The organism is Prescottella defluvii, from assembly GCF_000738775.1.
GTDB classification, from domain to species: Bacteria; Actinomycetota; Actinomycetes; order Mycobacteriales; family Mycobacteriaceae; genus Prescottella; species Prescottella defluvii.
Map to the genome: position 1 here is coordinate 1 of NZ_JPOC01000021.1, position 115343 is coordinate 115343.

General features: G+C 68.8%; 87 protein-coding genes (1 of these 87 running past the window's edge). 27 read left to right on the forward strand and 60 right to left on the reverse strand.

Annotated elements, in window-relative coordinates; all coding sequences use genetic code 11:
* From IJ15_RS0107915 to IJ15_RS0107935, 5 genes are all read right to left on the reverse strand, one after another.
* A partial coding sequence (locus IJ15_RS0107915; protein ID WP_156112052.1) for an acyl-CoA dehydrogenase occupies positions 1-2324 on the reverse strand: 2324 nt, incomplete at its 3' end.
* Positions 2325-2337: 13 nt separating this feature from the next.
* Positions 2338-3207, reverse strand: coding sequence for an SDR family oxidoreductase (locus IJ15_RS0107920; RefSeq protein ID WP_031937800.1), 870 nt, complete (start codon positions 3205-3207; stop codon positions 2338-2340).
* 38 nt (positions 3208-3245) lie between these two features.
* Positions 3246-4109 carry a MaoC/PaaZ C-terminal domain-containing protein gene (locus IJ15_RS0107925; protein WP_031937801.1) on the reverse strand — a complete coding sequence of 288 codons (864 nt, stop codon included), beginning with the start codon at positions 4107-4109 and terminating at the stop codon, positions 3246-3248.
* Positions 4110-4116: 7 nt separating this feature from the next.
* Positions 4117-4548, reverse strand: coding sequence for a type II toxin-antitoxin system Rv0910 family toxin (locus IJ15_RS0107930; protein ID WP_031937802.1), 432 nt, complete (start codon positions 4546-4548; stop codon positions 4117-4119).
* A 33-nt stretch (positions 4549-4581) separates the two neighbouring features.
* Positions 4582-5772, reverse strand: coding sequence for a lipid-transfer protein (locus IJ15_RS0107935; protein WP_031937803.1), 1191 nt, complete (start codon positions 5770-5772; stop codon positions 4582-4584).
* Between the two features lie 101 nt (positions 5773-5873).
* Between IJ15_RS0107935 and IJ15_RS0107940 the strand changes: the two genes are divergently transcribed.
* Entirely contained in the window at positions 5874-6533 is a 660-nt protein-coding gene (locus tag IJ15_RS0107940; protein ID WP_031937804.1) for a TetR/AcrR family transcriptional regulator, read from the forward strand.
* Between the two features lie 14 nt (positions 6534-6547).
* On the opposite strand, the gene IJ15_RS24850 is transcribed toward IJ15_RS0107940, so the two are convergent.
* Positions 6548-31093 (reverse strand): non-ribosomal peptide synthase/polyketide synthase, encoded by a 24546-nt coding sequence (locus IJ15_RS24850; protein WP_081880640.1) that lies wholly within the window; start codon positions 31091-31093, stop codon positions 6548-6550.
* Between the two features lie 223 nt (positions 31094-31316).
* Here IJ15_RS24850 and IJ15_RS0107950 point away from each other — a divergent pair, with 223 nt between their 5' ends.
* The 4 genes from IJ15_RS0107950 to IJ15_RS0107965 all read left to right on the forward strand — a co-directional run bounded on the left by IJ15_RS0107950 (position 31317) and on the right by IJ15_RS0107965 (position 34745).
* A complete protein-coding gene (locus IJ15_RS0107950) occupies positions 31317-32084 on the forward strand; it encodes a TetR family transcriptional regulator (protein ID WP_031937805.1) in 768 nt (255 codons plus the stop codon).
* 178 nt (positions 32085-32262) lie between these two features.
* Positions 32263-33420: an acyl-CoA dehydrogenase gene (locus IJ15_RS0107955; RefSeq protein ID WP_031937806.1), complete on the forward strand. Its 1158-nt coding sequence runs from the start codon at positions 32263-32265 to the stop codon at positions 33418-33420.
* 168 nt (positions 33421-33588) lie between these two features.
* A complete protein-coding gene (locus IJ15_RS26415) occupies positions 33589-33747 on the forward strand; it encodes a hypothetical protein (protein WP_197059779.1) in 159 nt (52 codons plus the stop codon).
* Positions 33748-33896: 149 nt separating this feature from the next.
* The gene (locus IJ15_RS0107965; protein ID WP_031937807.1) at positions 33897-34745 is read left to right on the forward strand and encodes a 3-hydroxybutyryl-CoA dehydrogenase; all 849 of its coding nucleotides are present in this window, start codon (positions 33897-33899) and stop codon (positions 34743-34745) included.
* Between the two features lie 171 nt (positions 34746-34916).
* Here the strand turns inward: IJ15_RS0107965 and IJ15_RS26940 are convergent, their stop codons facing one another.
* The 6 genes from IJ15_RS26940 to IJ15_RS0107995 form a co-directional block, all read right to left on the reverse strand.
* Positions 34917-35045, reverse strand: a complete 129-nt coding sequence (locus tag IJ15_RS26940) for a hypothetical protein (RefSeq protein ID WP_031937808.1) — start codon at positions 35043-35045, stop codon at positions 34917-34919.
* A gap of 220 nt (positions 35046-35265) precedes the next feature.
* Entirely contained in the window at positions 35266-35922 is a 657-nt protein-coding gene (locus IJ15_RS0107975) for a hypothetical protein (RefSeq protein ID WP_231569458.1), read from the reverse strand.
* A 109-nt stretch (positions 35923-36031) separates the two neighbouring features.
* Positions 36032-36250, reverse strand: coding sequence for a hypothetical protein (locus IJ15_RS0107980; RefSeq protein ID WP_031937810.1), 219 nt, complete (start codon positions 36248-36250; stop codon positions 36032-36034).
* A 2-nt stretch (positions 36251-36252) separates the two neighbouring features.
* Entirely contained in the window at positions 36253-37407 is a 1155-nt protein-coding gene (locus IJ15_RS0107985) for a Rieske 2Fe-2S domain-containing protein (protein WP_031937811.1), read from the reverse strand.
* 137 nt (positions 37408-37544) lie between these two features.
* On the reverse strand, positions 37545-38342 hold the full coding sequence (locus IJ15_RS0107990) for an RsiV family protein (RefSeq protein ID WP_031937812.1): 798 nt from the start codon (positions 38340-38342) through the stop codon (positions 37545-37547).
* A 42-nt stretch (positions 38343-38384) separates the two neighbouring features.
* Positions 38385-38897, reverse strand: a complete 513-nt coding sequence (locus tag IJ15_RS0107995) for a hypothetical protein (protein ID WP_031937813.1) — start codon at positions 38895-38897, stop codon at positions 38385-38387.
* 169 nt (positions 38898-39066) lie between these two features.
* On the opposite strand from IJ15_RS0107995, the gene IJ15_RS0108000 reads away from it, so the two are divergent.
* Complete coding sequence (locus IJ15_RS0108000; RefSeq protein WP_031937814.1) at positions 39067-40530, forward strand: MFS transporter; 1464 nt, start codon at positions 39067-39069, stop codon at positions 40528-40530.
* 84 nt (positions 40531-40614) lie between these two features.
* Here the strand turns inward: IJ15_RS0108000 and IJ15_RS0108005 are convergent, their stop codons facing one another.
* The 6 genes from IJ15_RS0108005 to IJ15_RS0108030 all read right to left on the reverse strand — a co-directional run bounded on the left by IJ15_RS0108005 (position 40615) and on the right by IJ15_RS0108030 (position 47463).
* The gene (locus IJ15_RS0108005; RefSeq protein WP_031937815.1) at positions 40615-41604 is read right to left on the reverse strand and encodes an ABC transporter ATP-binding protein; all 990 of its coding nucleotides are present in this window, start codon (positions 41602-41604) and stop codon (positions 40615-40617) included.
* Complete coding sequence (locus IJ15_RS0108010) at positions 41604-42671, reverse strand: ABC transporter ATP-binding protein (protein ID WP_031937816.1); 1068 nt, start codon at positions 42669-42671, stop codon at positions 41604-41606. The genes IJ15_RS0108005 and IJ15_RS0108010 overlap by 1 nt, the downstream gene beginning before the upstream one ends.
* Positions 42668-43774 (reverse strand): ABC transporter permease, encoded by a 1107-nt coding sequence (locus IJ15_RS0108015; RefSeq protein ID WP_031937817.1) that lies wholly within the window; start codon positions 43772-43774, stop codon positions 42668-42670. Before IJ15_RS0108015 ends, IJ15_RS0108010 begins: the two co-directional genes overlap by 4 nt.
* Positions 43767-44720, reverse strand: coding sequence for an ABC transporter permease (locus tag IJ15_RS0108020; RefSeq protein WP_031937818.1), 954 nt, complete (start codon positions 44718-44720; stop codon positions 43767-43769). Before IJ15_RS0108020 ends, IJ15_RS0108015 begins: the two co-directional genes overlap by 8 nt.
* A 197-nt stretch (positions 44721-44917) precedes the next feature.
* Positions 44918-46582 (reverse strand): amidohydrolase, encoded by a 1665-nt coding sequence (locus IJ15_RS0108025; protein WP_031937819.1) that lies wholly within the window; start codon positions 46580-46582, stop codon positions 44918-44920.
* Between the two features lie 170 nt (positions 46583-46752).
* On the reverse strand, positions 46753-47463 hold the full coding sequence (locus tag IJ15_RS0108030; protein ID WP_031937820.1) for a GntR family transcriptional regulator: 711 nt from the start codon (positions 47461-47463) through the stop codon (positions 46753-46755).
* 529 nt (positions 47464-47992) lie between these two features.
* On the opposite strand from IJ15_RS0108030, the gene IJ15_RS0108035 reads away from it, so the two are divergent.
* Positions 47993-49594: an ABC transporter substrate-binding protein gene (locus IJ15_RS0108035; RefSeq protein WP_031937821.1), complete on the forward strand. Its 1602-nt coding sequence runs from the start codon at positions 47993-47995 to the stop codon at positions 49592-49594.
* 84 nt (positions 49595-49678) lie between these two features.
* Here the strand turns inward: IJ15_RS0108035 and IJ15_RS0108040 are convergent, their stop codons facing one another.
* The 3 genes from IJ15_RS0108040 to IJ15_RS0108050 form a co-directional block, all read right to left on the reverse strand.
* A complete protein-coding gene (locus IJ15_RS0108040; RefSeq protein ID WP_031937822.1) occupies positions 49679-51406 on the reverse strand; it encodes an N-acyl-D-amino-acid deacylase family protein in 1728 nt (575 codons plus the stop codon).
* Complete coding sequence (locus tag IJ15_RS0108045; RefSeq protein WP_231569459.1) at positions 51399-52379, reverse strand: alpha/beta hydrolase; 981 nt, start codon at positions 52377-52379, stop codon at positions 51399-51401. The genes IJ15_RS0108040 and IJ15_RS0108045 overlap by 8 nt, the downstream gene beginning before the upstream one ends.
* Positions 52380-52500: 121 nt before the next feature.
* Entirely contained in the window at positions 52501-53121 is a 621-nt protein-coding gene (locus IJ15_RS0108050) for a TetR/AcrR family transcriptional regulator (RefSeq protein ID WP_031937824.1), read from the reverse strand.
* A gap of 103 nt (positions 53122-53224) precedes the next feature.
* Between IJ15_RS0108050 and IJ15_RS0108055 the strand changes: the two genes are divergently transcribed.
* Both IJ15_RS0108055 and ilvD read left to right on the forward strand, forming a co-directional pair.
* Entirely contained in the window at positions 53225-54847 is a 1623-nt protein-coding gene (locus IJ15_RS0108055) for a flavin-containing monooxygenase (RefSeq protein ID WP_031937825.1), read from the forward strand.
* A 64-nt stretch (positions 54848-54911) separates the two neighbouring features.
* A complete protein-coding gene (gene ilvD / locus IJ15_RS0108060) occupies positions 54912-56624 on the forward strand; it encodes a dihydroxy-acid dehydratase (RefSeq protein ID WP_031937826.1) in 1713 nt (570 codons plus the stop codon).
* A 27-nt stretch (positions 56625-56651) separates the two neighbouring features.
* Here the strand turns inward: ilvD and IJ15_RS0108065 are convergent, their stop codons facing one another.
* The 3 genes from IJ15_RS0108065 to IJ15_RS0108075 all read right to left on the reverse strand — a co-directional run bounded on the left by IJ15_RS0108065 (position 56652) and on the right by IJ15_RS0108075 (position 59062).
* On the reverse strand, positions 56652-57308 hold the full coding sequence (locus tag IJ15_RS0108065) for a S1 family peptidase (RefSeq protein ID WP_031937827.1): 657 nt from the start codon (positions 57306-57308) through the stop codon (positions 56652-56654).
* A gap of 189 nt (positions 57309-57497) precedes the next feature.
* Positions 57498-58265: a DUF6319 family protein gene (locus IJ15_RS0108070; RefSeq protein ID WP_031937828.1), complete on the reverse strand. Its 768-nt coding sequence runs from the start codon at positions 58263-58265 to the stop codon at positions 57498-57500.
* A 131-nt stretch (positions 58266-58396) separates the two neighbouring features.
* Entirely contained in the window at positions 58397-59062 is a 666-nt protein-coding gene (locus tag IJ15_RS0108075; protein WP_031937829.1) for a TetR/AcrR family transcriptional regulator, read from the reverse strand.
* A 73-nt stretch (positions 59063-59135) separates the two neighbouring features.
* Between IJ15_RS0108075 and IJ15_RS0108080 the strand changes: the two genes are divergently transcribed.
* Entirely contained in the window at positions 59136-60701 is a 1566-nt protein-coding gene (locus IJ15_RS0108080) for an MFS transporter (protein ID WP_031937830.1), read from the forward strand.
* 28 nt (positions 60702-60729) lie between these two features.
* Here the strand turns inward: IJ15_RS0108080 and IJ15_RS0108085 are convergent, their stop codons facing one another.
* The 10 genes from IJ15_RS0108085 to IJ15_RS0108130 form a co-directional block, all read right to left on the reverse strand.
* Positions 60730-61536 carry an ATP-binding cassette domain-containing protein gene (locus IJ15_RS0108085; protein WP_051918631.1) on the reverse strand — a complete coding sequence of 269 codons (807 nt, stop codon included), beginning with the start codon at positions 61534-61536 and terminating at the stop codon, positions 60730-60732.
* On the reverse strand, positions 61533-62588 hold the full coding sequence (locus IJ15_RS0108090) for an ABC transporter ATP-binding protein (RefSeq protein ID WP_031937832.1): 1056 nt from the start codon (positions 62586-62588) through the stop codon (positions 61533-61535). Before IJ15_RS0108090 ends, IJ15_RS0108085 begins: the two co-directional genes overlap by 4 nt.
* Positions 62575-63459, reverse strand: coding sequence for an ABC transporter permease (locus tag IJ15_RS0108095; RefSeq protein WP_031937833.1), 885 nt, complete (start codon positions 63457-63459; stop codon positions 62575-62577). The genes IJ15_RS0108090 and IJ15_RS0108095 overlap by 14 nt, the downstream gene beginning before the upstream one ends.
* On the reverse strand, positions 63456-64397 hold the full coding sequence (locus tag IJ15_RS0108100; protein ID WP_031937834.1) for an ABC transporter permease: 942 nt from the start codon (positions 64395-64397) through the stop codon (positions 63456-63458). The genes IJ15_RS0108095 and IJ15_RS0108100 overlap by 4 nt, the downstream gene beginning before the upstream one ends.
* Positions 64398-64451: 54 nt before the next feature.
* On the reverse strand, positions 64452-66029 hold the full coding sequence (locus tag IJ15_RS0108105) for an ABC transporter substrate-binding protein (RefSeq protein ID WP_031937835.1): 1578 nt from the start codon (positions 66027-66029) through the stop codon (positions 64452-64454).
* 508 nt (positions 66030-66537) lie between these two features.
* On the reverse strand, positions 66538-67755 hold the full coding sequence (locus IJ15_RS0108110) for an alpha-hydroxy acid oxidase (protein ID WP_031937836.1): 1218 nt from the start codon (positions 67753-67755) through the stop codon (positions 66538-66540).
* The gene (locus IJ15_RS0108115) at positions 67752-68654 is read right to left on the reverse strand and encodes an NAD(P)-dependent oxidoreductase (RefSeq protein WP_031937837.1); all 903 of its coding nucleotides are present in this window, start codon (positions 68652-68654) and stop codon (positions 67752-67754) included. The genes IJ15_RS0108110 and IJ15_RS0108115 overlap by 4 nt, the downstream gene beginning before the upstream one ends.
* Positions 68651-68962, reverse strand: coding sequence for a hypothetical protein (locus tag IJ15_RS0108120; RefSeq protein ID WP_031937838.1), 312 nt, complete (start codon positions 68960-68962; stop codon positions 68651-68653). The genes IJ15_RS0108115 and IJ15_RS0108120 overlap by 4 nt, the downstream gene beginning before the upstream one ends.
* On the reverse strand, positions 68959-69714 hold the full coding sequence (locus tag IJ15_RS0108125) for a class II aldolase/adducin family protein (protein WP_031937839.1): 756 nt from the start codon (positions 69712-69714) through the stop codon (positions 68959-68961). Before IJ15_RS0108125 ends, IJ15_RS0108120 begins: the two co-directional genes overlap by 4 nt.
* A 14-nt stretch (positions 69715-69728) precedes the next feature.
* Positions 69729-70934, reverse strand: a complete 1206-nt coding sequence (locus IJ15_RS0108130) for an amidohydrolase family protein (RefSeq protein ID WP_031937840.1) — start codon at positions 70932-70934, stop codon at positions 69729-69731.
* A 98-nt stretch (positions 70935-71032) separates the two neighbouring features.
* Between IJ15_RS0108130 and IJ15_RS0108135 the strand changes: the two genes are divergently transcribed.
* On the forward strand, positions 71033-71764 hold the full coding sequence (locus IJ15_RS0108135; protein WP_031937841.1) for an IclR family transcriptional regulator: 732 nt from the start codon (positions 71033-71035) through the stop codon (positions 71762-71764).
* 139 nt (positions 71765-71903) lie between these two features.
* On the forward strand, positions 71904-72821 hold the full coding sequence (locus IJ15_RS0108140) for an AurF N-oxygenase family protein (protein ID WP_031937842.1): 918 nt from the start codon (positions 71904-71906) through the stop codon (positions 72819-72821).
* A gap of 75 nt (positions 72822-72896) precedes the next feature.
* Here the strand turns inward: IJ15_RS0108140 and IJ15_RS0108145 are convergent, their stop codons facing one another.
* Positions 72897-73658, reverse strand: coding sequence for an SDR family NAD(P)-dependent oxidoreductase (locus IJ15_RS0108145; RefSeq protein WP_031937843.1), 762 nt, complete (start codon positions 73656-73658; stop codon positions 72897-72899).
* A gap of 182 nt (positions 73659-73840) precedes the next feature.
* On the opposite strand from IJ15_RS0108145, the gene IJ15_RS0108150 reads away from it, so the two are divergent.
* Positions 73841-74620, forward strand: a complete 780-nt coding sequence (locus IJ15_RS0108150) for an SDR family oxidoreductase (protein WP_031937844.1) — start codon at positions 73841-73843, stop codon at positions 74618-74620.
* An 82-nt stretch (positions 74621-74702) separates the two neighbouring features.
* On the opposite strand, the gene IJ15_RS0108155 is transcribed toward IJ15_RS0108150, so the two are convergent.
* Positions 74703-76310, reverse strand: a complete 1608-nt coding sequence (locus IJ15_RS0108155) for an ABC transporter substrate-binding protein (protein WP_231569460.1) — start codon at positions 76308-76310, stop codon at positions 74703-74705.
* 291 nt (positions 76311-76601) lie between these two features.
* On the opposite strand from IJ15_RS0108155, the gene IJ15_RS0108160 reads away from it, so the two are divergent.
* A complete protein-coding gene (locus IJ15_RS0108160; protein ID WP_231569463.1) occupies positions 76602-77738 on the forward strand; it encodes a dipeptidase in 1137 nt (378 codons plus the stop codon).
* An 85-nt stretch (positions 77739-77823) separates the two neighbouring features.
* Here the strand turns inward: IJ15_RS0108160 and IJ15_RS0108165 are convergent, their stop codons facing one another.
* From IJ15_RS0108165 to IJ15_RS0108200, 8 genes are all read right to left on the reverse strand, one after another.
* Positions 77824-78639, reverse strand: coding sequence for a MaoC/PaaZ C-terminal domain-containing protein (locus tag IJ15_RS0108165; RefSeq protein ID WP_031937847.1), 816 nt, complete (start codon positions 78637-78639; stop codon positions 77824-77826).
* 25 nt (positions 78640-78664) lie between these two features.
* Positions 78665-79843, reverse strand: coding sequence for a lipid-transfer protein (locus IJ15_RS0108170; RefSeq protein WP_031937848.1), 1179 nt, complete (start codon positions 79841-79843; stop codon positions 78665-78667).
* On the reverse strand, positions 79843-80286 hold the full coding sequence (locus IJ15_RS0108175) for a MaoC family dehydratase (RefSeq protein WP_031937849.1): 444 nt from the start codon (positions 80284-80286) through the stop codon (positions 79843-79845). Before IJ15_RS0108175 ends, IJ15_RS0108170 begins: the two co-directional genes overlap by 1 nt.
* Complete coding sequence (locus IJ15_RS0108180; protein ID WP_031937850.1) at positions 80283-81395, reverse strand: acyl-CoA dehydrogenase family protein; 1113 nt, start codon at positions 81393-81395, stop codon at positions 80283-80285. The genes IJ15_RS0108175 and IJ15_RS0108180 overlap by 4 nt, the downstream gene beginning before the upstream one ends.
* A complete protein-coding gene (locus tag IJ15_RS0108185; RefSeq protein ID WP_031937851.1) occupies positions 81395-82357 on the reverse strand; it encodes a bifunctional MaoC family dehydratase N-terminal/OB-fold nucleic acid binding domain-containing protein in 963 nt (320 codons plus the stop codon). Before IJ15_RS0108185 ends, IJ15_RS0108180 begins: the two co-directional genes overlap by 1 nt.
* Positions 82354-83520, reverse strand: a complete 1167-nt coding sequence (locus tag IJ15_RS0108190; RefSeq protein WP_031937852.1) for an acyl-CoA dehydrogenase family protein — start codon at positions 83518-83520, stop codon at positions 82354-82356. The genes IJ15_RS0108185 and IJ15_RS0108190 overlap by 4 nt, the downstream gene beginning before the upstream one ends.
* 234 nt (positions 83521-83754) lie before the next feature.
* Positions 83755-84600, reverse strand: a complete 846-nt coding sequence (locus IJ15_RS0108195; RefSeq protein ID WP_031937853.1) for an SDR family oxidoreductase — start codon at positions 84598-84600, stop codon at positions 83755-83757.
* Complete coding sequence (locus IJ15_RS0108200) at positions 84601-86241, reverse strand: AMP-binding protein (protein ID WP_031937854.1); 1641 nt, start codon at positions 86239-86241, stop codon at positions 84601-84603. It abuts the gene before it with no gap.
* 343 nt (positions 86242-86584) lie between these two features.
* Between IJ15_RS0108200 and IJ15_RS0108205 the strand changes: the two genes are divergently transcribed.
* The 5 genes from IJ15_RS0108205 (at position 86585) to IJ15_RS0108225 (ending at position 91026) form a co-directional block, all read left to right on the forward strand.
* Positions 86585-88249 (forward strand): class I adenylate-forming enzyme family protein, encoded by a 1665-nt coding sequence (locus IJ15_RS0108205; protein ID WP_031937855.1) that lies wholly within the window; start codon positions 86585-86587, stop codon positions 88247-88249.
* Complete coding sequence (locus tag IJ15_RS0108210) at positions 88249-88731, forward strand: nuclear transport factor 2 family protein (RefSeq protein WP_031937856.1); 483 nt, start codon at positions 88249-88251, stop codon at positions 88729-88731. The genes IJ15_RS0108205 and IJ15_RS0108210 overlap by 1 nt, the downstream gene beginning before the upstream one ends.
* A 90-nt stretch (positions 88732-88821) precedes the next feature.
* Positions 88822-89745, forward strand: coding sequence for a TIGR03619 family F420-dependent LLM class oxidoreductase (locus tag IJ15_RS0108215; RefSeq protein WP_031937857.1), 924 nt, complete (start codon positions 88822-88824; stop codon positions 89743-89745).
* Positions 89742-90266 carry a nuclear transport factor 2 family protein gene (locus tag IJ15_RS0108220; protein ID WP_031937858.1) on the forward strand — a complete coding sequence of 175 codons (525 nt, stop codon included), beginning with the start codon at positions 89742-89744 and terminating at the stop codon, positions 90264-90266. The genes IJ15_RS0108215 and IJ15_RS0108220 overlap by 4 nt, the downstream gene beginning before the upstream one ends.
* A gap of 31 nt (positions 90267-90297) precedes the next feature.
* Positions 90298-91026 carry a helix-turn-helix domain-containing protein gene (locus tag IJ15_RS0108225; RefSeq protein ID WP_031937859.1) on the forward strand — a complete coding sequence of 243 codons (729 nt, stop codon included), beginning with the start codon at positions 90298-90300 and terminating at the stop codon, positions 91024-91026.
* Here the strand turns inward: IJ15_RS0108225 and IJ15_RS0108230 are convergent.
* Positions 90963-91352 carry a VOC family protein gene (locus IJ15_RS0108230; protein WP_031937860.1) on the reverse strand — a complete coding sequence of 130 codons (390 nt, stop codon included), beginning with the start codon at positions 91350-91352 and terminating at the stop codon, positions 90963-90965. The two genes, IJ15_RS0108225 and IJ15_RS0108230, sit on opposite strands and share 64 nt — an antisense overlap.
* A gap of 53 nt (positions 91353-91405) precedes the next feature.
* Positions 91406-92323: a mechanosensitive ion channel family protein gene (locus tag IJ15_RS0108235; RefSeq protein WP_031937861.1), complete on the reverse strand. Its 918-nt coding sequence runs from the start codon at positions 92321-92323 to the stop codon at positions 91406-91408.
* A gap of 171 nt (positions 92324-92494) precedes the next feature.
* Between IJ15_RS0108235 and IJ15_RS0108240 the strand changes: the two genes are divergently transcribed.
* On the forward strand, positions 92495-92863 hold the full coding sequence (locus IJ15_RS0108240; protein ID WP_031937862.1) for a hypothetical protein: 369 nt from the start codon (positions 92495-92497) through the stop codon (positions 92861-92863).
* A gap of 25 nt (positions 92864-92888) precedes the next feature.
* On the opposite strand, the gene IJ15_RS0108245 is transcribed toward IJ15_RS0108240, so the two are convergent.
* The 8 genes from IJ15_RS0108245 to hsaA form a co-directional block, all read right to left on the reverse strand.
* Positions 92889-93677, reverse strand: a complete 789-nt coding sequence (locus IJ15_RS0108245; RefSeq protein ID WP_031937863.1) for an SDR family NAD(P)-dependent oxidoreductase — start codon at positions 93675-93677, stop codon at positions 92889-92891.
* Positions 93678-93760: 83 nt separating this feature from the next.
* Complete coding sequence (locus IJ15_RS0108250) at positions 93761-94411, reverse strand: PaaI family thioesterase (RefSeq protein ID WP_031937864.1); 651 nt, start codon at positions 94409-94411, stop codon at positions 93761-93763.
* On the reverse strand, positions 94408-95280 hold the full coding sequence (locus IJ15_RS0108255; protein WP_031937865.1) for a MaoC/PaaZ C-terminal domain-containing protein: 873 nt from the start codon (positions 95278-95280) through the stop codon (positions 94408-94410). The genes IJ15_RS0108250 and IJ15_RS0108255 overlap by 4 nt, the downstream gene beginning before the upstream one ends.
* Positions 95280-96494 (reverse strand): lipid-transfer protein, encoded by a 1215-nt coding sequence (locus IJ15_RS0108260; protein ID WP_031937866.1) that lies wholly within the window; start codon positions 96492-96494, stop codon positions 95280-95282. The genes IJ15_RS0108255 and IJ15_RS0108260 overlap by 1 nt, the downstream gene beginning before the upstream one ends.
* Positions 96495-96505: 11 nt before the next feature.
* Positions 96506-98692, reverse strand: coding sequence for an acyl-CoA dehydrogenase (locus IJ15_RS0108265; protein ID WP_031937867.1), 2187 nt, complete (start codon positions 98690-98692; stop codon positions 96506-96508).
* 42 nt (positions 98693-98734) lie between these two features.
* Entirely contained in the window at positions 98735-99898 is a 1164-nt protein-coding gene (locus tag IJ15_RS0108270; protein ID WP_031937868.1) for a steroid 3-ketoacyl-CoA thiolase, read from the reverse strand.
* A gap of 312 nt (positions 99899-100210) precedes the next feature.
* A complete protein-coding gene (locus tag IJ15_RS0108275; RefSeq protein ID WP_031937869.1) occupies positions 100211-100840 on the reverse strand; it encodes a TetR family transcriptional regulator in 630 nt (209 codons plus the stop codon).
* Between the two features lie 219 nt (positions 100841-101059).
* Complete coding sequence (gene hsaA / locus IJ15_RS0108285; RefSeq protein WP_031937870.1) at positions 101060-102226, reverse strand: 3-hydroxy-9,10-secoandrosta-1,3,5(10)-triene-9,17-dione monooxygenase oxygenase subunit; 1167 nt, start codon at positions 102224-102226, stop codon at positions 101060-101062.
* A gap of 305 nt (positions 102227-102531) precedes the next feature.
* On the opposite strand from hsaA, the gene IJ15_RS0108290 reads away from it, so the two are divergent.
* The 5 genes from IJ15_RS0108290 (at position 102532) to IJ15_RS0108310 (ending at position 106535) form a co-directional block, all read left to right on the forward strand.
* Positions 102532-103692, forward strand: coding sequence for a Rieske 2Fe-2S domain-containing protein (locus IJ15_RS0108290; protein WP_031937871.1), 1161 nt, complete (start codon positions 102532-102534; stop codon positions 103690-103692).
* A 16-nt stretch (positions 103693-103708) separates the two neighbouring features.
* Positions 103709-103936, forward strand: coding sequence for a hypothetical protein (locus IJ15_RS0108295; protein WP_407984059.1), 228 nt, complete (start codon positions 103709-103711; stop codon positions 103934-103936).
* Positions 103937-103982: 46 nt separating this feature from the next.
* Entirely contained in the window at positions 103983-104771 is a 789-nt protein-coding gene (locus IJ15_RS0108300; RefSeq protein ID WP_031937873.1) for an SDR family NAD(P)-dependent oxidoreductase, read from the forward strand.
* Between the two features lie 88 nt (positions 104772-104859).
* A complete protein-coding gene (locus IJ15_RS26970) occupies positions 104860-105753 on the forward strand; it encodes a nuclear transport factor 2 family protein (RefSeq protein WP_031937874.1) in 894 nt (297 codons plus the stop codon).
* Positions 105754-105833: 80 nt separating this feature from the next.
* Complete coding sequence (locus IJ15_RS0108310) at positions 105834-106535, forward strand: hypothetical protein (protein ID WP_031937875.1); 702 nt, start codon at positions 105834-105836, stop codon at positions 106533-106535.
* Between the two features lie 5 nt (positions 106536-106540).
* Here IJ15_RS0108310 and IJ15_RS0108315 read toward each other — a convergent pair whose 3' ends face one another.
* Entirely contained in the window at positions 106541-107359 is an 819-nt protein-coding gene (locus IJ15_RS0108315) for a DUF72 domain-containing protein (protein WP_031937876.1), read from the reverse strand.
* Positions 107360-107479: 120 nt separating this feature from the next.
* Here IJ15_RS0108315 and IJ15_RS0108320 point away from each other — a divergent pair, with 120 nt between their 5' ends.
* Positions 107480-108676 carry an alpha/beta hydrolase gene (locus tag IJ15_RS0108320; RefSeq protein ID WP_031937877.1) on the forward strand — a complete coding sequence of 399 codons (1197 nt, stop codon included), beginning with the start codon at positions 107480-107482 and terminating at the stop codon, positions 108674-108676.
* Positions 108677-108751: 75 nt separating this feature from the next.
* Here IJ15_RS0108320 and bphC read toward each other — a convergent pair whose 3' ends face one another.
* The 4 genes from bphC to IJ15_RS0108340 form a co-directional block, all read right to left on the reverse strand.
* Complete coding sequence (gene bphC, locus IJ15_RS0108325; protein WP_031937878.1) at positions 108752-109657, reverse strand: biphenyl-2,3-diol 1,2-dioxygenase; 906 nt, start codon at positions 109655-109657, stop codon at positions 108752-108754.
* Between the two features lie 39 nt (positions 109658-109696).
* Positions 109697-110869: an acyl-CoA dehydrogenase family protein gene (locus IJ15_RS0108330; protein ID WP_031937879.1), complete on the reverse strand. Its 1173-nt coding sequence runs from the start codon at positions 110867-110869 to the stop codon at positions 109697-109699.
* A 409-nt stretch (positions 110870-111278) separates the two neighbouring features.
* Entirely contained in the window at positions 111279-112979 is a 1701-nt protein-coding gene (locus IJ15_RS0108335; protein ID WP_031937880.1) for an FAD-binding protein, read from the reverse strand.
* Positions 112980-112989: 10 nt separating this feature from the next.
* Positions 112990-113856: an alpha/beta fold hydrolase gene (locus tag IJ15_RS0108340; RefSeq protein WP_031937881.1), complete on the reverse strand. Its 867-nt coding sequence runs from the start codon at positions 113854-113856 to the stop codon at positions 112990-112992.
* Between the two features lie 248 nt (positions 113857-114104).
* Here IJ15_RS0108340 and IJ15_RS0108345 point away from each other — a divergent pair, with 248 nt between their 5' ends.
* Positions 114105-114626, forward strand: coding sequence for a flavin reductase family protein (locus tag IJ15_RS0108345; RefSeq protein ID WP_031937882.1), 522 nt, complete (start codon positions 114105-114107; stop codon positions 114624-114626).
* 94 nt (positions 114627-114720) lie between these two features.
* Here the strand turns inward: IJ15_RS0108345 and IJ15_RS0108350 are convergent, their stop codons facing one another.
* Positions 114721-115343, reverse strand: partial view of an IclR family transcriptional regulator gene (locus IJ15_RS0108350; RefSeq protein ID WP_031937883.1) — the 3' portion only. Its footprint extends 271 nt past the window's final position; the window shows 623 of its 894 coding nt (coding positions 272-894); its start codon lies off the right edge, out of view — the gene reads right to left on this strand; it ends in the stop codon at positions 114721-114723.

The following is a 115343-nucleotide window of genomic DNA, read 5'->3' on the forward strand; positions in this document are numbered from 1 at the left end:
GCGTCGCCCTGCCCGGTCCGGAACTGTTCTTCGCGGAGGTGCACCTGTTCGGCGGGCCGGCGCCCGTCCGCCGCTTCCTCCCCGAGCTGATCGACCTGATCTGGAACCGAACGATCGACCCGGGCACCGCGTGCGAGCCCGAGCATGCGTTCGCCGATCACGTTGAGCTGCACCTCGGTGGTGCCGCCGTAGATCGTCGTCGCGCGGCCCGCGATGAGCTGTTCCATCGCCTTGTCGCTCGGCTGCCCGGGTACCGCCACCACTCCCGCCGGACCCAGCTCGGCCACCACGAACTCCGAGATCGCCTGCCCCAGGCCCATACCCAGCAACTTGCCGACCGACGACGTCGTACTCACGTCCGCACCGGAGAGCTGTTTCAGTACCACCCGCGCGCCGATCAGGTCGATCGCCTGACTCTCGGCGATCAGCTCACCGAAGCGGTAGCGGCCCACCGGTCCCAGTTGACGGCCGTACACGAAAGCGAGCAGATCCTTGTCGCTCGCGTACGCCTCCATCTTCTGGCTCAGCGCCACCCGCTCGCCGGCGAGCGTGGTCCGGGCGACACGCCAACCATCGTTCAGGTCGCCGACGACGTTCTCGTCCGGGACGAACACGTCGTCGAGGAACACCTCGTTGAACAGCGCCGAGCCGGTCATCTCCCGCAGCGGCCGCACCGTCACACCGGGTGTGGACATGTCGAGCACGAAGTACGTGATGCCCTCGTGCTTCGGTCTGGACGGGTCAGTGCGCGCGATGAGCATCGCCCAGTCCGCGAACTGCGCGACGGTGGTCCAGATCTTCTGGCCGGTGATCTTCCAGCCGCCGTCCACCTTCTCGGCCTTGGTTGTCAGCGACGCCAGGTCGGATCCGGCGCCCGGTTCGGAGAACAGTTGGCACCACACCAGGTCGCCGCGCAGGGTGGGCACGGCCAGGTCCTGCTTCTGCTTCTCCGTGCCGTGCGCCACCACGGCCTGCACCGCCCAGCCACCCATCAGCAACTGCGGCAGAGCGATTCCCGCAGCCTTCGCCTCCTGTGCGATCACGATCTGTTCCAGCGGTCCCGCACCGCGCCCGTACGGCTTCGGCAGGTGCGGCTGCACCCAACCGCCGTCCCCGAGCGCGACGAGCCGGTCGTCCTCGTCGTCGATGGCCGCGATCGGCGCGAGATCGGCACGCACTACCGCGCGCACGGCCTCGGCCTCCGGGGGCAGTTCCAACTCCGACTGCCGGATCACACCGGCGAGCGCCTGTTCGGCGACCCGCTCCACCCGCTCCTCACGGGTGCCGAGCACGCCGCGGATCGCGAGGGCCCGGCGGTAGTACAGGTGCGCGTCGTGCTCCCACGTGAAGCCGATACCGCCGTGCACCTGGATGCAGTCCTGCGCCACCTGCACGGCCGCGTCGGGCACGATCACCGCCGCCACCTCGGCCGCGAAATCGGCTGTCGAGTCGTCGGCGTCGAGCGCGGACGCGGCATCCCAGATCGCGGCCCGCGCCTTCTCCAGCGCGATGCCCATGTGTGCGCACCTGTGCTTGACACCCTGGAACTGCCCGATCGGCCGACCGAACTGTACGCGGGTCTTGGCGTACTCGGCCGCCGTCGACACGCACCACGACAGCACGCCCACCGCCTCGGCGCCCAGCACCACCGACACGATGGACCGCACCCGCCGCTCGCCCAGCCCGTCGAGAACGCGGTCGGACCCGACCGTCACCCCGGATGCCTCGACCCGCGCTGACCCACGCAGCACGTCGACGCTGTCCTGCGGTGTGATCGTGAGATCGGCGCCGTCCACGACGATCCAGCGCACCGCATCGCCGACGACGGCCGGTAACAGCAGCACGTCCGCGTGTTCGCCACCGAGCACCGCATCGAGGGTCCCGGAGAGTCGGTACCCCTCCCCCTCCGCGGCCGCCTGCAGCGGGACACCGAGAGCGACTGTCGCGGTGCGTGTCCCGTCGAGCAGACCCGGCAGCACCTCGATTCCGATCTTGGAATCGACCGCTCCGAGCACCGCCGCGGCCGCCGCGGTGGGCACGAACGGACCCGGAGCAACGGTGCGCCCCAGCGCCTCGAGCACTACCGCGAGCGTGAGCAGGCCGGCGCCGTGACCGCCCCGGTCCTCCGACACCGCGAGCCCCAGCAGATCCTGGCCGGCCAGCGCCGACCAGAACGACGGAAACCGGTCCTCGGTCCGCGATTCCACCGCGGCCCGCACCTGATCGGCGGTGATCGTGCGTTCCGCGAAGCCGCGGACCGAATCGGACAGTGCCACATGCTCGTCGCTCAGCCCGAGCCCGAGTTCGTACGCGTTGCGTGCCATGCGCTCGTGCCTCTCAGCCCAGTCGTTCGGCGAGATCGTCGACGGTCCACGGCCCGTCGCTCTCGATGGTCTCCCCGCCGTGCCAGTTGATCAGTTCGGAGATCGCCCCACCCTGCACGGCGTACACCTTGCCGGTGAGCTTGCAGTCCGCCGCGGCGAGGCGGGCCACGAGCGGTGAGATGTTGGCCGGCGCGAAGGCGTCGAACTCGCCCTCCGGGATCTCCGCCGCGAACAGCGCGCCCATACCCGGGGTCGCGAGCGTGAGACGGGTGCGGGCGATCGGCGCGATGGCGTTGACCCGCACCCCGTACCGCTCGAGTTCGTCCGCCGCGACGAGGGTCAGCGCGGCGATACCGGCCTTGGCTGCGCCGTAGTTGCCCTGGCCGGCGTTGGGCATGAAGGTGCCCGACGCCGACGCGGTGTTGATCACCGAGGCCTGCACCGTCTCACCGGCCTTGGACTGTGCCTTCCAGTGGGCGGCCGCGTGGTGCAGCGTCGCGGCGTGCCCCTTGAGGTGCACCGCGATCACGGCGTCCCACTGGCCCTCCTCCATGCCCGCGATGAAGCTGTCGCGCAGGATGCCGGCGTTGTTGACCAGGATGTCGAGGCGGCCGAACTCACGCACGGCCTGCGCGACCAGCGCCTCCGCGCCCGCCCAGTCGGCGACGTTGTCGGTGTTCGCGACGGCTCGACCGTCCGCGGCGACGATCTCGTCCACCACCTGTTGCGCCGGACCGGTGTCCGCACCGGTGCCGTCGTTGGCACCGCCGAGATCGTTGACCACGACCGCGGCGCCCTCCGCCGCGAAGAGCAGTGCGTGCTCGCGGCCGATGCCGCGTCCCGCGCCGGTGACGATCGCGACACGTCCGTCCAGTGTTCCCATCAGTGTTCTCCTCTGTCGCAGAGCCAGTTGTCACACAGTCAATCGGTGATGACGGCGAGGCCGTCCTTGATGACCAGCTCGTCACCGACGGTGGTCTCGTACACATAGGCGGTGGCCCCGGATTCGGACCCCGATGTCCGCAACTGTGTCTCGATGTCCTGTTCCGGCAGAACCGGTTTCGCGAACCGGACCGCGAGCCGCTTCAGCCGCTCGACCTCCCCGTCGGCGAACTCGGTGAGAACCGCCCACGACGTGAAGGCCATCGTGCACAGGCCGTGGTTGATGATGCCCGGCAGACCGGACATGCGGGCGATCTCGTCGTCCAGATGGATCGGCATGGGATCCCCCGACGCCGGCGAGTACCGGAACGTCTGGTCCTTGTCGATGTGCTGCACCACCGACGCCGCGGGAGGCGTGACGCGCAGCGTGTCGTCGAACCGGTGCGCGGGCGCCCGATCCCCGAGGCCCGGACCGGCATCGACCTTGCGGAAGAACGCCGTCATCCACTGCTCGTTCACCAATTCTCCGGTGTCCGAGCGGGTCTCGACGTAGACGACCACGGTGGATCCGTTCTCACGCCCTTCGAACCCGATCGGCTTGGCACGGACCACCAGGATGTCGCCCGGGTAGATCGGCCGGTGGAAGTGGAAGTCCTGCTCGCCGTGCACGAGTTTCATCAGCAGTTCGACGGGCGCCACCGACAGCGCCGCGGGTGCCATCGACGTGAAGGCCGGGACCACCGCGAACACCGGCGGGGCGACCTCGCCACGCCGATGCCGCTCGATGGGGTCGTTCGTGGCCGCCGCGTACTCGGCGATGCGTTCGGCGGTGACCTCGAACCTCTGCTCGTCGGTCCAGGCTCCGAGTCCGGAGGTGTCGAATTCGACGGTGGGCGTGGTCATCGCGCGCCTAGCCGACCAACTCGGCGAACTTCGCAAGCGACGCCTCGAGATCGACGGCCGCGTTCTTGGCGACGGCCTTCCCGATCGGCCCGACGATCATGGTGCCCTTGAAACTCGCGTCGATGACGGCCCTGCTCCCCGATCCGTCGGGCTCGACCCGGAGAGTGAACTCCACCGTGACACCGGCCATTCCGGTGCCCGCGATCCTCACCAGCTTCGGTACCTCGACCTCGGTGACGGTCCACTCGATCTTGTTCGCCATGCCCATCACGGAGACGACCTCGGTGAAGGTGGCGCCCTGGCGAACTTCGGTGGGCAGTTCACTCTTCCAACCCTGATGGATGGTGAGCCACTCCTCCCAGCGGGAGAGGTCGGACAGGGCGTCCCAGGCCCTGTCGGGGGCCGCGGGGAGGGCTGCGGAGACGGAAACGGAAGCCATGACTACTCCTGGAGTGTTGTGGGACGGAAGGATTCAGCGTTCGGCGGGCCGGTATGCGGTGACCACGACCGCACCGCCCAGCCCGATGTTGTGCTGGAGCGCCACCGTGGCGTCGGTGACCTGCCGCCTGTCGGCGGTGCCGCGCAGTTGCCACGTCAGCTCGCTGCACTGCGCCAGCCCGGTCGCGCCGAGCGGATGCCCCTTGGAGATGAGGCCGCCGGACGGGTTGACCACCCAGCGGCCGCCGTACGTGGTGTCATCGGCGTCGACGAGCTTGCCGCCCTCCCCCTCGGCGCACAGTCCGAGCGCCTCGTAGGTGAGCAGTTCGTTCGTGGAGAAGCAGTCGTGCAGTTCGATGACGTCGATGTCGGCGGGGCCGATCCCGGCCTGTTCGTAGACGAGCCCGGCGGCCGTCCGGGTCATGTCGGCGCCGACCAGGCTGATCGCGCTCCGGTCCTCGAACGTGCTCGGCAGGTCGGTGACCATCGCCTGGCCCACGATCTCGACGGCCTGCCCGGCGAGGCCGTGCTTGTCGACGAACGCCTCGCTCGCGACGACGACCGCGCCGGAGCCGTCCGACGTCGGCGAGCACTGCAGCTTGGTGAGCGGGCCGTAGATCGGCTTGGAGGCGAGGACGTCCTCGAGCGTGTACTCGTCCTGGAACTGCGCGTACGGATTGTTGATCGAGTGCCGGTGGTTCTTGACGCCGATCTTCGCGAACTGCTCGGCCGTGGTGCCGTAGCGCTCCATGTGTTCCTTGCCGGCGGCCCCGAACATGTACGGCGCCGGCGGCATCGCGAACTCCTGCAGTTCGGCGAGCGCGAGCAGGTGCCGCATCATCGGCTGCTCGCGGTCGTCGTACGTGGTGCCGAGCGAACCGGTCTGCATCTTCTCGAACCCCAGTGCCAGCGCACAGTCCACCTGACCGCTACGGACCGCCTGAGTCGCGAGGTAGAGCGCCGTCGAACCCGTCGAGCAGTTGTTGTTGACGTTGACGATCGGGATGCCGGTGAGACCCAACTCGTACACCGCGCGCTGACCGGACGTCGACTCGCCGTAGACGTAGCCGACGTACGCCTGCCGGATTTCTCGGTAGTCGATGCCGGCGTCCGCGAGCGCCTTGGTCCCGGCTTCCCGTGCCATGTCGGGGTAGTCCCACTCGCGTGCCCCCGGCTTCTCGAACTTCGTCATTCCCACGCCGACGACGAAAACCCTGTTGCTCATGCGGACTCCCGATTCGGATCAAGTGTGTGTGACACGCTGTCCAACCAAAAGTAAGTGAGACACGTTGTCCAGTCAATGCCCGCTCCACTACTGTTCACCGAATGACGGACGGACGCGCGACCCGGTGGGACGACCACAAGGTGCAGCGTCGCGACCGGATCCTCGAGGCGGCCCTGGCCGCGATCGAGTCCGCCGGGCCGGACGTCGGGGTTCAGCAGATCTGCGAGCGCGCGCAGGTTCCCCGATCGGTGGTCTACCGAATCTTCGCCGACCGCGGTGACCTCGACGAGCAGATCCGGATCCGGATCGTCGACGTCATGATGGCCGACCTGACCCCGGCGCTCACCCCGCACGGCACCGTCCGGGAGACGATCGAACTCGCGGTCGACACGTACGTGAAGTGGATCGTCGAGCATCCCCGCCTGCACGCCTTCCTCAGCAAGGGGTCGCCCAGCCGACGAACCGTCGGCTCACGCGTGGTCACCGGTACCAAGACCGCGATCGGCGTGCAGTTGGGCGCGCTGCTCGCGGGCATCCTCGACCGCCGCGGCCAGGCGTCGGACCTCGCGGAGTCGCTGGCCTTCGCACTCGTGGGCCTCGTCGACGCGACGGTCAACCGCTGGCTGAGCCAGTCCGAGCAGACGGTGTCGAGTGACGAACTCGCGCAGTTCCTCGCGACGTCGATCTGGAGCGTGCTCGAGGGCAATCTGCACCGGATGGGCATCGCCGTGGAACTGTCCACACCGATCTCCGAGCTGTAGCAGCCCGGGACGGACTAGCGTCCCGCGAGCCACGCGGCCAGCACCGGCCCGATGACCGCGAGTGCATCGGGGTCGATCATGTCGTTGTGCCCACAGTCGACGGCGTGTTCCTCGATACGGCCGGTGACGAGGGGGCGCCATTCCCGCGCCGACCGATCGGTTCCGCCGCCCTGCCCGCGTGCGGCGGGGAACACCAGCAGGTCGCCGTCGTAGATGCCGGGCGCAAAGCGATGCACCAGGAGCCGTGAGTGGGCGTAACCGTCGTTGATCCGTTCGAGATGCCCGGCGGTGACCGCATCACCGGTCCCGAAGTGGGCGTTGAGCATTCGGGCAGCATCGACGTAGTCGGCTGCGTGCTCGGTGGCGGGCGGTTCGAAACCCAGCCCGCGCAGCAGGTCCGTCAGGTCGAGCCGGCCGAGCAGGGGTTCCGAACCGTCGTCGGGGTAGGCGTCCATGACCGCCAGCGTCGCGACGGACCTGCCCCGGCGCTGCAGTTCGACGGCCATCGCGTGTGCGATCACGCCGCCCAGCGACCAGCCGAGCAGGTCGTACGGACCGTCGGGCGCCATGGCCGTCACCTCGTCGACGTACCGTGCGGCCAAGTCGTCGAGCGAGTCGTACTGCGGCCCGTCGGTGATCACCGGTAGCTGCAGCCCGAACACCGGCCGCTCCACCGGCAGGTACCGCACCAGCCCCGCATAGCCCCAGGACAATCCGATACCGGGATGGACACAGAACAGTGGGCGTGCGGACCCATTGCTGCGCAGCGGGATCACGGGCCTCAGGGCGTCGTCCACCCCACCCGTCGCGGCGTCGGTGATCCGCCCGGCCAGGCCGGCGGGCGTCGGTTCGAGGAAGAGCTCCTGCAGCGTGACGGTGGGCCCTAGTCGTGCCCGCAGCGCGGTGACCACCTTCGTCGCGAGCAGTGAGGTACCGCCCAGATCGAAGAAGCTGTCGTCCAACCCGATCCGCTCGACACCGAGGACATCGGTGTACACCTCCACCACCGCCGCCTCGATCGGGCCGCTCGGCTCCCGGAACTCCGCCGCCGCCGACATGAACCGCGGCGGCGGCAGCGCGTCGCGGTCCAACTTGCCGGTGGGCGTCAGCGGGATCCGGTCCAGCACGGTCACCGAGGCGGGCACCATGTGCGCGGGCAGGTGACGCCCCACGTCGCGGCGCAGGTCGTCGGCGTCGAGGTGGGCGCCGTCCACCGGTCGCACGTACGAGCAGAGCAGCATGTTGCCCGCGGGGCCCGGGCGGGCGAGTGTGACGGCGAACCCGACGCCCGGCTGTGCGGTGAGCACCGCGTCGACCTCCCCGGGCTCGATCCGGAAACCGCGGACCTTCACCTGGAAGTCGCTGCGCCCGATGTACTCGAGGGTGTCGTCCCCGCGCCATCGGACCAGATCGCCGGTGCGGTAGATCCGCTCGCCGGGCCGACCGAACGGGTCCGCGACGAACCGGCCGGCGGTGAGCCCGGGACGCCGGTGGTAGCCACGCGCCAGGGCGGGGCCGGCGATGTACAGCTCTCCGACGACCCCGCGCGGGACGGGGTGCAGACGCGGGTCGAGAACCAGTTCGGTGACGCCGCGGATCGGTCCGCCGAACGTGACCGGCTCGCCCGGGCGCATGGGCGCGCTGATGTTCGCCATGATCGTGGTCTCGGTGGGGCCGTACGCATTGAGCATCGTGCGCCCCGGAGCCCAACGCGTCACCAGCTCGGGCGGGCACGGCTCCCCCGCCACCACGAGCGTCCGCAGATTCTCGAGCCCGAGCGGGTCCACCGAGGCGAGAGTGGTTGGGGTCACGAATCCGTGTGTCACCCTGCCGGTTTCCAGCAGATCGGCGAACTCGGCGCCCCCGTAGACATCGGAGGGCACCACGACCATGGTGGCGCCCGCGCTCAGCGCCATCACGGATTCGAACACCGAGGCGTCGAAACTCGGCGACGCGAAGTGCAGGGTCCGTGCGTGCGGCGTCACGCCCAGGCGTTCGCGTTCCTCGGCCGCGAGGTTCGCCAACCCCCGGTGGGTCAGTACGACGCCCTTCGGCGTGCCGGTCGAGCCCGACGTGTAGATCAGGTACGCGGGGTGCTCGGCCCGCAGCGGGCGGATCCGCTCGGTGTCCTCGATCGGCGCGGCCGACTCGGCCGCGACGGCGGCCTCGGCATCCGGATCGTCGAGCACCACCCAGTTCACCGAATCCGGCAGCCGATCCCGGCTCGACCGCACGGTGACGCCCAGTCCCGCAGCGGAGTCGGTGAGCATCCGGGTGATCCGCTCGTCCGGGTAGCCCGGATCCACCGGCACGAAGGCCGCGCCGGTCCGTGCCACGGCCCAGACCGCGAGCACCGACGACACCGAGCGCGCCAGCCCCAGCGCGACGTACGTCTCCGGGCCCGCACCCATCCCGATCAGGCGCCTTGCCAGGCGGTTCGACCGCTCGTCGAGTTCCCGGTAGGACAGCTCTCGGCCGTCGCACACGACCGCGACGGCGTCGGGGGTGCGTGCCGCGGCCACCAGCAGGTCGGCCAGCAACAGTGTCGGTGCGTCCGGCCCGCCCCGTGCGGGTACCAGCCCGGCCAGCTCGCGCGGGTGCAGGATCTCGAGGTCGCCGACGGGCCGCCCCGGTTCGACCGTCGCGGTCTCGACGATCCGCACGAATCGTTCGGCGAGGCCGCGCACGGTGTCACGGTCGAACAGATCGGTCGCGAACTCGATGCTCCCGACGATCCCCGCGGGTGCCCCGGCGTCGTCGAACCGTTCGCCGAGAACGAACTCGAGATCCTCCTTCACCACCCCGGACGCGACCGGCAGGACCTCGAGGGTCAGCCCGGACAGCCCGAGTCGGACGCGCTCGTCGTTCTGAAACTCGAGCGCCACCTGGAACAGCGGTGAGTACGCGGTGGTTCGGGCCGGGTCGAGCGCCTCGACCACCCTCTCGAACGGCACGTCGGCATGCGCGAAGGCCCCCAGATCGACCTCGCGGACCGACTCCAGCAGATCCGAGAACGACTGCCGCGCAGCGATCCTGGTGCGCAGAGCCAGTGTTCCGACGAACATCCCGACCAGATCGTCGAGCGCGCGCTCACCGCGCCCGGCGATCGGGGTGCCCACCACGATGTCGTCCGTGTCGCCCATCCGGGCGAGCAGCACCGCGAGGGCCGCGTGGATCACCATGAACAGGCTCGTTCCGTGGTCGCGCGCGAACGTCACGAGTCGTCGGTGCAGTCCGGGGTCGAGCACGAACGCGACACGGTCGCCGCGGAAGGACTGCTGGGCCGGCCGCGGCCGGTCCGTCGGCAGGCGCAGCAGGTCGGGCGCGCCCGACAGCGCCTCGGTCCAGTACTCGAGTTGCCGGGACAGGACCGATCCGGGATCGGCGTCGTCGCCGAGGAGGGTCCGCTGCCACAGCGTGTAGTCGGCGTACTGCACCGCCAGCCGATCCCAGTCCGGTTCGCGGCCCACGGTGCGCGCGGCGTAGGCGCGCATCAGATCACGCGACAGCGGGCCCAGCGAGTAGCCGTCGATCACGATGTGGTGCGCGACGAGGACCAGGACGTGCTCATCGGGCGGCGCCACGAGCAGCGTTCCACGCACCGGAATCCTCTCGGTCACATCGAATCCCGTCGACACCGTCGCCCGCGTCCGGTCACGCAGTTCGTCCTCGCCGTCGACGGCGACCGGATCGAGTTCGATCGCGACCTCGGCCACCGGGCGGACGTCCTGGATCGGCCCGTCGGCGCCGATCGGGAACCGGGTGCGCAGCGACTCGTGCCGCGACACCACGTCGACGACCGCCGCCCGCAACGCAGGCACGTCGAGATCTCCGGTCAGGCGTACCACCAGCGGCACGTTGTACGCGGGCGACGACGGATCGAACTGGTTGATGAACCACATGCGCTGCTGCGCCGCCGACAGCTGGATCTCCGCCGGGCGCGGCACCGCCTCGAGCACGGGGCGACCGGACGGGCCGGTGTCGGCGTGCTCGATTCGTTCGGCGAGCGCTGCGGCCGTGGGAGCCTCGAACAGCGCCCGCACGCCGAGGTCGATGCCGAGCGTTTCGTCGAGGCGTGCCACGGCTCGCGTCGCGGACAGCGAGTTGCCGCCGAGGTCGAAGAAGCCGTCTCCGGTGCCGACCCGGTCGACCCCGAGGACCTCCGCGAACACCGTCGTGATCGCCTCCTCGACAGGGTCGGTCGGGGCCCGGAACACCGCTGCGGTGAAACCGAACTCGGGCTCGGGAAGCGCCCGCCGGTCGAGCTTTCCGACGGGGGTGAGCGGGATGTCGTCGAGAACGACGAACGCCGTCGGCACCATGTGTTCGGGCACCCGCTCAGCCAACCGTCCACGCAGATCGTCGACGTCGATGCGGCCGCCGTCCCGCGCCACGACGTAGCTCACCAGCACCGTGTCGCCGCCCGGGCCACGGCGGCCCAGAGTGGTCGCGAAGCGCACGTCGGGGTGTCCGGTCAGCACGGCATCGATCTCCCCCAGTTCGATCCGGAAACCACGGATCTTGACCTGGAAGTCGCTGCGCCCGAGATACTCGAGCTTGCCGTCGGCCGTCCACGCGCCGACGTCGCCGGTGCGGTACATCCGATCGCCCGGTGCCCCGAACGGGTCGGGCAGGAACCGGGCCGCGGTCAGCCCCGGGCGCCGGTGGTACCCACGGGCCACTCCCGGTCCGGCGACGTAGACGTCGCCCCGGACACCGGCCGGCACCGGCTGCAGCCGCGAATCGAGCACGGTCTCGGTGACACCCGGGATGGGCCGGCCCAGGGAGTGCTCGGTCTCCTGGTCCGCGACGAACTCCTCGATGTTGACGACGATCGTGGTCTCGGTGGGTCCGTAGACGTTGAGGATCCGTCGCTGCGGCAACCAGTCGTCCACCAGTTCCGGCGGCCAGGCCTCGCCGCCGACCAGCGCGCATTCGAGGTCGTCGAGTCCGGACGGATCCACCGACGCGAGTGCGGCCGGGGTGATGAAGGCGTGCGTCACCCGCTGCTTCCGCAGGACCGCCGTCAGTTCGGAGCCGCCGTAGACCGTGCGCGGGACGAGCACCATCGTCGCGCCGACCGCGAAGCACAGCAGGTACTCGAGCACCGAGACGTCGAAGCTGGGCGAGGAGAAGTGCAGGGTTCGCGCCTCCGCGGTGACACCGCAGGCGTCGCGCTGCGCGTCCGCGTAGTTGCCCAGGCCCCGGTGGGTGACGGTGACGGCCTTCGGTCGTCCCGTGGACCCGGACGTGTAGATCAGATAGGCGGCGGCATCGAGGCGGAGCGGAGCGGCCCGATCGGTGTCGGTGATGGGTCCGGCGGACGTGTCGGTGAGAGCGGCGACGAACCCATCGTCGTCAAGTACCAGCCATCGCGGCCCGTCGGGCAGTCTCGGCCGGTGGGCCGTCGTCGTCAGACCGATGTCGGCACCCGAATCGTCGACCATCGCCACGACGCGTTCGGCCGGGTAGTCCGGGTCGACGGGCACGAACGCGCCACCCGCACGGGCCACCGCCCACATCGCGACGACCGACTCGATCGACCTCGGGATGCCCAGCACCACACGCGATTCCGGACCGACGCCACAGTCGATCAACGTGCGTGCGAGCCGGTTGGACCAGGAATCGAGTTCGCCGTAGGTGACCTCGCGCGCGCCGTTGACGAGCGCCGTCGCCTCGGGGTCGCGGGCCACGGCGGCGTCGAGGATCTCCGGGAGGGTGCGGAGCGCGGACCGCCGACCGCCGCGGACCGGGACCAGGGCGCGGCGCTCGGCGCCGGTCAGCAGATCCAGCGCCGCGAGTCGCCGCTGCGGGTCGTCGACGAGTCCCGCGAATGCGTGCAGCACCCGCAGCAGTCGCGCGGCGATCCCGGCCACCGTCGCGCCGCCCACCAAATCGGGACGGAACTTCATCGTCACCTGCAGCTGCTCGTCGGGCGCCGACGCGACGACACTGAGCGGGAAGTGCGCGGAGTCCCGGGCCTCCACCCCGGTCAACCGCATCCCGTCCAGGTCGGTGTCCCCCGACGCGGTGGTGCGGGTCGGGTACGACTCGAACACCGTGAGGGTGTCGAAGATCGAGCCCGGCCCGACGGCCTGCTGGATCTCGGCGAGCCCGACGTGGTGGTGGTCGAGCATCGCCGACTGCGCGGCCTGGACCCGGTCGAGCAGTTCGCCGAGACTCGCGTACGGATCGAGCCGGACCCGGACCGGAACCGTGTTGATGAACAGCCCGATCATCGTCTCGATGCCCGCGATGTGCGGCGGGCGTCCCGACACCGTGGCCCCGAAGACCACGTCGTCACGGCCGGTGAGCAGTCCCAGCACGATCCCCCACGACGCCTGGACGACGGTGTTCAGGGTGACGCCGCGGGCCCGGGCGAGGTTCCGTAGCCGCTCCGACGTCGGTGCATCCAGTCGATAGGTGCGATCCCGCGACTCGGTGTACGCCTCCGTGGCCGCGGCGTGGCCCGGCAGCAGGAGCGTGGGGTCGTCGATGTCGCCGACGGCGCGCACCCACGCGTCGAGGGCGGCCTCCCGGTCCTGCCGGGCCAGCCATTCGAGGTAGCGGCGGTGCGAGCGGGGACGCGGCAGCGCGACGTCGTCCCCGCCTGTCAGGTACAGCGTGACGAACTCTTCGAGCAGGAGCGGGGTGGACCAGCCGTCGAACAGGATGTGGTGTTCGGTGAGGACCACCCGGTGTGCGCCGCCGGGCATGTGTACCAGCATCATTCGCAGCAGCGGAGCCGTCGTGACGTCGAACGGGGTGGCGCGGTCGCCGTCGAGCAGTGCCGCCAGCCGCGTGCCGGCTTCCCGTTCCCCGAGCCCGGACAGGTCGATTTCGTGCCATGCCGCCTCGACGCCGGTGCACACCACCTGCACCGGGTCGCCGCTCGGGAGCCGCGTGTAGGCCGTGCGCAGGTTCGGATGCCGGTCGAGCAGTGTCCTGCCCGCCCGTCGCAGACGCGGCCCGTCCACCGCCCCCTCGAGGGTCAGGATCAGCTGGACCAGGTACGCGTCCGTGGAGTCCGCGGCCAGTTCGGCGTGGAACAGCATGCCGCGCTGCATCGGGGACAGCGGCCAGAGATCGGCCAGGCCCGGGTACCGCTGCTCGAGTCGGTCGATCGTCGCCTGATCCACCTCCACCAGGTCCAGGTCCGAGGGGGTCGACCCGCCCGCCCCGGGGGTCCGGACATGGGCGGCGAGTGCCTCGGCGGCACCGATCCACAACTGCGCCAACCGCTGCACCTCGCCGGAACTCAGGACGCCGCGGGGGAAGTCCCAGGTCGCCGACAACCTCGGTCCGTCCGGTCCCGACACCGTGACGGCGTTGACGTCGATCGCGAACACGACCGGCAGGTTCGGTGCGACGACGCCTCGCAGTCCGGAATCCTCGACGGGAAGCCAGGTTCCGGCGGCCCGATCGGTGGTGCCGGTGTCGAACCGGCCGAGGTAGTTGAAGCTGATGTCGGGCAGCCGACGCGGAGCCAGGACGGCCGCGGTCGCGTCGTCCAGGTACCGGAGCATGCCGAACCCGATGCCATGATCGGGAATTGCCCGCAGTTGCTCCTTGACCGTCTTCACCGCGGCACCGACGACCGCCCCGTCGTCTGCCCGGTCGACGGCGGCGATGTCCACACCGGCGAAGTCGAGTCGCACGGGGTAGAGCGAGGTGAACCAGCCGACGGTCCGGGACAGGTCGGCGCCGGGTACCACCTGCTGTTCCCTGCCGTGTCCCTCGAGCACGACCGCCACCGCGTCGCCGTCGCCGCCGCGCTCGCGGCGCCACTGGACCAGCGCGAGCGCCAGCACGGTGACCAGTCCGTCGTCGACCGACCCGTGGAAGCGGTCGGGCACCGTGGTCGTGAGGGCGGCCGTGACCTCGGCCGGTAGTTCCACCTCGACGCGGTCGAGCGTGGACGCGACGTCCACGTGCGGATCCAGTGCGCGCCCGACCGGGCATCGCCCGTCGTCCGCGGTCGCCGACCGCCACAGGTCCAGTTCCGCCGCCCGCGCCGGCGCGACCGTGGCGAGTCCGTCCGCCCACGTCCGCATCGACGTCCCGGCCGGCGGCAGCGCCGGATCGGTGCCCGCCGCCACCGCGGAGCAGGCCGCCGCGAGGTCGGGGACCAGGATGCGCCACGACACGCCGTCGATCACCAGGTGGTGTGCCACGATCAGCAGCCGGGCGCCGTCGGCCGCGGCGAACCTCACGAGCTGGATCATGCTGCCGGACATCGGGTCGAGCCGATCCGCCGCCGCTTCCAGAGCGGCGCGCGCGGATGCGGTGAAGCCGGTGCCGGACACCGTCTCGACGGGGACGCCCTCGACGATCGCGCGGGCGTCGACCGCGCCGGGGGGTCGTACCTCGATCCGCAGGCCGGTGCCGGACCGTGCGTCGGGACGCAGCCGGGACCGCAGCATGTCGTGGCGGTCCAGGACCGCTTCCAGGCCGCGGGCCAGGACGTCGCCGTCGATGTCGGGCGGGAGGTCGAGCAGCACCGACTGCGAGTACCGGTCGGCGTCCCCGCCCCGGTCCGCGAGCCAGTGCACGATCGGGGTGGTCACGACGTCGCCGACGCCGCCGCCGGGAAGTTCCCGCAGCGGCGCCGGCCCGCGGCGTTCCGAGTACTCGGCGACCTCGGCGAGCCCGGCGACGGTGCGCCGCTCGAAGACGTCCCGGGGTGTCAGTGTCACGCCGGCGGACTGGGCGCGGGCCACCAACTGGATCGACATGATCGAGTCGCCGCCGAGCCCGAAGAACGAATCGTCCGCGCCCACCGACCGGGCACCGAGGATCTCGGCGAACAACCCGGCGAGGATCCGCTCGACGTCGGTGGCCGGCGCCCTGCCCGCACCGGCGCTCGGTGCCGGGTCCGGCAGCGCCGCGCGGTCGACCTTGCCGTTCACCGTCATCGGGAACGCGTCGAGCACCACGACGGCGGCGGGCACCATGTAGGTCGGCAGCCGCTGCCCGGCTTCGGCGAGTATCGCGTCGGGATCCGGTTCGTGGCCCGGTTCGGGCACCACGTACCCGAACAGCCGCCGGCCACCGGTGTCCCCGGCGCGGGTGAGCACGACGGCCGACGCCACCCCCGGCACCGCGAGCAGCGCCGCCTCCACCTCGCCCGGCTCCACCCGGAATCCGCGCACCTGCACCTGGAAGTCCCTGCGTCCCAAGTATTCGAGCCCGCCGGACGTCGTCCACCGAACTCGATCGCCGGAGCGGTACATCCGCTGTCCACCCAGGAACGGATCCGCGACGAAGCGGGCCGCGGTCAGTCCCGGACGGCCCCGGTAGCCCCGCGCCACCTGCGGCCCGCAGACGTACAGTTCCCCGGCCACGCCGGGCGGCACGGGGTGCAGGCGGTCGTCGAGCACGCGGACCCGGACTCCGGGAAGCCCGACACCGACCGCCGATCCGACGGGCCGCTGCGCCCGTTCGGCGCGGACCGCTGCCGCGTCGATCCGCCGCCAGGTCACGTGCACGCACGTCTCGGTGATACCGAGCATGTTGACCAGCACGGGCGCCGTGTCACCGTGCCGTTCGATCCAGCCGGATAGCCGCGTCGCGTCCAGCGTCTCCCCGCCGAACACCACGTAGCGCAGTGCGAGGTCACCCGGCGAGTCCGCATCGGCGTCCGCGAGTGGGTGGAAGGCGGACGGAGTCTGACTGAGGACCGTCACGGACTCGTCCCGCAGCAGCCGCAGCAGGGCACGCGGGTCGCGTGCGGTGTGGTAGTCCACGACCACCACCCGGCCACCGAATCCGAGTGCACCCCACAGTTCCCAGACCGCGAAGTCGAACGCGAACGAGTGGAACATCGTCCACACGTCGCCCGACCCGAACCCGAGAACGTCCCGGACGCCGGTCAGCAGCGTCGCGACGTTGCGATGGGTCACCGTCACGCCCTTGGGGCGCCCGGTCGAACCCGACGTGTAGATCAGGTACGCGAGCGAATCCGGGTGCAACGGCCGGGTCCGGTCGGTGTCGGTGACGGGCGCCGCGGGGTACCGGTCGACCTCGTCGCGGGTGTCGGGTGAATCCACACACATGACGGGAAGCCCTTCGGGCAGAACGACATCCGCCCGGTCGCGGCGGAACGCCCCGTCCACCAACGCGCACGCCGCACCGGCATCGCCGACCACGAACCGGATCCGGTCGGCGGGATATCCCGGATCCACCGGGAGATAGGCGGCGCCGGCACGCACGACCCCCACCAGCGTCGCGACGAGGTCCGCGCTCCGGCCCATCACGACCGCCACCACCGATTCGGGACCGATGCCCCGATCGATCATCCACCGGGCCAGCCGGTTCGAACGCTCGTCGAGTTGCCGGTAGCTGATCCGCTCAGTGCCCGCGACCACCGCGTCGGCGTGCGGTGCTGCGGCGACGGAGGCCGCGAACAGGTCCGCGAGCGTGGTGTCGGCCGCGATCGGCGCCCCCTCCTCGGCGGCGGCCCCCGTGGGCGCACCGGTCAGGTCGAGGTCGCCGACCGGCCGACGTGGGTCGGCGGCGAACTCCGCGAGCACCCGGGCGGTCATCTCGGCGAGTTCGGTCGCCGTCGCGCGGTCGAAGATGTCCGAGGCGTACAGGAGATCACCGGACAGCCCGGTCGCCTCGCCGTCGCCGTCGTGGGTCTCCCCGATGCCGAACTGCAGATCGAACTTGACCTCGCCGGGATCGACGTCGAGGGCCTCGACCGTCAGGCCCGGCAGTTGTACCCGTGGCCGCTCGACGTTGCGGAACTCGAGCATCACCTGAACCAGTGGCGCGTACGACGTGCTGCGTCCCGCACCGAGGCGTTCGACGATCCGCTCGAACGGCACGTCGGCGTGCGCGAACGCGTCGATGTCGCCGTCGCGGACCACGTCGAGCAGGTCCGCGAACGACGCCCCCGGATCGACCGCGGTGCGCAGGGGCAGGGTGTTGACGAACATGCCGACCACATCGTCCAGCTCGGCCTCGCCACGGCCCGCGACGGGAGTGCCGATCACCACGTCCCGATCGGCCCCGATCCGCGACAGCAGGGCCACCAGTGCGGCGTGGACCACCATGAACAGCGTCGAGTCGTGTTGCCGGGCAAGGTCGGCGAGACGGCGATGGATGTCGGCCCCCACCGCGAACGACGCCCGGCCCCCGGCGGTCGACCGGTGTCCGGCGCGGGGACGGTCGAGCGGCAACGCCGCGACGGGTGGCGCGCCGCCGAGCCGGGCGAGCCACCACGACTCCTCGCGGGCGAGCGCCGACTGCGGGTCGCCGGGAGCCCCGAGGACGTCGCGCTGCCACAGTGCGTAGTCGGCGTACTGGACCGGCAACCGGTCCCACCCCGGTGCCGCACCCGTCACCCGGGCCGCGTACGCGGTCGCGACGTCGCGGGCCAGCGGGCCGATGGAGAACCCGTCCGCGACGATGTGGTGCACCACCAGCACCAGCACGTGCACCTCGGCCGCCACCTTCAGCAGCGCCACCCGGACCGGAACCCGCTCCGCGACATCGAAACCCCCGCCGACCACCTCCGCGACCCGGTCGGCGACGGCGTCCGCGGCGATCGGCTCGGGAGTCAGGGTCCCGACCACGTCGCCGGCCGGCACCGTCACCTGCGCGGGCCCCGACGCCGACGCCGGGAACACCGTGCGCAGCAACTCCTGCCGCTCGACGACGTCGACGAGCGCAGACCGCAGCGCAGCCACGTCGAGCACGCCGGACAGTCTCAGCGCCATCGGCACGTTGTAGGCCGCGGACGCGGGCTCGAACTGGTTGACGAACCACATCCGCTCCTGCGCCCACGACAGCGGCACCCGCTCGGGCCGGACACCGGCGCGCAGCGCGCGGCGGTCCGCGGTGCCATCGCTCCCGGCGCGCCCGGCCCGGGCGGCGAGCCGGCCCGGGGTCCCGCACGCGAAGAGGTCCCGCACGTCGATCGCCGAGCCGAGGGCGCGGTTGATCCGCGCAACCGCCCGGGTCGCGCTGAGCGAGTTGCCGCCGAGCGCGAAGAAGTTGTCGTCCACACCGACTCGCTCGACGCCGGTGACCTCCGCGAAGACCGTCACCACCTGTTGCTCGGCCGGGGTGCTCGGGGCCCGGAACCGCGGGGCCGCCGAGGTGAAGTCCGGCGCGGGGAGCGCCTCCCGATCGAGCTTGCCGACGGGCGTCAGCGGGATCTCGTCGAGAACCACGACCGCGTTCGGCAGCAGATGTGCCGGGAGTCGCTGGGCGGCGAACTCGGTCAGCGCCGACACGTCGATGTCGTGGTCCGCACCGGGCACCACGTACGAGACCAGCAGCGGATCCCCGCCGCCGCGGCGGTGCGCCGCCGTCACCGCGTGCGCCACCGCGGGATGCGCGACGAGCACCGCGTCGATCTCCCCCGGTTCGATGCGGAATCCGCGCACCTTCGTCTGGAAGTCGCTGCGGCCCAAGTAGTCCAGCGCGCCATCCGGTCGCCGGCGGACGACGTCACCGGTGCGGTACATGCGGCTGCCGGGCGGCCCGAGAGGACACGCGACGAACCGTGCCGCCGTCAGCCCCGCACGGCGGTGGTATCCGCGGGCCGTGCCCGCCCCGGACAGGTACAGCTCGCCCGGAACACCGACGGGGACGCGGCGCAGGAAGGCGTCGAGCACGACGACGGCGGTGCCGCGCACGGGCGTGCCGATGGGGATGTCGGCGCCCGGCACCAACGGCGCACTGATCGTGGACAGCACCGTCGATTCCGTCGGCCCGTAGCCGTCGAGCATGATCCGTCCCGGCGCCCAGTCGGCGACCAGTTCCGGGCCCACCGCGTCACCCGCGACGACCAGGACCTCGAGCTGGTCGAGCCGCTCGGGTTCGACGGTCGCCAGGGCCGCCGGTGTGATGCAGGCGTGGGTGATCCGTTCGCGGCGCAACAGGTCACCGAGCGGATCGCCACCGTAGACGTCGGGCGGCGCCACCACCAGCGTCGCCCCCGCGACGGATGCCTGCAGCAACTCGAGCACGGAGACGTCGAAGCTCGGTGAGCAGATGTGCAGGCAGCGGGCGTCGGGGGTGATCGGGTAGCGCGCCCGCTGCTCGGCCAGCAGGCTCGCCAGTCCGCGATGGGTCACGCTCACCCCCTTGGGGCGGCCCGTGGACCCCGACGTGTAGATCAGGTAGGCGACGTCGTCCACGAGCACGGGGCGCACTCGTTCCTCGGCGGAGACCGGTTCCGCGGCGACGCCCTCCGGCGGGTCGCCGAGCACCAGCCAGCGCAGAGTGCCCGGCAGTCCGTCGCGGTGGGTGGCGGTCGTGAGGCCGACGCTCGCCCCGGAATCGGTGATCATGTGCTCGATACGCGCACGCGGGTAGGTCGGATCGACGGGCACGAACGCCGCGCCGGTCTTCGCCACCGCCCACACCGCCAGCACCGATTCCAGCGATCGTGGAATCGCGCACGCCACCACCACGCCCGGCGCCGCACCGACACCGATCAGGCTGCGCGCCCACCGGTTCGACAGCTCGTCCAATCCGCGGTACGTGAGGCGACCACCGCGCGCGTCGACCGCGACGGCATCCGCGTGGCCGGAGACGGCCGCGGTGAGGAGATCCGGTAGCAGTCGCGGCGGGGCGGGCGCGGTATCCCGTGTCGGAGCACCGGTCTCCCGCTCCCGATCGGACAGCAGATCGACGGCCGCGAGCGGGAGTCCGTCCGCGTGGGAGATCGTCGTGAGCGCCGATCGCAGTCGCGCGGCGACGGATTCCGCCGCCGCCGGGGCCACACTGCCCACCCGGTACTTCAGGGACACCTCGAGTCGGTCGGTGAGTCCCACCGTCACGGTGATCGGGTAGTGCGTGGCGTCGAGTCCCTCGACGCCGTCGACGTGCAGCCCCGCGATGTCCGTGCCGTCCTCGAGGGCCGCCCGGTCCACCGGATACGACTCGAACACCGTCAGGGTGTCGAAGACGGCACCCGGGCCGGCCGACTGCTGGATGTCGGCGAGCCCGATGTGGTGGTGGTCCATCAGGGCCGACTGCTCGCCCTGCACGCGGGTCAGCAGATCCCCGACGGTTTCACGTGGATCGAGTGTCACGCGCACCGGCACGGTGTTGATGAACAGCCCGATCATGGTCTCGATACCGGGAACCTCGGGGGCACGACCGGATACGGTGGCGCCGAACACGACGTCCGACCGGCCCGTGAGCACGCCGAGCACGAGCGCCCAGGCCACCTGCACGACGGTGTTGACGGTGACGTCGCGGTCCCGCGCCACCCGGGTGAGGGCCGCGGTCTCCGCCTCGTCCAGCGTCACGGTCACCGCGGCCACCGCGAGTTCGTCGGACTGCAACGCCGGCAGGGTCGGCGCCAGCAGGGTCGGTTCGGGGGCACCGGCGAGCGCGTCGCGCCAGGCCGCGGCCGATCCGTCCTGACCCGCGAGCCACACCAGGTAGTCGCGGTACTCACCGCCGTGCGGCAGCACCGACGGGTCCGCCTCGGCCGCATACAGAGTCAGCAACTGTTGCAGCAGAAGCGGAGTGGACCAGCCGTCGAGCAGGATGTGGTGGTGCGTCACCAATAGCCGGTACCGCCCGGGAGCCAGGCGGACGAGCACGAACCGCATCAGCGGCGCGCGGCCCATCGGGAAGGCGGTCGCACGGTCGTCGCTCAGCAGCGCCTGCCAGTGCTGTTCGCGCGCAGGATCGTCCAGACCGGACAGGTCGATCTCGTTCCACGGCACCGCGACGTCGGCCGCGATCACCTGGAGCGTCTCACCCGCGCCGTCGTCCACGAAACACGCACGCAGGTTCGGGTTCCCCCGCAGCACGGCGCGGGCCGACGCGACGAGCCGTTCCCGGTCGGGCTCGCCCCGCAGGTCCACCACGATCTGAACCGTGTAGGAATCGGGGGCGTTCCCGGCCATCCGGGCGTGGAACAGCAACCCGGACTGCAGCGGGGTGAGCGGCCAGACGTCCACCAGTCCGGGCCGCTGAGCTTCGAGGGTGTCGATGGTCGCCTGATCGAGGCGGACCAGTGCGAGGTCCGACGGCGTGAGCCCGCCGGCGTCCGGGGACCGCGAGTACGTGGCGAGCGCCGCCAGCGCGTCCCGCCACAGCTGCGCGAGACGGCGGATGTCGGTGCCGGAGAACACGCCCGGCGCGAACGACCACGTCGACTGCAGTGCCGCACCGCCTCGGCCCGCACCGATCCCGGCGGCGATGTCGAGCGGCGCCAGAACGGGCATGTCCGGATCCTGCGTGCCACCGAGGCCGCCGTCGCCCTCGACCGGCATCCACGCCCGGGGCGCGGTGTCGTCACCGGGCGCGAGGCGGCCGAGATAGTTGAGGAGGATCTGCGGCGAGCACCGCAGTCGCGCACCCGCCTCGCTGTCCCGCTCGGTGAGCAGTCCGTATCCGAGACCGTGGTCGGGGATCGAGCGCAGATGCTCCTTGACCTGTTTGACGGCGTGGCCCGCGGCCGGCCCGCCATCGAACGCGTCGTCCAGGTCGATCGACGACAGATCCGGCCGCGTCGGATGGATCGTGGTGAACCAGCCCACCGTCCGGCTCAGGTCGGCGCCCGGCACCAGTGTCTCCTCACGACCGTGTCCTTCGATCCCGAGAATGGGATCGATTGCGGTGCCGTCGCGTTCGGTGGTCCAGCGGCGCACTGCCATCGCGAGTGCCGTCAGCAGCACATCGACCGGGGTGCCGTGGATCGCCGTCGGCAGCGTCGTGAGCACGGGGACGGTGAGCTCGGGCGGCAGGTCGACCGGCAGCACCTCGACCGCCGCATGGACGTCGCGGGTGGGATCGGCGGCGCGTCGTCCCAGGGGCGGGTCGCCCGCACCGATGATCTTCTCCCACAGCGGTATCTCCCGGCGCCGGCGGCCCGCGACATCTCGCAGCGCGTGCGCCCACCGGCGCATCGACGTGCCCACCGGTTCCAGTTCGGGAGTGCGGCCGCTCGCGGCCTGCGCCCACGCCGACGCCAGGTCCGGCACGATCACCCGCCACGACACCCCGTCGACCACGGTGTGGTGGACCACGATCAGCAGTCGCCCGGCGTCGTGCGGACCGTCGAACCACACGACCCGGACCATCCGGCCCGACGCGGGAGTCAACCGGTCGGCGGCCGCCCCGAGTTCCGCGGCCGCGCGGCGCGCGAAGTCCCCGCCGAGGTCCGGAACCGGCAGACGGTCGACGACCTCACGTGCATCGACGGCACCGATGGGGAGAACCTCCATGCGCCAGCCGGATTCGTCGTCGACGAGCCGTGCGCGGAGCATGTCGTGCCGGTCGAGGACCGCCTGCACCGCGGCCACGAGGTCCGCCTCGCGGACACCGGCCGGGAGGTGCAGCAGCACGGATTGCGCGAAGCGGTCGATCCGGCCCGCTGCACGCCGATGCAGCCACGAGAGGATCGGCGTCGGAGGGACGTTCCCCACCCCGCCGCCGTCGAGTTCCGCGAGCTCGTCGGCCGCTTCGGCCTGCGACGTGGCGATCCTGGCCAGACCGGCGACGGTGCGGTGGTCGAACACGTCCCGGGGTGTCACCGACACCCCGACCGCCTTCGCGCGGGCGACGAGCTGGATCGACATGATGCTGTCGCCGCCGAGCGCGAAGAACGAGTCCTCCACCCCGACCTGCTCGAGCCCCAGCACCTCGGCGAACACACCCGCGAGCGTCCGCTCGGCCTCGGTGGTGGGCATCCGCACGGTCGATGCCTCGGCGGCGAGGTCCGGTTCCGGCAGCGCGGCACGATCGAGCTTGCCGTGCACGGTCATCGGGATCCGGGAGAGCACTGTGATGTGGGACGGCACCGTGTACGACGGCAGTCGGGCGGCGAGCGCTTCGTGGAGGTTCGCGGTGTCGATGTCGGCGCCCGCGGCCGGGACCACATAGGCGAGCAGGCGTTCACCGAGCCGGCCCAACCGGCGGACGTCGACCACCGCGTGCCCGACGTCGGGGTGCTGCGCCAGCACGGCCTCGACCTCGCCGAGTTCGATGCGGTGCCCGTGCAGCTTGACCTGCCGGTCCCCGCGACCGAGGTACTCGAGATCGCCGACGGCGTTCCACCGCACCCGGTCCCCGGTGCGGTAGGCACGCGCCCCCGGGGCGCCGCCCGGGTCGGCGACGAATCGTGCCGCGGTGAGCGACGGCCGACGGTGGTAACCCCGTGCCAGACCGGGACCGGCGAGATACAACTCTCCCGGTGTACCGACCGGGACGGGTCGCAGTCGGCCGTCGAGAACGAGCGCACGGAATCCCCGGATCGGACCGCCGATCGTCACCGTGGCCCCGGGGGTGAGCGCGTCACTCATCGTGCCGATGACCGTGGTCTCGGTGGGCCCGTACGCATTGATCATCACCCGGCCCGCGGCCCAGCGGTCGGCGACCTCCGGCGGCAATGCCTCACCGGCGGCGAGCACGCACAAGAGGTCGGCGAGGCCGTCCGGGGCATCGTCGGCCGACGCCGTCGGCGTCGTGGCCAGCACCGTCGGCGTCATGATGCAGTGCGAAACCCGTTCGGACACCAGCAGGTCGCGCAACTCGTCGCCGCCGTACACCGTGGACGGGACGATCACCGAGGTCGCGCCGACGCCCGCCGCGAGCAGCAGTTCGAGGACGGACACGTCGAAGCTGGGCGACGCGACGTGCAGCACCCGCGACTGCGGCGTGGTCCGGCACCGCTCGTGCAGGTCCGCGGCGAAGTCCGCCAGGCCCCGGTGTGTGACGGCAACACCCTTGGGGATGCCGGTGGACCCGGACGTGTAGATGAGGTAGGCGACATCGTCCGGGCGGAGCGGTGCGAGCCGCTCGTCGTCACCGATCGGCGGCCCGGAAGACACCGAGGTGGAAAGGCTCTCGTCGATCGCCCACCAGGGGACGGTGTCGGCGAACGAGTCCCGCAGCGCCGCGGTGGTCAGTCCGATGCTCGCCCCGGAGTCCCGCAACATCAGCTCGACCCGGTCGGCCGGGTGCGCCGGATCCACCGGGAGGAAGGCGGCACCGGACTTCGCGACCGCCCACACCCCGATGACGTACGCCGGGCCTCGGGGCATGCCCAACGCCACCACGGACCCCGGACCGATCCCGTCGGCGATCAGCCTCCGCGCCAGTTCGTCGGACCCCCGGTCGAGTTCGCCGTAGCTCATGTCGGCGCCGTCGAAGCGGAGCGCGGATCGCATCGGATCCGACGCCGCCGCCCGCGACAGCAGCTCCGCGAGGGTCCGTGGCGCGAGTCCCGGATCACCCCGAACCGGCACCAGCGCAGCATGTTCGGACGGATACAGGAGGTCGATGTCCCCGACGGACGCGTCGGCGGAGGTCGCCGCGGCCCGCAGGATCCGCGTCAACCGGTCGGCGAACCCGCGGACCGTCCTCGCATCGAACACGTCGGTCGCGAAGACGATCCCCGCCGACATGCCCGCGGCTTCGCCGGCGGGGCCGAAGTCCTCCGCCACGCTCAGTTGCAGATCGAAATTGGCGACCTCGTCGCCGTGGTCGAGAGCGTGGACCCGCACTCCGGGCAGTTCGACGTCCGGGCGGGCGATCGTCCGGAACTCGAGCAGCACCTGGAACAGCGGGGAGTGCGCGGTGGACCGCGGCGGGTCCACCGCCTCCACCACCCTCTCGAAGGGGGTGTCGGCGTGCATGAACGCACCCAGATCGGCCTCCCGGACCCGGTGCAACAGGTCCGCGAAGGACAGGTTCCCGTCGACGACGCAGCGCAGGACGAGGGTGTTGACGAACATGCCGACCATGTCGTCCAGCGCCGCCGCGCCGCGGCCGGCGACGGGGGTGCCGACCGCGACGTCGCCGGTCCCGCCGAGCCGGGCCAGCAGCGTCGCCAGCGCCGCATGCATCACCATGAACACACTCGCATCGTGCTCGCGGGCCAACTCGACGATGCGCCCGTGCAGATCGGCCGGGATCTCGAGGTCGACGCGGTCGCCCCGCTGGGACCGCACGTCGGGTCGGGGACGGTCGCACGGCAGGTCCAGCACCGCCGGCAGACCCTCGAGCGTCGTGGTCCAGTAGTCCAACTGGCGGGCCAGCGGCGAGTCCGGATCGTCCGCGGCGCCCAGCCAGTCCGACTGCCACAGTGCGTAGTCCGCGTACTGCACGTCGAGCGGCGACCACGACGGTGCACCCGCGGTGGTCCGGGCCGCGTAGGCGGTCGCGAGATCACGCGCGAGCACCCCGAGCGAGAACCCGTCGGCCAGGATGTGGTGCAGCACCACCGTGAGCACATGCTCGGTGTCACCGATCCGGAACAGGCCGGCGCGCAACGGCACCCGCAGCGTGACGTCGAACCCCTGCGACATCAGCGCCCGCATCCGGCGCCGGAGGTCGTCCTCGCCGTCGACGACCCCGCGATCCAGGCCCTCACCGTCGACCCGGAGATCCGACCGCGGCGACAGCACCTCCTGGCGGGGACCGGTGCCGTCGAGCGGGTAGATCGTGCGCAGCGACTCGTGCCGGGCGACGACGTCTCCGATCGCCGCCGTGAGCGCGGCCCGGTCGAGCGTCCCGGACAGCCGCAGCGAGAGCGAGATGTTGTAGGCCGGTGATTCCGTGTCGAACTGGTTGATGAACCAGATCCGCTGTTGGGCGGGCGAGAGCGGAATCCGCGGGGGCCGGGGCCGCGCGACGAGCGGCGGGCGGGCCTGCGGGCCACCTGCGGCGCCCGTTCCACGCACGCGGCGGGCCAGGCCGGCGACGGTCGGTGCGTCGAACACGTCCCGGATGCCGAGAGCGGCGCCCGTCGCGTCGCCGACGCGGGCCGCCAACTGTGCGGCCACCAGCGAGTTGCCGCCGAGGGCGAAGAAGTCGTCGTCGATGCCGACCCGGTCGAGCCCGAGCAGGGTGCCGACCGCCAACGCGACCGCCTCCTCCACGAGGTCCCGGGGGGCCACGAGCGGACGGTCGGCGTCCTCGGGAACGGGCAGCGCCGCCCGGTCGAGTTTGCCGTGCGCGGTCATCGGGAACCGCTCCACGACCGTGACCGCCGACGGCACCATGTACTGCGGGAGCGATTTCGCTGCCGCCTCCTTCACCGACTCCGGATCGGGTGTCGCCCCGTCCGACGGCACCACGTACCCGAGGATCCGGATGCCGGCCGGGCCGTCGTCGGCGATCGCGACCGCGGCGCCGACCCCCTCCGCCGCGGCCAGGGCCGACTCCACCTCACCCAGTTCCACCCGGTACCCGCGGACCTGCACCTGAGCGTCGGCGCGTCCGGCGAAACGGAGCGTGCCGTCGGCTGTCCAGGTGCCGCGGTCTCCCGTCCGATACATCCGGGTACCGGCACCGAACGGGTCCGGCACGAACCGGCCCGCGGTCAGTGCGGGCCGGTCCAGGTAGCCACGCGACAGCCCGGGGCCGGCCACGTACAGTTCGCCGATCACGCCGGGCGGCACGGCGTGCAGGCGTTCGTCGAGCACCCGAACCACCGTCCCGGGCAGCGGGTGCCCGATCGTGTCGGGGCCCCCGCGGGTGGCCGGGTCGGCGGTGACCGGCCCGTGGGTGACGTGGACGCACGTCTCGGTGATCCCGTACATGTTCGTCAGGCGCGGCGTGCGGTCACCGTGGCGCTCGAACCACGCCGACAACTGCAGCGGATCGAGCACGTCACCGCCGAAGACCACGTGCCGCAACCGCGGTGCCCACTCCCCGTCGGGCGACGCCCGGTCCGCGTCGATCAACTGCCGGAACGCGCCCGGGGTCTGGCTCAGGATCGTCACGCCCTCGTCCCGCACCAGCGCGTGGAAGTCGCGGGGAGACCGGGCCGTGTCGCGGTCGACCACGACGACCGTCGCGCCGTGCAGCAACGCACCCCACAGCTCCCACACCGCGAAATCGAAAGCGTACGAATGGAACATCGTCCAGATGTCGGTCGTGTCGAACCCGAACAGCGGCGCTGTGCGGTCCAGCAGCGTGACCACGGCGCGGTGCGGGACCACGACGCCCTTCGGCCGGCCCGTCGAGCCGGAGGTGTAGATGACGTACGCGGCCGCGTCGGGCCGCAGCGGCGACCTGCGGTCGGCGTCGGTGACCGGGTCCGCCGACACCGCGGCGACCGCGGCCCGCACCGGCGCGCCGTCGAGATCGACGAGCGGGACCGCGACCGGCACCGACGACAACCGTCGGGCTCCGGCGGAATCGACGAGGACGCATGCCGGGCGCGCGTCGGCGAGCAGGAACGCGATGCGCTCGTCGGGGTAGTCGACATCGACCGGGACGTAGGCGGCTCCCGCACCGACGACCGCGGCGAGGGCGACGGGCAGGTCCGCCGACCGGGCCATCGCGACGGCCACTCGCGTCTCGGGCCCGACCCCGCGCCCGATCAACCAGCGGGACAGCCGGTTCACGTGTTCGGACAACGCCCGGTACGTCAGCCGCACCGGACCCGCGACGACGGCGACGGCAGCGGGATCCAGCGAGGCCGCCCGGGCCAGTCGATCCGGCAGCGTCGCGGCCACACCGAGCACGTCCGGCGGCCGCGCCGACAGTGCGCGTTCGGTGTCGTCGGCCATCTCGAGGTCGCCGACGACGACGTCGCCGTCGGAGGCGATCGCGGCGAGGACGCGCTGCAGTCGGGCGGCGAAGCCCTCGACCGTCGTGTGATCGAACAGGTCACGCGCGAAATACAGTGCGGCCGAGAGTCCGTCGGGTCGACCGGCGTCGTCGACGTGTTCCCGCACGCTCAGTTGCAGCTCGAACTTCGCGACCCCCGTGTCGACCTCCCGCACCTCGGCGCGGACGCCGGGCAATTCGACCGACGTGATCGCCGAGGTCTGCAGTTCGAGCAGTACCTGGACGAGCGGGGCGTGCGCCGGCGAACGATCGGTGGCGAGTGCCTCGACGAGCCGCTCGAACGGAAGGTCCACGTTGGCGAGCGCACCCAGATCGGTGTCGCGGACCCCCGCGAGCACCTCGACGAACGTGGCCGCGGGATCGATGTCGGTGCGCAGCACGAGGGTGTTGACGAACATGCCGACGAGATCGTCGAGTTCCGTGGCGGCCCGCCCGGCCACCGGGGTGCCGATCGCGACGTCGCGACCGGCCCCGAGTCGCGACAGCAGCACCGCGAACGCGCCGTGAAGCACCATGAACAGCGTGCAGTCGTTCTTCCGGCCCAGTTCGAGCAGCCGCCGGTGCGTGTCCGGGGCGATCTCGAACGGGACCGTCCCGCCGCGGGTCGTCACCGCCGACGGGCGCGGACGATCGTGCGGCAGTGCGATCGCAGGCGGCAGGTCCGCCAACCGGGCCGTCCAGAACCGCAGTTGCCGGGCGGCGACGGAGTCGCGGTCGCCCTCGTCGCCGAGCATCTCGCGTTGCCACAGCGCATAGTCCGCGTACTGGACCGGCAGCGGCGCCCAGTCCGGCGGACCGTCGGCTCGCCGCGCACCGTACGCGGTCATCACGTCGCGTGCCAGCGGTGGAACCGACTGTCCGTCCGCGGCGATGTGGTGCACGACCACACCCAGGACGTACTCGTCCGACGCGATCCGGAACAGCCGGGTCCGCAACGGAAGCTGTTCGCGCACATCGAACCCCACGACGGCGGCGGCCCGGATCGCGTCCCACACCTCGTCCCGCCCCACGACGACCGGCGTCGTGTCCGGCACGGCCGATCCGGCTGCCACGATCACCTGGCGGGGGCCGTCGGCGTCCGCCGGGAAGACCGTACGCAGGGCCTCGTGGCGCTCGACGACGTCCGCGATCGCGGCGTGCAGGGCCGGGACGTCGAGTCGGCCGGTGAACGCGACGGCGAACGCAATGTTGTAGACCGGCGAATCGGTGTCGAGTTGGTTGACGAACCACATCCGCTGCTGCGCCGGCGAGAGCGGCAGCCGATCCGGCCGGTCCCGGCGCGCTGGAGGCGGGAGCGGCGCCGGACCGGTCGGTGATCCGTCCGGGCCGGCCAGCGCGGCGACGTGCCGCGCCAGCCCGCGCGCGGTGGGCATCTCGAACAGGTCCCGCACCGTCAGCCCCGCGTGCAGCGCCGAGTTCAGGCGGGCCACCACCCTCGTCGCCACCAGCGAGTCGCCGCCGAGATCGAAGAAGCTGTCCTCGGGGCGGACCGGTCGCGCCGTTCCCAGGACCGCGGTGAACACGTCCGAGATCTCCTGCTCGGTCCGGCCGTCGTCGACCCGGACCGACGGGCCGGCAGGCTCGGGTTCGGCGGCACGGACCGGCGCCGGCGCCGGAGCGGACGCTTCCGGCACCGACGGCGCCGCGGCGACGTACACGTCGGTGACCGGCACCTGCGGATCGGCGGCGACGAACCGCTCGAGGACGTCCAGGAAGTGCCGATGGTGGGACGCCTGGATCGCCGCCGGGTACCGGTGCGGATTCGCCCGGAAGTCGACGAAAGTTCGCACCGGCGTTCCGGATTGGTAGACGTTGACCAGCAGGTCGTCCACCGGGCCGGACGTGATGATGTGAAACTCCGTCGCGAGCGGGCCCATCACGATCTCCGGATGGAAGAACATGACGTTGACGATCGGCGCCGCCGGATCGCCGCCCCGGTCGCGTCTCATGTCGGCGCGACTACACCGCTGATGCCGCAGCGCCGCAACCAATTCGATCTGCACCCGATCGACGAGGTCGCCGATCGTGTCGTCGCCGCGGATCTCGACCGGGAGCGGCACCAGGTTGACCGTCATGCCACCCGACCTTCGCAGCACGGCCGTGGTGCGGGCGGAGACCGGGATGTTCACGACCACGTCACGGCGGCCCGTCGTCCCGCTCAGGAACCACGCGAAGGCCGCGACGATCCGGGCCGCCGCGGACGCGCCGGCCCCCGGCCCTTCCGCCGGCCGTTCGAGTCGCCGCATCGTCGCATCCGTCAGTGCCGCGGTCACGAGCCGACTTTCGGCAACCGCGGGCGCCGACGAGCCGGCGAGGACCGAGTCACGCACCCCGTCGAGCCGGCGCACCCAGTACGCGCGGTCGGCGGCGTGCCGGTCCGACGACCGGTAGCGCTCGTCGATCTCGAGCAGCGTGCGCAGATCGGCTGCGGCCGGCGGATCCGGCTCACGCCCCTCCACCGCAGCGGTGTAGAGGTGCGCGACGCGGTAGAGCATCGTCGCGGCACCGTAACCGTCGAGCGCGATGTGATGACTTCGGCTGTACCACAGGAAATGTCGATCACCGACCTGCAGGATCACGGTCTGGACGAGGCGGTCGGCGGACAGATCGAGCGGCGTCGCGGCCTCGCGCTGCATCCACGCGTGGGCCGCGCCGACCGGGTCGGCCTCGGAACGCAGGTCCATCAGCGCGATCGACGTGTCCCGCACCGGGTCGACATACTGCGCGGGCTCACCGTCGACGGTGACCACCCGCAGGAAGGGCGACTGGAACTCACGGGCCGCGCGAACATTCGCCGCACGCAGCACGTCGACGTCGAGCGAACCGTCGACCTCCACGTACTGCGCGATGAAGAGCGGGACGTCGGGCACCAGTTGCTGCGCGAACCACAGGGCGCGCTGCGCCTCCGACAGCGGAAATCGGTCGGTGCCGCGGGCGGCGTCCGTCCGTGCGGTAGCGGCCGACTCCGCGCGGGCTTCGGGGTGAGGTTCAGCTGAATCCACGTATCGCCCCCAAGAGAGGTTGGTTCGCCGCGGCGGCTCGCGCCACCGTCGTCGAACAAACACTTCCTCGGGCGGAAGCCGTCCCACGACGGGCAGCGCCTACCTGCAGTATCCGCCCGCGTCGTGGCCGCGGTCCAGATCGGCAGGTCAGACACGTCGACGGACCGACGTCGGGAGCAGCGGACGCTCCGCCGGGGCGAATCGGGCATGGATACTGGCACGCATGAGTGAGCGCGTCGAGGGCAGCGGACCCGACAGCAACGACGATCCCGCGGACTTCCGCGTCCACGTCGCGACCCAGGCCATCCGACTGTTCGCCGAACACGGCTACGAGGCCACCACGGTCGATCAGATCGCCGCCGCGGCCGGCGTCTCGCGGCGCACGTTCTTCCGGCAGTTCCGGTCCAAGGAGGACGTGATCTTCGCCGATCACGAATCGCTGCTCGAACAGGCCGCGGACTACCTCGCGGGTACCGGGGAGGATCCGTGGGTGGCGGTGTGCGAGGCCGCCCGCCTGGTCTTCGACCGGTTCCGGGAGAACCGCGAGCTGTCCGTGCGCCGCTACCAGGTGGTCCAGCGGGTGCCCGCGCTGCGCGACCGCGAACTCGTCACGGGCCACCGCTACGAGCGCTTGTTCACCGACCACCTGCGCAGCTCGGTCCCGTCCGCGAGGCCGCTGGACGTCGTCGGGTTCGCGGCCGGCGTGACCGCGTGCCACAACTACCTGTTGCGCGCGATGATCCGCGGTGACGAGACGGCCACCGCCGAGGAGTTGCAGCGCACCCTGGTCGAGATTCGCCGCAAGTTCGGAGCCGTCACCCGCGAGACCGCCGCGCCTGCCGTGACCTCCCCGGACGCGACGGACGCCCGCCCGCCCGAGGCCGTGACCGTGGTGACCTACCCGCCCGGAACGCCCCCCGCCGAGGTGGCGCGGCGGGTGCGCCTGCAGCTCGAGGCGGCCGGGATCGGAACCCCGCCTACCACCCCTTGACTGGCACTTAGTGCCATGCTTGACTGGGGGCATTCGTGGGCTCACGTGCGCGATCGGCTGAAATCTGCCGACGGGCACGCCACAGTACGACGATGCGAACCTGGCACTGAGTGCCCCATTCACTCGGTGTCGGTCGACCGACACGACAGACCGTCCCGCACAACCGAGGAGCGTCCCCATGGCCGGCAATCCCGATTTCCCCCTCTTCCAGCTGAACGAGGAGCACGACGAGCTGCGGGCTGCGATCCGCGCACTCTCCGAGAAGGAGATCGCTCCGTACGCGAAGGACGTCGACGAGAAGGCCCGCTTCCCCCAGGAGGCACTCGACGCCCTCATCGCATCGGGATTCAATGCCATCCACGTCCCCGAGGCCTACGACGGCCAGGGCGCCGATTCCGTTGCCACGTGCATCGTGATCGAGGAGGTCGCCCGCGTCTGCGGTTCGTCGTCGCTGATCCCCGCAGTCAACAAGCTCGGCACGATGGGCCTGATCCTCAAGGGCTCCGACGAGCTCAAGGCCCAGGTCCTGCCGGACATCGCCGGCGGCAAGATGGCCTCGTACGCATTGTCCGAGCGTGAGGCCGGCTCCGACGCCGCTGCGATGCGCACCCGCGCGAAGGCGGACGGCGACAGCTGGATCCTCAACGGCTCCAAGTGCTGGATCACCAACGGTGGCCAGTCCACCTGGTACACCGTCATGGCCGTGACCGATCCCGACAAGGGCGCCAACGGCATCTCCGCGTTCATGGTCCACAAGGACGACGAGGGCTTCGTCGTGGGACCGCTCGAGCACAAGCTGGGCATCAAGGGCTCCCCCACCGCCGAGCTGTACTTCGAGAACTGCCGCATTCCGGGCGACCGGATCATCGGCGAGCCGGGCACCGGCTTCAAGACCGCGCTCGAGACCCTCGACCACACCCGCCCGACGATCGGTGCGCAGGCACTCGGTCTCGCGCAGGGCGCGTTCGACGCGGCACTGGCCTACACCAAGGACCGCAAGCAGTTCGGCACGTCCATCGCGTCGTTCCAGAACACCCAGTTCATGCTCGCCGACATGGCGATGAAGATCGAGTCCGCCCGCCTCATGGTCTACACCGCGGCGGCCCGCGCCGAGCGCGGCGAGAAGAACCTCGGCTTCATCTCCGCTGCCGCGAAGTGCCTGGCCTCGGACGTCGCGATGGAGGTCACCACCAACGCCGTCCAGCTGTTCGGTGGAGCCGGCTACACCACCGACTTCCCGGTCGAGCGCATGATGCGCGATGCCAAGATCACCCAGATCTACGAGGGCACCAACCAGATCCAGCGCGTCGTGATGTCACGCGCACTGCTCAAGTAGCGAACGGTTCCGCTGCGACGGTTCCCCTGTCCGCCGTTCCCGGCGTTCAATGAGGGGGCAGCACCTTCGGGTGCCGCAGTAGGTGACAGCACGGTTCGAACCGGGTACTGCGCCAAGCAGGCCGTTCGGGGGCCGGCACCGTGACCGACGCAGGGGAGTTGATTACACATGGGTTCGATCAGCATTCTCGGGGAACTGGTGGACGTCCTGGCCCGGCTCATGGACATCATGGGCGGTCAGGGACAAGGCGCTCCGGGGGCCGGGATGGGCGGCCTGGGCGGCAGTCTCGGAGGTGGTGGCGGTCTCGGCGGCAGCCTCGGCGGCTGACCGGTTCGACGCCATCTGCACCACCCGTCACCCCGGCGCCGGAACTTCCGACGCCGGGGTGACGGCTGCATCGCGCCGGATAGCAGAATGACCTTGAAAGCACACCGTCCCGACGGTCGGTGTGAAGAGACGACAGTGGAGATTCGACTGTGGAGCTAGTGGGTGTGATCGGCGGCGGCACGATGGGTGCCGGCATTGCCGAGGTGTGTGCCAAGGCCGGAAGCTCGGTCCTGATCCTCGAGACCAAGCAGGAGTACGCGGACGCGGCGCAGGCACGGATCGCGAACTCGATCAGCCGCGGCGTCGCCCGCGGCAAGATCACTCAGGAGGAGGCGGACGCTGCCATCGCCCGCGTCCGGGTGACCCTCGACATCGAGGAGTTCGCGGACCGCGACCTGGTGATCGAGGCCGCCCCGGAGATCGAGTCGCTCAAGGCCGAGATCTTCGGCAAGCTCGACAAGATCGTGAAGCCGTCCGGCATCCTCGCGACCAACACCTCCTCGATCCCGGTCATCAAGATCGCGAACGCCACGCAGCGTCCGTCGCAGGTCGTCGGCGTCCACTTCTTCAACCCGGTGCCGGTCATGCCGCTGGTGGAGATCGTCGTCAGCCTGGTCACGTCCGAAGAGACCGTTGCGGCGGTGACCGATTTCGCCCGCAACACCCTGGGCAAGAAGGCCGTTCGCGCCGGTGACCGTGCGGGCTTCATCGTCAACGCCCTGCTCATCCCGTACCTGTGCGACGCCGTCCGGATGCTCGAGTCCGGCTACGCGACCGCCGAGGACATCGACGACGCGATGAAGGGCGGCTGCGGATACCCGATGGGCCCGCTGACGCTGCTCGACACCGTCGGCCTCGACGTCGCGCTGGCCGCGGCCGAGTCGCTGTACGCCGAGTTCGGCCAGCCGAACTACGCGCCGCCCGCACTGCTGCGCCGCAAGGTCGACGCCGGACACCTCGGCAAGAAGGTCGGACAGGGCTTCTACAGCTACAAGTAGCCCCTGTTCGAATACGGCAAGCGCCCCATCACCTATCGAAAGGTGCTGGGGCGCTTGCCATTCACGCAGAAGATTCCGACGCCGAACCGTCGGGCACCGACGCGAACAACCTCCGGTCCACCCCCGGCGGCCCGGCCGGGATGCAGAACGGAGGTGTGGTTCGACAGTCGATCAGCTGAAGGCGTTCAGCGCGCCGACCAGGCCGAGGATCGCGGCCGCACCGGAGAGAACGCCGCCGATGCCGCTGATGACCGGCTGGATCTGCTTGATCAGTGCCAGATCTGCGTCAGAAGAACCCATGTCAAACTCCTCGCGAACGATTGGTGTGTACACGCTCTTGCGTGTCCGATGTGCTGCACAGCGCTCACGACAGTACGTAAGACATCCGTGCAGAGATTCTGCAAGACAGTCGATTTCGTTTCCGACCAGCTCGAATCTCCGTGAGTAATATTCCTGTGACCTGGCAACGGCCCTGGAACAGTCGGGTGACCGCCAGGCGAACATCAGCCGTCGAATCGGGTCAGCCGACCGCCAGAGAGCGGATGATCCGGACAATTCCGGAGAGAGGCGTCTGTCGGTCCGAGCCGTCGTAGTTGGGTACGCGTCCGTTCCCCAGGTTGAAGTAGGTCCCCACCTGGCCGAATGCCGGAAGAACCGGCGGGGTCGTGCACACATCCGCGACGAGGCACGGGTAGTCGGCGAGCAGTGCCGCGAGACGCTCACGATGGGGCGCGGATATCCGGTACCCGGGATCTATCAGCGAATCGGTCTCCACCTGGAAGTATTCGACGCCGGCGGCGACGAGGCGGTCCAGGTGCTTGCGGTTGTCGAGCAGGCCGACGTCTTCCTTCAGGACGAAGAGTCCGTTCGCGATCTTCGGAACCGGCAGCCGCGCCAGCAAGTCCAACTGTTCGGCCGCCGCCGACTCCTTGGGTCCGTCGACGACCGTGAATTCGAAATAGGTGGGCCGGAGCGCCTCGACGGCATCGACGACGTCCTGCGGCGAGAGGGCCGCCGAGGCATCGATGTACAGCGACGTTCGCGGGCCGACCACGTCCTGCAACATCGTGAACGTGCCCGCGTCGACGACTCGCCGGTCGGTTGTCGCGGCGTCGCCCAGGCAGATACCCACGATGTCGACGCCGCGCAGCTTGTCCGCCTCGCGACGCGAGGTCACCTGGTTCACCTTGATCACAGATACCTCCCGCGCGAAACCCGACCCCTGATAGTAGGCGAGGTTCCCCGCGCACGCGGGGGACCTCGTTCACGCACGGCACGAACGGAACTCAGTCGTCGAGGACGCCGATCCGGCCCTCGACGGCCGCCCGTGCGATCGATTCCTGCATCGCCGAGCAACTACGCGCGCGCGACACCGGGCCCGCCGCGTCGTCCAGTTCGACGCACGCGGCCCGGGCCTCGGCTGTCCACTGCACCGACGTGTGCTGCCAGCTGTTCTTGGCCGCCAGCACCCGGCAGCCGCAGCGATCGCACTCGACCGGTTCCACGACTACGCCTGTTCCACGGCGCGACGGGCCAGGTTGTCGGCCACTTCCTGCTTCCACGCCTCCACGGGCTTGGTGGTGTCGAGTTCGAACTCGAAGCGGTCCACCATGTCCGGGGTGACGTCGGCGACGTCGACGTAGAACTGCTCGTACCAGCGGCGCAGCTGGTAGACCGGGCCGTCCTCGTTGGTCAGCAGCGGGTTCTCGATGCGGGTCTTGTTCTTCCAGATCTCGATGTCCTGCTCGAACCCGACACCGATGTAGCCGATCATCGCGTCCACCAGCTGGTCCGCGATCTCGGCGGGAACCTGCTCGGTCTTCTTCACCGAGATGCCGTACATCAGCACGAACTTGTCCGGGGCGATCGGGTAGTGGCAGTTGATGAGAACTGACTCGACGTCGTGCTTGTCGTAGTGGTAGATCAGGTCGTCGATCATGAACGACGGACCGTGGTACGCGGCGACGGACGTGTTGCCGACCAGTTGCGGCACGTCGGGGTCGGTCCACTCGGTGACGTCGTCACGGCCGACGCCCTTCTGCTCCTGGATCGCGACGTGCCCCTCGAAGACGTTCTTGAAGTACGTGGGGAACGAGTAGTGCACGTAGAAGAAGTGCGCCATGTCCACGACGTTGTCGACGATCTCACGGCAGTTGGTGTCGATGACGAGCGACTTCCACTGCCAGTCCGTCCACTCCGCGTCGGTCGAGCGCATCGCCGGGATCGTGATGTCGGCCGGCGGCGGGTTGCCCTCCGGGTCGTTCCACACGAACAGCAGCTCGTCCTGCTCCATCGTCAGCCACGCCCGTGTCTTCGCGACCGGGGGAACACGACGGGCGTAGGGGATGTCGGTGCAGCGCCCCTTGCCGTTCCACCGCCAGTCGTGGAACGGACACGCGACCGAGTCGCCCTTGATCTCACCCTGGCTCAGATCGCCACCCATGTGCCGGCAGTACGCGTCGAGGACCTTCAGATCGCCCTGGCTGTCGGCGAACACCACCAGCTTGGTGCCGAACGCCTCGACCGAGTGCGGCTTGCCGTCGCGGAAACCGTCGACGAGACCGAGGCAGTGCCAGCCGCGGGCGAACCGCGCCGGCGGCGTGCCCTGGTCGATGATGCGGATCTCGTCGGTGTCGACGCCCTCGGCATGCACGGAGGTCATGGTCAGTCCTTTCGTCCCACGGTGCACGCAGGCGGGCTGTGCCGGTGCTCCGTTCGAACCTCCAATCTCCCGACGCCTCGACCCCGATTCCAGAGCTCCTCCCGTTGACTGGTCATTCGTTCGGTGGCGCCGTCGGCTCAGCTCGAGACCACGTCGACGAGGTCCGGAGCGACGACGTCGGACAGCCGTTCCCACGGGACCGTCACGTCGATCAGCCCGATCGCGTGCGGCCCCACCTGGTAGTCGGAGAAGTGGATCTCCATCCCGTCCGGGGTGGCCACCCAGTTCGCGAAGTTCTCCCGCTTCGGCTCGATGCCCTCGCGCAGGAAGTCGGGTCCGGCGGCGGTCGCGGGCAGGAGACGCGCGGATTCCTCGGACAGCCGGTCCAGCCCGGCCTGGAGATCGGGGAACAATCGGTCGAGCGTGATCGGCTGCGCGTCGTCGGCATCGATCACGACCGTCGCGACGATCGGTGTCGGGTGCGCGCCGGGCGGATCCGCGTTCCACGACGTCACCAGGAGCCCGCTGACGACTCGGGAACCGATGTGCACGACGGCCGACCGGTCCGTGGATTCGAGGGTGAACCGGTCCCCCAGCCAGCCGTCGATCTGGTCCTGCAGCGCCGCCCGCATCGACTCGTTGAACTCGGCCGCGACGGCGGGATCCCCGCCGTCGATCTGCGGAACGACGACGTCGTACCGGACCCGACCGTTGTCGCCCGCGACCCGCACTGTCGTTGCGGTGTAGCCGCTTTCGGCTGCCGTCGTCGAGGAAGAGGAGGAGGGCGGTGCCGCTGTCGTGGACGGAGCGGCGGACACCGCTACGCCCTGGGGTTCGGCCGCACCGTCGGTGCTGCCCGAGCACGCCACCGTGGTGAGGAGCATTCCGGCCGTGGATGCCACGGCCGCCGCGCGAAGGATCCGGTTGTTCGCCATCGCCCCATCATCACCCGGGTGATGGATCTCGGCACGGCACGCTCACGCACACGCCGGAGACGACAACCCCGCAATACCGACGATGTCGCACGCATTGTCCTTCGACAGCTTCCACCCACCGTCCTCGGCGACGAAGGTCATGATGCTCTCGGGTGCCGGCTGACCGTCGAGTGTCATGACGACGGTCGCCACGACCGTGCCGTCGCCGAGGTCGGTCACGTCGCTGACCTCGACGGACGCCTTGTTGACCTTCGCTGCTTCGACCACTCGATCGATCAGCTGCGGATCCGCCTGCGCGCCCTGGACCAGCGCCACCTTCTCCGCCGCGGGGACCGTCTCGTCGAACGCGCGCGCCAGGTTCGCGTTCAGTTCCGCGACGGTCCCCGCGGCGACGAGCGGCGTTGCGATGAGCGGCGCGACGGGCGTCGTCGTCGTGGGTGTCGGATCGCCGGGATCGGCGGGCCCGGAGCAGGCCGCAGTCGCGAGTGCCACACCGCACAGGGCCACCGCTGCGATCGCCTTCGGATTCCGCTTCGACCCACGCATCGAGAACATGTCGCTCCATTCGTCCGGTTCCGCCCGAATGCGCAACGGTAGAGACGCGTCCGTGCGGCGGGGACCGATTCGACGGTGCGGCGTCGAACTCTTACCGTCTCCTCACGATCGGTGGGCTGGCGCCCCGAACCCCTTCCGGTCGGGCGGAGTCGCGAGCACCATCGAAGGCATGACGGCTCCGGCGCTCCACCTGACATCGTCGCGGGGACGGTGGGTCGTGGCGGCGACCGTGCTCGGATCGTCGCTCGCGATGCTCGACGGCACCGTCGTCAACGTCGCCCTGCCCCGCATCGCCGAGGATCTCGGCGCGGAGGTCACCGGACTGCAGTGGGTACTGAGCGGATACACCCTCACGCTCGCGTCGCTGATCCTGGTCGGGGGTGCCCTCGGTGACCGGCTCGGGCGCCGCCGGGTCTTCGTCTGGGGGACCGTCTGGTTCGCGATCGCGTCCGGATTGTGCGCACTCGCACCGAACGTCACGATCCTGGTGGTGGCCCGGTTGCTCCAGGGCGTCGGCGCGGCCCTGCTGACCCCGGGCAGTCTCGCCATCATCTCGGCGTCGTTCGACGACGAGGATCAGGGCGCGGCGATCGGGCTGTGGTCCGGGCTCGGCGGGGTCGCTGCGGCAATCGGGCCGCTGCTCGGCGGCTGGCTCGTCGAGATCGCCGGATGGCGCTCGGTGTTCCTGATCAATCTTCCCCTCGCCGTCGCGGTGGTGTGGGTGTCGGTGCGGCACGTGCCCGAGACGCGGGACCCGCATCCACCCGCACGGCTGGACCTGCCCGGAACGATGCTCGCGGCGCTCGGTCTCGGCGCCGGCACCTACGGCCTCATCGAGCAGTCGGCGTGGGCCGCGGCGGCCGGAGTCGGCCTGCTGGTGGGGTTCGTCGTCGTCGAGCGACGCTCACGGTACGCACTGGTACCGGGATCCCTGTTCGCGTCCCGGGTGTTCGTCGCCGCCAACCTGGTGACGCTCGCGGTGTACGCGGCGCTCGGTGGCGTGTTCTTCCTGCTACTGCTGCAACTGCAGATCGTGTCCGGCTACTCGCCGTTGGCCGCGGGAATCGCATCCCTGCCCATCACGATCCTGATGCTGCTGCTGTCGTCGCGGGCCGGCCGGTGGGCGCAAGTGCACGGACCGCGGATCCCGATGACCGTCGGGCCGCTGCTCGGCGCCTCCGGGTTGCTGCTGATGTTGCGGATCGGGCCGGGAGCGTCGTACCTGACGCAGGTCCTGCCCGCCGTCGTGGTGTTCGGACTCGGGCTCTCGGCGCTCGTCGCGCCACTCACCGCTGCGGTCCTCGGATCGGTCTCGTCGAACCAGGCGGGCATCGCATCCGGCGTCAACAACGCCGTGGCCCGCACCAGCCAGCTGCTCGCCGTCGCCGCCCTTCCCGCACTCGCGGGCATCGGCGCCGACGCGCTCGCCGACCCCACGACCTTCGCCGCCGGGTTCCGGATCGCGATGCTGATCTGTGCCGGACTGCTCCTGCTCGGGGCCGTCATCTCCGCGGTGATGATTCCCCGGCACGGCCCGGTCGAGGCGCCGACGACGGAAACGGCGAGCGAGAACGTCGCGTGCCAACCGCACTGCGACGTCACCTCACCCGCCGTTGCACCTCCCCCGCACTGACCCGAAACCCCCGCGTTTTGCGCACTTATCGCGCTCCGGGATCCGGATTCTCAGCGACAAGTGCGCAAAACGCGGGGGTGGGGGTCAGACGTTGTGGCAGGCGACGTAGTGGCCGTCGGCGACTTCCCGGAGTTGGGGTTCCTCGGCGGCGCAGTTGTCGGTGGCCAGGGGGCAACGGGTCCGGAACCGGCAGCCGGACGGCGGATTGAGAGGCGAGGGTAGGTCGCCTTCGATCTGCGGTGTCGTGTCGGCTTCGCCGCGGTGGATGTCCGGGTCCGGGATGGAAGCGAGCAGAAGTCGCGAGTAGGGATGTCGCGCTTCGGATTCCAGATTGCTACTCGGGGCGATCTCGCACACCTTGCCGAGGTACATGACCATGACGCGATCGCTGATGTTCTTGACCACAGCCATGTTGTGGGCAATGAAGATCATCGACAGGTCGAACTCGGCCTTCGTTTCCTCGAGGAGGTTGAGGATCTGTGCCTGGACCGACACGTCGAGGCTCGAGACCGGCTCGTCGCAGATGAGGACCTTCGGGTTGACCATCATCGCTCGGGCGATGCACACCCGCTGGCACTGGCCGCCGGACAGCTCACCGGGCAGCCGGTCCCACACCATGTCCGGGTCCAGTCCCACCGAACGCAGTAGGTCCCGGGCCAGTTCGTCGAGGCGTTCCTTGTTGTGCTGACCCCACATGCGGGCGCCCTCGGTGACCAGGTGCTTGACCTTGCGGCGCGGGTTCAGCGACGAGATGGGGTCCTGCATGATCATCTGCATCTTCGCGCGGATCGAGCGCAGTGCGGACGCACTCAGGGTGGTCAGCTCGATGCCGTCGATCTCCACGCTGCCCGACTTCGGTGCCGGCAACTGCAGGACCGCGCGACCGGCGGTGGACTTACCGCAGCCGGATTCACCGACGATGCCGAGGGTTTCGCCGGCCATCAGGTCGAAACTGATCCCGGACACCGCGTACACCGTCTGGTTCCGGCCGGCGGGGAACTCCACGACCAGGTCCTCGACGGTGAGCACGGGCTTGTCGTCCCTGCGCAGGTGCGCAACTCCACTACCGGCCATCAGATGGTCTCCACTTCCAGCTCACGATCGTGCGCGCCCAAGACGCTGGGCACGCCGAGGTCCGCGACGCCGTCCAGCGGGAAGTGGCAGGCCACTTCGTGCGGATGGCGTACGCCGACGGTGTCCGAGGACGCCGTGAGAGTCGGCACGACCTCGCGGCACTTGCTCTGCGCGTACTTGCAGCGGGACGCGAACGAGCACCCGGTGGGCGGCTTGGTCATGTCCGGCAGACCGCCCTCGATGGACTCGAGTCGGGTGTGCGGTTCCTGCTCCAGCCGGGGAACCGCAGCCAGCAGCGCCTCCGTGTACGGGTGGCGGGGGCTGGCGAACAGCTGCCGGGTCGGCGCAGTCTCCACGATCCGGCCCGCGTACATGACCGCAACCCGATCGGTCTGTCCGGCAACGACTCCGAGGTCGTGGCTGACGAGAATGCCGGCCATTCCCATCTCGGTGCGCAGCGAGTCGAGAAGCTCGAGGATCTGCTTCTGGACCGTCACGTCGAGGGCGGTGGTCGGCTCGTCCGCGATCGTCAGCTTCGGATCACACGCCAGTGCCATCGCGATGACCACACGCTGACGCATGCCGCCGGACAGCTCGTGCGGGTACTGATCGATCCGCCGCGACGGCTCCGGGATCCGGACCTTGCGCAGCAGTTCGATCGCACGCTCCCGCGCCTGGGCCTTGTCCAGACCGAGATGCGCCCGCAGCGACTCGGTGATGTGGGCGCCGATCTTCTTGAACGGGTTCAGCGCCGACATCGGGTCCTGGAACACCATGGCGATGTCCTTGCCCCACATCTGCTGCTGCTCCTTGCGGGTCAGCGCCTGCATGTCCCGGCCCATGAAGTTCACCGTGCCGGTGACGGTCGCGGCACCACCGCTGGAGACCAGACCCATGATGGTCTGTCCCAGAACGGATTTACCGGATCCGGATTCACCGACCAGGCCGATGGTCTCGCCGGCGTCGAGTTCGAGCGAGACCTGCTCGACCGCGCGGAGCTGACCGCGCTTGGTGCGGAACCTGGTGGACACATTGTCCACGGTCAGAATCGGTTCGTTGCTGCTCACAGTTTCACCTCCCGGGCGCCGCCGGTCTTCTTCTGCGCCTTCTCGCCGACCATGTTGAACGCGAACACCGTCAGGAACAGGAACAGACCGGGCACCAGCACGATGTACGGATGCTGTTCGAAAACGTTGCCCTGACCCTCGGAGATCATGTTGCCCCACGTCGGTGAGGGGGGCTGGATCCCGAGTCCGAGGAAGCTCAGCGACGCCTCCGCCACGATCATCACCGAGATCATGACCATGCCGAGCGACAGCAGCGGCAGCGCGACGTTCGGCGCGATCTCCCGGAGCATGACACGCCACCTCGTGGCACCCATCGCCCGCGCCGCCAACACGAATTCACGTTGCGAGAACACCAGGGTGTTGGCTCGCGCTATTCGGATCATGCTGGGTATCGCGAGCACCGCGAGCGCGAACGAGACGTTCCGCAGATTCGGCTGCAGCACCGACGCGAGCGCGATCAGCAGGATCAGTGCCGGGACAGCGAGCAGCGAGTTCGTCAGGATGCCGACGATCCGGTCGACCCAGCCGCCGAAGTAGCCGGCCAGGATGCCGATCGCACCGCCGACCAGGACGCCGATCACGACCGCCGCGATCGCGACGATCAGCGACGAGCGAGCACCGTAGATCGACCGGGCCAGCATGTCGAGACCGAAGTTGTTGGTACCCAACGGGTGGGCCGAGAACAGGCTCGGCGACGCGTAGCTCTTCGCGGCCAGTGTCTTGGTGGTGTCCTCGTGCTCGGAGAGCGGCAGCAGCGGCGCCGCGATGGCAGCGACGATCAGCACCGTCAACCACGCACACGACAGGATGAACGTCAGGTCGAAGTCGGAACCGAACCGGGCCAACCCCAACCGCCGCACGCCCATGTACAGCACGACGAGTCCGATCACGAAGATCGCCACCCGCGCACCCATCATCAGAATCGGCGCCACACCCAGACCCGCGCAGATCACGCCCACGACGGTCAGGATCGTCCCGATCCGGTACAGGTTGCGGCGCTCGGCCAGATCCGACGCGTTCGCCAGCTCCTCCGTACCCGCATCGTCGAGCACCCGGCCGGTGATGGCCGGCATGTCGACCTCGTCAGTCTTGATCTCAGACATGGGCTCGTCGGCTCCTTGGGTCGAGGTATCCGTAGGAGATGTCGATGACGGCGTTGGCCACCACGTAGATCACCGCGATCACCAGGACCGCGCCCTGCACCATCGGCATGTCACCCTGCTGGGCGGCCCGCACGATCAGCGAACCCATACCCGGCAACGAGAACAGCGTCTCCACGATCACCGTGCTACCGATCATCGAACCGAGCACGATACCGAGCATCGTGATGAGCGAGAAGGACGACGGCCGCAGCGCGTCACTGAACAGCAGGCGCGCATTCGACATGCCCTTCGCCTTCGCGACCAGGATGAAGTTCTCCTTGAGCGTCGTCACCAGGTCGCTTCGCAGGATCCGGATGAAGATCGCCATCTCGAGCAGGCTGATCGTGATTGCCGGCAGGAGCGCGTGATAAAGGTTCTGCCCCAAGCCTTCCGATACTCGCACCCACTGCGAACGCGGGAACCAGCCCAGGTAGTTGACCATCACCATGATCAGCAACAGACCCGACAGGAACGACGGCACCGACAGCACACCGAACGTGCACGCACTGATCGCCCGATCGATCCATCCACCCTGATGGCGCGCCGAGTACATCGCCAGCGGAATCGCCACCACGAGCGCGATGACCAGGCCCATGACCGCCAGCTGCACGCTCACCGGCAACGCGGACGCGATGCTCTCGGTGACCGAACTCTGCGGCGGCACCATCGAATTGCCGAGATCGCCCTGCAACGCACCGGACAGCCAGTCCCAGTACCGCGTGAAGAAGGGATCGTTGAGCCCCATGTCCTGCCGCGCCTGCGCGTACTCCTCGGGTGTGCGTCCCTCGCCCAGCGCCGCAACGGAGGGGTCACCCGGAATGAGTGAGACAAGCGCGAAAGTTCCGAGACTGACGATGAAGAGCACGACGATCAACTCGACGATCTTATTGATCACTGTTCTCGCCATCTTCGCACCGCCTCCTTCCTGAAATCCATGAGGGTCCTTGCTGTCGGTGTTGCAGATCTCCGACTAGGAGGCCGAATCTGCACTGAGCCAAGCGTTTCCGAAAGGTATGATGCCGTCGACACTGGGCATGATCCGCTGGGCATTCCTACTCAGCGGGACGAATGTCCGGTCGCCGGCGAGGGAAGTGGTCGCCACGCCTACCTGCTTCCGGAAACTTCGTCGCGCGACACGGAGAAGTCCGGATCGGAGGAGTACACGATCCGGTCCGCGACGACCGTCGCCAGGACCGAGATGTCCTTGATCCGCGCCGGATCGCAGGTGACCGGATCCTCGTCGAGGACGACGAAGTCGGCGAACAGTCCGGGCGCGATCGCACCCTTCACGCCGGACTCTCCGCCGAGACGGGCAGCCGACGAGGTGTATCCCGCGAGAGCCGTTGCCGCGTCGATGCATTCCTCGGGGCCGAGGACGTCACCCCCGCGGGTGATCCGGTTGACGGCGGTGTGGATCGTGAACAACGGATTGACCGGGGTGACGGGGCTGTCGCAGTGCAGCGCGAACGGCACATCGGCCGCGCTGATCGAGGCGAGCGGACTGATCCTGCTGCCTCGATCCGGGCCGAGGAAACGGTCACGATGCCGATCGCCCCAGTAGTAGACGTGATTGACGAACACCGATGCCGAGACGCCGATCTCGCGCATCCGCAGAATCTGGTCCCCGCGGAGAGTCTGGACGTGCTCGAGCCGATGCTGCAGACCGTCCGGCAGCGACGCCCCACCCGAGGCCGCCACCGCCTTCTCGATCGCGTCGAGGGCGAGATCGATGGCGCGGTCACCGTTGGTGTGGATCGCGACCTGACGCCCCGCCGCATGGCAGCGGGCCACCATGTCGTCCAGATCGGACGGCGGAATCGCCATCTCACCGCAATGGCATTCGCCGAGATCGTGATAGGGCTCCGACAGGGCGCCCGTGTGCAACTGGATCGAGCCGTCCGAGATCAGCTTGATGCCGCCGACGACAAGGCGATCGTCGGCACCGGTCGCGTCCGCATCGGACTCGACGGTGAAGCCGTCGAGCGTGCCGAATCCTGCGTAGAGCCGACTGCGGAGGGTGAGCTCACCCGACGCGAGCAGCCGACGATACGAATCGACGATCACCGGCGTGACGAACATGTCGTGGAAGCTGGTGACGCCGACGGCCGCCATCCGATCCAGTGCGAAGCGCAGGCCGGCGTCGAGTTCCCCACCCGTCGGCATGGTCTCGTCGGGGTCGACGACCAGTCGCATCGCGGGGATCTCGCAGAACTCCCCGGTCGGATTCCCGGCCGCATCGCGCACGATCACGCCGCCCTCGGGATCGGACGTCGCACGTCCGATCCCCTTGGTCCGCAGCACGAAGGAATTGACGTAGACGCCATGACCGGAAAGGTGGCGCACCACGATGGGGTGACTGTCACTCGCGCGGTCGAGGTCCGCGACGGTCAGTCCGCGGTCCTCGGCGACCAGACTGTCGTCGAAGCCGGACGCCACGACCGGCCGGCCTGGGGCCGTCTCCGCGGCGCGTGCCGACAGTGCGACCAGGAGCGCCTCGATGTCCGGGCAGGCATCCGGTCCGGCATCGACGGTGGCACTGTTCATTCCCGACATGTGCGGGTGCACATGAGTTTCGATGAACCCTGGCACCACGGTGCGGCCACGCAGGTCCACCCGCTCGGTATCCGTGCCGGCCAGCGCGAGGATCTCGGTGTCCGAGCCGACCGCCACGAACCGCCCACCGGCGACCGCGAAGGCCGTGGCGGAGCCCGAGCCGGTCATCGACCGCACGACACCAGCGGTGTAGATGCGGTCGACGTCCGCACACACCCCGGTAGTCGATCTACGGTCTGACAACGGAACCTCCTGGTGAGATGTACATCACATGACTTTCGAAGAGGCTAGCTCACAATAGAATTCATGTCAGCATCCGGGGTCCACATACTCACCGGTAGCTTTCCGTCGAGCCTGGACACAGCGCCGACCGGGCGCCGAACCTGTCAATCGGTTGACAGATGCGAGCCGATACTGGTCGCGATGCGGTACCGATCCGCTGGATGCGTGTGCCGCCCGACGGCCTCGAGCGCGCCGCTCGAGTCGATATGCCGATGGGTCACCACCAACGCCGCACTACCGCTCTCGGCGCCGAGCGCCCGGGCGAGCGACGGAGCCAGCACCGATCCGCTCACCTGTTGCTCGATGCGTTGCCGCACGAGATTGCCGATGTCGAACCGGCCGGTGAGAACCATCCGGCGGTGCGGAAGATCCGCCCGGAGATAAACTTCGCTCCAACAGATCGGTGGCAGTTCAGTCCCACGGACAACGCGTGGACCGGCCACGCGGTACCACTCCGATCCGAGCGGAACGCCCAACTGGTCTTCCAAGTCTTCGTCTGCCACAACATCATTGGCGATCGGATTCTGAATCCGGGTGCGTTGGACGAAGGCCAGCAGACCCACCGCACTGGTGACGAACGCTTGATGTCCCGCAACGGAGGCCGGCGCTTCGACGGTCGTGCCGGCACCTCGACGACGGCTGATCATTCCCGCATCCTCGAGATGCTTGAGCGCCTGCCGCACTGTCCCGCGCGCAAGCGAACTGCTCTCGCACAACTCGAGTTCCGTCGGCAGCTTGTCACCGATCCCGAACTCTCCGGACTGGATCCGGGAGATCAACTCCTGCGCGAGCAGCACGTGCTGCGGGTCCCTCACGGAACGGAGGCTCTCCGACCGCCGCGGACAGCAGGTAACGCACTGACTACCTGGTACATCGGAAGAAACCTCCCGTCCGGCTCTGCTCGTCATCGGCCACGCCGGATCCGCGCCGAGATCGGCCGGATACGCCCGTGAGGAGTACGAGAACTTTGTCTATACAAATCTGCGTCCGGCCAATCTAGGACACGCATCTGAATTCCACAAGGTTTCCGGTGGAATTCGTTTCGGTCGGTCGTCGCGCGCCCGGGGCCCCTGGGCTCGAGCCTGGACACAGGTGCCGCTCACGCCCGTCGAATACCGCTGTAACGCTGCGGAATCACGAGTTCTGGAGATTCCTTGTGGGCATCCGCCGCGGAGGCTAGAGTCCGATTCTGCAACGACCCAGACTGCATCGAATTCTGGTGTAGTCGACACTCGGCGGCCGGGCACAGCCCTGTCGGAGCTCCGAGATTCAACACGATCATGCGGACGCGTCCTTTGACTCACGACGGGCAGGCGTCGACCCCGAAAGCGTGGAGGTTGGTTCATGAGCAAGTATTCGAGAAGGTTGGGACGCACGCTGGCGGTGGCCGTAGTCAGCGCAGTTGCCCTGGCCGGGTGCGCGAGCACCGGTGAGTCCGGCGACAGTGGATCGTCGGGTACGACGACCACCGCGTTCGGCATCCTGGGCGATCAGGGAGACGGCGGCACTCCGGTGTCGGGCGGCACCCTGAGCTACGCCGTCTACGCGCCGGTGTCGAGCCTCGACCCGACGAAGACGCAGCCCGCCGGCGCGACGGGCGGTTCCGAGATGGCCGCGGTGTACGACGTGCTGATGCGCTACGACACCGGGACCCAGACCTTCGAACCGCAGCTCGCGAAGTCGTTCGAGGAGAGCTCCGACCACCTGACGTGGACGCTGAAGCTGCGCGACAACGTGACGTTCAGCGACGGAACCCCGCTGGATGCGAACGCGGTCGTCGCGAGCATCAACCGCTACAACCAGAGCCGCGGCGCCAACTCGCAGGTGTACACCCAGATGGTCGCCAACACCGAGGCCAAGGACTCGTCGACCGTCGTCTTCACGCTGAAGCAGCAGTGGCGGACGTTCCCGGCGATGCTCGCCTACGGACACGGCATGATCGTCGCGCCGTCCTCGCAGCAGGGTGACAAGTTCACCCCGATCGGCGCCGGTCCGTTCACCGTCGAGAACCTCCAGCCGCAGGAACTCCAGCTGAAGGCCCGTCCGGACTACTGGGGTGGCGCACCGAACCTCGACGGCCTGAAGTTCGTCGCGATCAATGCCGAACAGCCCAAGATCGAGGCGCTGAAGACCGACGGCGTCGACATGATCTACCTCCGCAACGCGGAGACCGTCAACGCGGCCAAGGACCAGTTCCCGGGCTACATCGAAACGGTGAGCATGTCGATGGTCGGCCAGCTCAACAACGCGGAAGGCCGCCCCGCGGCCGATCCCCGGGTTCGCCAGGCGATCGCGTTCGCCGTCGATCCCGAGGTCCTGAACCAGCGGGCACGCAACGGCCAGGGCATGCCCGGCACGGACATGTTCCAGCCGTGGTCGATGTGGCACGGCGAGACGGACGGCATCACGCCGGACGCCGCCAAGGCCAAGGAACTGCTGGAGCAGGCGAAGGCCGACGGCTTCGACGGCAAGATCACCTACGTCGGTGTCAACGAGCCCAACGCCCAGCAGATCGCGCTGGCCATTCAGGCACAGATGAATGCCGTCGGCTTCGACGTCGCACTCGAGACCACCAGCAACATCACCGACATGGTCAAGCGGCTCTACGTCGACCGCAACTACGACATGAGCTTCGGCGCGTACAGCATCTCCGATGTCGCACCCGAGATCCGACTGTTCAGCTCGCTGTCGAGCACGTCGACGAACAACATCCTGGGCTACAAGAATCCGAAGATGGACGAGTTGCTCGGCAAGGTGCTGTCCGCGCCCGACGACGCAGCCAAGCTGACCGCGATCAACGACATCCAGAACCTCGTGAACACCGACCAGCCGTTCCTCACCTGGGGTGCCGGAACCAACTTCGTCGGATGGTCCGACAACGTGTACCGCGCGAACCCGACCGTCGACGGCATCATCCTGTTCGACAAGGCATTCAAGAAGAACTGATCGGTTCCACGACCTGGCACCGGACATGAACGAAGGCCCCACCGCTCGAGATCACGGGCGGTGGGGCCTTCGTCGTCGGACTGGTCAGTCGGTCGCCGCGGGAGCCGGCCGCGCCCCGCGCACCAGGCGCCCCGGCAGCAGGCCGGTGTGCCTGCCGTTCTCGACGACCACCTCGCCGGCGACGATCGTCGCAACGTAGCCGCTCGCGGTCTGCATCAGGCGGCGTCCCCCGGTCGGCAGGTCGTAGAGCACCTCGGGATGATCGGCCTGCAGCCTGTCGAAGTCGATGACATTGAGGTCGGCACGGTAGCCCGGACGCACCTGTCCGCGGTCGAGCAGACCCACTACGGCCGCGGTGTCGACCGTGTGCCGCCTGACCAACCACTCGACGGGAAAGAGACCGCCCTGCTTGCGGTCTCGGCCCCAGTGCGTGAGCAACGTCGTGGGGAAGCTGGCGTCGCAGATCGCGCCGCAGTGCGCGCCGCCGTCGCCGAGTGCGGGAACGGTGTCCGGGCGTGCGATCATCTCCCGCACGGCTTCGAGGTCGCCCGCGGCATAGTTGAGCATCGGAAAGTACAGGAGTCCGCGCCCGCCCTGCGCCATCATCGCCTCGTACGCCACCTCGGCGGGCGAGACGCCGTTCCGCACCGCGAGCGCCGCCACCGAGTCACCCGGTCCCGGTTCGTAGTTCGGCGGGTCGCCGAGCAGGTACACCTGCTCGAACCGGGTGGAGAGTCGTTCGACGAACTCGCTGTCGGTCGCCGGGTGTTCGGCGAGGAGAGCTGCCCGGATCTCCGGTCGACGCAACTGTTCCACCCGCTCCGCGCGCGGCAGGTCCGCGAGCGGCGCGTAACTGGGATGCGCCATGAACGGATGCCAGCTCAGTTCCCAGCCCAGCATCACCCCCACCGCCCGGGGAGCCACCTGCCCGGTGATCGGAACGTTCTTCTCCGCAGAGACTTTCGCCAGGCCGTCGAGCAACGAACGCCACTTGTCCGGAGCCCGGTCGCTCTGCACGATCGACACCGACATCGGCCGCTGCGCCGCCTCGACGAGCGCGCCGACCAGTTCCATCTCCTCGGGTTCGTCCATGAAATCCGAGATGAAGTCGATGACACCACCGCCCGCCTTCGCGAGGCCGAGTGCAAGACCCGTCAGTTCCTCCCGCGAGGCGGTCAGGCTGGGGGTCGGCTCGCCGTCGGACGTCTTGTGGACAGCCGACCGGGACGTCGACCAGCCCAGCGCACCGGCCTCGACCGCCTCGGCCACGAGGTCGCGCATCCGTTCCATCTCGGCGTCGGTGGGACGGATCCGGTGGTCGCCACCGCGGTGGCCCATCACGTACGTGCGCAGCGCGCCGTGCGGCAACTGGGCTGCGAAGTCGATCGCGTGCGGTGTGTCGATCGCGTCGAGGTAGTCGGGAAAGGTCTCCCAGTTCCACGCCATGCCCTCCGCGAGAACGCTTCCCGGGATGTCCTCGACACCCTCCATCAGGCTGATCAGCCACTCCCGCTGGTCCGGCTCGACGGGCGCGAATCCGACGCCGCAGTTCCCCATCACGACGGTGGTCACACCGTGCAGCGACGACGGCGTGAGCAGCGGATCCCACGTGACCTGACCGTCGTAGTGGGTGTGGATGTCGACGAATCCGGGCGTCACGAGCAGGCCCGACGCATCGATCTCGCGGCGGCCCGGTGCGGCCACCTCCCCCACCGCCGTGATGCGCCCGTCGTCGACTGCGACGTCGGCGACGACGGGGGTCGTGCCCGTTCCGTCGACGACTCGGCCACCGCGGATCACCAGGTCATGCATGCTTGCCTCCCGAGATCGAATCCTGCTGTGCGGACGGGTTTTCGACGAGCCGCGCCACCGCGGCAGCGATCGCCTGGGCGGCCTCGCTCGCGATCGGCGAGACGGCCGTGAACTGGAGGAAGCCGTGCGGCAACGTGGGGTATCGCAGCAGTTCGACCGCCACCCCGCCGACGGACAACCGCTCCGCGTACTCGACACCCTCGTCGAGCAGCGGGTCGTGGCCGCCCACGATCACCACCGCAGGTGCGGTCGTGGACAGGTCCTGCGCACGGATCGGCGCGACGAGGGGCGAGATCCGGTCGGCACGGTCCGGGCAGTAGTGGTCGAGGAACCACTGCATCTCCCGGGCTCCCAGGAAGATTCCCGAGTGCTCCCGATACGACGCACGGGTGAGGTCGACGTCGACCACCGGATAGATCAGCACCTGACCGGCCACGTCCAGATCGTCGTCGGCAGCGGCGAGATTGGCGCACACCGCGGCGAGGTTGCCGCCGGCGCTGTCCCCGGTCACGACGATGCGCCGCGGTAGCCCCTCCCCGCCGCGCGCGACCCAGCGCAGGGCGGCGACCGCGTCGTCGACCGCCGCCGGAAACGGAGCCTCCGGCGCGAGCCGGTAGTCCACGCTCACGACCGGCACGCCGGCCACCTGCGCCATCAGACGGCAGATCGCATCGGAGTAGTCTAGATCGCCCGTGACCCAACCGCCGCCGTGGAAGTGGACCACCGTCGTCTCGGCCCGCACCGTCTCCGGGCGGTAGAGGCGGGCGGTCACCTGATCGTTGACCGCATGGGTCGTCACCGACGCGACCTGCGGTCCGGGGGCACACGACTGCAGCGCGCCCCGGATCCGTTCCCGCGCACCCTCGGGCCCCAGCTCCACCATCGGTGGAAGTCCGGCGCCCGCGACGGCGTCCGTGACGGCCTGGAAGACCGGATCCAGTTCACTTCGGTTGTCCCGCACAACTCTTGTCATGAACTAGAATCTAACTCTAGTCTCGACCCATGACAACGGTCACTTCGGATCGAAGAGGGCATCCCCGCCGGAGCCGAGTCCGGTTGGTGGACGGCCCCTCTCGTGTTCTACGCGGGTCGACTCAGGACTCGGGCGGGAAGATCATGTCGACCGTGCGGTCGAGCAGTCGGTGCACCTCGGCGACGTCCCGCCGGCCGAGGCCGAAGAGGATCAGCTCGTGGGCCAGCACGGCCGTGACCACGGCCACGACGTCCGAGGCCTCCTCGTCCGGCAGGTCGGCGAGAGTGTCCCGGTACGACTCGATCACCTGCGTCGAGAAGTCGGCGAACAGCGCACACACGATCGGGTCGGTGGACTGCTGGAGGAGATTCTGCAGCCTCAGGTACGTCGGGTACTCCTCGAACCTGCGCACCGAGTGGTGCAGACGGGTCCGGAGGCGTTCGGCGGGCGACGCCGTCGGATCGGCGAATCCCTGGTACTTGATCGGATCGGTCGCCGACCACTCCCCCAGCACCGCCGCATACAGATGTTCCTTGGACGAGAAGTACCGGTACACGGTCCCGAGGGCCACGCCCGAACGTTCTGCGACGTCACGGATCTGGATGCGTTCGAAGTCGTCGGCCACCAGCAGTTCGCCGGCGGCGTCGACGATGCGCTGACGTCGCTCCCGCTGTCCCTTCGGCAGCAGAGCGGGGTCGTGCAGCGACGGCCTGCCACCGCGGTCCGGACCGTCCGTCCCCACGCTCCCACTCCTCCCGAACCCCCGCGCGATCCGCGGGACACCAGCACTGCCTGCACAGATGCTACTGGCAGGCGCCTCACCCCCCACGAAACGAGGTCCCAGCATGACGAACACTCCACCGGCCGAACCCACGTTCGACGCCGTCATCGTCGGTGCCGGATTCGCCGGCCTGTACGCGCTCCACAGCCTGCGTCGGCGCGGCATGTCCGTGCGACTGTTCGAGGCGGGCGCCGGAGTGGGCGGGACGTGGTTCTGGAACCGCTATCCGGGCGCGCGCTGCGACGTCGACAGTGCCGACTACTCGTACTCGTTCGACGACGCCCTGCAGCAGGAGTGGGTGTGGACCGAGCGCTATCCCGCGCAGCCCGAGATCCTGCGCTACCTCGAGCACGTCGCGGATCGCTTCGGGTTGCGCGAGGACATCACGTTCGGCACCCGCGTGACCGCGGCGCACTTCGACGACGAGCGCGGGCTGTGGACCATCACGACCGACGGCGGCGACGCCGTCACCGCGCGCTGGACCGTCATGGCGACCGGGCCGCTCTCGTCCGCCCGGATTCCGGACATCGCGGGACTGGACACGTTCGCCGGCGAGATCCACCACACGGCGAACTGGCCCGAGCAGGGTGTCGACTTCGGCGGCAAGCGCGTCGGCGTGATCGGCACCGGCTCGTCGGGAGTCCAGGCGATTCCGGTGATCGCGGAGCAGGCGGCGGAGCTGACGGTGTTCCAGCGGACTCCCGGATTCGTTCTTCCGGCACGCAATCGGCCGCTCGGGCCGAGCGAACTCGCCGAGATCAAGGCCGACTACCCGACCCGCCGGCAACTGCAGCGGGAGTCGCACGGCGGCTGGATCCTCCCGCCGCCGGTCGGGCTCGCCCTCGAGACCGCGCCGGAGGTCCGGATCAAGGAGTACGAGACCCGCTGGGCCGCGGGCGGACTCGCCTTCCAGACGACGTTCGGCGACGTCATGATGGATCCCGCCGCGAACGAGACCGCCGCCGAATTCGTGCGCTCGAAGATCCGCGAGACCGTGACCGATCCCGCCACCGCGGAAGCCCTGTGCCCCAAGGGCTATCCGCTGGGCGCCAAGCGCGTCTGCGTCGGCACCGACTACTACGAGACCTACAACCGCGACAACGTCGAACTGGTGGACCTGCGCGCCACCCCGATCGAGGCGATCGTGTCCGAGGGCATCCGCACGGGCGCCGGCGTCCACGATCTCGACGCGCTCGTCTTCGCCACCGGGTTCGACGCCATGACCGGCGCGCTCGACGCGATCGACATCCGCGGACGGGACGGGGTGACGCTGCGCGAGACGTGGGAGGCCGGCCCGCGCACCTACCTCGGCGTCTCGGTCGCCGGATTCCCCAACCTGTTCGTGCTCGCCGGTCCGGGCAGTCCGTCGGTCCTCTCGAACGTCGTGGTGTCGATCGAACAGCACGTGGAATGGGTGATCGGCTACCTCGACCACATGCGCGAGACCGGCGCCCGGTTCGCGGAAGCCACACTCGAGGCGCAGAACGAGTGGGTGGATCACGTGACGGGCATCGCCGTCGGCAGCCTCTACATGCAGGCGGACTCGTGGTACCTCGGCGCCAACGTCCCCGGGAAGCCGCGCATCTTCATGCCGTATCTCGGCGGCGTCGGCAACTTCCGAAACTTGTGCACGCAGGTCGCGGCGGACGGCTACCGGGGGTTCTCCACAACCACCGAACTCGGGTAGATCCGACGTGGTTACATGGACTTCAGCCCGCCATCCGTGACGAACGATCGTTGGGAGAAGCGCTGTGACCACGTCGAAGGATTCCTCCGCACCGGACATCAAGCCGCGTAGCCGGGACGTCACGGACGGCCTCGAGAAGACCGCCGCCCGCGGCATGCTCCGCGCAGTCGGCATGGGCGACGACGACTGGGACAAACCGCAGATCGGCATCGGGTCGTCGTGGAACGAGATCACCCCGTGCAACCTGTCCCTGGACCGGTTGGCCGACGCCGGCAAGGACGGCGTGTTCGCCGCCGGCGGCTATCCGCTCGAGTTCGGCACGATCTCGGTGTCCGACGGTATTTCGATGGGACACGAGGGCATGCACTTCTCCCTCGTGTCCCGCGAGGTGATCGCCGACAGTGTCGAGACCGTGATGCAGGCCGAACGCCTCGACGGTTCCGTCCTGCTCGCCGGATGCGACAAGTCGCTGCCCGGCATGCTGATGGCGGCCGCGCGACTGAACCTCGCGAGTGTCTTCCTCTACGCCGGATCGATCCTGCCCGGCATCGCGAAACTCTCGGACGGCACCGAGAAGGAAGTGACGATCATCGACGCCTTCGAGGCCGTCGGCGCGTGCTCGCGCGGGCTGATGAGCCGCGAGGACGTCGACGCGATCGAACGGGCGATCTGCCCCGGCGAGGGCGCGTGCGGCGGCATGTACACCGCCAACACGATGGCCTGCGCGGCGGAGGCACTGGGGATGTCGCTGCCCGGCAGCGCCGCTCCTCCGGCCACCGACCGGCGTCGCGACGGCTACGCCCGCCGCAGCGGCCAGGCCGTCGTCGAGATGCTGCGCCGCGGCATCACCACGTCGGACATCCTCACGAAGGAGGCGTTCGAGAACGCGATCGCCGTCGTGATGGCTTTCGGTGGTTCGACCAACGCGGTGCTCCATCTCCTCGCGATCGCGCACGAGGCGGAGGTGTCGCTCACCCTCGACGACTTCGCCAGGGTCGGTGCGCGCGTCCCGCACCTGGCGGACGTCAAACCGTTCGGCCGGCACGTCATGATCGACGTCGACCGCATCGGCGGCGTCCCCGTGATCATGAAGTCCCTGCTCGACGCCGGACTGCTGCACGGCGACTGCCTCACCGTCACCGGACGCACCCTCGCCGAGAACCTCGCCGACATCGCCCCGCCCGATCCGGACGGCAAGGTCCTGCGTGCACTGTCGTCGCCGATCCATCCGACGGGCGGCATCACGATCCTGAAGGGGTCGCTCGCTCCCGGCGGCGCGGTCGTGAAGTCGGCCGGGTTCGATTCGTCCGTCTTCGAGGGCACCGCACGGGTTTTCGATCGGGAACGCGCCGCGATGGATGCGCTCGAGGACGGCACGATCACGGCCGGCGACGTCGTGGTGATCCGGTACGAGGGCCCCAAGGGCGGCCCCGGGATGCGCGAGATGCTGGCGATCACCGCCGCGATCAAGGGCGCCGGACTCGGCAAGGACGTGCTGCTGCTGACCGACGGCCGGTTCTCCGGCGGCACCACCGGGCTGTGCGTCGGGCACGTCGCCCCGGAGGCCGTGGACGCTGGGCCCATCGCGTTCGTGCGCGACGGCGACCGGATCCGTCTCGACGTCGCGAACGGTGTCCTCGATCTGGTGGTCGACGACAAGGAGCTCGCCACCCGCCGAAGCGGATGGGAGCCCCTGCCTCCGCGCTACACGCGCGGTGTCCTGGCGAAATACACCAAGCTCGTCGGTTCCGCCTCCGACGGCGCCGTGTGCGGGTGAGCAGTCACGGCACCACCGGAAGCTCGGTCAGATCGGCCGGTAGCCGGCCCCCACCCCACCGGTCGCGTTGATGTTGTCGAGGATCGCAGTCATGTTGGTACCGAGTTCGGGACCGAGGCAGGCGACGCCGAGATAGGCGTTCACCATCGCGACCAGCGTGGTGCCGACGACGACCGGTGAGCCCGAATCGCCCTCGATGACACACATCTGCGTCCACGTTTCCTGCGACTGGAGCACGTCTCCGTACACGACACCGCACGTGTGGCCGGTGGTCCGCCCCTGCTTGCACGCGACGGCGGGGAACTGTGCCGGCGCGCCGACACCGGTGATCGTGACCTGACCGATCGTGTTGACCGGGTCGACCTTCGCTGGATCGAATTCGATCACCGCGTAGTCGTAGTCGTGGTTGGACACCGCGAAGTGCCCCACCACGCCCGCGTCGGGCGCGGACTCCGGCACCACCGCCGCTCCCGGATCACCGCAGTGTCCCGCAGTGATTCCGACCAGCCTGCCGGCGTTGTCGTGCCCGATGGTGGTGAGCGTGCACTCGTACATGTTGTCGATCACGATTCCGGACCCACCGCCGAGAACCGTCTTCGGCGGCGCGGCGGTGGCGGTGCCGGCTCCGAGCATGGCGGCGATCACCGCCAGTGCCGAGAAGATCAAGGAAAGTCGCTTGAGCATGTTGCCCTCCCGGTTGGCGCTACGAATGTGCCATCGGTCGATCACCGCCACATGCCTGCGCACTTCCCGTGCATGCACGCCCTCGGCGCGATCACGCGCGAACGAGTCGGCGGGACACTCTATCGGCAACCTTCCCACCCTCGACGATGCCGCCGGGCCGCGTTGACCCGATCGTCACCGAATCGCCGACTAGGTGGTCGAGCCCAACGCTTCGAGTGCCCGCCGCGCATCCTCGAGTTCCTTGCTCAACGCCGCAATCCGCTGCTCCGCAGCCTCTCGAGCTGCGGTGATGACCGATTGGACCGCTTCGAGAGCGTTGGGTTCCCCGAGCTCCCGGACCGCGCGATCCACCGCGTCCGGACTCACCGGAACCGCCTTGCTCGGGCGCTTTGCGCCGTGCGCGACCGTGACCGTCCATTCGTTCTCGGGGCCGGCGTGAATCGTCACGCTCACGCTGCCCGTCGCCACCTTCTTGGTGCGCCGCGGTGCGGGGACCGGCGCGGTGCTCGCTGCGGGAACGGGCGCGGGCGCAGGGACGGTCGGCACAACCGGGGCGGACGCGGGTTCGCGCGAGGCCGCCACCGGCGGCACCGAGGCGGCCGGAGACGACGCGCGCACCGGGGCGGCCGGCGCGGCCTTGCGGACGGTGGCCGGCTTGGTGGCCGTCTTGGCGGCCGCCGGGGCGGGCACCTCGGGAGCCTTGCGCGTCATGCGCAGTTCCTCCGCTTCGAACGGTAGTTCGTCGTTGACACCCTTGGGCCGGATTATGACCGTATTACCTTCCACGGAAACAACTTTGGCCGAACACCCCGCCTCGATCCCGAGGCTGGGGGTGGCTTCGTTGAGGTACACGGTGGCGCGCTTGCCCTCGGCGACGGCCGTGGCCAGTGCCTCGAGGTTCTCCGCGGTGAGGTGTTCCGGTGACGAGCCAGAGCCGGAACGTCTGCGGGGCGGCATGATGAGGGTCCTCCTGAATACCTACAAGAACACAGAATTCGTACCCCGCTACTTTGGCACAGCCCCCCGACAGTTCCCCACGCCGCGCAAACCCCCACGCCGTGCGGACCCACGGGATCCGGCAGTCGCGCTCACCGACATTCCGCGCCCCCGGCACCTCGGGCCGTGAGGAAGTCGTCGACGATCCGCACGCAGGCGTCCGACCCCAGCGGCGCGAGGGTGGCCAATTTGGTGAATACGAGCGGACCGACCAGTTGCGCCAGGGCGAGGTCGTAGTCGAAGTCGCCCAGGACCCTGCGCGCCTCATCGGTGCCGAGCACGCGATCGAACGCGGTGCGGTACTGCACGACGACGTGCTCGCGCAGTGATCTGAGTTCCGGCTTGTCGGGGTGCCGACGGCCGTCCTCCAGATCGGATGCGCTCGAGTAGCCGTCGAGCGCCGGCCCCATCCCCAGCCAGCACAGCGCGGTCACGTGCATCGGCGCCTCTTCGATCAACCGGGCCTGGCTGACCATCAACTCGATCAGCTGCGTCCGCAGATCGCCCGACAGCGGAGCGGCCGGGGCCGGCGGGATGAGCCGCCCGAAGGCCGCCGCCACCAGTTCGGTGCCGCTGTCGAAGTGCCGGTAGAGCGTCGCCCGCGCCACCTTCGCGAGTTTCGTGACGGCATCGATCGTGACGGCGTCGGTGCCGCCCTTCGCGAGGAGCGTGGTCGCCGCGTCGAGCAACCGTGCACGTGAACGCGCCTTTCGCGGATCCTGTTCCTGCTCCGCCACTTCGGTTACGTCGCTACCCATCCGTCATCACCTCTTGTGGAACCGTCCGTCCACCTACGATACTGACAGTCTTGTTTCCTACGGGGAGGCCCGCATGGCTGGAAAGTACACCGGAAACGCCGAGCGGATGACGTGGGGCCAGATCTGGACCCTCACCGTGTCGTGCGCGGCGGTGGCACTGGTCGTGGCGGCGATGGCCGCACTCAACACGGCCCTGCCGGACCTCGCCCGGGACACCGGTGCCACCCAGTCCCAGCTCACCTGGATCGTCGACGGCTACACCCTCACGCTCGCGTGCCTGCTCCTACCGGCCGGCGCCCTGGGCGATCAGTACGGTCGCCGCGGGGTTCTGGTGTTCGGCCTGTTCGTGTTCGCGGTCGCCTCCGCACTACCGGTCCTCGTCGACTCCCCCACGTGGCTCATCGGCGCCCGGGCGGCGTCGGGTATCGGTGCGGCGTTCGTCATGCCGGCGACGCTGTCCATCCTCACCGCGAGTTTCCCGGCCGCGCAGCGCTCCAAGGCCGTCGGAATCTGGTCCGGAGTCGCGGGTTCCGGTGGCATCGCCGGTCTCATCGGCTCCGGGCTACTGCTCGAACAGTGGTCGTGGCACTCGATCTTCATCGGGCTCGCGGCCGTCTCGGCAGTACTGTTCGCCTTGTCCTTCACGATCCCGTCGTCCCGCGACGAACACCCGTCGGCATTCGACGTCCGGGGTGGCGTGCTGATCGTCGGGGCGGTCGGACTGTTCGTGCTCGGCATCATCGAGGCACCGCAGCGGGGCTGGCTCGACCCGTTCGTGCTGGCGGCGATCGTCGGCGGTCTGGCCGCGGCGGCGGTGTTCGCGGTGGTCGAACTCCGCGTGGCGCATCCTCTGCTCGACGTCCGACTGTTCCGCAACCGAACCTTCGGGGTGGGCGCGACGTCCCTGCTGCTGCAGTTCTTCGCGACGTTCGGGCTGTTCTTCCTCATCATCCAGCACCTGCAGTTGGTCCTGGACTACTCGCCCCTGCAGTCGGCCCTCGCCCTTGCCCCGATCGCCGTCGTGGTGCTCGCGCTGTCGGTACTCGCGCCGGTGCTCATTCCGCTGCTGGGACTGCGCGCGATGACGTTCGTCGGCCTCATGGTGATGGCGGTCTCGCTGGTCCTGCTGGGCCGGCTCGACCAGACCAGTTCGTACCTCGATGTCGCAGTGCCCCTCGTGGTCGCCGCGGTCGGGCTGGGGCTGTGCACCGCGCCCGCGACCACCGCCATCGTGCAGAACACCCCGACCGCCAATCAGGGCGTCGCATCCGCGGTCAACGACGCCACCCGCGAGATCGGCGCCGCGATCGGCGTGGCACTGGCCGGCAGCATTCTCGCCGCGGGCTACGGGCGACACGTCCAGCCCGCGGTCGACGCCGTCCCCGAGCAGGCGAAGCAGCCCGTCGGCGACTCGCTCGCCGCCGCGCTCGAGGTGTCGAAACTGGCAGGCCCGCAGGGAGATCAGCTGGCCGACTTCGCGAAGGCGGCCTTCCTGCACGGAATGCAGGAGGCCTCCTTCGTACTTGCCGGCGTCCTGTTCGTCACCGCCGTCGTGCTCGGTGTGTGGGCCCCGGGCGGGCGCGGCATCGCCGCCGCGCCCGAACCCGAGGACGCCACCGCGCTCGCCGAGGTCGACTGACCGACCGGAGGCCGGTGCGTGGCGGAGATCAGACCACGCGGGCCGACCGGGGGATCGGGACGGGGATGGCCTCGAGCAGTTTCCGGGTGTAGTCCTGTTGCGGATGGTCGTAGATGTCGGTGACGGTGCCGGTCTCGACGACCTCACCGGCCTTCATCACCATCACCCGGTCCGCGATGACCTCGATGAGCGCGAGGTCGTGGCACACGAACAGGTACGCCAGGCCGAGTTCCTCCTGCAGGTCCCGCAGCAGGTTGAGCACCTGCGCCCGCACCGACACGTCCAGCGCCGCGACTGGTTCGTCGCAGACGATCATCTTCGGCTCCAACGTCAACGCGCGGGCGATCGCGACGCGCTGCAACTGCCCACCGGACAGTTCGGCCGGATACCGGCTCAGGTAGCGGGATCCGATACCGACCTTGTCGAGCAACTCCTTCGCCCGCCGATCACGCGCGGCCTTGTCGAGGTCGGTGTGCACGATCAGCGGTTCGGCGACCGCCTCGGCGACGGTCATCCGCGGGTCGAGCGAGGAATGCGGATCCTGGAAGATCATCTGCATTCCGCGTCGCATCGCCCGCAGTCGTGCCGGCTTCGCGCCGCGGACGTCCTCGCCGTCGAAGACGACGGTGCCGGTGTCGGGTTCGATCAGCCGCAGCACCATCCGCCCGACCGTGGACTTCCCCGCCCCGGATTCGCCGACGACGGCGAGGCATTCGCCGGCGTCGAGGGTGAACGAGACGTCCTTCACCGCGTGGGTCCATCCGGTCTTGCGGCCGAGGAAGTCCCGGCGGGTGGAGAACGACTTCGTCAGGTTCGTGACCTCGAGCAAACTCATGGTGCCTCCACTCCGTGCAGTTGCAGATCGGTCGCCCGCAGGCACCGGGCCGCCCGGCCCGGGACCGTCTCGGCCAGAGCCGGATGCGTGGTGTCGCAGAGACCGGCCCGGGCGTGGGTGCAGCGGTCGTGGAAGTGGCAGCCCGCCGGCCACTCCCCCGCGGCCGGGATCCGTCCCGGGATCGCCGTCAGCCGGCGATCGGCGTTCAGACCCGGACGCGGGATCGACGCCAGCAACCCCGACGTGTACGGGTGCTGCGGGGAGAAGAACACTTCGTCGGCGCGACCGTCCTCGATGACCTCACCGGCGTACATGACCACGACCCGCTCGCACAGTTCCGCGACGACACCGAGGTCGTGGGTGACGAACAGCAACGCGACCCCGGTCTGCTGCTGCAGATCCCGCAACAAGTCCAGGATCGTCTCCTGCACCGTCACATCCAGCGCCGTGGTCGGCTCGTCCGCGATCAGCAGTCGCGGATTGCAGGCCATGACCATCGCGATCATCACCCGCTGGCACATGCCACCGGAGAACGCGTGCGGGTACTCCCGTACCCGGTCCGCCGCCCGCGGGATCTGCACCAACTCCAGCATCTCCACCGCGCGCGCCATCGCCGCCTTGCGGTCCAGACCCAGATGCTTGCGCACCGACTCCGCGATCTGATCACCGACCGTGTAGGCGGGGTTGAGGGACCGGATCGGCTGCTGGAAGATCATGCCCATCCCGGTGCCGCGCAGGTCCCGCCATTCCTTGCCCGGCAACCGAGTCAGGTCACGGCCGTCGAACTCCACGCTGCCCCGGGAGATCCGTCCCCCGGTGTCGCCGGTCAAGCCCATCACCGCGAGCGACGACACGGTCTTCCCGGAGCCGGATTCGCCGACCAGGGCGACGGATTCGCCGGCGGCGACGTCGAACGAGACGTCCTGCACGGCGGTGACCCAGTCCTTGCGGCCGGCCCGGAACTGCACCGCGAGATCGCGCACCCGCAGCAACGGCGCTGTCGGGTCGACGGGCGTCCCGCCGCGGCGGGTGAGGGTGTCAGTTACTGCCATTTCGACTCCTCGTCAACGCTCGGCGCACACCGTCACCGAGATAGGTGAACGCGAGCACCGTCAGAAAGATCATCACACCGGGCGGCCACACCAGGTACGGCGCCAATTGCATGTTCGACGCCGCCGTCGACAGCATCGAGCCCCAGCTCGCCGCCGGCGCCTTCGCACCCAGTCCCAGGAAACTCAGGCTCGCTTCCGCCGCGACCGCGGTGCCCAGCGAGACGGAGATGACCAGCACGATCGGGGGCATCACATTCGGCAGGATGTGCCGAACGATGGTGCGGGAGGTAGTGCAGCCCAACGCGACCGACGCCTCGATGTAGGTGTCGCCACGCACGTCCATCGTCGACGCCCGCGCGACCCGGAAGAACCGGGGCGCCATCACCAGACCGACCGCGAGCATCGCGTTGGTGATCCCCGAGCCCAGCACCGCGACGATCGTGATCGCCAGCACCAGCGACGGCGCACTCATCAACGCATCCATGATCCGGGTCAGGACGGTATCGACCCAGCCACCGAGGTAGCCGGCGATCACGCCGAGCGGCAATCCCAGCACCAACGCCAGGACCACCGCCTGCAACGACGCCTGCAACGAGATTCGCGCACCGAAGATCAATCGACTCAGCACATCCCGGCCGTAGTCGTCGGTGCCCAACCAGTGCGTCGACGACGGCGGCTGCAACCGCCCCAGCAGATCCTGCGCATACGGATCGTACGGCGCCAGCCACGGCGCGAACACCGCCATCACGACCAGCAGCAGCACGAACGCCCCGGCCACCGTCGCCGCGGGACGCCGTCGCACCACACCCCACACCCGACCGGCACGCCCAGGAGCCCGGTCCGCCACCTCGGTAGGCAAAGTTGTTGTCATGCGCGCACCTTCGGATTGAAGTAGCCGTACGAGATGTCGACCAACAGATTCACGACCACCACCACACACGTGGTGAACAACACGAACCCGAGCAACACCGGAACATCGTGGTTCTGCACACTGTTGACCGCCAGCGAACCCATCCCCGGCATGCCGTAGATGATCTCGATCGTCACCGCACCACCGAGAACCTCGGAGACCCGGAACCCGAGGACCGTGACCACCGGGATGCACGCGTTCTTCAGACCGTGCTTGAGGACCACACTGGCCTGACCGAGCCCGCGCGCCTTCGCATTCAGGATGTAGTCGCTGCCCATCACCTGCCCGAGGGCCGACCGCAATTGCAGTGTCACCTCCGCCGCCGGCAACAGCGCCAACGCCACGCCCGGCAACACCAGGTGCTGGAACCACGGCACCACCCCGTCCGACAGCGGGACGTAGCCGAATGCCGGGAAGATCTGATTCGACACCGCGAACAGCGACACCAGCACCAGACCGAACCAGAACGCCGGGATCGCGATCGCGATCGATGCGAGCACATTGATGCCGCGGTCGACCACGCCACCCGGACGCAGCGAGCCCAGCACCCCGAGGATCACACCGATCACGACCGCGAGCACCATCGCGAACCCGACCAACGACAACGTCGTCGCCATCCGCCGCAGCAGCAACTCGGCCACCGACTGGTCCGACAGCAGCGACACTCCCAGGTCACCCTGGAGCACCGACCCGACCCAATCCAGATACCGCACGAACACGTTCTGATCCAGGTTCAGGCTCGCCCGCAACTGCTCGAGCCGCTCGGGGGTCGACTCCTCCCCCGCGAGGATCACCGCCGGATCACCCGGCGCCAGGTCGATCAACAGGAATATCAACAGCGGCACGACCAACAGCAGCGGAATCGCTGCCAGCAGCCTCTTACCGGCATATCGCAACATCGTCGGCCTCTCGAGACGTCTCGGCGGATGGATGGGAGGGCGGGAGACCGCGTGCTACTTCGCGATCCCCACGTGGCGAATGTCGAAGAGACCGTTGTTCACCCACGGGATACCGTCGATGCCGACGACCTTGTCGACCGCGACGGTGGCGTTGGTGAGGTTGCAGATCGGCACGAACATCGCCTCCTTCAGGGTCTGGTCCCCGATGTCCTGGTAGAGGGGTGCCCGCTCGTCCTGCGACAGAGTCGGATTCGCGGCCTTAGCGGCCAGCTCCTTGATCTGAGGGTTGCCGTTCGACAGGTCGTAGGCGCCGAGAACGTAGGTGTTCACCGTCTCGGCGGGATCGACCTTCGGGGTGAAGCTGTTGGCAACCATGGACTGGAAGTCCCCCGCGGCGTAGCGCGGTTCGTTCTGACTGTTCGGGACCGGATTGAGTTCGGCATCGAATCCTGCTGCGGCGAGCATGGACTGGATGACGTTGGCGGGCTTCTCCGTGTTGGTTCCCGCACCGAACGTGAGGGTGATCTTCGGCGCTCCCCCGGCGCCCTGGACGATGCTCTTGGCCTTGTCCAGGTCGAACGCGTACGGGTACTCGTAGGAGTCGTCAGCTGCCCAGCTGCCGGCGGGGAACAACTGCTGGTAAGGCGTGCAGGTGCCGGAGAACAGCGCGCTGATGGCCGCGGGGTCGATCGAGTAGGCGACGGCCTGCCGGACCTCCGGCTTCGTCAGATCGCCCTGCGCGCGCATGTACACACCGAGCACGTTGCGGAACGAGACCTCGTCGACCGCCAGGGTGCCGCTCTTCGCGAGCGACTGCGCCTCGACGACCTCGTTGGCGGAACTGACCCAACTGAGGTCGACGGCCCCGGTCTTGAGACCGTTCAGACGGGTGCTCGCGTCGGGCATCGCCTTGATCTCGATGCCCGCGACCTTGCCCGCCTCCGGATCCCAGTTGGTGCCCTCGGCCCGAACGAGCACCAGCGTTTCCTCGGGGACGTAGGAGGCGACCTCGTATGCTCCCGATCCGCTCTTGCCCGGATCGTTCCGGATGTCCGTGCCCGCCTCGATGGCCTTCGGGCTGATCATCATTCCGGCGTTGGTGCTGAAGACACCCGGAAGTTCGACACCGCTGCCCGGCGCCAACCGGAGCCGGACCGTGTGATCGTCGACCACCTCGGTCGCCGTGATGTTCTTGAACGCGGCCACCACGGTGCTGCCTTCCATCGTCTGGCCGCGCTTGATGTTCGCGGCCACCGCCGCCGCATCGAACGGGGTACCGTCGTGGAAGGTCACGCCCTGGCGCAGCTTCAGGTCCAGGTACGACCCGTCCGCGGCGAACTCCCACGACTCCGCAAGCCCCGGTTCGAGATTGCTGTCGGCGTCGACAACGGTGAGCCGGTCGAAGATGGGCGAGAGGTAACCGTATCCACCGACACTGGTCTGCAGGTAGGGATCGAGGTTCCGGGACGGCGCCGCGGTCGCGACACGCAGGGTCGCGGACGAATCGAGTTCTCCGGAATCAGCCGACGATGTCGTCGAGGAAGACGCACCGCCGCCACAGCCGGCCAGTGCCACTGCGGCGACGGCCACCGCCACCAGGCTCCTCGAACCGCGAATCCACTTGTCCATCATGCAATGCCTCCTGAAAAGACCCACGACGAATCGGTTCGCACCGTACGTGGGATCGCACTTTCGTGTTGTACGCAGCCGGCAGCGGACCACCTGCCCGGCTGATCGGGTCGACTCGGGTGGTTCGCGCCACGCGCGGATTACTGACGAGTAGCCCGGAAGAGCTGCGGCAAAAGATGTTTCAGTCCCCTGCCATCGCTGGAAGGGACACTAGCAGTGTGTCACATCCGATGTGCGGCAAATCACACCGGGTTGCGACGGTCGACGCCGGCGCAGCGCGCCGAATCGTGTCCGGACATCCCGAACAAACGCACGACAGGGCGTTTCGCGTCTCCGGAACGCCTCATCGGCAACGGTTTTCACATGGTCGACCGCTTTGGCGATCACGCCGGGCGGCCGGTCGTCGCGTCGACCACCGCCAGGACACCCCTCACAGCCCTCCTCGAACAGCGCGAACGTCTGGAACGCATCTGTTGATACAGGAGAATCGACGGTCGGTGTGGCCTACGTCTCACTGGGTGGAAAGGAGTGGCATCTCCATCTCGTCGCGACCGTCTCGGACACGCCGCACATGCGATCGGCCGACGTCACGGATGTCCCGCACACCGAGAAGCGTCAGGCCCCGCTCGATCTCCGACTTCAGAATCGTCAGCACGTGTTCGACGCCGTGTTCACCGGCGACGGCCATCCCGTACAGGCACGGGCGGCCGATCAGCACTGCGTCCGCTCCGAGCGCGAGCGCCTTCAGCACGTCCGTGCCACGCCGGATCCCGCCGTCGAGCAGGACCTCCGCCCGGCCGGCGACGGCGTCGGCGACCGCGGGCAGCGCCGTCACCGACGGCACGCAGCTGTCCAGTTGGCGACCACCGTGATTCGACACGACGACGCCGTCGAGGCCCAGATCGACGGCGCGGACGGCGTCCTCGGCGCGCAGCACGCCCTTGATGTACAGGCGACCGTGCCAGTTGTCCCGCATCCAGGCGAGATCGTCCCAGTTCAAACGGGATTGCACGAGGTGGCGCTCCTGGACCTCGATCGAGGCGAGCGCCGCGGTCACGCCGTCCCCGGACGCGAGGTTGCGGCCGCCGATCCGCTGGTGCCGCACGACGTCGTAGGCCCATCGCGGGTGCCGGGACACGTCGAGGAGACGGCGCGGCGTCAGGACGGGCGGAACCCCCATCCCTGCACGTCTCTCCCCCTCGCGATTGCCGACGGTCGGGACGTCGACCGTCACGAACAGCGAACGGAAGCCGGCGGCCCAGGCGCGCCGCATGAGTGCCGCGGCCACCCCGCCGGCACCGGGATACAGCTGGAATGCGTGTGGCTCGGCGGCCGCGTCGGCGATCTCCTCGACCGACCAGGTCGACGCCGTGCTCACGACGCAGCGGGTACCCACCCGCTCCGCTGCACCGATCGCATCGAGGTCGCCGCTCCACCGGGTGAGCCCGTTGAAACCGGTGGGCGCGGTGAGGACCGGCATCGAGAGCGGGAACCCGGCGATCTCGGTGGACAGGTCGTGAGTGTCGTGGCCGGCCAGGACGCTCGGCACGAGCCACCAGTCGTCGAACGCCGAGCGGTTGCCGGCGACGGTGCGCAGGTCGTCGGCCCCGCCCTCGACGTATGCCCACACCATGCGCGGCAGACGCCGTCGCGCAGCCTGCCGGTAGTCCTCGACACTGAGCAACTCGCTGGAAGCCTGCCAACGCCAGTCGAATCCGAATGCCTTCACCGAGGCTCTCCTGTCAGTGTTCCGTCGGCGTACGCCGCGACCTTCCGCGCTACCGCGGACCAGCACCGATCGAGGACGTCGTCGGTGATCCCCGCCGCGTGCGGTGTCACGACCACGCCCGGTGCGCCCCACAGTGGATGGTCGGCGGGAAGCGGTTCGGGATCGGTGACGTCGAGAATCGCATGGATGCGGCCCGCGACGTCGAGGAGGGCCCGCGTGTCGACCAGTCCGCCCCGGCCGACGTTCACCAGGACCGCGTGGTCGCGCATCTTCCCCAGGAAATCGGCGTTCACGAGGTGGGCCGTCGTATCACTGAGCGGCACTGCGAGAATCACGACGTCCTGCTCGCCCAGTCGGGCCATCCCCTCCGTGACGTCCACGATCCCGTCGCGTGCGGTCCGGCCGACCACCGTGACGATGCAGCCGAACGGTTCGAGCATCCGGCGAACGTGCTCACCGATGTCGCCCGCGCCGAACACCAGGATCCGCTTCCCCGCGAGCGTGCCGGTGCGATGCGCCTCCCATCGCCGATCCGACTGCTTGACCCGATACGCAGCGAGATCCCGGTAGTGGCACAGCAACTGCGCGGCCACCCATTCCGCGACCGTGCCGCCGTGCACACGGTCCGCATTGGACACCCGGACGCCGTCGGGCACGACGTCCGCCCAGCGCTCGACGCCGGAACTGAACAGCTGAACCATCCTCAGCCGCGGCAACTGTGCGAACAGCGGACCGGCGCCCACCGGATCGAGGCGCTGCACCACCAGGACCTCCGCGGCAGCGGCGTCGTCGGGAAGTCGCGGAACGTCCGGGTCGTACACGACCGCGCGGACGTCCGGGATCCCGGCGAGCGCTGCCACCCCGCGCTCGTCGGGGACCAGGACCACCGTCGCACTCATCGGGTGACCTGCTCTCCGGCCGCGCGCCGAGCCGCCACCCAGGTCAGGATGTCCGCCGGCCAGAGCGGGCGGGAGTGCCGACGATAGTGGTCCCACGTCGCCTCGAGCACCTCGCTCTCGGTGCAACCGCCCAACAGTTCGGCCCAGTAGTACTCGTCGAGCCGCTCGCCGGGCGGACGCCGCTCGATCCCGGAGATGATCCGGACGACCTCGCGGCACGTGAAGATGTCCGCTGCGCGTTCCGCCGGGGCGGGACGGGCCGCTACCGGGCCCGGTCCCGCCCCCACGGATGCCGATTCCACGGTCATCGCGGCCGGGACAGGATCTTCTGCGCGAGAGTCGGTTCGGCACGCAATGCCGCGCGCACCGCCGCTTCCCAGAAGCCGTGGTACCCGTTGCCGTCGTTCTTCAACTGCCGGTCGAGCCACCAGTCCGGGAGCGACGTCTTGTCCGGCCCGCCCGCCACGCGCACCATCCACGCGTTCTTGCACCGCTGTTCGAGCGCGACCGCACGGAGGTAGACCGCCCGCGCGGTGTCCGCGATGACGAAGACCCCGTGTCCGCCCAGCAGGGCACGATCGGCGTCCCCGATCGCCCGGACCGCCTTCTCCGCAGCCTCCATGCTGTTGACGGCGCCGTCGTACTCGTCGACCAGGACCAGCTCACCCCCGCCGAGGCTCGAGCTCTGGTCGTACGCGGGCGGCACCTCCTTGATGTCGCCCCACACCGTGCCGTACTCGGAGTGGTTGTGCAGCGCCCACACCACCTCCGGGCGGGCGTTGTGCAGCGCCAGGTGCAGCGGGATCCCGAGCGGGACCGGCCAATCACCCTCGATCAGGTTGCCCTGCAGATCGATTCGCAGAATGTCTTCCGGGCACATCTCCTCCCACGTGAGCAGCCACGGATTGCACAGCAACGTGCCGTCGCCGAGGTTGTAGGTGATGTGGCCCGCGAGATGGTCGCGGTAGCCCTCGTTCCAGAGGGTCCGGCCGAGCAGGACGATCTCTTCGCGCGGATCGAGTTCCGGGATCAGCCGGTCCGCGGTGGGGGTGAAACTCATTGGGTGGATTCCTCTCAGCCGCGGGGCAGGACGATCTCGGGCAGCGGGTGGCGGTACAGCTTGGCGGCGTTCTCGCTGCACATCGAGCGCATCTCGTTCGCCGGAATGTCGCCCCAGTAGTTCTCCAGGACGCTCTGGGTGTGCGGCCAGGTTCCGTCACCGTGCGGGTAGTCCGTCTCGAGCATGATGTTCTCGACGCCGATGACGTGGCGCAGTGCAATGGTGGACGGGTCGTCGAGCGTGCAGAACCAGAAGTTGCGGCGCAGGATGTCCGACGGGCGCTCGTCCCAGCCGAGACCGTAGCCGGAGCGGTCGATGATGTTGTCCAGACGGTCGATCAGCATCGGCACCCAGCCGATGCCACCCTCGCTCATCGCGATCTTGAGGGTCGGGTGGTCCTTGGGGTAGCCCGACCACAGCCACTCGCTGCACGCGCCGAGCGAGAGCTGACCGAACATGGTGGCGCCCAGCTGAAGCCCCGGGGCTCCCTGCGGGTACTGGTACATGCCGGAGCTGCCGACGTGCAGCGAGATGACGGTGTCGGTGTCGACGCAGGCCTGGATGATCGGATCCCAGTGGTCGCGATCCCACAGCGAGGGAAGGCCGATCGCGTGCGGACGCTCGGGGAAGGTGACCGACGTGAAACCGCGCGCCGCGTTGCGCTTGATCTCCTTGACCGCCTCGACCGGATCGGTGAGGTAGGTGATGCCGCCGGGGATCACGCGGGTCGGGTACTCGAGGTACCACTCGTTGTAGAGCCAGTCGTTCCAGGCGCGCACCGCCGCGATGCCCACCTCCTTGTCGGACGCGTGCGCGAAGACGCGGCCGCAGAAGCCCGTGATCTGCGACGGAAAGTTGAGCATCGCCCAGATGCCACCCTTGTCCATGTCCTTGACGCGGGCATGAATGTCGTAGCAACCGGGACGCATCTGGTCGAAGCGGAACGGCTCGTACTTCACGGACTCCTTGCGGCGTCCGGCGACCGCGTTCATGCCGACCTGCGAGTAGATGTTGCCGTCGAACTCCCAGACCTGTGCGCCCTCTTCGTTCTCGAGGATCTTCGGTCCCCGGTCCTTCAGCCCCGCGGGCATCCAGGTCTCGAACAGGTGCGCCGGCTCCACGACATGGTCGTCGACGGAGATGACCGTGTACTTGACCTCGGCCTGCTCGGGCTCCGGGTTGAAGAGGGCGGGGTCGAGTTCCTGATTGACAGCCGTCACCGATTTCTCCTTTGTCGAAAGGTATTGCAACGCAAACCCTTGCAAGCAAAGTATCGCTATGCGATACTTACTATCACTTTCAGATACACACAGTAGGAGTGATTCAGATCGCAGTCAAGACACTCGGCACCCTCGCGCGCGGTCTCCGCGTCGTCGAGGCGATTGCCGCACACCAACCCATCGGCCTCACCGCGCTGTGCCAGGTGGTCGGCGAGGACAAGAGCGCCATGCAGCGCACGCTCGCGACGCTGCACGATTCCGGTTGGATTCGGCCGCTGGCGGATACACCACCACGATGGGAGCTGTCGACGAAGCCGCTGGTCGTCGCCGGGCGCGCACTCAACACGTCGTCCCTACCCGCTCGCGCGCGTCCCCTGCTGGCATCCATCCGCGACGCGACGGGCGAGACCGCACACCTCGCACTGCTCGACGGAACGACGATCGTCGTCGTCGACGTTGCCGAGGGCCGGCAGATGGTCCGCACCGCACTGCAGGTCGGCGCGGTCCATCCCCCGGAGACGAGCGCCGCCGGACGCGCCATCCTCGCCCACCTCACAGCCGCCGAACGCGCCGATCTGGCCGACGACCCCGGCGCACTGCTCGCCGAAGCGGAGTACGACCGGATCCGCGACCGCGGTTGGTCACTGTGCGAGGGCGCCGTCCAGCAGGGCTCGACGAGCATCGCCGCGGCCGTCACCGACCTGAGCGGGAGGCCGTTGGGCGCACTCGTGGTCAGCGGCCCCGACAGTCGATTGATCCCCGAGAAGTACGCCGAGGCCGGGACACTGCTCCGGAACGCGGTCGCCGAACTCGGAGGAACACGCCACTAGCAGGCAAAACCCGACGCCGCCCCGATGTGACCGTTGCCATCGTGACAATGGCCATTGTATGGTTCAGCTAACAGTAACCATCAGTCACACACAGATGGCCTCGCCGCGACCGCGGCCGTGACACGAACGAGGGGTAGTCATGACCACTGCGACTCCGTCGACTCGCACAGCACCGCCGGTATCCGACCGGGAGGAGACCGCACGCCGGCTGCTCGCGTCGTCGGCGCGCAAGTCCTACGACCCGATGGTCGAGGTCGACTGGGCGGCACCCGTTCCCGCCGACAAGTTCGGACTCACTCCCGAGTGGAGCACGCTCTACGGCACCACCTTGTGGGACGAGATGACCGACGAGCAGAAGATCGAGCTCACCAAGCACGAGGCCGCGAGCGTGTCGAGCGTCGGACTGTGGTTCGAGATCCTGCTCATGCAGATGCTGCTGCGCGACGTGTACGGCCGCGACAAGCATTCGCGTCACGTCCAGTTCGCGCTCACCGAGGTGGCCGACGAATGCCGTCATTCGGTGATGTTCGCCCGCGCCGGCGAGCGCCTCGGGATGCCTGACTACGGTCCGATCCCGTTCATCCACAAGGCGGGTCGCCTCTGGGGCGGTCTGTTCAGCGGCGCCAATGCTTACGCCAGCGTGATGGCCGCCGAGGAGATCCTCGACATGATGCAGCGCGACTTCATGAAGGACGAGCGCGTCCAGCCGGTCACCCGCACCGTCAGCAAGATCCACGTCCTCGAGGAGGCCCGGCACATCCGCTTCGCGCGGGAAGAGGTCGGGCGTCGCCTGCAGGGCGCGAGCCGCGCCCGACTGGCGGTCGAGCGCGTCAACACTGCCACCGTCGTCCACTTCGTCGTCAAGAGCATGATCCACCCCGACGTCTACGCGAACGCCGGCCTCGACAAGAAACGCGCACTCGAGGCCGCGCGCACCAACACCCATCACCACGACATGATCCGCACGTCGGGCTCCAAGCTCATGAGCTTCCTCGACAGCGTCGGCCTGGTCGGCGGCCCGTCCAAGATGCTCTACAAGAAGGTCCATCTGCTCTGACCGCGAAGCACGGTCACCGGACAGCAGTGCCCGCACCTCCTCGAAAGGTGCGGGCACGCGCGCGTCGTCGCGAGGTCAGCCCCAGCGGGCCTGCCCACCGTCGAGCGGAATCGTGGCGCCGGTCAGGTAGCGGGCGTCGTCACCGACGAGGAACACCACCGCGCGCCCGATATCGGATTCGGCGTCACCGATGCGGCGCAGCGGGATGCTGGCCTTGAATGCCGCGGCCTCCTCCGGACGGGCGGCGATCCAGCCCTCGAGCGCCGGCGACATCGCGTGTGGCGCTACCGAGTTGACCCGGATTCCGTCGATACCCCACTCGCACGCGGCAGCACGGGTGAGCGAACGCATGCCCTCCTTGATCGAGCCGTAGGCGCCGTAGTTGCTCGCGTCCCAACGGACGGCGGCCGACGTCACGAGATTGATGATCGACCCCCCGCCGCGCTCCTTCATCGACGGGTAGCACGCACGCATCATGCGCAGCGTCGCGAGCGGGCCGGTCGCGAACGACCGCTCGAAGTCCTCGTCCTTCACCGACAGCAGCGGCCCCGGGCCGCAGTCGTTGGCGTTGTTGACGAGGATGTCGACACCGCCGAAGAACCCGATGGTCTGTTCGACGGCGGCCTCGATGTCGGACGCACTGCTGACATCGCACCGGACAGGTAACGCCTTGCCACCGTAGGCCTCGATCTGTTCGACCGTGTTGACGAGCTTGGATTCGGTGCGGCCCGCAACCGCGATCGACACACCCTCCTTGGCCAGTGCGTGCGCGATGCCCTGCCCGATGCCCTGCCCGGCGCCCGTGATCAGCGCGACCTTACCGTCAAGCTTGCCCATGTGTACCTGCTCTCGGATGTCGTAGAAAGCTCGGAGACCTGGTGCTACAGCCCTCCAGTCGACTATTCTCAACCAAGCATTTGCTTGCGCGCAGCGTTTTCGTGAAATTGGTGGCGGAAACTTCTGAGCACCAACGATCCTCGTGGTGTAGGGGGCTGCGCCACGACAGAAAGGCAGTTCCGATGAGCTACCCCAACCCGATCGATTTCTCCGGTCGCGCAGTGGTCGTCACCGGCGGCACCAAGGGCATCGGCTTCGTCATCGCCGAGCACTTCCTGACGGCCGGCGCCGACGTGCTCGTGTGTGCCCGCAACGAGCCCGAGAACCTGCCCACCGTCGACGGCCGCACCGCAGCCTTCCGCGCGGTGGACGTGCGCGACCCCGCCGACGCCACTGCACTCGTCCAGGACGCCGTCGACCGGTTCGGCCGCCTCGACGTGATGGTCAACAACGCCGGCGGCTCGCCCGACGTCGACGCCGCGACCGTGTCGCCGCGGTTCACCGAGAGGATCGTGGCTCTCAACCTGCTGGCCCCCGCCTACATGGCGCAGGCCGCGAACCTCGTGATGCGCGAACAGGAGACCGGCGGCGCGATCGTCAACATCGGCAGTGTCTCGGCGCACCAGCCGCAGCCCGGCACCGCCGCCTACACCGCCGCCAAGGCCGGCCTCCTCGCACTCACCAAGGCCCTCGCCCTCGAATGGGCGCCGAAGGTCCGCGTCAACCACATCACCACCGGCCTGATTCGCACCGATGCCGCCGCCGCCGTGTACGGAGAGGACGGCGGCGCCGCCGTCACCCGCACCCTGCCGATGCAGCGCATGGCCGCCCCGTCCGATATCGCGAAGGCGTGCCTGTTCCTGTCGAGCGACCTGTCGTCGTACGTCAACGGCGCCGACATCGCCGTCCACGGCGGAGGCGAGTACCCGGCCCGCTACATGGCGACCCACCCGGAACTCTGATCCACCACCCCCGGCTCTCGGCCGAATGTCACACACGATCGGTTGAACTGAACACGTGTGACATTCGGCCTCGGCCGCGGGACTACTTCTTGATCCAGGCCTCGTCCAGCAGCAGAATGCCGTCGAGGCTCGGGTTCACCCCGTAGACGGACTCGTCCCAGCCGATGAAAGCTTCCGTCGCTCCGAGATTCACGAACGGAACCTGTTCGTTGACGATGGCCTGCAACTCACTGAATGCCCGGACCTTGTCGTCGCTGGTCGGAGCCACCTGAATGGCGTCCAGCGCCGCGTCGATCTGTGGGGAGTTCACCCCGTTGATGTTGTTGGTGGAGGCACTGTCGACCGCACTGAACAGGCGGATCTCGGGCGCGGCGTCGAGCAGGCTGGTCGCGCCGAACCCCAGGTCGAAGTCCCTGTCGACGTAGAGGCGCTTGACCATGTCCGTGACGCTGGGAACGTAGTCGATCGTCACATCGAATCCGACGGCGTTCAACTGCGCCTGGATCGCCAACGCATTCGCCTGCGAGTTCGCCTCCGAGATCGCCAGATAAGACGCTTTGCCGTCATAGCCGTCCGCCTTCGCCTCGTCCAGCAGTGCGCGGGCCTTCGCCGGATCGGGTGCGATTGCAGGAACATCGTTGTGCCACTGGGACCAGTCCTGGAAGATCACCGAACCCGGCATTCCCTCGCCCTGGCGGACCCGCTGGTCGACCAGCACCGGGTCGATCGCATATGCGATCGCCTGCCGCACTCGCACGTCCGAACCCGCGTGGCCCGCACGCTGATTGATCTGTACTACCTGACCGATGCTGGTGGGGTCGATGTATCCGGGGAACCGCTCCTTGGCAGCGTTGACGGTATCGGCGTTGCGGAGGTAGATCATGTCGACGCCACCGGACTGCAGCGTGTCGATCTTCGGCTGATCCCCCTGGACCGATACGACCTTGACCGCGTCCAGGTTCGGCCGTCCGTCCCAATAGTCGTCGCGGGCAACCAACTCGATGGACTCCGGTGGAGTGAACTTGCCCAGCGTGAACGGGCCGGCACCGATCGGGGCGAACTTGCCGTCCGGCCCGTCGGACGCCGGGGCGACGACCATGCCGTGGCCGAACGTGAACATCGCCGGGAACGCGCTCCACGGGGCCGTGAGGGTGAACGTCACGGTGTCGGGGGAGGTCGCCTCGGTGCTTGCGACAGCCGCAAGGTACTGCTGCGTGGAGGCGCCCTTGTTCCGGTTGAGACGGTCGATGCTCGCCACGACGGCCTGCGCATCGAGCGGTGTGCCGTCACTGAACGTGATGCCCTCACGCAGCTTCATCGTCCAGGTCAGCCGGTCCTCACTCTCGTCCATGGACTTCGCGAGCTGCGGCACGAACTCGTTGGTGGCCGAATCATGGCGGATGAGTAGGTCGTAGATCGCGGCCATCTCCGTTCCGCCCGTCGTCCCCGCCACCTGCGTGCGTGCCGGATCCAGGCTCGCAGGCACCGAGTACGCGGCGTACGTCAACGTTCCACCGGACTGGACGGATCCACCGTCACCCTGAGTACCCACGATGCGGGCTGCTCCGGATTGCACGGTATCGCCGCTCGCCGCGGTGCCACCGCTCGAGGCACAACCCGCGACCAGCGCCGCGCCCACACACGACGCCAGCACCATGCCGCCGAGACGTCTGCCGAAAATGTTTCCCACTACTCGTCAATCCTCCGTGAGTGTTTCGAACGCAATGAATCCGGCCCGCCTCCGGGGAGTTCGACCGCAACGAACGCTTCCCGGCCCCGAGGCCACGTTGCCCGCGATCCTGCGGGGCACCATCGTAGGGTCATGGAGACTCGAAGCGCACGGCGAATCCACGAATTGGTCAAACAACTGACTGATTGAGTCGATATGCCGCACATCACACCCGAATCCGGTAATCTCGGCCGCAATCGCCCATATCGGGCACATCTGTGCCCGAATGCAGCAATCGCGGCCTTGCAGAACGTGGATGCCGGCCTGGAATCACTCGAGGAGATGCAGTTGACGATCGACGAATCCCTATTGTCGCGCAACGTATTCGACGATTCGATCGTCATCGACGGATGTTCGGTCTCGGCCACCGGGTGGCACGAGCGCATCGAACGCTCGGGAGTGACCGCACTGCAAACAGTCGTGACATGGCCCCGAGACGGGACTACGCAGGCGCTGAGCCGAATTCAGCAGCAGCGCAATATCATCCGAGCCGATTCACGTTTCGAACTCGTACAGAACGTGGACGACATTCGACGGTGCAAGAAGGAGGGTCGCGTCGGACTCGTCCTGGGCGCCCAGAGTGCCGACATGCTGGGCAGGGACACATCCTTGGTCGAAGTCTTCCACGACGCCGGACTCCGGGTCATGCAACTCGCCTACAACGAGCGGAACATGGCCGCCGACGGCAGCCTCGAATCGACTAACACGGGACTGTCGTTCTTCGGTCGCGAGCTCATCCGCGCCTTGAACGACACCGGGATCGTGATCGACCTCGTGGATACCGGGATCAACTCCAGCCTCGAAGCCATCGAACTGTCGACCAAGCCGTGCATCTTCTCCCGCCTCAACCCACGGGCGACCGCGCTCGAACAGCACCGGAACCTGACCGATGAACAGATCATCGCGTGCGCGGCCAAGGGCGGAGTCATCGGACTCATTCCCTACGCACCCCTGTGCGCCACGACACCCGGAGTCCGGCCGACCATCGACGACTACCTGCGCCACATCGAATATGTGGTCGATCTCGTGGGTGTCGACCACGTGGCCATCGGAACGGATTCGGAGGCGACCCCGGGAAGCGTCTCGCCCGAACTGGCCCTGCTCATGGGACAGGTGGGTCGCATGGCCCGCGGGGCCGAGAACAGCATCGGCGAGATTGCGGCCGGAATGGGAATGAGCAAGCCGAGGACCCGACCGCTGACCTATTTCGAGATGGCCGAGGCCCTGCAGAACGGCAACTGGGGCGCAACTGGATTCGAGAACGTGGAGAAGTTCCCGAATCTCGCGAGCACGCTCACCGGGGCGGGCTGGTCGGATGACGACCTGCGGAAGATCCTGGGCGGCAACCTGCTCCGCGTCTACGACGCCAACTGGTCCGCCGCAGTGTGAGTGGACGACTCGCATCACCCGTCGAATGAAAACAGCTGCGGGAGCACGACCGAAGTCGAGTGCTCCCGCAGCTGAAGTCGTGGGGCTACTTGGCGAAGACCGCGTAACCGCCGGAGATCGCAGCCTTACCCTCGCGGATCAGTTCGAAGGACAGACCCGACGCGTCGCCCCAGGCCTGCAGGTCGGCGGTGTCCCCGGGGAACATCGGCGCCGCGAAGCGGCCCTGCAGCTCCGTCAGATCCGCCGGGTGCACGCCGAGTTCCTGAGCGAGCGGCAGCGTCGACGCGGCGAGCGTGCACAGGCCGTGCATGATCGGACGCGGCTGGCCGATACCCGCGGCGGCCGCCGGGTCGATGTGGATGTGGTGACGGTCGCCCGTGAGCCGGTACAGCGCGGCCACGTTGAACGCGGTCTCGAGCTGAGCGGTCACGTTCGCGTCGCCCTCGGGTGCCGGCGGCTTGGACGGGCCGCGCTCGCCACCGAATCCGCCTGCGCCCGGGGCAAACAGGGACCAGGTCGCGACGAAGTACTCGCACTCGACCTTGACCTCGAACACCGCCGCGGCGCCCTTGTCCCAGACCTCACCGACGCTGGCCTTCAGGGTGACCTCACCGCTGCGGGGCAGCGGCGCGAGCACCTTCAGCTCCTGCGAGCCGTGCAGCGCGGTCTTCATGTCGAAGGCACCGCGCTGCCCCAGCTCGTCGGGGGCCCACTGCGCCAGGGTCAGCGCGAACGTCGGCAGCACCCGCAGCCGGTCCTCCATGACGAGGTCCAGGTCGGTGGCCTTCGCACCCACGGCGAGCGCGTACAGGATCGCGTCGCGCTCGTCGTAGCTCACCGTGCGGGTGCCGAGGTCGACCCCACGCCACGCGCCGGCCGGCTTCTGCTCCACTGCCGTCATTCTTTGGTCCTTCCAGGTAATTCGGTCAGGCGACGCCGAGAATCAGACCCGACGTGGGAACCGCGGTTCCCGCCGTGACGAGCATGTTCTCGACGTTCTCGGGCTGGTTGGTGGACGTGCCCCGCAGTACCCGGACCGCCTCGGCGATGCCGTTGACGCCGTGCAGGTACGCCTCACCGACCTGGCCGCCGTGCGTGTTGCTCGGCAGCCGTCCACCGATCTCCAGATTGCCCTCGCGGATGAAGTCCTTGGCCTCGCCGGGACGGCAGAAACCGAGTTCCTCGAGCTGCGGGAGCACCAGAGGGGTGAAGTGGTCGTAGAGGATCGCCGCATTGATGTCGTCCGGCGTCAGACCGGCCTGCGCGTACAGCTGACGACCGACCAGACCCATCTCCGGGATACCGGTGATGTCGGGGCGGTAGTAGCTCGCCATCATGTGCTGGTCCTTGCCACTGCCCTGCGCGGCGCCCTTGATGATCGCGGGCTTCTGACGCAGGTCCTTGGCGCGTTCGGCCGAGACGATGACGAGGGCCTGGCCGCCGTCGGTCTCCTGGCAGCAGTCGAGCAGGTGCAGCGGTTCGGCGATCCACCGGGAGTTCTGGTGGTCCTCGAGCGTGATCGGCTTGCCGTAGAACCACGCCTTCGGGTTGTTCGCGGCATGCTTGCGCGCCACGACGGCAACCCGACCGAAATCCTCACTCGTGGCACCGTACTGGTGCATGTACCGCTGGGCGAACATCGCGACCCACTGGGCGGGAGTCGCCAGTCCCTGCGGGGTCAGCCACGCGTAGGCTGCGCGATCCGCAGTGGAGTCCATCGGGCGGTCGTGCTGGCCGGCACCGAAGCGCATGCCGGAGCGTTCGTTGAACGCGCGGTAGACCACGACGACGTCGGCGACACCGGTCGCGACGGCCATCGCGGCCTGCTGCACCGACGCGCACGCCGCGCCGCCGCCGTAACCGATGCGGGAGAAGAACTTCAGCTCCCCCAGTCCACAGTTGCGTGCGACGAGGATCTCGCCGTTGGTCTCCATCGTGAAGGTCGTCAGACCGTCGACCTCGGACGGGTCGATGCCGGCGTCCGCCAGCGCGGCGGTGACGGCCTCACACGCGAGCTGCAGCTCGGAGCGGCCGGACTTCTTGGAGAACTCGGTGGCGCCGATACCGACGATCGCGGCGGCACCCGAGAGCGGGCTGACAGCCATCAGGCGTCCTTCCCTTCAGCGTCGGGGTAGGCGACCGTCACGGTGCCCGACAGGTGGTTGCCCAGGCTGTTCGCTCCGACGATCTTGACCTCGACGAGGCCGTTCTCCTTGGAGACCACCTCGCCGGTCATCGTCATCGTGTCGCCCGGGTAGTTGGGGGCGCCGAGGCGGATCTTCACGCGGCGCACCGTCGGATGCGGTCCGGCCCAGTCCGTCACGAAGCGTCCCGCCAGCCCGTTGCTGGTGAGGATGTTCATGAACACGTCCTTGCTGCCGCGCTCACGCGCCAGCTCGGGATCGTGGTGCACGTCCTGGAAATCGCGGGTCGCGATCGCGGTCGACACGATCAGCGTGCGGGTCAACGGGATCGCCAGCTCCGGCAGCACCTCGCCGACGGTGATGTCGTCGTAGCTGCGGCCCGTGACGGTGACGGTGGCGGTCATCCGACCACCTCGACACCCGCGGCGAGCTGCGCGCCCAGACGCGCCAGGTCGGATGCGGATCCACCGAGGGTCGCGCCGATCTGCTTGCCCCACAGCAGGTGCCGGTGCACGGGGTAGTCGGTGTCGACGCCCATGCCGCCGTGGAGGTGCGTGGTGCGGTGCACGATGCGCTGGCCGCCGTCGGTCGCCCACCACTTCGCGACCAGGACCGAGGTGCCGGCGTCCGTGCCGTCGACGAGGTTCTGGGTGGCCTGCCAGAGGGTCACGCTCATCGCCTGCAGGTCGATGTAGCAGTCGGCCAGCTGGTGGTTGACGGCCTGGAACGTCGCGAGCGGACGCCCGAACTGCTGGCGACCGTTGAGGTACGTGACGGCCTGCGCCGTGGCGCCGGATCCGACACCGAGCTGGATCGCGGCGAGCGCCAGCTCGACGCGGTCGACGAGCCACTGTGCGGTGGTGCCGTCGGCGGGGCCGAGCAGCTCCGCGGGAGCCGACTCGAGCGTGACGTTGCCGCAGATCTCCCAGTTGGTGGAGTGCGTCTGCTCCACCGAGACACCGGCAGCCGCCAGGTCGACGACGAACAGCGCCGCGCCGGTGGGCGTGGTCGCCGAGACGATCGCGCGATCGGCGACGTGCGTGATCGGGACGACGGCCTTGGCGCCGGTCAGGGTCCACTGGCCGCCGGCCTCGGTGGCGGTGGTCTGCGGGTCACCGTCGACGTACGGACCGAATTCCTCGAGGCCGATCGTCAGGAAGCTCGAACCCTCGGCGACACCCGGCACCAGCGCGGCGGCTTGGGCGTCGGTGCCGAGCTCGGCGACCGCGAGGGCCGCGAGGGCCGACTGCCAGATCGGCACGGGCGCGACGTGGCGGCCCTGCTGCTCGAGCAGCACGTACAGCTCGGCCAGGCCCAGTCCGCCGCCGCCGAGATCCTCGGGCAGCGCGATGCCGAGCAGGCCCGTGTTCGCGAGTTCGCGCCACAGGTCGCGGTCGATGCGCTCGTCGCTCAGCTCGACCTGCTTGACGCGGTCGATGTCGGCCTTGCTGGTGAAGACCTCGGCGGCGAGGTTGCGAATTGCCTCTTGCTCTTCGCTGAAGTTGAAGTCCATCAGGAGTCCTCCCGTGCGGCCGGCCGGAACGCGGGCAGCGTCAGATCCGGGTCGGCGTCGATCCAGTCCAGTTCCACCGGCATGCCGATCTCGACGTCGCCCGGCGCGATGCCGGTCATGTTCGCGATCAGGCGGGTGCCCTCTTCGAGTTCGATGGTCGCCACGATGAGCGGGTACTCGAACCCGGGAATCTGCGGGTGGTGGTTGACAACAAAGCTGTAGACGGTGCCGCGGCCCGAGGCGTCGACGGTGTCCCAGTCGAGCGACTGGCACGCGCCGCACATCGGTCCCGTGGGGTGCCGCAGCGTGCCGCAGGAGGCGCAACGCTGGATCACCAGGCGGTGCTCCTTGGCGGCCTCGAACCAGAAGGCGTTGTCGACGTTGAGCGCCGGACGCGGGCGCAGGCCCGGGATCGGACCTGCCGGCTTCTCGGCGGCCTTCTCGCTGCCCTTCGGCTTGAACCGGAGGGTGCGCCAACGCTGCGTCGCGACGACGTCGTCGTCACCGTTGCAGTACGTCTTGAGCGTCGTGACGAAGTGCCCGACACCGAGGCCGGTCGACTTCTCCTCGGAGACGTTCTCGATCACCTCGGTGATCGAAACCCGGTCGCCGGGACGCAGTTCCGAGAAGAACTCGAAGTCCGAGTCGGTCGCGACGACGGACGAGAAGCCCGCGTCGTCGAGCGTGGCGATCAGATCGGTCCACACCTGCGACGGATCGTTGTTCGCCATCTTGTCGGTGAACGTGCGCATGATCCAGACCTGGGCCATGAGCGCGGGTGCGACCGCACCGTCCCGGCCGGTCGCCCGAGCGGCGTCGTCGTCGAGGTAGACCGGGTTGGTGTCCCCCATCGTCTCGACCCAGTGCCGGATCATCGGGGTGTTGACCTCGTCCGGGCCCCACGTCTTGGGGGTCAGGACCTGTCCCTCGAATTCCCGGAGCTTGGTGAAGAATTCGCTCACTTGACCCTCTTCTCACGCACGAGACCCAGGCCCATCGTGCCGACCATGTCGCGCAGGACCTCGTTGACGCCGCCGCCGAAGGTGTTGACCATGCCCTGGCGGGAGATCTGCTCGATCTGCCCGGCGAGCAGCGCGCCCGGCGACTCGGGTCGGATCCGGCCCGCGGCGCCGAGGATGCCGAGCAGGGTCCGGTACACGTCGATGTGGGTCTCGGTGCCGTACGCCTTGGTGGCGCCGGCGTCGGCACCGGACAGCGTGTCCGCGGCAACCGCGGCGGTCATCTTCCAGTTGAGCAGGCGCATCGCCTCGAGCTTCGCATGCGTGCGCGCGAATTCCTGCTGCACCCAAGGGATCTCGATGGCGCCGTTCTCCTTGGCCCAGTCCAGCACCTGATGCCACAGGCCGTAGGTGCGGCCACCGATCGCGGCGAGACCGATGCGCTCGTGGTTGAGCTGCGCGGCGATCAACTGCCAACCACCGTTGACCTCACCGATGACGTCCTTCTGCGGGACGCGGATGCCGCTGTAGTACGTCGAGGTGACCATGAGGCCGCCGACGGTCGGGATCGGCGACCACGAGAAGCCCGGATCGTCGGTGGGGACCACCAGGATCGAGATGCCCTTGTGCTTGGGGGCCTCCGGATCGGTGCGGGCGGCGAGCCACACGTAGTCGGCGGTGTTGGCGCCGGACGTGAAGATCTTGTTGCCGTCGACCACGAACTCCTCGCCGTCGAGGACGGCGCGGGTCTTGAGCGAGGCGAGGTCGGTGCCGGCCTCGGGCTCGGTGTAGCCGATCGCGAAGACGATGTCGCCCGCGAGGATGCCCGGCAGGAAGCGTTCCTTCTGCTCCTCGGTGCCGTACTTCATCAGCGTCGGGCCGACGGTGTTGACCGTGACGAACGGGAAGGGCAGACCGGCGCGCTGCACCTCGTCGAAGAACACGAACTGTTCCTCGATGGAACGCCCCTGTCCACCGAACTCCTTGGGCCACCCGATGCCGAGCCAGCCGTCCTGGCCGAGCAGCTTGACTACCTCGCGGAAGTACTCGCCGCCCACGCCCTGCTCACCAGCTGCGCGGCGCTTCTCCGCAGGCAGCAGGTTCGCGAAGTACTCGCGCAACTCCTTGCGGAGCGCGAGCTGTTCGGGGGATTCCCTCAAATCCATCGTTTACTCTCCCTAACAAAGAACGACTCACAATTGACGTCAGTGCCAAAGTAGACAGCCGCCACGGATGGCGACTGTCTACCTCGTTTGTCCGGACGCTAGCCAGCACACCGGTCCGCCGGGGCGGACGTCTCGCCCAGCGGGAATCGCCGGTGGACAATTCCGATGAGACCAGTCACCGCCGCTCACGGCAAGCCCCTCGCGGCGACGGGAATCCCAGTTCCGGCGTCCGGTTCAGCGCTCGGCCGGATCGACCAGATCGTTCACCAGCTTCGGCGCCCAGACGACCCGGCCGAGGAAACGGTCGGCGTCCGGGTCGGTGGCCAGCCACACGGCCGCTGCGGCGGGCACGGTCGCCGGCACCGCGTCGAAGCCGGCGTCCTCGATCCGGTCGGTGCCACCGCGCGCCTTGCCGGACTCGGTGACGACGAACCCGGGGCTGAGGTTGAACGCGCGGATGCCCCGACCCCGGTACTCGGCATTGACGGCACCGGCCAGGCGACCGAAGGCCGCCTTCGACGCCGCGTACGCCACGCCCCAACCGCCCTCGCCGGGCGCGGCCGGCGGATCGGTGGTGGCCGACCCGGAGACGAGGTCGACGACGACGCCGTCCCCGTTCTCCAGCATCGACGGCAGCACCCGCTGGATCAGGGCCAACTGGTGCAGGTAGTTGCCCCGCACCATGACCTCGGCGTCGTCGAGCCGGAGGTCGAGGATGCGCTCCATGTGACCGGCCGTCTGCGCGTACGCGTTGTTGACGAGGACATCGACACGGCCCCACTCACGCAGCACCTCGTCGGCGGCGCCGACGACCGAGTCCAGCTCCAGCAGATCCATCCGGATCGGCAGCGCACGGACACCGCACGACTCGATCTCGGCGGCCGTCGTCTCCAGGCTGCCGGGGACCGCGAGGAGCGCCTCACCCTCCGCGCGGGTGCGGGGCGTGACCGCCCCTTCCCCCTCGCGGACGGTGCGCGCGGTGATCGCGACGTCGAAACCCTTGCGCGCGAAGGCAAGAGCGATCTCCCGGCCGATGCCCCGGCTCGCGCCGGTGACGAAGGCTACCTTGCGGACCGCCATTCAGATGCCCAGGAAACGCCGGCGCCCGAACGAGACGAACTCGGCTTCGAGCGCGGCCTTGTCGTCGGCGGTCATCGCCTTGTAGACGGGCTCGCCGCGGCCTTCCCAGCGGTAGACCGGCTCGTCGGTGCGCCACAGCTCCGCCTGCAGCTCACGCTTGAGGACCTTGTTCGATCCGGTGACGGGCAGGTTCGTGGACACGCGCAGGAACCGCGGGGTCGCCTTGGTACCCAGGTCGGCCTGGCCCGCGAGGTACTCGGCGAACTTGTCGACGTCGAACCCGTCGATCGAATCCACCTCGATCGCGGCCATCACCTGGTCGCCCGACCGCGGGTCCGGGATCGCGTAGACACCGGTCGCGATGACGTCGGGGTGGCGGCGGATCACCCGCTCGATCATCAGCGCGGACGTGTTCTCGCCGTCGACGCGGATCCAGTCGCCCTTGCGGCCGGCGAAGTAGATGAACCCGGCCTCGTCGACGTACCCGAGGTCACCGGTCCAGTACCAGCCGTGCTTGATGCGCTCGGAGTCGGCGGCGTCGTTCTTGTAGTAGCCCTCGAACGCGCGCGCACCCTCCTTGTTGATCATCTCGCCGATGGCCTCGTCCGGGTTCAGGACCCGGCCGTGCTCGTCGAGGATCGCGCGGACGCACTCCTCGCGCGTCTCGGGGTTCACGATCGCGATGCCGGCGTGCGCCGGACGGCCGAGGGCCGCCTCGGGGGCCTCCGGGTCGAGCTTGACCGAGCCGGCGCCCTCCGAGGAGCCGTAGCCCTCGAACAGCTCGGCACCGAAACGCCGCACGAACTCGACCTTGTCCTCGGGCGAGGCCTCCGTACCGAAGGCGCGCTCGAGCTTGTTGTCCTTGTCGTCGGACTGCTCCGGGGTCGCCATCAGGTAGCCGAGCGCCTTGCCGACGTACGTGAAGAACGTTGCGCCGAAGAACTTCACGTCGGGCAGGAAGCCGGACGCGGAGAACTTGCGGGCCGCGGGCAGGCAGACGGTGGCGCCGTTCGCCAGGGCCGGGGCCCACAGGGCCATCAGCGCGTTGCCGTGGAACAGCGGCATGCAGCAGTAGTCGACGTCGTCGCGGTGGTGGCCGTACTTCTTCGTGTTCGCGTACGCGAGACGGGAGAGCCGCCCCTGGCTGCACTTGACGCCCTTGGACATACCGGTGGTGCCCGACGTGAACAGCAGCAGGAACAGGTTGTCCTCGTCGATGCCGTCGGCAATCGCCGGCTCGACCCGGTGCGCGTCGATGCGGTCCTGGTAGTCCGGGGCGTCGATCAGGATGAACCGATCGTCGGCCAGGCCGAGATCGAGATCCTTCAGCTTCGCCATGCCCTCGGCGTCGGTGACGATCAACTGGCAGTCGACGTAACGGATCTCGGCCTCGAGTTCCGTCGCACCGCGGGTCGGGTTGATGCCGACGACAGTGCCGCCGACCAGGGCTGCACCGCCGAGCCAGAACAGGAAGTCCGGCACGTTCTCGAGGAGGATGCCGATGTGGAACGGGCCGTCCACCCTCAGCGACTGCGCGAGCGATCCGCGTGCAGCGCTCTCGCGAACCACCTCGTCCCACGTCCAGTCCTGCTCACGGGTACGGACACCTGGACGCTGGTCGCCGAGGCGATCGAGGAGCATCTCGGCAATCGTCGTGCGTTCCAACTCATTCTCTCCTGTCGCAGCGCCGGTAGGCGCGTTACTACTGACTGCGGGCTGTGTAGGCGGGTCAGCCATCCGTGGCCCGACCGGCAACCGGACCTCGAGGTTCGATCATCCAGCCATGCCCTTTCGCGAAAAGTAGCCTCGGCTGTCGCACAGATCACCGTTAGTCTCGCTGAGTGGTAACTCATCCCGCGGAACCTTCCCGACGTGAGAAATTGCCGTGAGAAACCCGTCACATCCCATGTCCCGAGCCTGGTGCCTGGGCGTTCACACGCAGAAGTGACAGGAACGACACTGTGACACGGACGAAAGGTCACTCATGACTGCCCCCGCAGATCCGCAACTGCACCTGGACCAGGTCATGTCTCGTCTGGTCGGTCCCGGCGGACCGTTCGAGATCACCGAGGAAGAGGTCCTCGGCACCCGAATGCCGGTCATGAAGAACCGGGACCGGGCCGTGGGCGATCTGCTGGCCCAGTCCGTCAAGTGGGGAGACCGCGACTACCTCGTCACCGAGGACCGCCGCGTGTCCTACGCACAGCATGCCGCCGACGCATACGCCCTGGCAGCAGCCCTGCAGGAGCGGTACGGCGTCGAGAAGGGCGACCGTGTCGCGATCCTCGCGGCCAACACCCCCGAGTGGGTCACCACCTTCTGGGCGACGCAGGCACTCGGTGCGATCACCGTCGGCCTCAACGGCTGGTGGGTGCCGCGCGAGATCGAGTACGGCCTGCAGCACAGCACGCCGAAGGTCGTGATCGCCGACGCCAAGCGCAGCGCCGCCCTCGCCGGCGTCGATACGACCGGCATCACGGTGCTGACGATGGAAGAGGACCTGCCTCGCCTGTTCGCCGAGTTCGCCGGCGCGGGACGTCCCACCGTCGAGATCGACGAGGACGACCCGTCCGTCATCCTCTTCACCTCCGGGACCAGCGGCCGCCCCAAGGGCGCACTGCACTCGCACCGCAACCTGCTCGCGGTCGTCGACTACCACCGCTACAACGGCGCGCTCATGGCGGCGTTCACGGGCAAGCCCAGTGATCCCGACGTGCCCACCGAAATGCGCGACCTGCTCACCTCGCCGCTGTTCCACATCGCGAGCCTGCACAACCTGGCGGTCCCGCGTCTCGCCATGGGTGGCGCGCTGGTCATGAACCAGGGCTCGTTCGACGTCGACCGCATCCTCGGTCTCATCGAGCGGGAGCGCGTCACGAACTGGGGCGCCGTCCCGACGATGGCCTCCCGACTGCTCGAGCACGGCAACCTCGGCAAGTACGACCTGTCGTCGCTGACGTCGTTCTCGCTGGCGTCGGCGCCGTCGTCGATCGCGTTCAAGGACCGTCTGCGCGAACAGGTTCCGTTCGCCCGCAATGCCCTCGTCGACAGCTACGGGCTCACCGAGTGCAGCACCGCGATCGCCGTGGCCACCTCGGCGGAACTCGAGGAGTACCCGGGCACGCTGGGCCGGCCGATCATCACGGTGAGCATGGAGATCCGCGACCCGTTCGGCGAGTGGCTGTCGGACGGCCACGAAGGCGAGGTCTGCGTGCGCAGCCCGTTCGTCATGCTCGGCTACTGGAACGACGCCGACGCGACCGCAGCCTCGATCACCCCCGACCGCTGGCTGCGCACCGGCGACTACGGCGTCGTCGAGAACGGACGCCTGCGCCTGACCGGACGTCGCTCGGACCTGATCCTGCGCGGTGGAGAGAACGTCTACCCCACCGAGATCGAGCAGACCCTCGACGAGCACCCCGCGGTGCAGGAGTGCGCCGTGATCGGCAGCCCGCACCCCGATCTCGGCCAGGAGGTGTCCGCGGTGGTCGTGGTGGTCCCCGGCCAGACCGTCACCGAGGAAGAACTGCGGGAGTTCGCGTCCGAGCGCCTGTCGTACTTCAAGGTGCCGACGAAGTGGCGTCTCACCACGGACCTGTTGCCGCGCAACGCAACCGGAAAGATGATCCGTCGCGAGATCAACGTCTGATGCTCGACCGCACCGTCGAACGCCTGGTAGCCGTCGATGCGATCCGCGACCTGTCCCACCTCTACACGCACCTCATCGACGAGGCGCGTCTGGAGGAGGTCTCGGATCTCTTCGCACACGCGGTGTACGGGCAGTGCGACGGTGCCGGGACGCCGCTGGGGCCGGTGCGTGACTCCGATCCCGGCGGCGTCCTGGAGGCGTGCCGCAGCTTCATCCGGATGCACGGCACGCCGCCGCGGCCGCGGACCAAGCACGTCGTCACCAATCTCCGGGTCGACGTCGCCGACGACTGCCGCACCGCGACGTCCCTGTCGTACTTCACGGTGCTCCAGGCCACCGAAAAGCTTCCCCTGCAGCCGATCCTGTCGGGCCGCTACTTCGACGCCTTCGCCGTCGCCGACGGCGAGTGGAGGTTCACGCAGCGGCTGACCTGCATCGATCTGGTCGGAGACCTGAGCGAGCACGCCCGACGCTCGCTGTGAGATTCATGCCCGAGACCCCTCGGTTCACCGGTCGCCGAGTACCCGGCGACCGGTGAACCGCCGAACGCGCAACCGCGGAACAGGAGCACCATGCAGGTCGGTCTGAACATTCTCGGCGCCGAAAACCTCTACGCCGGACGGATCCGCCCGGTGCTCGACGTCGCCGCCGCCGCGGACCGCGCGGGAGTCGACATGATCTCCACCGGCGATCACATCGGTTTCAACGCGGATGCGCACGCGGAACGCGTTCGCACCCATGGCTTCCCGTTCCCGATCGAACACGACTGGTACGAACCGCTGTCACTGCTGTCGTCGGTCGCCGCCGTCACCGAGCGGGCACTGCTCAACGTTTCGGTGCTGATCGCGACGGTGCGGCCGCCGGTGCTGCTGGCCAAGCAGATCGCCACCCTCGACCGACTGTCCGAGGGCCGGGCCGCGATCGGCATGGGTGTCGGCTGGCAGGAGGCCGAGTACACGGCCACCAACATGCCGTTCGACGCCCGCTTCGGCCGCATGGAGGACACCGTCCGCGCGTGCCGTGAGCTGTGGACCCAGGCGCCGGCCACCTTCCAGGGCCGCGAGTTCTCCTTCGAGGACTTCCACGCCCGGCCTCTGCCCGTGCAGGAGCGAGTTCCGGTGATCTTCGGGTTCGGCCCGAGTCAGCGCAACTTCGATCGCATTGCCCGTATCGCCGACGGCTGGACCGTGAACCCCGCCGACATGCAGACGTTCTCGGACAGCGTCACCCTCCTGCGTGACACCTTCGAGGCGCACGGTCGCGACCCTCACTCCCCCATCGTCCAGGTGTCGGTCGCCCCCGAACGCCGCGACGACGGAAGCGTCGATCTCGACGCCACCGCCGACAAGGCCCTGTCCTGGCATGCCGCCGGCGCAACCGTCGCAGTGTTCCGACCGGCCACGTTCTGCACAGCGGGAGAAGAGGTTCCGCAGCTGATCGAGTGGGCGGTAGGACTGAAGTCCACGGCCGGAACCACGCAGGAGGCAGCACGATGACGACGGTGGACAGGGACACGGCGATCGCCGAACTGCTCGACAAGCAGGCCATCTACGAAGTGATCATGCGCTACTGCCGCGGAATCGACCGCCTCGACTTCGACCTCGTCCGCGAGACCTACCACCCCGGCGCTGTCGACCACCACACCGGATTCGACGGTGGCATCGACGATTTCATCGCCTGGGTGGAGCCGAAGCTTCGCGCGATCGGCGGCACCATGCACCACATCGGCAACCACCTCGTCGAGCTGCACGGCGACTTCGCGATCAGTGAGGCCTACTCGACGGCGGCCCACTGGGGCGGCGGCGAGGGCATCGGCATGGTCAACTTCACCAGCGGCTGCCGCTACGTCGACCTCATGGAACGCCGCGACGGCAAGTGGGGCATCGCCGAGCGCTGGGCGGTTCGCGAATGGACCCGCTCCGACGCCGGCCGTCTCACCCTCCCGGAGAGCGACGGACCGCGTGGTCGCCGGGACGGTACCGATCCGCTCGACGCCCTCCGCGACCGACTGGGCTGAGGCGCTCGGCCCGGCGTGCTGTACTGGGGCCGTGTACCGCGAGCGCCCGTCACGCATGATTCCCGGTGCGACCGTCTGGCACACGGTCCGTTCGCCGGACGGAACGGTGCTGCCTGACGGCTGCATGGATCTCGTGTGGCGGGACGGCGCGGTCCTGGTAGCCGGGCCCGACACCCGGCCGTTCACCGTCACCGCGTCATCGGACCCCGGCGTGGGCGTCCGGTTCCCGCCCGGCCTGCTCCCCCACCTGCTGGGCGTCCCGGCCACTGACCTGCGTGACCAGCGGGTACCGCTCGCCGACGTCGTCGGCGGGCGGGGCGCCGCGGCCCTCACCGCGTCGGATCCTCTAGAGGCCGCAGCGGCATTCGAGTCCTTCGCGGTGGGGCGACTGGCGGAGTCCGGGGAGCCGGACCCGGTCGTGACGGTCGCCGCCCACCTGCTCGGGACGGGAGGGTCCGTAGCCGCCGTCGCCGAGGCCACCGGCATGTCGGCCCGCGCGCTGCACCGCCTCGGCAATCGCAGCTTCGGCTACGGACCCAAGACCCTGGCCGGCATCCTGCGTCTCGCACGCGCCCGCAGCCTGGCTGCGCGCGGCATCCCGTCGGCTGTCGTGGCGGCCCGGTGTGGCTACGTGGATCAGAGCCACCTCATCCGCGAGTCCCGTCGCATCACGGGAAGCCCGTTCGGCGAACTCCGTCAGGACGGCAGCGGTGCGAACAGGTCGACGCCGTTGCCGTCGGGGTCCGTGATCGTCGCGTAGCGCTGTCCCCACGGGGCGTCGAACGGCTCGACCTCGGCGTGCCCGGCCGCGGCGAGCTTCGCCCACACCGCATCCACCTCGGCGGGACTGCTGCACTCGAACGCGAGCGAGACCCGGGCGTCACCGGTGGGCGCGGTGTAGGGACCACCGAAGGACTCGACGACCTCGACGGTGTCCCACATCAGGCGGACCCCGCCGGCGACGACCTCGACGTGCGGCTGCGACTCGATGTCCGCGGGGATGTCGAGACCGAGGAGACGGTAGAACCGCAGCGACGCCGCGAGATCCGTCGTCACCAATCCGATTGCGTTCAGCTGAGGAGTCATGGTGGCCACGCTAGCTGTCCCCGGCGCCCGGCGATTGGATGTTTCGGACAGGGTCAGCCCTGGGACCCGCCGCGCATCGCGGACAACATCGCGAGCGGGGCCCCGACGTCGTGCTCGTCGAACGCGGTGAGCACCGCCTGCGTGATGTGCCGCTGCACCGCCCACTGCAGCCCCGGCTTGACCCGAGCGGTCAGCCGCAGCATCACGGCCTCGGCCGTCACGCTGTTGACGCCGAGCATCTGGGGCCGTTCGAGGACCGCGTCGGCGATCACGTCGTCCTCGGTGGCCTCGATGGCGGCGGTGAGCGCGATCTCGGTGGCCCGCGGCACCGCCGCACTGTGCGCGATCGGCAGATCGATCACCGCGACGGCATGGCCCTGGCTCATGTTGCCGACCCGCGCGATCTCGCCGTTGCGGCAGTACCAGAGTGTCCCGTTGAGGTCCCGGATCGTGGTGACCCGCAGACCCACCGTCTCCACGGTCCCGACGGCCTCGCCGACGTCGATGATGTCGCCCACCCCGTACTGATCCTCGAGCAGCATGAACATGCCGGTGAGGAAGTCGCGCACCAGGTTCTGTGCGCCGAAGCCCAGCGCGACGCCGACCACGCCCGCGGACGCGACGAGCGGCGCGACGTTGACGCTGAAGACCGTGAGGATCTGCAACACACACCACGTGAGGGTCACGATCGAGACCCCGGATTTCAGCACGGACCCGATGGTGCGGGCCCGTTGCGCCCGCCGCGCTGCGGCGACGGCGTCGCGTGTGCCCACCGGGAGACGCTCCTTGAGCGGCCGCAGCAGCCGAGGCTCGCCACCGGATCTGTCGCGCGTGGCCCGATCGATCAGGCGGTTCAACACGAAGCGCAGGACGAGGGCGACCACGATGTAGACCGCGATCTCGATGGGCCGCTCGACCAACCATGTCTGCGCACTGTCGGACAGTTCGATTGCAGTGGTTTCGTACGTCATCCCCGCCGACCCTACGGAAGGTCCGGACTCTCGGCACGGCACCGCGGGCACGCCGCCCGACCACACGACCCGGCGGGGACGGCGGGGCGGCGGGGGCGAATCCATCCGTTTCGGCCCCTGCGAGAGCCCTGTCGTGTTTCATTCTCCAGACCAACGGAAGGAGCTCGAAACATGTTGAAAAACTCGACGACCCGCCGGTCGCGGCTGCGACCCGCGCTGGGAGTCGGTGTGTCGGCAGCGGCAGCGGCGGCGCTGTTCGTTCTGACCCCGGGTACGGCCGGCGCCGACGTGGTGGTGCCCGAACCGGACCCCTTCGGCTCGCTCGGTAGCGCCTTCATCGCGCCGGCCGACGGAATACAGATGCTGCTCGGGCAGTTCGGCACCACCACCGGCAGCGTTCGCATCGTGGTCGGCGGTCAACCGGCCACCGGTAGCCTCGGCAGCCTGGGCCTGGGCAGCAGCACCGGCAGCCTCGGCAGCACTTCCACGGGCAGCTTCGGCAGCTCCTACGGCAGCGTGACCGACTCCCCCTTCAGCTGAGCGGGGAGTCGGCACGGGACCTTCGTCAGTCCACCTGCGGCGCCCACTGGACGCCGTTGATGTGTCCGCCACCGTCGACGAACAGCGTGTTGCCGGTGACGTAGCGCGAGTCGTCGCTCGCGAGGAACGTGGCGACCGGCCCGATGTCGTCGAGTGGGTCTCCGACACGGCCCATCGGGTTGGCCGACGCCATCGACGCCGCCATCTGCGGATTGGCCTCGGCCACCCGACGGTACGCCTCGCTCTGCGCGCCCGGGCAGATCACGTTGCAGCACACCTGCTTCGGCGCCCACTCGCGGGCGGCGGTGCGGGTGAGGCTGCGCAGTGCCTCCTTGGCAGCGTTGTAGTGCACCGAGTACATGTGTGCGTTCACGCCGTTGAGGCTGGCCAGGTTGATGACCCGACCGGTGCCGTGCTTCTCGAGCTCGGGCAGCGCGCGCTGCATCGCCCAGAACGCGGCCATCACGGCCATGTCGAACCCGCCACGCAACTGCTCGTCCGTCATGTTCTCGAACCGCGCGAAACCCGTACTGCGCCAAGCATTGTTCACCAAGATGTCGAGGCGGCCGAACCGGTCGACGGCGCTGTCGACCATCGCATGCACCTGGCCCTTGTCGGTGATGTCGGTGTGCTGGAACTCGGCCTCGACGCCCCACTCCTCCCGGAGCCACCGCGCCGTCGACTCACCCGCGACCTCGTCGATCTCCGCGACCAGCACGTTCGCACCCTCACGCGCGAACGCGCCCGCGATGCCACGGCCGATACCCATACCGGCACCGGTGACGATCGCGGTCCTACCTTCGAGCTTTCCCACAACGCACTCCCCTCGATGTAAGAGCTGAAGGGTCCCTTCACACGCGCACAGCGCACGAAGGGACCCTTCAGCTGACAGGCGAACTACCTCGGACGCGGGACCGATGCGTCGATGAACAGTCCCTGCACCGAGACGCACACGTCGCCGGCGGCGTTCTTGATGTCGCCGACCGTGTGGATCTTGCGGCCCTCCACCGATTCCTGCTTGCCGGTGATGGTCAGTTCCTCGAACAGCGGCGTCGGACGGTGGTAGCGCACGTTGAGTTGCGCGGTCATGCCGGCCTGGCCGCCCCACGCGTTCGCGACGCCGAGGACGTGATCGAGGAGCAGCGCGGAGACGCCGCCGTGCACGCACCCGGGCGGGCCCTGGTACGGCAGGTTCAGCGTCACGACGCCCTGCACCGAACCGTCCCCGAGTCCCTCGAGGACGAGCGGCGGTGCGATCGCGTTCTCGGGGCCCGTGATCGGGTCGTGCCGGGTGACGCCCTCGCCGCTCCACATGTCGACCATCCGGTCGGCCACCTCGGGAGCGTGCTCCTCGAGATGGTCGGCGATGCTGTTCAACTCCTCCGCGACGCGGTCGAGGTTCGCGTTTCCGCGATCGGTGCGCAGCATCGCGTCGATCACGCGACGGGCCGCGGCGGTCGCGCGGTCCACCGGCGCATCCTGCGGCGCCGACGTCAGGACGGTGCCGTGCGGGTGGGTGTGGGTGGTGGGGTGGTCCCCGGTCTTCACGAACGAACCTCCATGGTGGCGTGGGTCAGCACCGGCTGGCCCTCGCGCTCCGGACAGGTGGCGAGCAGGGTCAGGGTGTCCCCGTCCTGCCAGACGGAGGTCTCGATGGTCTCACCCGGGTAGATCGAGCCCGCGAACCGGACCGAGAAGTTCTGCACCCGAGTCGGGTCGCCACCGAGGACGCCGTCGACGACGGCCTTGCAGACCACGCCGTACGACGCGAGCCCGTGCAGGATGGGGCGGTCGAAGCCGGCCATCTGCGCGAACGCCGGGTCGGCGTGCAGCGGGTTCATGTCGGCGCTGAGCCGGTACACGAGGGCCTGCTGCGTGCTGGTCGGCGAGACCAGCACCTTGTCGGCCTCCCGCTCGGGGACGGCGTTCACCGCGTCCGGTCCGGCCTCGCCGCCGAACCCGCCCTCGCCGCGCGCCCAGATCTGCATTCCCGTGGTCCACAACGGGTTTCCGTCGAGGTCCGTCGCGGACTGCTCGAGCACGATCATCGCGGCCTTGCCCTTGTCCCACACGTCGGCGACCCGCGACGACACCAGCGCCGATCCCGACGTCGGGATCGGGGCGTGCAGGGTCAACGACTGACCGGCGTGCAGGATCTTGCGCAGGTCGATGTCGATGCCGGGCATGTTCATGCCGGCCGGCTTCAGCGTGCCGGCCGAGACGCCCTGGCCCGCGACCATCGCGAACGTCGGCAGGACCCGCAGGCCCTTCTCGTAGACCCAGCCGAGTTCCGCGGGGTCGAGCGAGTTCACGCCCGCACCCAGACCCAGGTGATAGAGCAGGACGTCGCGCTCGGTCCAGTTGGCCTCGCGCACGGTCGGTTCGGCCGACAGTGCGGCCTTCACATCGATGGGCATTACGACTCCGTAGAAGACTTAGAGATGGTCCCGGCCCGGTACAGCGTGACGACGCACGCACCACCGAGGCCGAGGTTGTGCTGCAGACCCACGCGGGCGCCGTCGACCTGACGGGCGTCGGCCTGGCCGCGCAGTTGCCAGGTCAGCTCGGCGCACTGCGCCAGGCCGGTGGCGCCGAGCGGGTGACCCTTCGAGATGAGACCGCCGGACGGGTTGACGACCCACTTGCCGCCGTACGTGGTGGCGCCGGACTCGACGAGCTTGCCGCCCTCCCCCGGCTCACACAGGCCGAGGCCCTCGTACGTGATGATCTCGTTGATCGCGAAGCAGTCGTGCAGTTCGATGACGTCGACGTCGTCGATCGTCAGGCCCGACTCGCCGAACACCTGCGCTGCAGCGGCCCGCGTCATCGGCGCACCGACGACGTCGATCATCGACTGGTCGTCGAACGCCTCCGCGGTGTCCGTCGTGAGCGCCTGCGCGACGATCTCGACGGCCTGGTCCTCGAGACCGTGCTCGCGCACGAAGCGCTCGCTGACCACGATCGCGGCACCCGCGCCGTCGGAGGTGGGCGAGCACTGCGAACGGGTGAGCGGTGCGTGGATCATCTTGTCGTCCAACACCTGTGCCAGCGTGTACTCGTCGCGGAACTGCGCGTACGGGTTGTTCACCGAGTGCTTGTGGTTCTTCACCGCGACGGACGCGATCTGCTCGGCGGTGGTGCCGTAGCGCTCCATGTGCTCGAGCGCGGCATTGCCGAACAACTGCGCCGTCATGGGGCCGCGGCCCCACTCGTGCTTGGCGGTCATCACCTTCAGGTGGTCGTCGAGGGTGGAGACCTTCGGCATCTCACCGGTGCCGGAGAGCGCCGTCTTGGTCATCTTCTCGAAGCCCACCGCGAGGGCGACGTCGACGAGACCGCCCTGCACCCACTCCCGCGCCATCATCAGCGCCGACGAACCGGTGGCGCAGTTGTTGTTGACGTTGAAGATCGGGATGCCGGTCAGGCCCGTCTCGTACAGCGCGCGCTGGCCGGCGGCCGACGGCTGGAAGACGTACCCGACGGCGGCCCGCTGCACCTGGTCGTACGAGATCCCCGCATCGGCGAGCGCGGCACCGACGGCCTCGGAGACCATGTCCGGGTACTCCCAGTCACGCGATTCGATCTTCTCGAACCTGGTCATGCCGACGCCGACGACGAAGGTGCGATTCATGTTCGTGCAACTCACTTTCCGGGCTCGGGGTCACGCGGGAGCCCGAGGATCCGCTCGCCGATGATGTTCAGCTGAACATTGGTCGTACCACCTGCGATCGACATGCACTGCGAATTGAGGAACATCTGGGTGGCGGAGCGACGATGCTGCTCGCCGAGCAGCGAGCGCGGGCCGGCCCATTCCATCGCGACCTCCCACACCTGCTGGATGTGTTCGACGCCGAGGAGTTTGGCGATCGAGGACTCGGCGCCGGGCTGCGCACCGGTGAGCGAGCGCAGCGTCGTACGCAGCCCCATCAGACCGCCGGACTGCGCGTCGCACAGCACCTTGCCCAGAACGGTCAGTTGTTCGGCATCGAGGCCGCCGGGAATCTCGGCCGCGAGATCGAGCAGGGCCTCGCCGCCCGAGCCGAGGGACGAGTCGTGCGACAGTGAGACGCGCTCGTTGGCGAGGGTGGTCCGGGCCAGCTTCCAGCCTTCTCCGGGCTCGCCGACCAGGCCCTCGTCGGGCACGAACACGTCGTCGAGGAACACCTCGTTGAACAGTGCCTCGCCGGTGATCTCGCGCAGCGGACGGATGTCGAGGCCGCTGTTGCGGATGTCGATCAGGAAGTAGGACAGGCCCTTGTGCTTGGCGACGTCACCGTCGGTGCGCGCCAGGCAGATTCCCCAGTCCGCTTCGCGGGCCATCGAGGTCCACACCTTCTGGCCGTTGAGCTTCCACCCACCGTCGACCTTGGTGGCCTTCGTGGACAGACCCGCCAGATCGGAGCCGGCACCGGGCTCGGAGAACAGCTGGCACCACACGATGTCGCCGCGCAGCGACTGCGGCACGAAACGCTCGATCTGCTCGGCGTTGCCGTGCGCGATCAGCGTCGGGATGACCCAGTTGCCGATGATCATGTCGTGCGGAACGAGTTCCGTGCTGCGCAGCTCTTCCGCGATGACCAGCTGGGTCACGGCGTCGGCGCTCTTGCCCCACGGCGCCGGCAGGTGCGGCGAGGTGTAGCCACGCTCGGCCAGGTACGCCTTCTGCTCGGCGCCCTCGAGCGCCTTCGCGGGCTCGAGCTCGGCACGAATGTCGGCGCGGATCTGCTCCGCCTCCGCCGGCAGATCGATGCTCAGCACACGACGGGCACCCTCGAGCGTGAGGTTCGCGACCCGGCGCTTCCAGGAAGAGGTGGAGCCCAGCAGGATCCGCAGCGACTGTGCGCGACGCATGTACAGGTGCGCGTCGTGCTCCCACGTGAACCCGATGCCACCGAGGACCTGGATGCAGTCCTTCGTGACCTGGAAGGCGGACTCGGGGGCGACGGAACCGGCCACCGCGACGGCCAGCGACGCCTCGGCCGGCGAGATGTCCTCGCCCAGCGCGCGGACGGCGTCCCATGCGGTGACCCGTGCCTGCTCGGTGAGGCTGAGCATGCGGGCGGCCTTGTGCTTGACGCCCTGGAACTGGCCGATGACGCGGCCGAACTGCTGACGCACGCGGGCGTAGTCGGCCGCCGTGGTGGTCGCCCAGTCGGCGAGACCGGCTGCTTCGGCGGAGAACAGGGCCGCGGCAAGGTCGAGGACGCGCTGCGAATCCAGTTCCAGCACATCACCGTCGGACAGCTCGAGACCGTCGACGACGACCTCGGCGTTGCGGCGGACCACATCGTGGCTGGGCAACTCGGTGACGTCGAGGCGATCGCGCTGCACCACGACGAACGCGAGCTTGCCGGCGTCGTCTGCGGCCAGCAGGAACAGGTCGCCGACCTGACCGCCGAGGATGTAGCTGGACGTGCCCGACAGCGTCACCTTGCCGCCGTCGCGGACCAGCTTCAGTCCACCCGGCTGCAGCGCGACCGCGCCGAACAGGGTGCCGTCGGCCAGCCCCTCGAGCTCACCGGTGCGGCCGGCCTCGTTCAGCACGGCCGAGACCACCGCGGTCGGCAGGAACGGTCCGGGCACCATCGAGCGTCCGAGTTCCTCGACGACGATGGCGAGCTCGACCAGGCCGTAGCCGGCGCCGCCGACCTCCTCGGGCAGGTGCAGGCCCAGCATGCCGAGCTCGGCGAGCGATCCCCAGTACGCGGGACGCGTCTCGGTCTTGGCCTCGACGGCCTCCCGGATCACGGTCGGCGTCGCGTGGCGCGCGGCCCAACCCCGCACGGAATCGCGGAGTTCGCGGTCTTCGTCACTCAAACCAATGGTCATCGAAAAGTCCTCGGAAGTAGATGAAGCTCTGGGGAATCGGGGTCAGATGCGCTCGATGACGGTGGCGGTCGACAGCGCACCGCCCGCGCACATCGTGATCAGTGCGGTGGAGCGGTCCGAACGCTCGAGCTCGTGCAGCGCGGTGGTGATCAGACGGGACCCGGTGGAGCCGACGGGGTGGCCGAGCGCGATCGCGCCGCCGTTGACGTTGACCTTGCTCATGTCCGCCTCGAGGACCTGCGCCCAGGACAGCACGACGGCCGCGAAGGCCTCGTTGATCTCGACGAGGTCGATGTCGGCCAGCGACATTCCGGCCTTCGCAAGCACGTGGCGGGTGGCGTCGATCGGGCCGTCGAGGTGGTAGAACGGGTCCGAGCCGACCATCCCGGAGGAGACGATCCGGGCGCGCGGGCGCAGGCCCAGCGCCTTGGCCTTGTCCTCGCTCATCAGCATCACGGCGGCGGCGCCGTCGCTGATCTGCGACGACGAACCGGCGGTGTGGATGCCGCCCTCCATGACCGGCTTGAGCGACGCCAGGGCATCGGCGGTGGTCTCACGCAGGCCGCCGTCGCGGGTGACGGTGGCGATCTCGCCGGTGGGCTCGCCCTCCTTGGTCACGACCGGTGCCTCGACGGGCACGATCTCGCGATCGAAGCGGCCCTCGGCCCACGCCTGCGCGGCGCGGCGCTGCGACTCGAGGCCGAACGCGTCGGTGTCGCCGCGCTTGAGGCCACGGTTGGCGGCGATGCGCTCGGCGGAGGTGAACTGGTCGCCCAGGTCCACGGTCCAGTCGTCCGGGTAGGGGATGCCGGTGCCCGGGGCGAGGGCCTGGCCGAGGAACACCCGGCTCATCGACTCCACGCCACACGCGATGCCGGCGTCGATCTGCCCGGACGCGATGAGCCCCGCAACCATGTGCACGGCCTGCTGCGACGATCCGCACGCACAGTCGATCGTGGTCGCCGCGGTGGTGTAGGGCAGTCCCGCGTGCAGCCAGGCGTTGCGGGCGACGTTGTTGGACTGCTCACCGGCCTGGGTGACGACGCCGCCGACGATCTGGCCGATCTCCTCGGGTGCGATCCCGGTGCGATCCAGCACGCCGCGCTGGGCGGCGCCGAGCAGGGTGGCGGGATGCAGGCCGGCCAGCGCGCCACGGCGGCGGCCGATCGGAGTGCGGGCGGCCTCGACGATGACGACGTTGGTCATGGACAACTCCTCGACAGGTATGTGCAGTAGCGACGAGGCACCGCGCCCGCGATCGGGAACTGCAACTCGTTCATTTTTGGAATGTATTCTACTTTCGCGTCGAGGGCAACGGGTCCGCAGAAAACGAGCCGCACGGTCGCCGCGGCGCACCGCCGACACCACATACAGTGCAAACAGTGAACTAGATAGCGCGAACCGCACCGAAGGCGCGGGGACACGGGGGCGAAGCGCCGCCGACAGCGGGCTGCGATCAGCCCGAATGGGTCGCCGCGAAACTAGAATTCATTTCAATGAACGGAGCTGAGTCTCCGGTCAGCCGCCCGCAGGCACCTGCGCATTGGACAGTTCGGCCAGCAGCAGACGGCACGCGACCCGCAGGTCGGCTTCGGCATCCGGGACCGACACGCGCCCGTTGAGGCACGACTGGATGATGCCGAACCACGCCGACACCAGGACCCGGACCAGAACCGAATCGCTCTCCGTCACCTGGTCGAGGCCGGCGGCGTCGAACAGCACGTCACGGAACAGTCGGTCCACCCGAGCGACATCGGGGATCGCGGTCACCTTCGCGGTGCTCGTCGACTGGATCATCGCGTTCGCGAGCAACGGCTGACGCAGTAAAGCGCGGGTGGCCCGCAGCAGCGTCTCGAAGATCTCGTCCTGCGGCGTGGCGGCGGGGTGCGCCCGACGCGCGAAGCCCTCGCTCATCTGATCTATCTGATCGACCATCACCGCGACGAACAGGTGCGTCTTCGACGGGAAGTAGCGGTACAGGGTGCCGATGGCGACTCCGGCGAGCTTCGCGACCTCGTGCATCTGGACGCGCTCGAGTTCCTTCTCGGTGCCCAACTGCGCCGCGGCGTCGAGCATGCGCGCGAACCGTGCCCGCTGCTCGGCCGAACTCGGTTCGGCCGCGTCCCGCGCCTCGGCGACTCTCGGCACAGTCGGCCCCCTACCTGCTCATGCGCGCATCGCGAGGTGCGATACACACTGGAATGCTCCCACCCTGCCGCGGAACAGTCGATGCTTCCGCTGAGTGGGAATCCCGCTGTCCCCGGTCGGGCACCTGCGATTGCGTTCAACATCGAACCTGAAATCGACGGAGGACACAACCGTGCACGCGTGCGCAACCACGTACGGCGTGGTCGTGATCGGCTCCGGCTAGACCAGGTTGTCCTCGACCGGCAATCCGAACGCGCCCCTGCCGTACATGGCGAGCGCACGTTCGGCATCGTTGGCGACGTGCACACTGCCGGCGTGTGCGTCGCGCCACGCGCGTTCGATCGGATTGCCCCGGGTCAGCGAGTTGCCGCCCGCCGTCTTGAACAGCAGATCGATCGCCTCGAGGGCCCGCTCGGTGCCGCGGACCTGATCGCGACGGACCCGCAGCCGCATGCTCATCGGCAGCGGCTCCCCCGCCTCCGCGAGTTCGAGCAGCTCACGGATGTTGCGGTCCATCTGCAGGATCGCCGCATCGATCTCCGACGAGGCCCGGGCGACGGCGACCTGAGCGAACTGGTCCTCGGCGAACCGACCGCCCCCGAGACTCAGGCGGACACGGTCGCGCATCGCCGAAAGATACGTCTCGTAGCAGCCCGCGACGGTGCCGATCACCGGCGCGGCGACCGTACTGGTGAAGATCGCCGCGAACGGGAGCTTGAACAGCGGCGCGGTGTTGACCTTGTGTCCGGGGGCCCGCAGCTGCGCGGCCTCGTAGTTGCGCAGTGTCCGATGCTCGGGCACGAACGCCTTCTCGACCGTGATCTCGTTGCTGGCCGTTCCGCGCAAGCCGACGACGTCCCACACGTCCTTTATCCGGTAGTCGGTCCGCGGCACGGCGACGGTCATGAAGTCGACCGGCCGCCCCTCGGCGCCGACGACCAACGCACCCAGGAGCGCCCACGACGCGTGATCACAGCCCGACGAGAACCGCCAGCTCCCCGACAGCTCGTATCCGCCCTCCACCGGAATCAGCTCACCGACCGGCGCATACGCCGACGACACCAGCGTGGTGGTGTCCTGGCCCCACACCTCGTCCTGGACGCGGACGTCGAACAGGCCCAGATGCCACGGGTGCACCCCCAGCACCGATGTCACCCACCCGGTCGATCCGCACACCCCGGAGATGGCCCGCACCACTTCGTAGAACTCGACCGGGTTGCACTCGGTTCCGCCGTAGCGTGCCGGCTGCAGCATCCGGAAGACGCCGGCGGCCGTCAGGTCGCGGATCGACTGGTCGGACACGCGGCGCGATTCGTCGACAGTTTGTGCACGCTCGGCGATGGCGGGCAGTAACTCGCGAACCGACTGCAGAACCTCGTGGGCCATGGGGTGCTCCTCCACGACCCCGGGTGGGGTCGCATGTCGGGACAGGGGGTACCCGCATGGTAGGGCGAGATTCCTCGTGTCTGTTTCGCGGGAGTCTCCACGAGGCCGGTTCCCGGTGGCGTCGGGACTGCCCGCCCGGACGGTCCCGGCCAGTGGGACTCCCGGATGCCGGGTGATCCGTCTCACCTAGCGTGACCCTCAATGCCACAGGTGCATCATCCGCCAGGAACCGATGGCCCGCGGCCAGCGCTCGACTTTCGAACGCGTCTGAACTCGAATTGCATTTCCCTGAAAGGACGGACGAAGTGACCCTCAATCAGTCCGAAGAAGCCGAAGTCCGCGAGATCGTCGCCGGCGCCGCCCCCACGAGCTTCGCCCGTGGCTGGCACTGCCTGGGCCTGTCCGAGTCGTTCAAGGACGGAAAGCCGCACTCGATCCACGCCTTCGGCACCAAGCTGGTGGTGTTCGCCGACAGCAAGGGCGAACTGAGCATCCTCGACGCCTACTGCCGTCACATGGGTGGCGACCTCAGCCAGGGTGAGATCAAGGGCGACTCCGTCGCGTGTCCGTTCCACGACTGGCGCTGGAACGGCAAGGGCCGCTGCACCGACATCCCCTACGCCCGTCGTGTCCCCCCGGTCGCCAAGACCCGCGCATGGAGCACCCTCGACCAGGACGGCATGCTGTTCGTCTGGCACGACCCCGAGGGCAAGGCCCCGACCGAGGCCGACATGTACATCCCGCGGATCGAGGGCGCGCTGAGCGACGAGTGGTCCGACTGGGTCTGGTACACCACCGAGGTCGACACCAACTGCCGCGAGATCGTCGACAACATCGTCGACATGGCGCACTTCTTCTACGTGCACTACTCGTTCCCCACGTTCTTCAAGAACGTCTTCGAGGGACAGGTCGCGAGCCAGTTCATGCGCGGTCAGGCCCGTGAGGACATGCGCCCGCACGCGTCCGGTCAGCCGAAGATGCTGGGCAGCCGCTCCGACGCGTCGTACTTCGGCCCGTCGTTCATGATCGACGACCTCACCTACCAGTACGAGGGCTACGACGTCGACTCGGTGCTCATCAACTGCCACTACCCGGTTTCGCCGGACAAGTTCGTGTTGATGTACGGCATCATCGTCAAGAAGTCGGACCGCTTCCAGGGCGAGGCCGCCGACGAGATGGCGAAGGGCTTCGGCACGTTCATCGCCAAGGGTTTCGAGCAGGACATCGAGATCTGGAAGAACAAGACCCGCATCGAGAACCCGCTCCTCTGCGAGGAGGACGGCCCGGTCTACCAGCTGCGTCGCTGGTACGACCAGTTCTACGTGGATCGCGCGAACGTGCTGCCCGAGATGGTCGAGCGTTTCGAGCACGAGATGGACACCACCAAGGCTGTCGCCGCGTGGCGCAAGGAAGTCGAAGCGAACATCGAGGAGAAGGCCCGCGAGAATGCAGCCGCTGGAGTGTGACCGCTGCGGGGCCTGTGTGCAGGTCCAGAAGCACAGCTGGGAGCACACGGCAGTGCAGTGGAACGAGGCCGCCCAGGAGGCGTGCCAGGAGATCCACGACTGGGTGGGCCGTGAAGGCCGTCCGGGTGCACCGGTCATGCGATGCGAGTCGCTGAGCGCGGCGATCCAGGTCGCCGCGCTCGACGGCCGGCTCGCCATCACCGACGAGTCGCCCGTCCCCACCCCGCAGGTCGCCGACCACTGACACGGCGGTCTCTCGACGCCATCGTTCTCGACGAATAGGACCTTTCATGATCGACAAGAACCAGTACGGCCCGTGGGCCGTCATCGCCGGCGGCTCCGAGGGCGTCGGCGCCGGTTTCGCCGACGAGCTCGCGCAGGCCGGTCTGAACCTGGTGCTCATCGCCCGCAAGCCGGGGCCGCTCGAGGAGACCGCGGAGAAGGTGCGCTCGCACGGCGTCGAGGTGCGCACCCTCGCGCTGGACCTGCTCGCCGACGACGCGATGGCCCAGATCCGCAACGCCACCGACGACGTCGAGGTGGGCCTGCTGATCTTCAACGCCGGCGCCAACAGCTACGGCCACGAGTTCGTCACCGGCGACCTCGACGGCTTCAACCGGGTGATCAACCTCAACATCACCAAGCAGCTCGAGCTGTCGCACCACTTCGGCGCGAAGATGAAGGACCGCGGCCGCGGCGGCATCATGCTGCTCGGCTCGCTCGCCGGCTACATGGGCTCCGAGCACCAGAGCATCTACGCGTCCGCGAAGGCGTTCAGCCGTGTGTTCGCCGAGAGCCTGTGGCTCGAGCTGGCGCCGTTCAACGTCCACGTCGTGGAGTTCATCCTGGGCGTCACCCGCACGCCCGCGATGATCCGCGCCGGACTGAACTTCGACATCCCCGGCATGATCGTGCAGGAGCCCGAGGATGCGGCCCGTGAGGGTCTCGAGCACCTGACCGACGGCCCCGTGTGGGTCGCCGGTGGCAACTACGAGGCGGCGCAGAAGCGCAGCGGCTTCCCCCGCGACAAGATGGTCAAGGGCGCGGCCGAGGCGATGCGCAAGCTCCTCAACCGCTAGAAGTTCATGTAGACCGACTGTGGCTGCGACCGAAAGGTCGCAGCCACAGTCGTATTCGCACCAGAGGGCCCACCCGGAAGGTATGTCGATGAGTCTCGAAATTCTGCTGGCCGAGCGTGAGATCACCCGAGCCGTCACCCGGTTCGCGCGTGCGATGGACGACCGGGACTGGCCCGGTCTGCACTCCATCATGACCCCCGACGCCACCGCCGAGCTCGGCACCGGCACCCTGCACGGCCCCGACGCGGTGGTGGCGCTGATCCGCTCCTTCCTGGACGATTGCGGGCCCACCCAGCACCTGCTGGGCAACACGCTCGTCGACGTGGACCTCGCGGCCGGCACCGCCACCAGCCGGACCTACGTCAGCGACATGCACCTGGGAGTCGGCGAGCACGACGGCCTGAACTTCTCGACGCTCGGCGACTACCACGACGAGTGGCGCCTGACCGACGGTGAGTGGCGAATGAGTCACCGCACCAAGCACATGCGGGGCGCGAAGGGTTCCATCGAGGTGCTCGGTACCGGGCCGGGGCACTGGGGCGGCGGGGCCGGACGGGTGAACCCGCGCACCGCGCCGGCGGCCGTGGAGGCGATCAAGGCACTCAAGGCCCGGTACTTCCGGCTCATGGACACCAAGGACTGGGACGGCCTGGCCGCCGTCTTCACCGACGACGTCGAGATCGACATGACCGAAACCGGTGGTGGCATCACGCATTCGGTGGCCGCGTATCTGCCGTTCCTGCGCGCGAGCATCGAGAACGTCGCAACCGTCCACCACGGCCACACCCCCGAGATCACCCTCACCTCCCCCACCACCGCCACCGGGGTGTGGGCGATGGAGGACATGCTGTGGTGGCCCGACGGTGCCGCGTTGTGCAGCCTGCACGGCTACGGCCACTACCTCGAGGAGTACCGCAGGACCGGCGACGACTGGCGGATCAGCGCGATGCGCCTGACCCGGCTGCGCACCGACACGGCGTAAGCAGGACTGCCCGGGCGAATTGTCCGATACCGTTGCGGCAGGCGGGTGGGAGGACCTGCCGCAACGGGAGGGAAGCAGGCATGTCGAGGAACCGGGTCGTCGCCATCGGAGTCGCCGGACTGCTGAGCGCCGCGGCGTGCGCGCCCACCCCGGTCGCGGACCCCGTCGAAGACCTGGCCGCCGTCCGCGCCGGCCTGTTGCCGGAGGCCTCGGAGCTTCCGCCCGGAACCATCGTCGAACCGCTCGTCGGCGAGGAGCAGATGGTTCTCAATCTGAAGCTCGACGCCCCCAGCACGGGGATCGGGGTGGAGCCGACTGCGACGTTCACCCCTGCGGAGTGCGGCGAACAGAACAGCTACGCCGACGAGGCCCGAATCCGTCTGATCGAGAACGGCTCCGGCGCCGGCGCACTGCTCGGCGGCGAACGCGCCTACGTCATGCTGGTGAGCGAGACCGGCATGAACATCGCCCGGGTCGCCGGCGCACACACCGGATCGTGCTCGACGTACACGGTCACCTACGACGATCCGGCAGCCTCCGCCCGCACGGTCCGCACCGAGCTGCTCGCCGTCCCGACCGCACTCGCAACCGAAAACGCTGTCGTTCTCTCCGAGGTCACCGACCCCGACAACCCGAACTGGGCCGACGACGAGATCCTGCTCGGATACGCGGTGGTGAACGGCTACACCGTCATGGTTCTCGGCTACCAGGGCAAGGACTCTCACGCCGAGTTCGACGACGTGTTCACCAGGGTCGTCGAAAAGGTCCGCCAGCCGTCCTGACGCGGCTATCGCCCCAATCGATCCAGCAGCGCCATCGCATCGAACGGCGCGTGGCCCTTCATGTCGTTGTCGAAGTAGACGAACACGTCCCGGCCCTCCCGCTGCCACCCGCGTACCTTCCGTGCCCAGCGGTCGAGGGCCTCACCGGTGTAGCCGCTCGCATACAGTTCCGCGTCGCCGTGCAGGCGGGCGTAGGCGAAGTCGGCAGTCCGCTCGTCGATCCGCGGGTACTTCCCGGCCGTGTCGGCGAGGACCAGCGCGACGCCGTGAGCGCGAGCGATCGAGACCACCTCGGGCACTGCGAAACTCGCGTGCCGCACCTCGAGCGCGTGCCGGATCGGACGATCGGCGTCGGTGACCGCGAGGACCCGGTCGGCGGACAGTTTGTCGTCGCGATGTCCGGCGAGTTCGCATGCGGCGGTCGTGGTCCGTGGGAGCACCGCGAGGAACGCGTCGAGCAGGTCGGCGTCGAACTGCAGGTTCGGCGGCAGCTGCCACAGGACGGGACCGAGCTTGTCCTGCAGGGCAAGTACGCCCGACGCGAAGAAGTTGGCGAGCGGCACCTCGACGTCACGCAGCCGGCGCACGTGCGTGACGTAGCGACCGCCCTTGACCGCGAACACGAAACCGTCCGGCGTCTCGTCCCGCCACTTCGCGAAACTGGAGGGCTTCTGCAGCGCGTAGAACGACCCGTTGATCTCGATCGACGTCAAACGCCGAGAGGCGTATGCCAACTCCTTGCGATGCACGAGTCCCGCGGGATAGAACCCACCGCGCCATCCCGGGTACACCCATCCGGAGATCCCCACGTGGACGTCCGCCATGCCGCCGGAGTGTAGACCGCTCGAACGACACCCCGGCCGGATTCTGCGCGTCTCGGGGACAACTGTCGGCGTGGCGGAGTACCTTCAGTTGCTCGATCCACGACTATTGGGGGTTTTCCGATGTTCGGTTCCGATCCGGCGTGCGTACCGCGCAGGCTTCGACGCGGGGCGCTCAGCCTCTCGCTCGCCGCGCTCATGGCACTGCCACTGGCCGGGGAGGTCGCAGCGGCGCCCGGCAGCGCCGACGAGGCCGGCAGCGTCGGCAGTCTCGGCAGTGCCGGCAGCTCGGGGAGCATCGACATCACGGGGAGCCTCGGCAGCACGACCGGTAGCGGCGAGGACGGGGGCAGCGTCAGCGCCGGGTCCGTCATCCCCGGCCCGCTCCAGAACGAGCGCCCGCCGGTGCCGCCGCTGCGTGACGACATCACCGTCGCCGCCATCACCGGCGAGGAACAGAAGACGGCTCAGATGGTCCGCTTCACGGTGGCCTCGCCCGCACTGCGCCGCGAGGTGGGCGTCGAAGTGCTCCTCCCCAAGGACAACTCGGTGCCGCGGCCGTCGATCTACGCGCTCGAGGGTGTCGATGCGGGTGAGGACACCAGCGGCTGGGCCACCATCGGCGGGGCCCCGGCATTCTTCGCGGACAAGAACGTCAACGTCGTGATGATCAACGGGGGCGTGTCCAGCCTGTACACCGACTGGGACAGGATCGATCCCGAAGTCGGGCTGCACAAGTGGGAAACGTTCATCACCGAAGAGCTGCCGCCGCTGCTCGACGACCGTCTGGACACCAACGGCGTCAAGTCGCTGCTCGGCATCTCGATGGGCTCGCAGGGCGCGATGATGCTCGCGCACCGGAACCCCGGGATGTACAGCGGCATCGCCGTATTCAGTGGCTGCTACTCGACGACGGACGACCTGGGCAGGCTCAGCGTGCAGGCGACGGTGTCCTCACGCGGCGGCGACATCGCCAACCTGTGGGGCGAGGTCGGCGGCCCGGGCTGGGTCGAGCACGACACGGTGCGCAACGCCGAGGCGCTGCGCGGCATGGACATCTACGTCTCGGTCGCGTCGGGGGTGCCGGGCAAGTACGAGGATCCGGCCGCCTCGGACTTCTACGACCGCGTCTTCATCGGTGGCCCGATGGAATTGATGGCGAACGCGTGCACCCGCCGTCTCGATGCCGAACTCGACAGGCTGGAGATTCCCGCCACCTTCGACTACGAGGCGGTCGGCATTCACGGTTGGTACTACTGGCGTGACCGGATGGTCAAGGCGTGGCCCACGTTGGCCCGCTCGCTCGATCTGCCGGCCTGACGCCGGACCGTCCCACGACGAAAGAGCCCCGCACGGATGGATCCGTGCGGGGCTCTTCGTGTCTCTACCGGGCGATCAGGCCTTCGGGATGAATGCCTTCAGCGGCTCCGAGGCCGACCAGTCGTGGCCCCAGTAGCTGTCCGCCGTGATTTCCTCAGCGGTGTAGAAGGTCTCGTCGACCGCCATGCCCTCGGTGCCGAACTCGAGGTCCCAGCCGCCGGGAGCGCGCACGTAGAACGAGATCATCTTGTCGTTCGTGTGGCGGCCCAGGGTCGAGGAAATCGTGAAACCGTTGTTCGCGACGCGGTCCAGTGCCTGGCCGACGGCGTCGAGGGTGTCGACCTCCGTCATGAGGTGAACCAGGCCGGGCTCCTCGGTGGGCGGTGCCGGGCACAGCGCGAGGCTGTGGTGACGCTCGTTGACACCGAGGAAACGGACCCGCGACTTGCCGTCGGCCAGCCGGATGGCGCCGCGCGGCAGGAAGCCGAGCACCTCGGTGTAGAACGCGTACGACTCCGCGAACTTCGCGGTCGGCAGCACGACGTGGCCGAGGCCCTGCGTGCCGGTGACCCAGCGGCCGCCGTGCGGCGTCACGATCGGGCTGTGGTCGAGAACCGGTCCGAAGAACACCTCGACGCGGGTGCCGGCCGGGTCGTCGAACGCAATGACCTTCTCGGCGTCGCGGTAGGTCGACTCTTCGTGCGAGAGAACCTCGACCTCGATGCCGGCCTTCTCGACAGCTTCCTGGACGCGCTGCAGAGCGAACTCGTCACGCACCTCCCAGCCCACAGCGAGAGCCTTGTCGGACTCGCCCGGCAGGACGGCCAGGCGCGAGCGGCGCTCGTCGATGCGCAGGTAGAGGCCGTCCGCCTCCGGTCCCGTGCCGACTGCCATGCCGAGACCGTCGACGAGAAGTTCACGCCAACGAGCGATGTCCTGAGTCTGGATCCTGAGGTAACCGAGACCCCGAATTTCCGTCATATCTTCCGTCCCTGAGTAAGGAATGCAGGTGGGTGCGAACTAGATCATCGAACGGTGGACGCCCTGCGGCTCCCCACCGAGCTGCGTCAGCGCGGACGCGTGGTTGATCGAGCCGGGCACGTGGATCGCGTGGGTGAGGCCGACGTGCGCGTCACGCCAGAAGCGCTGCAGCGGCAGCGTCACCTTCATCGCACCGCCACCGGCGCGAGCGAAGATCTCGTCGAGCGCGCTGACGGCACGCCATGCGGCGTTGGTCTGCGTGCGGCGACCGATCGCGCGCTCCTCGAAGGTGACCTCCTGGCCCTTCTCCGTCTTGTCCCAGAAACGGTCGACCGTCTCGAGGATCGCGACGCGCGACGCGTTGATCTCGTCCGCGGCCTGGCCGACGGCGTAGAGGACGTACGGGTCCTCCTTGATCGGGACGCCGGTGACCGCGACGCGCTCCTTCTGCATGTTGATGTACAGAGCGAGAGCGCCCTCGGCCATACCGATCAGCGACGAGGAGATGCCGAGCGGGAAGATGCACGAGAACGGGAACTTGTACAGCGTCTCGTCGCGGCCGGCGTGCTTGGCACCGTTGCCGCTGAGGACGATCTCGGAGTCGATCGTGCGGTACTCGGGGACGAAGGCACCCTTGACGGTGAAGTCCTTCGAACCCGTGCCGCGCAGGCCGACGACGTTCCAGCTCTCGTGGTCGACGGTGTAGTCGGCCTTCGGAACCAGCACGTGCAGGATCTTGCCGGTCGGCACGCCCTTCTGGTCACCGACGAGTGCACCGATCATGACCCACTCGCAGTGGTCGTTGCCGGTGGAGAACGACCAGCGGCCGTTCAGGATGTAGCCACCGTCGACCGGAACCGCGACACCCATCGGGGCGTACGGCGACGCGATCCAGGTGTCGACGTCCTCGCCCCAGACCTCGTGCTGCGCCTTGGGATCGAAGAAGGCCATCTCCCACGGGTGGACACCGACGATGCCGGAGACCCAGCCGGTGGAGCCGTCGACGGCACCGAGGGCCATCGCCGTCTCGGCGAACTCACGCGGGTGCGCCTCGTGGCCGCCGAACTCCTTCGGCTGCAGCATCCGGATGACGCCGGCGTCGCGAACACGCTTGGCGTTTCCGTCCGAGAGGCGCATCAGCTTCTCGCCCTCGATGCCGCCCTCGCGGATCTCGTCCGCGAACTGCATGATGTTGTCCAAAACCTGACCCATTGCTATCAGCTCTCTCTCTGCGATCCCACGGCGACGCGGGTCAATTCTTAACGGCGGACCGACTGCGGTCTAGAGCAATTGGTCTACCTGTCCTCCGGAAAGCTCGGGCGACCGGCCTCGACAAAGTGCCGGATCCGGTGCGCCGTAACGCCTCGCATGCGCATCGGCATGCCCGAGGAAGCTGGGTGAGCACCGGCGCGGCTCATCGTCGGAGACAGACGATCGAGCATCGCGCCCTCCTGGTGCGAGTGGGGACCAACGCTCTTCGACCGCGCTGATCGTGTGGGTGGAACGGTCCCAGGAACGAGCCGTGGAGAACAAAACATCTCCCGCTCAGCGGGACTGGGATTCGGCCATGTCAGAGCCTGTTTCCCAGTCCCGCTGAGTGGTCCGGGGGACCCGGTGCGTGCTACTTCGTGGCGGACACGGCGGTGCGGTCCGGGGCGGTGTCGGCGACATGGTTGGCGGCGACGTACCCGAACACCATCGAGGGGCCGATCGTCGCGCCGGCGCCGGCGTACTCGTTGCCCATCACGGACGCGGACGTGTTGCCGGTCGCGTACAGGCCGTCGATGACCGAGCCGTCCTCGCGCAGCACGCGAGCCTCGGCGTCGGTGACCAGACCACCCTTGGTGCCGAGGTCGCCGGCCTCGATGCGGACGGCGTAGAAGGGGCCCTTGACGATCTCGTCCATCGCCGGGTTCTTCATCGTCGGATCGCCGTAGTACTGGTCGTACGCGCTGTCGCCGCGGCCGAACTCCTCGTCCTTACCGGTACGGGCGTAGCCGTTGAACCGGTCGACGGTCTCGAGGAGGTTCTGCGGCGGGATGCCGATCTTCTCGGCCAGCTCGCTCAGCGAGTTCGCCTTGTGCACGATGCCCTTGTCGTAGAAGCCCTGCGGGAACGGAGCACCCGGAAGGACCTGTGCGAACGGGTACCGCGAACGCGCCTTGCTGTCCATGACGAAGTACGCCGGGACGTGTCCACCGTCGAGCTGGTCGTGCACGAAGTTCACGTACGGCGACGACTCGTTGGTGAAGCGCTTGCCGTCCTGGTTGACGATGACGGCCGGCGGGATGGACCGCTCGGACACCAGCGGGATCACCGCACCCATCGGGTGCATGACCGACGGCATCCACCAGGCGTCGTCCATGAGGTCGACCGCGGCACCGAGCTCCTGGCCCACGCGGATGCCGTCACCGACGTTCTCGCGCGCACCGGCGCTGATGTTCGGGGCACCGTGCTCGGGCAGGTACTGCGCGCGCATCTCGTTGTTGTGGTCGAAGCCGCCGGTGGCGAGCAGGACACCCTTGCGGGCGCCGATGCGCACGGTCTTGCCGTCCTTCTCCGCAACGATGCCGACGACGGCACCCTTCGAGTCGACGATCAGTTCCTTCATCGACGTCTGCAGCCACAGCGGGACGCCGGCGTCCTTGAGCGCCATGCGCATCCGGGCCACGAGTGCGCGACCACCGGTCGCCATGTGACGACGGCGGATGACGTTCGACGACACGCGCCACGCCGCGACGAGCGATGCCCGGCGCCCACGCCACGTGCGCTTGACCATCGCGAGATCGCGGTAGTCCTTCGACGTGATCCACAGGCCGAGCGGGCCCTTGAGGCTGTTGGGACGCTGGTACTTCTCGTCCTCGCCGAGCTTGCGGGTGTCGAACGGCGTGCACTCGGTGGTGCGGCCGAGGGGGCGTCCGCCCTCCTCCTCGGGGTGGTAGTCCGAGTAGCCCTTGACCCAGTAGAACTCGATGTGGGGGCTGCGCTCGAGCAGTTCCATCATCGGCGGGCCGTTGTCGACGTACGCGTCGAGACGCTCGGCGGATGCCTTGCCGTCGACGACCTTGTCGAGGTAGCGGCGGACCGACTCACGGGAGTCGCCGGCGCCCTTGCGCACCAGTTCGGGGGCATTGGGAACCCAGATGCCGCCACCGGAGATCGCGGTGGAGCCGCCGTACGTCTTGCCCTTGTCGATGATCAGCGCCGACATCCCGCGATCCGCCGCGGTGATGCCGGCGGCCATGCCACCGCCGCCACTGCCGACGATCAGGAAATCGACGGTGGTGTCGAAGTTCTCGGTGCCGGCTTTCTTGTCTGCCATTGGGTTTCGCCTACTTCTCGTCGCGCGTGAGGAAGGCCAGGACCGTCGAGACCCAGGCGTCGCGCGCCTCGATCATGGTCCAGTGGCCACACTTGGGGAACACGTGGAATTCCGCGTTCGGGATGTCGCGCATCGGCAGCAGACCCATGTCGACCGGGCTGACGCGGTCGTCGCGGCCCCACGTGAGCAGGGTCGGGGCCTTGATCTTGCCGAACTGCGCCCAGTACGGGGTGCCGTCTGCCTGGGCATTGGCGGCGGCCATCGCCGCGAACGCCTTGGAGCTGTACATGCGGCGGGCGATCTCGAGGGTCTTGGGCTCGGTGGCGAGCTCCCAGCGCTCCTCGATGAGCTGCTCGGTCACGATCGCGGGGTCGTAGACCATGGACTGCAGCCAGCGGATCAGGCTCTCGCGGGTCGGGTTGTCCGTGAACTCCATGAGGAGCTTGATGCCCTCGCCCGGGTTCGACGAGAGGACGTTCTTGCCCATGCCGCCGATCGAGACCAGCTTGTTGACACGCTCGGGCTGGGCGATCGCGATGCGGGTGGCGACGACGCCGCCCATCGAGTTGCCGATCATGTCGACGGCGCCGAGGCCCAGGCCGTCGAGGAAGGTCGGCACGGCGTTGATCGCCTCGACCATGGGGTGGCCGTCGCACGGATCGGAGACGCCGAAGCCGGGGAACTCGAGCACGTAGCAGTGGAAGTGCTCCGCGAAGTCCGCGAGGACGCCGCGGTAGTTGCGCCATCCGGTGACACCCGGGCCCGAGCCGTGCAGCAGCAGCAGCGGCGGGCCGTCGCCGGCCTCGTGGTACCGGAGCACACCCTGGTCGGTGTTCAGCTCCCTCAGGGTTGCCTCGTAACTCAGATCAGCAGTCATCGTCGCCTCTGTCCCTCACATGTCATCCGGGTCACAGCCCATTCGGGTGGCAGGCTGCCAGCCCGCGCCGAAGTGGGCCAGATCGCATCCCGATGAGCGAGACCATCACTCGCGTGTCTGCGCCCGTCAGAGGCGGTTCCGCTGACCGAGACAGCAGTTCAGGACCGCGAACACCCGGTCATACGCTCGCAAACATCAACTTCGGCGCGCACGGCGCCGATCGATCGCGTCGAATCGGAGGTGGCCCCATGCCCACACAGGTGATTGCACACGAGAGCTCGGTGGGAGCGCCGACGCCCGCCGACATGCGCCGGGTCATGGGCCAGTTCGCGACCGGCGTGACGATCGTGACGGGCCTGGACGACGAGGGACCGGTCGGGTTCGCCTGCCAGTCGTTCGCATCCGTGTCGCTCGAGCCGCCGCTGATCCTGATCTGCGCGGACCACCGCGGCCGGGCGTGGCCGCGGATCCGTGAGACCGGACGCTTCTGCGTCAACGTCCTGCACGAGGAGCAGTCCGATCTGTGCTCCCGCTTCGGCTCGAGCCGGGGACGCAAGTACGAGGACCTCGACTGGGAGCTGTCGCGGTGGAACACGCCGTCGCTGCCGGGCGTGCTGATGCGTGTCCACGCCGAGGTCGAGACCGTGCACGTCGCCGGCGACCACGACGTCATCATCGCCCGCGTCCTCGAACTGGACACCGTCTGCGAGGAGCGCCCGATGGTGTTCTTCCGCGGCCAGTTCGGCATCGAGGGTCCCGCACACGCCTGACGCGCACCGAGCCGTCAACGGGAATCGGCGGCACGCTCCGATCACGGATGCGTGCCGCCGATTCCCGTTCGACGTTGTTGCTACCTGGATCCGCCTAGATCCACTGGCCGCTCTGGATGGACAGCAGTCGGTCCATCGCGTCGGCCGACCAGGTGTTCGCGGGCGTCTCGGGTGCTCGACGCCCACGGCGGGGCGCACCGAGTTCGGGGTAGAGCGTGCGCGAGACCTCGCGGGCCGCGTCCACCACCAGCGGAGCGACGCGCTCGAGCTGCGCTGTGCGGGCGTCACCGCACAGCGAGATGCCGGCGACCGGACCGTCGTGACCGCGGATCGCGACCCCCACACACGCGACTCCGCGCACCGACTCGCCGCGCTCGAAGGCCAGGCCACGACGCTGCCGGATGCGGTTGAGCTCCTGGTGCAGCGTCGGGATGTCGGTGATCGTGCGGTCGGTGCAGCGGCTCAGCCGCTCCTCGTACAGGCTGTCGACGCGTTCGGGGTCGAGCCACGCCAGCATCGACTTGCCGCCGGCGGTGGAGTAGGCGGGTCCACGTCCGCCGACGCGCGACGGCAGCGACGCCGCGAAGCGCCCGCCGACCTTGTCGAGGTAGACACTCTCGTGCCCGTCGAGGACCGCGAGGTGCACGACCATCCCGGTCTGCATGTGCAGCTCGTGCAGCAGCGGCGCCGCGGCGGCACGGATCTCGCTGTGGCCGC

What these genes read in the sequence shown, in the direction of transcription:
- IJ15_RS0107920 (WP_031937800.1), bottom strand. Translation starts at nt 3,207, where the DNA reads ATGGGAACACTGGACGGACGTGTCGCGATCGTCACCGGCGCGGGACGC.
- IJ15_RS0107925 (WP_031937801.1), bottom strand. Translation starts at nt 4,109, where the DNA reads ATGACCACGCCCACCGTCGAATTCGACACCTCCGGACTCGGAGCCTGG.
- IJ15_RS0107930 (WP_031937802.1), bottom strand. Translation starts at nt 4,548, where the DNA reads ATGGCTTCCGTTTCCGTCTCCGCAGCCCTCCCCGCGGCCCCCGACAGG.
- IJ15_RS0107935 (WP_031937803.1), bottom strand. Translation starts at nt 5,772, where the DNA reads ATGAGCAACAGGGTTTTCGTCGTCGGCGTGGGAATGACGAAGTTCGAG.
- IJ15_RS0107940 (WP_031937804.1), top strand. Translation starts at nt 5,874, where the DNA reads ATGACGGACGGACGCGCGACCCGGTGGGACGACCACAAGGTGCAGCGT.
- IJ15_RS0107950 (WP_031937805.1), top strand. Translation starts at nt 31,317, where the DNA reads ATGAGTGAGCGCGTCGAGGGCAGCGGACCCGACAGCAACGACGATCCC.
- IJ15_RS0107955 (WP_031937806.1), top strand. Translation starts at nt 32,263, where the DNA reads ATGGCCGGCAATCCCGATTTCCCCCTCTTCCAGCTGAACGAGGAGCAC.
- IJ15_RS26415 (WP_197059779.1), top strand. Translation starts at nt 33,589, where the DNA reads ATGGGTTCGATCAGCATTCTCGGGGAACTGGTGGACGTCCTGGCCCGG.
- IJ15_RS26940 (WP_031937808.1), bottom strand. Translation starts at nt 35,045, where the DNA reads ATGGGTTCTTCTGACGCAGATCTGGCACTGATCAAGCAGATCCAGCCG.
- IJ15_RS0107985 (WP_031937811.1), bottom strand. Translation starts at nt 37,407, where the DNA reads ATGACCTCCGTGCATGCCGAGGGCGTCGACACCGACGAGATCCGCATC.
- IJ15_RS0107990 (WP_031937812.1), bottom strand. Translation starts at nt 38,342, where the DNA reads ATGGCGAACAACCGGATCCTTCGCGCGGCGGCCGTGGCATCCACGGCC.
- IJ15_RS0107995 (WP_031937813.1), bottom strand. Translation starts at nt 38,897, where the DNA reads ATGTTCTCGATGCGTGGGTCGAAGCGGAATCCGAAGGCGATCGCAGCG.
- IJ15_RS0108000 (WP_031937814.1), top strand. Translation starts at nt 39,067, where the DNA reads ATGACGGCTCCGGCGCTCCACCTGACATCGTCGCGGGGACGGTGGGTC.
- IJ15_RS0108005 (WP_031937815.1), bottom strand. Translation starts at nt 41,604, where the DNA reads ATGGCCGGTAGTGGAGTTGCGCACCTGCGCAGGGACGACAAGCCCGTG.
- IJ15_RS0108015 (WP_031937817.1), bottom strand. Translation starts at nt 43,774, where the DNA reads ATGTCTGAGATCAAGACTGACGAGGTCGACATGCCGGCCATCACCGGC.
- IJ15_RS0108020 (WP_031937818.1), bottom strand. Translation starts at nt 44,720, where the DNA reads ATGGCGAGAACAGTGATCAATAAGATCGTCGAGTTGATCGTCGTGCTC.
- IJ15_RS0108035 (WP_031937821.1), top strand. Translation starts at nt 47,993, where the DNA reads ATGAGCAAGTATTCGAGAAGGTTGGGACGCACGCTGGCGGTGGCCGTA.
- IJ15_RS0108040 (WP_031937822.1), bottom strand. Translation starts at nt 51,406, where the DNA reads ATGCATGACCTGGTGATCCGCGGTGGCCGAGTCGTCGACGGAACGGGC.
- IJ15_RS0108045 (WP_231569459.1), bottom strand. Translation starts at nt 52,379, where the DNA reads ATGACAAGAGTTGTGCGGGACAACCGAAGTGAACTGGATCCGGTCTTC.
- IJ15_RS0108055 (WP_031937825.1), top strand. Translation starts at nt 53,225, where the DNA reads ATGACGAACACTCCACCGGCCGAACCCACGTTCGACGCCGTCATCGTC.
- IJ15_RS0108065 (WP_031937827.1), bottom strand. Translation starts at nt 57,308, where the DNA reads ATGCTCAAGCGACTTTCCTTGATCTTCTCGGCACTGGCGGTGATCGCC.
- IJ15_RS0108070 (WP_031937828.1), bottom strand. Translation starts at nt 58,265, where the DNA reads ATGCCGCCCCGCAGACGTTCCGGCTCTGGCTCGTCACCGGAACACCTC.
- IJ15_RS0108075 (WP_031937829.1), bottom strand. Translation starts at nt 59,062, where the DNA reads ATGGGTAGCGACGTAACCGAAGTGGCGGAGCAGGAACAGGATCCGCGA.
- IJ15_RS0108080 (WP_031937830.1), top strand. Translation starts at nt 59,136, where the DNA reads ATGGCTGGAAAGTACACCGGAAACGCCGAGCGGATGACGTGGGGCCAG.
- IJ15_RS0108085 (WP_051918631.1), bottom strand. Translation starts at nt 61,536, where the DNA reads ATGAGTTTGCTCGAGGTCACGAACCTGACGAAGTCGTTCTCCACCCGC.
- IJ15_RS0108090 (WP_031937832.1), bottom strand. Translation starts at nt 62,588, where the DNA reads ATGGCAGTAACTGACACCCTCACCCGCCGCGGCGGGACGCCCGTCGAC.
- IJ15_RS0108095 (WP_031937833.1), bottom strand. Translation starts at nt 63,459, where the DNA reads ATGACAACAACTTTGCCTACCGAGGTGGCGGACCGGGCTCCTGGGCGT.
- IJ15_RS0108100 (WP_031937834.1), bottom strand. Translation starts at nt 64,397, where the DNA reads ATGTTGCGATATGCCGGTAAGAGGCTGCTGGCAGCGATTCCGCTGCTG.
- IJ15_RS0108105 (WP_031937835.1), bottom strand. Translation starts at nt 66,029, where the DNA reads ATGATGGACAAGTGGATTCGCGGTTCGAGGAGCCTGGTGGCGGTGGCC.
- IJ15_RS0108115 (WP_031937837.1), bottom strand. Translation starts at nt 68,654, where the DNA reads ATGAGTGCGACGGTGGTCCTGGTCCCCGACGAGCGCGGGGTGGCAGCG.
- IJ15_RS0108120 (WP_031937838.1), bottom strand. Translation starts at nt 68,962, where the DNA reads ATGACCGTGGAATCGGCATCCGTGGGGGCGGGACCGGGCCCGGTAGCG.
- IJ15_RS0108125 (WP_031937839.1), bottom strand. Translation starts at nt 69,714, where the DNA reads ATGAGTTTCACCCCCACCGCGGACCGGCTGATCCCGGAACTCGATCCG.
- IJ15_RS0108140 (WP_031937842.1), top strand. Translation starts at nt 71,904, where the DNA reads ATGACCACTGCGACTCCGTCGACTCGCACAGCACCGCCGGTATCCGAC.
- IJ15_RS0108145 (WP_031937843.1), bottom strand. Translation starts at nt 73,658, where the DNA reads ATGGGCAAGCTTGACGGTAAGGTCGCGCTGATCACGGGCGCCGGGCAG.
- IJ15_RS0108150 (WP_031937844.1), top strand. Translation starts at nt 73,841, where the DNA reads ATGAGCTACCCCAACCCGATCGATTTCTCCGGTCGCGCAGTGGTCGTC.
- IJ15_RS0108165 (WP_031937847.1), bottom strand. Translation starts at nt 78,639, where the DNA reads ATGACGGCAGTGGAGCAGAAGCCGGCCGGCGCGTGGCGTGGGGTCGAC.
- IJ15_RS0108170 (WP_031937848.1), bottom strand. Translation starts at nt 79,843, where the DNA reads ATGGCTGTCAGCCCGCTCTCGGGTGCCGCCGCGATCGTCGGTATCGGC.
- IJ15_RS0108175 (WP_031937849.1), bottom strand. Translation starts at nt 80,286, where the DNA reads ATGACCGCCACCGTCACCGTCACGGGCCGCAGCTACGACGACATCACC.
- IJ15_RS0108180 (WP_031937850.1), bottom strand. Translation starts at nt 81,395, where the DNA reads ATGGACTTCAACTTCAGCGAAGAGCAAGAGGCAATTCGCAACCTCGCC.
- IJ15_RS0108190 (WP_031937852.1), bottom strand. Translation starts at nt 83,520, where the DNA reads ATGGATTTGAGGGAATCCCCCGAACAGCTCGCGCTCCGCAAGGAGTTG.
- IJ15_RS0108195 (WP_031937853.1), bottom strand. Translation starts at nt 84,600, where the DNA reads ATGGCGGTCCGCAAGGTAGCCTTCGTCACCGGCGCGAGCCGGGGCATC.
- IJ15_RS0108200 (WP_031937854.1), bottom strand. Translation starts at nt 86,241, where the DNA reads ATGCTCCTCGATCGCCTCGGCGACCAGCGTCCAGGTGTCCGTACCCGT.
- IJ15_RS0108205 (WP_031937855.1), top strand. Translation starts at nt 86,585, where the DNA reads ATGACTGCCCCCGCAGATCCGCAACTGCACCTGGACCAGGTCATGTCT.
- IJ15_RS0108210 (WP_031937856.1), top strand. Translation starts at nt 88,249, where the DNA reads ATGCTCGACCGCACCGTCGAACGCCTGGTAGCCGTCGATGCGATCCGC.
- IJ15_RS0108215 (WP_031937857.1), top strand. Translation starts at nt 88,822, where the DNA reads ATGCAGGTCGGTCTGAACATTCTCGGCGCCGAAAACCTCTACGCCGGA.
- IJ15_RS0108220 (WP_031937858.1), top strand. Translation starts at nt 89,742, where the DNA reads ATGACGACGGTGGACAGGGACACGGCGATCGCCGAACTGCTCGACAAG.
- IJ15_RS0108230 (WP_031937860.1), bottom strand. Translation starts at nt 91,352, where the DNA reads ATGACTCCTCAGCTGAACGCAATCGGATTGGTGACGACGGATCTCGCG.
- IJ15_RS0108235 (WP_031937861.1), bottom strand. Translation starts at nt 92,323, where the DNA reads ATGACGTACGAAACCACTGCAATCGAACTGTCCGACAGTGCGCAGACA.
- IJ15_RS0108240 (WP_031937862.1), top strand. Translation starts at nt 92,495, where the DNA reads ATGTTGAAAAACTCGACGACCCGCCGGTCGCGGCTGCGACCCGCGCTG.
- IJ15_RS0108255 (WP_031937865.1), bottom strand. Translation starts at nt 95,280, where the DNA reads ATGCCCATCGATGTGAAGGCCGCACTGTCGGCCGAACCGACCGTGCGC.
- IJ15_RS0108260 (WP_031937866.1), bottom strand. Translation starts at nt 96,494, where the DNA reads ATGAATCGCACCTTCGTCGTCGGCGTCGGCATGACCAGGTTCGAGAAG.
- IJ15_RS0108265 (WP_031937867.1), bottom strand. Translation starts at nt 98,692, where the DNA reads ATGACCATTGGTTTGAGTGACGAAGACCGCGAACTCCGCGATTCCGTG.
- IJ15_RS0108270 (WP_031937868.1), bottom strand. Translation starts at nt 99,898, where the DNA reads ATGACCAACGTCGTCATCGTCGAGGCCGCCCGCACTCCGATCGGCCGC.
- hsaA (WP_031937870.1), bottom strand. Translation starts at nt 102,226, where the DNA reads ATGGCCCACGAGGTTCTGCAGTCGGTTCGCGAGTTACTGCCCGCCATC.
- IJ15_RS0108300 (WP_031937873.1), top strand. Translation starts at nt 103,983, where the DNA reads ATGATCGACAAGAACCAGTACGGCCCGTGGGCCGTCATCGCCGGCGGC.
- IJ15_RS26970 (WP_031937874.1), top strand. Translation starts at nt 104,860, where the DNA reads ATGAGTCTCGAAATTCTGCTGGCCGAGCGTGAGATCACCCGAGCCGTC.
- IJ15_RS0108310 (WP_031937875.1), top strand. Translation starts at nt 105,834, where the DNA reads ATGTCGAGGAACCGGGTCGTCGCCATCGGAGTCGCCGGACTGCTGAGC.
- IJ15_RS0108315 (WP_031937876.1), bottom strand. Translation starts at nt 107,359, where the DNA reads ATGGCGGACGTCCACGTGGGGATCTCCGGATGGGTGTACCCGGGATGG.
- IJ15_RS0108320 (WP_031937877.1), top strand. Translation starts at nt 107,480, where the DNA reads ATGTTCGGTTCCGATCCGGCGTGCGTACCGCGCAGGCTTCGACGCGGG.
- bphC (WP_031937878.1), bottom strand. Translation starts at nt 109,657, where the DNA reads ATGACGGAAATTCGGGGTCTCGGTTACCTCAGGATCCAGACTCAGGAC.
- IJ15_RS0108330 (WP_031937879.1), bottom strand. Translation starts at nt 110,869, where the DNA reads ATGGGTCAGGTTTTGGACAACATCATGCAGTTCGCGGACGAGATCCGC.
- IJ15_RS0108335 (WP_031937880.1), bottom strand. Translation starts at nt 112,979, where the DNA reads ATGGCAGACAAGAAAGCCGGCACCGAGAACTTCGACACCACCGTCGAT.
- IJ15_RS0108340 (WP_031937881.1), bottom strand. Translation starts at nt 113,856, where the DNA reads ATGACTGCTGATCTGAGTTACGAGGCAACCCTGAGGGAGCTGAACACC.
- IJ15_RS0108345 (WP_031937882.1), top strand. Translation starts at nt 114,105, where the DNA reads ATGCCCACACAGGTGATTGCACACGAGAGCTCGGTGGGAGCGCCGACG.